This window comes from Marinomonas phaeophyticola (genome assembly GCF_026966905.1).
Lineage (GTDB): Bacteria > Pseudomonadota > Gammaproteobacteria > Pseudomonadales > Marinomonadaceae > Marinomonas > Marinomonas phaeophyticola.
Window position 1 is genome coordinate 1 of record NZ_JAPUBN010000013.1, and the last position, 115343, is coordinate 115343.

The window sequence follows — 115343 nt, forward strand, 5'->3', positions numbered from 1 at the left end:
CCGGAAGACCAAGGTTTCCTGTCCCATGCTAATCAGGGCAGGGTGAGTCGGCCCCTAAGGCGAGGCAGAAATGCGTAGTCGATGGGAAACAGGTTAATATTCCTGTACTTATGTATATTGCGATGGAGAGACGGAGAAGGCTAGGCTAGCACGGCGATGGTTGTCCGTGTTTAAGGTGGTAGGTTGAGAGCTTAGGTAAATCCGGGCCCTCTTAAGACCGAGAACTGATGACGAGTCCTCTTTTGGACGAAGTAGTTGATGCCATGCTTCCAGGAAAAACTTCTAAGCTTCAGATATACATGAACCGTACCCCAAACCGACACAGGTGGTCAGGTAGAGAATACCAAGGCGCTTGAGAGAACTCGGGTGAAGGAACTAGGCAAAATGGCACCGTAACTTCGGGAGAAGGTGCGCCGGTTAGTGTGAAGGATTTACTCCGTAAGCATTGATCGGTCGAAGATACCAGGTGGCTGCGACTGTTTATTAAAAACACAGCACTCTGCAAACACGAAAGTGGACGTATAGGGTGTGACGCCTGCCCGGTGCTGGAAGGTTAATTGATGGGGTTAGCGTAAGCGAAGCTCTTGATCGAAGCCCCAGTAAACGGCGGCCGTAACTATAACGGTCCTAAGGTAGCGAAATTCCTTGTCGGGTAAGTTCCGACCTGCACGAATGGCGTAACGATGGCCACACTGTCTCCACCCGAGACTCAGTGAAATTGAAATCGCAGTGAAGATGCTGTGTATCCGCGGCTAGACGGAAAGACCCCGTGAACCTTTACTATAGCTTCACAGTGAACTTTGAACCTACTTGTGTAGGATAGGTGGGAGGCTTTGAAACTAGGACGCCAGTTCTAGTGGAGCCAAACTTGAAATACCACCCTGGTATGTTTGAGGTTCTAACTCAGGTCCCTTATCGGGATCGAGGACACTGTGTGGTGGGTAGTTTGACTGGGGCGGTCTCCTCCCAAAGAGTAACGGAGGAGCACGAAGGTGTGCTCAGCATGGTCGGAAATCATGCGTAGAGTGTAAAGGCAAAAGCGCGCTTAACTGCGAGACAGACACGTCGAGCAGGTACGAAAGTAGGTCTTAGTGATCCGGTGGTTCTGTATGGAAGGGCCATCGCTCAACGGATAAAAGGTACTCCGGGGATAACAGGCTGATACCGCCCAAGAGTTCACATCGACGGCGGTGTTTGGCACCTCGATGTCGGCTCATCACATCCTGGGGCTGAAGCCGGTCCCAAGGGTATGGCTGTTCGCCATTTAAAGTGGTACGCGAGCTGGGTTTAGAACGTCGTGAGACAGTTCGGTCCCTATCTGCCGTGGACGTTTGAGATTTGAGAGGAGCTGCTCCTAGTACGAGAGGACCGGAGTGGACGAACCTCTGGTGTTCCGGTTGTCACGCCAGTGGCATTGCCGGGTAGCTATGTTCGGACGGGATAACCGCTGAAAGCATCTAAGCGGGAAGCCTCCCTCAAGATGAGATCTCACTGGGACATAAGTCCCCTAAAGAGCCGTTGAAGACTACGACGTTGATAGGTTGGGTGTGTAAGTGCTGTGAGGCATTGAGCTAACCAATACTAATTGCTCGTGAGGCTTGACCATATAACACCAAAGTGGTTTTGAGTGATAAAGAGAGACTGAGAAAACTCGTAAAGAGAAGGGTCAAACGGCATCATGAAAAGATCATAGAGACACAGATTACGACAGCATCAGCAATGATGTGCTGGTTTGATACTTGGTTATCGCTATTTCAAAAAAAGCATTGTTAAAGATTCAAGCACGTATTGGCGTGTTGTGAGTGAACAGACTGGATTAGGCTTAACGGCTTAACACAGACACTCAGAACGAACGCAACCCGTTTGCTTGACGATCATAGAGACGTTGAACCACCTGATCCCATCCCGAACTCAGAAGTGAAAAGCGTCATCGCCGATGGTAGTGTGGCATTCGCCATGTGAGAGTAGGTCGTCGTCAAGTTTTATTTAGAAAGCCCTGATTGCTCACGCAGTCAGGGTTTTTTTTCGTCTGTAGCCTGTCGGTTGTGGGCTTCAGACCAACAAAGCGCCTAAGACTCAATCGAAAAGCCTGTGCCTTTTCGGCTTGCGTCACTGTCGTCGTCAGCGCGGCAAAAACGCAGTCTTCTTGTGTTGTGAGTTGTTTGTTGGTCTTCAGGAGTACAAGGTTGCTCTTCTTGCTAATATCTTACCTGATCAGTAACGAACTTTAATTGATTGCCTTTGTGCTACCTCTGAAAAACAAAGTGTTTAAGTACCTTTTTGTAATTGAAAGTAGGCTGATAAGGCTTTGTCATAAAACTCTTTGTCTAAATAACGCTCTTCTTTACGGTATTGCTTACAATAGCTTAAAGGATCTCCTTGGCTATGCAGGAAGTCGTTGTGTGGTAGTTCATTCAATATAGTACGCCATTTATTTACAACGTCTTCAGGGAGTTGAGGTAACGTAGATAAAACGCTTTCAGAGGCAAAAAAATGGCTGTTCATGGCCAGTGCTAAACAATCGTGACTAGCGTAGCCTATCCGACCTCTGCCTTGCCTATTTACATAAAAAAGAGGCATAAATGGAGAAAGTGCAGGAAAAATATTATTTTGATAAATTTTAACGTTCCAATACGAACGGGCTACTTTAACGAATTGCTCAAAGCTTGAAATGATTGAAAAATTAGCGTCTATTAATGGGAGAATTTCGACTCTAGGTTTGTTGGGATTTACTGTGTCGTTTGATACATCTATGTACCAATTCTCAAATACTATTGCATTTTGAAAGTACTCGTCTCTTAATGACCCCCATTGTGTTCTTAATGTAGCCCCTTTTTGAATTTGCTCTCGAATTAATGATAGCCCTGGTTTTTGTGTTTTTGAGAGGCATTCCTGCAATAAAGTAAATACTTTATCTCTAATTTCTTTACAACGTCCTAAGGGGTAATGCTTACCATCAAAATGAGGATATTTAGGAAGCAGTTCAACATCTGCGATTAAGCGTAAGTAAGCAAGATCTTGGATAATTAAGTCGATTTGTTCAGGTGAGAAGTCTATGTTTATTGTTTTTGTCATCTGTAGAGTCACCTAAGCCAATTTAAGTCGGTATAAAAAGTGGCAAGTAATGTTTGCCACTGTTTTCATTTTGTTTCTAATAACTCAAACACTTATCTACTTCGTTCGCTGCCCCTAAAATAACGGCAACGCGTTGATGTATGCCTGTAGGTTGTATATCTAAGATACGATGGGTATGAGTGTATGCTTTACCACCAGATTGCTCTATTAGCATAGCCATTGGATTTGCTTCGTACATCAATCTTAGTTTACCTGGTTTTGTTGGGTCTTTTTTGTCCCATGGATAGATGAAGATACCACCTCGACATAATATTCTATGAACATCCCCAACCATAGCGGCTACCCAACGCATATTAAAATTCTTTTGTCTTGGGCCTTCTTTGCCTGCGATAAGGTCGCGAGCATAATTTTGCATATTGTCGGACCAAAAACGTTGGTTTGACATATTCAGAGCGAATTCTTGAGCCTCTTTTGCTAGGGTTACGCTTGCTTGAGTTAAGATAAATTCAGACTTATCTACATCTAATGTATACATAGCCACACCATTGCCAGTACTGAAAACAAGCATGGTTGAGGGGCCGTATAGTACATATCCTGCCGCTACTTGTTGGTTACCTGAAATTAAGAAATCGGCTTCTGTGGCTGGCTTATCACCTTTCTTAGAATAGATTGAAAAAATCGTTCCTACCATGGAGTTGATGTCAATGTTTGAAGACCCATCAAGTGGGTCAAACGCAATCAAATATTCGCCGTCCGTATGAGCGGGTACAATGTCGTCTTCTTCTTCTGAGGCAATTGCACGGACTTCAGGCAGAGCTAAAAGGGCATCCTTCAGCATATCATTCGAAATAACGTCCAGTTTTTTCTGCTCTTCCCCTTGAACATTTTCATTTCCTGCCATGCCTAGGATGCCTGCAAGTGAGCCCTTCTTTAGCGTCGAAGAAATATCGATACACGTTTGTGTAGTGGTAGTGAGAACGTTTTGTAATGAGGTCGGAAGAGAGCTTGAGGCCAGTACATTAGATAAGCTTTGCATAGAAAGAAAATTCCTTTAGGGCTCTGATTGTGAAATATAAGGAAATTATGCCAGCAACTAAGGCATGTGTCAGTAAAGAGTCGCATGAATATGCAGAGAAATAAAGTTATCGTTTTAGTATATGGATAAGGTATGCTCGCTAGCATTTAGTTAAGCGTTAAAAGTTGAGGTAATGGTGCATTTTTTACATATAGCTGAACTTGATGGCATGGGTGGAATGAGAGAGTTATCTCAACATGAGGTGCCTGACAATGTTTCTCATACAGGAAACTTATGGGTGCATTTAGATTGTAATATAAAATCTGGAGAGCATTGGTTGTCCTCCTTAGAGGGTGTACCTTCTGCGGTTGTAGAAGCCCTATTTGCCGAAGAGACTCGTCCTCGAGTAGAACGTATTGGTCAAGGATTACTGTTAACCCTTAGAGGGGTAAATTTAAATCCTAATTCCTCCCCCACCGATATGGTGTCATTACGGATTTGGTTCACACCAAATTTAATCGTAACGACCAGAAGGCGTCGATTATTATCGGTGCAAGACATATTCTCGGAATTTAAAAAAGGAACGGGTCCTATATCAACATCCGACCTCCTTACTCAATTAACAAAGGCATTGACTATACGGATGGCTGGGACCATTGATACTTTAGAAGATTTATTATCGGATCTTGAGGAGGATATGGGGCAAGGAATCCAGCTAAGTCAAAGGGCTCTTCTAGTTGAGAAACGCTTAGAAACAGTGCGCTTAAGGCGTTTTTTAGCCCCTCAAAAAGAAGCGATCAATAAACTCTCACTGGATCATTCAGAATTACTTAGCGAAACACAAGTCATAGAAATTCGAGAATCTGTGAATGATTTAACTCGTTATCTTGAATCATTAGAGTCACTTAGGGAGCGTTCTTTGTTTATGCAGGAAGAGTTCGTAAACTTACAGGCAGAGAGAATGAATGCCAGAATGTATGTATTATCTCTCTTATCGGGAATATTTTTACCTTTATCTTTTTTAACTGGTCTATTTGGTATTAATATCGGAGGCATGCCTGGTGTCGATAATGGTATGTCATTTTGGTATTTTTGTATTTCATTGTCGGTATTGGGAGGCATTCAATATTGGTTAATGAAAAAGAGCCGTTGGTTCTAAACGCTCTTTTTCATTTTACTGGCTATTTTGCGGTGAGTGTTTTTATACCATCTTGAGTTGCTAGTAACAGGACATCTGCAGGGCGAGCCGCAAATAACCCGTTTGTGACAACACCGACAATGGCATTAATTGCGGCTTCTAACGCAACAGGGTTTACAATTTTCAAGTTATAGACATCGAGTATGTGGTTACCGTTGTCTGTTACCACACCCTCTCTATAAACTGGATCTCCTCCAAGTTTAACAAGCTCTCTGGCAACATAGCTGCGAGCCATAGGAATGACCTCAATAGGAAGAGGGAAATCCCCAAGAACATCGACTAGTTTAGACTGGTCAGCAATACAGATGAATTCATCGCTGCATGCGGTAACGATTTTTTCACGGGTTAATGCGGCACCTCCGCCTTTGATTAGGTGTAGAAACTCATTACTTTCATCCGCTCCATCAATGTATATGGCAATTTTATTAACGGAATTTAAATCATAAACGGTAACCCCATGTTTGCGTAAGCGTTCAGCTGATGCCTCTGAACTGGCTACAGTACCGTCAAATAGTTGTTTGTGCTTAGCCAGTTCATCGATAAAAAGATTTGCCGTTGAGCCTGAACCAACACCAACAATAGTGTCTTTCTCAAGTTTTGGTAATATGTATTCAACAGCGGCTTTCGCAACGGCGAGTTTTAATTCATCTTGTGTCATAGGAGGTGAAACCTTTTTGTGGCGGTATGGGAAGGTAATATTATAAACCTTGCGGTCTTCTTCAGAAAGTAGCTTTGCCTAAAGAGTACTAAATCGGTATATTTCTATCCTGCTTGGATTTTAGCGTTACCGCTTGTGTTACGTGAAATCTTTTTCCAAATGAATACAGCTATCGCAATGGAAAGATATATGCCTCATACCATGATCAAAAAAATTCTACAGGCGCGTGTATATGACGTCGCCGTGGAAACGCCTTTATCTCGAGCCAATCAATTATGTAATCGTTTTGGTAATGAGATTTTATTAAAAAGAGAAGATTTACAGCCGGTTTTTTCTTTCAAGATTCGTGGTGCATACAATAAAATTTCTCAGTTAACCGAGGCAGAACGTAGCCGTGGAGTAATTGCGGCATCCGCAGGTAACCATGCTCAGGGATTAGCGTTAGCCGCTAAAAAACTGGGGATAAAAGCCACCATTGTTATGCCAGAAACAACGCCTGAAGTTAAGGTAACAGCGGTAAGGAATCACGGTGCGGAAGTCGTCTTGTTTGGTGATGCCTATGATGCCGCTTTTGCTAAATCGCAAGAGATTATGCAAGTATCAGGACAGGTGTTTGTTCACCCATTTGATGATTTAGATACCATTGCTGGGCAAGGGACTGTTGGTATGGAAATATTGCGTCAGCATGAAGGTAGCATTGATGCTATTTTTGTTCCGGTTGGCGGTGGAGGCCTGATTGCGGGTATTGCGGCTTATGTAAAATATTTACGCCCAGAGATCAAGATTATCGGTGTTGAACCTGAAGACGCGGCGTGTTTAAAGTACGCTTTAGAGCAAGGCAAACCAGCACGTTTGAGTCAGGTAGGTATTTTTGCCGAAGGGGTTGCTGTTGCGCAAATTGGAGCTAATACCTTTGATATTGCTAAAGACACGGTTGATGAAGTCATTACTGTGACAACCGATGAAATGTGCGCTGCGATTAAAGATATTTATGATGATACTCGATCTATCACTGAACCTGCAGGAGCTTGTGCTGTTGCAGGCTTAAAAAAATACGTTGAGAGAGAGAGCATTAAAGGCCAGACTCTGATTGCCATTAATAGTGGTGCGAATGTTAACTTTGACCGTTTGCGCCATGTATCAGAACGTGCTGAACTGGGTGAAAAAAGAGAAGCCATAATTGCCGTAAAAATACCAGAGCATCCTGGTAGTTTTAAAGATTTCTGTGATGCCATGACTGGTCGCAGTATTACTGAATTTAATTATCGCTTTTCTGATGAGAATGAAGCCATTATTTTTGTCGGAATCCAAATTGGGGGTAACCCCGATAGCCTTAAGCATTTGCTACAGGATTTGAATGGTTATGATGTCATTGATTTAACCGATAATGAAATTGCTAAGGTCCATGTTAGGCATATGATCGGAGGCCATTTACGTAGTAATAAAGGCGAACTGTTATACAGCTTTGAGTTTCCGGAGCGTCCAGGGGCTTTGTTAAAATTTTTAACGACTTTAGGCGGACAATGGAATATATCCATGTTTCATTATCGCAATCATGGTGATGCTTATGGTCGTGTTCTAGTGGGCCTGCAGGCGGTTGGCGAAGAAACGGACGTAACACGTTATTTAGATGACCTAGGTTACCCTTATCAAGACGAAAACGATAATTTAGCTTGTAAGTTATTTTTCAAATAATGCACTTTTAGGTTTCTTGGATCTTATCAATTATTCGACAAAACCCATTCTTCTAGGAGTATGGGTTTTGTCTTTTTAGCTTTCGCTTCAATATTTAAAATCGGTTATCATAACGCCCATATTTTAATAGACAAGCTAGGTTTAAGATGAATTTAAACCTAGCTTTATTGGCTGCCTGTCATAGGCTGCATCGCTAATCGTTATTAATTTCTATCGCCATACGCGTCTAAATCATTGTTAGCGAAGCCACTCATTTTTCAAAAGGTTATCATACGTGAATATTCAAACTCTTCTTAATGCTCGAATTCAACAGGCTATGGTAGTGGCTGGTGCTCCAGAAAATTCTCCTGCCATTGTCAGACAATCAGCGAAAGTTCAATTTGGTGATTATCAAGCAAATGGTATTATGGGGGTGGCGAAAAAACTTAAAATGAACCCTCGCGAATTCGCACAAGTTGTATTAGATAATTTAGATATAACGGATGTTGCAGATAAAGTAGAAATTGCCGGTCCTGGTTTTATTAATATCTTTTTGAAAAGTGAATGGATTGCTGTAGAAGTGGCGAGAGTATTACAAAATGCTCGTTTAGATGTACAAGAAGTCTCCCAGCCGCAAACCATTGTTGTCGATTATTCTTCTCCAAACCTTGCTAAAGAAATGCATGTAGGTCACCTAAGATCCACTGTAATAGGTGATTCAGTGGTACGGACTTTAGAATTTTTAGGGCATCACGTCATTCGCCAAAACCATGTGGGAGATTGGGGCACTCAGTTTGGTATGTTGCTTGCTTATATGGAGCGATTACGTCAAACCAACGACGAAATCAGTATGGTGTTGTCTGATCTTGAAGTGTTTTATCGAGATGCTAAAAAATGCTTTGATGAAGATGCGGACTTTGCCACCAGAGCAAGAGAGCTAGTCGTGGCATTACAGTCAGGTGATGAACAATGCTTAGCCTTATGGGATGAGTTTATTGACATCTCTCTTACTCACTGTGAAGAAACCTATAAAATGTTAGGTGTTTCTTTGAAGCGTGAACATGTCATGCCAGAGAGTGCCTATAATGATGACCTTGCTTCTGTCGTGGCCGAGTTGGATGAACAAGGGTTATTAAAAGAGTCTGAAGGTGCGAAATGTGTATTCATGGAAGAATTTGCCAATAAAGACGGTGAAATTACGCCTGTGATTGTTCAAAAAACAGGCGGTGGTTTTTTATATTCGACAACGGATTTAGCGGCGCTACGATTCCGCCAACATACGCTTGGCTTTGACCGTGGTTTGTATTTTGTGGATGCACGTCAATCTTTCCATTTTCAGCAAATTTTCACATTGGGGCGCAAAGCAGGCTTTGTTAAACCAGAAACCAGCTTAGAGCATATGCCTTTTGGTACCGTAATGGGGAGTGATGGAAAGCCTTTCAAAACTCGTTCAGGTGGAGTGGCCAAGCTATCGGCTCTATTAGAGGAGGCGCAAGAACGAGCGTACTCACTTGTCGCATCTAAAAATCCAGACATGACTGAAGATGAGTTGCGTAATATTGGCCGAGTAGTGGGTATTGCATCGGTTAAGTATGCTGATTTATCCAAAAATCGTACGAGTGATTATGTGTTTAACTGGGATCAAATGTTGAGCTTTGAAGGCAATACAGCACCTTACTTGCTATATGCTTACTCACGAGTGGCCAGCATTATAAAACGCTCAGAGATGGATGTGACAAGCCTAGCTGGTGATATAGCTTTAGTCGCTGATCAGGAAAGGGCCTTGGCGATTAAGTTATTACAATTCTCTGAAGCCGTGGATCAAGTTGCGACTGATGGTATGCCGCATTTTATGTGTGCATATTTGTATGATTTAGCCGGTGTATTTATGACTTTTTATGAAGCCTGCCCTATTTTGACCGCTGAACTGGAAGTAAAATCAAGTCGTTTGTTATTAGCCATAAATACAGCGACAACCTTGAGAAAAGGTCTCGATCTCTTAGGCATTGAAACTCTTGAACGTATGTGATTTTTGATACGTTGATAATGACTAGAATAGTAATCAAGCGTTAGGAGAAAAGTGGTATGAAAATCTATGTTGCTTACACTGGGGGAACGATAGGAATGGTTCCTTCCGATCAAGGTTTTGTGCCTGGAAATGCGTTTGCTGCGGATATTTTACAGCACCTAGCGACTTATCAACCTGAACACGAATTTGAGGTTCATTGTTATCAACGGCTGATTGATAGTTCAAACGCGACTCCTGAAGATTGGCAAGCGATTGCATTCGACTTGCAAGCTAAGTGGCAAGATTATGATGGTTTTGTGGTTCTGCATGGTACGGATACCATGTCTTACTCCGCCGCGGCACTGGCGTTTATGTTTCAGCATATTCGTAAACCCATTGTCGTTACTGGTTCCCAAATACCAATGATTAAAAAGCGTAATGATGCTCTTAGTAATGTATTTGGGGCGGTAGAAGCAGTATTGAACGGTCCTAACGGCGTCTTTTTATTCTTTGCTGGTCAGCTTTTAGAAGCCGCCCGTGCTAGAAAAATTGATACCAGTAATCTACAGGCCTTTCAGTCGCCTAACTTTCTTCCTAGGGGGGTATTAGGTATAGGGTGGGAATGGCGTAAAATGCACTTGCCAAAAGCGCCTGAATTAATTCAAATACCGCCCATGAAATCCGGCAATATCACTCTTTTACCTGTTTTTCCAGGGGTGCAAGCAAGTCACTGGTTAGGTCTGCTTGAGAGCAATGTAAAGGGAGCTATTTTACTCTCTTATGGTGCTGGTAATGCGCCAGATCAAAACCCTGAATTACTGTCATTACTTAAGGCGTCAAATGATAGAGGTGTTGTCATTGTTAATGTGAGTCAGTGCGGTAACGGGGCTGTATCATCAGGAACTTATGCCGCTGGTTCAGCGTTGGTACAAGCTGGTGTTATTTCTGGTCGTGATATGACTTTTGAAGCGGCGTTTACTAAGTTACATTTTTTAGTTGGGTTAGAACTTTCCGCTGACGAGATTAAGTCATCTTTTGGAAAAACATTAGCGTTTGACGTTTTATAATAATCTCTCACTAGAAAAATTAAATCATTGAATCACAATAGGTAAAGATGATGCTGTTTAAATTACGTTTTATTCAATCTGGAATGATGTCTTTCTTTCTTGCATTTTTTATGACGGCTTGGATTACTTTTTTAAACCTAGGAATCACAGCCGATTATTTGTTAAATTGGGGATCCTCTTTCGTATTTGCTTGGCCGGCGGCTTTTACTATAGCATTTACCATTAGCCCCACCGTTGCTAAATGGTCTGCTTCTTTACACAGAAAAATGGCTGGGTTAGAAAAAGAATAGATAACTTGACTGTTTGTTTATTGAAGTCGACTCTTTTTCTTTAGCAATTGAACTCTAGCATTTAATCGTTCGAGTTGTAGATCAAAATGCTCTAAATCTTCTACAAAGTTATTAAACTCTATCTTACTAGGTAGCAGTTCACTGTCATTTTGCAGATAGTCGATTAAAGCCGTTTTTAAATGGTGGCTGGTTGTTCTCGTCCAGACCCACTGCTTACGTAGGAGGTCCGCTACAATAGAAGCTGGTAAATCGCCTATTTTATCCGCTAAAACCCCTTCCCAGTCGAGCTCAAAGTTTTCAGATACCTTATGTAATGTCATCAGTGTTTGAGCATTACCCTGAATTAATAAGTTGCCATCAAAAAAACCATTACCATCCAGCAGTTTTCGATAAGCCGAACTGTCTCCCGATACATGAGTGTCTTTTCGATTATCTAAATTAATTTCTTCTAAGGACGGTGGCATACTGAAAGCGATACCGTCTTCTAAAATTTGAATCAGGATCAGCAAAGAAAAATCTTCAATTTCTAGCAAAACATTTTGTCCTGCAAGTTTACTTAGGCGCTTTTGAGAAGGCAGATCTTGTTCTAAGGCAGAATTGACGGCTTTTTCGATTAGGCTAACGGCGCTTAAACTAAGTAGACTCATGATGATCTCTTTTTATACATCTCTTAGTGAGATTATATTTGGTGGAGTTGAATAATGTTATTTTCTCGGCTTTTTCCTGCTTCGTCTAGACGCTGAAGGTAAATCTGCCAAAGTTCTGTTTGGTTTTTACCAATGTTGAATAAATAATCCCAGGAATAGAGACCTGTGTCATGACCATCATCAAAGGAAATTTTTAATGCGTAATTACCGGCACCTTCAACGTTTAAAACACTCACGTCTTTTTTCCCATATTGTAAAATAGGTACTTGTTGTCCGTGCCCCCGAACTTCTGCTGACGGAGAGTGTACTCTTAAATATTCAGCGCTGAGTCGGTAGGCTTCACCATTATTAAAGGCAATCTCAAGTTCTTTAGAGTGTTTGTGGTAATGAATCTTTGTTGGTAACAATGTAGCCATAAAGCGTTTCTCACACATAACGTCCCTGTTATGTCTATAAAGTGTTATAAAAATGAAGCCTTACAAAATAAAGCGACTTAGATCTTCGTCTTTAGCCACTTCGCCTAGATGTTCGTCTACATAGCTTGCGGTCACTTCAACGACTTGGCCATCAGGCATATCACTAGCGGAGTAAGATACTTCTTCTAGCAGGCGTTCAAGCACGGTATGCAGTCGGCGGGCCCCAATATTTTCTGTATTTTCGTTCACTTGGAAAGCAATTTCAGCAATGCGTTGTATGCCTTCTTCTGTAAAGCTTAAGGATACGCCTTCCGTAGCGGCTAACGCGACATATTGTTTGGTTAATGAGGCATTTGGTTCAACGAGAATTCTTTTAAAATCTTCTGTTGTTAATGCATCTAACTCCACTCGAATAGGTAGACGGCCTTGTAATTCGGGTATCAGATCGGATGGTTTGGAAAGGTGGAATGCGCCAGAAGCAATAAAGAGAATGTGGTCCGTTTTGATCATTCCGTATTTGGTTGAGACAGTACAGCCTTCGACTAAAGGTAGTAGGTCTCTTTGTACACCTTCGCGTGATACTTCACCACCACTGCGCTCTGAGCTTTTTGCCACTTTATCTATTTCGTCTAAAAATACAATGCCATTTTGTTCCACGGCGTCAACGGCGCGTGCTTTTAACTCTTCTTCATTAATGAGTTTTGCCGCTTCTTCGTCGCGAACTTGCCGATAGGCTTGTTTTACTTTCATCTTACGTTTGCGTGTTTTTTCATTGCCCAAGCTAGAAAACATGCTTTGTAATTGATTGGTCATTTCTTCCATACCTGGAGGCGCCATGATTTCAACGCCGACTGGTGTCGCAGACAAATCAATATCGATTTCTTTATCGTCTAATTGACCTTCACGGAGTTTTTTACGGAAAATTTGGCGTGTGCTACTGTCTTCTGTTGGCTCTGAACCTCGTGCTGGTGGCAATAACGCATCTAAAATTCGATCCTCAGCGGCATCTTCCGCTTTATGACGTAGTTTGTCTGTTTCTTGCTCTCGAAACATTTTGATCGCCATTTCAACCAAATCACGGATGATAGACTCAACGTCACGTCCAACATAACCAACTTCGGTAAATTTAGTGGCTTCGATTTTAATAAAGGGCGCATTTGATAGTTTGGCTAGTCGGCGAGCTATTTCTGTTTTACCTACCCCTGTAGGGCCTATCATCAAAATATTCTTAGGTGTTACTTCTGCTCGCATGTCTTCTGGCAGCTGCATTCGGCGCCAGCGATTACGTAAGGCAATCGCCACGGCTCTTTTTGCACCTTGTTGCCCAATGATGTGTTTGTCTAGTGCATTGACGGTTTCACGAGGAGTCATTATGCTTGTCATTAGAAAGGGTTCTCCTGCTGAATTAGTTTGAAGAATGATCTTCAATAGTTGGGTCGACAATAATGGTTTCTATTGTAAGACTGTGATTGGTAAAGACACAAATATCAGCGGCAATAGATAAGCTTTTTTCAACAATTTCACGAGCTGAAAGGTCTGTGTTATCTATCAGTGCACGTGCGGATGCTTCAGCGTAATTGCCTCCAGAACCAATCGCTAAGGCACCGTGTTCAGGCTCGACTACGTCACCGTTACCGGTAATGATGAGTGTGCTGTCTTTATTGGCAACGATTAACATGGCTTCTAATTTTCTAAGTGCTTTGTCTGAACGCCAATCTTTTGCTAAATCAACGGCCGCTCGTACCAATTGACCTTGATGTTTTTCAAGTTGTCCTTCAAAACGTTCAAACAAAGTAAATGCGTCAGCAGTGCCGCCTGCGAAACCTGCAATCACTTCACCTTTATACAAACGACGCACTTTGCGAGCATTGCCTTTCATCACGGTATTGCCAAGAGAAACTTGACCATCGCCACCCACGACGACTTGATTACCTTTACGTACTGTCAGAATAGTTGTCATGATGTTCTCCATTTTCGATAATTGAAAAATGGGGGCTTTTATTACTTTTTCAAGGTGAGTTACAAATATTGGCAGGGCTTAGATTGCGCTTAACCGGGGAGAGAGAACAGCGAACTTCAGGAAAAAGTAAGCTGTTTCCACCATTCTTTTTACTGGAGTGACTTTTTATTCGTCCTTTTTAACTTTGTAAGTATACGACTGAATATCTAACGAGACTAACTTGTCTTGTGCCCGACTCATTTTTGAACGAGATTCATAAGGGCCAAGAACTACGCGAAACCAAGGTCTTCCGTCTTTGCCTGTTGTTTGACGAACACTTGCTTCCAATCCAGATAAAATAAGTTTTGCTCTCATACGGTCCGCATCATTATTACTTCTAAAAGAGGCGGCTTGAATCATATAAAGGAAGTCTTGTTTACCACGAGGTGTTGATTGATAGGCGTCAACATGGCTGGTGTCTACTTCACTGTCTTGAAGGATTTGATAAAACTCAAAGTTATCTTTTTTAGGCGCTGTTTGTTTGCTTATTTTGGGTTCTGCTTGTTTAGGTTCAGCCTTTTTGGGCTCTACCTTCTTTGGTTTGACGGTATCAGCCGGTTTTTGGATCGTCAACTTTTGAGAAGTAGGTGCTTGAACTTGACTCAATTGAGCTAAGCCAAAAATAAACGCGCCTGCCAAGCATAAAACGAATAACCAGAGCCACCATTTTACTTTTTTCTTAGTGGGGTGTTTTGCTGGTGCGGCTTTTCGAGTCGCACCTTTTTTTGATTGTGAGCCTTTAGCCGCCATGATGATTAACACTGTCCTAGTGGTATCGTAGAAATTCGCCTTATTATGGGGCTTGCTTCAATAAGTTTCCAGTGGATCAACGTCAATTGCATAGCGAACTTTGCGTGTTAGAGGGTTTTGTTCGAGAGATTGGGCTAATTGAGAGATAAGTTGGTGTAATGGCGCTCTATTTGCTGATTTGAATGTGAGAATATATCTATGCTGTCCTGCCTTACGGACAATGATGGCAGAATAAGGGCCCATGGCTTGGATTGGATAATTAAAGTGCTGAATAAGATGTTCGGCTTCAAGACGTAAGCTATCCAGTAATAAATAGGACTGTTCTTCATCTACAGATTCACTGCGTATAAGTACTTGGTGTAGATAGGGAGGCAAGCCTAATGTCTTTCGTTCTTGTAGATCTTGAGTTGCAAAATATTCATAACCAAGGGTACACAAACTTTCAATGGATGGGTGATCGGGATGATAGGTTTGTAATAAAACATGCCCTGGTTTCGATGCTCGACCTGCACGGCCTGATACCTGAGTAATCAGTTGAGCGGTTCGTTCCATGCCTCTAAAGTCAGAGGAAAAGAGTCCTACATCAGCATCCATTACCACAACTAATGTCACATTAGGGAAATGATGACCTTTAGCGAGCATTTGAGTGCCTACAAGAATGGCTTTGTTATGTTCATGGATTTTTTGTGTGATGTTATTGAGGGCATCTTTACGAGAAGTACTGTCCCTATCAATTCTTAATACGGGTGTGTCTTTAAATAGGTGAGAGAGCTGGGTTTCAACTTGCTCCGTTCCTTCACCAATCGTAAAAATCTCATGGCTTTGGCATTCCGCACATTGATCGAGAAGCGTTTCTTGATGGCCACAATGATGGCAATGTAATTTATTGGCCCCTTTATGGACGGTTAAATTCACATCGCAATTCTGACAAGCCGCGATCCACCCACAGTCGTGACACATCAGGGTTGGGGCATAGCCTCTGCGGTTTAAGAAAATAAGCACTTGTTCCTTACGATTAAGGTGGACATTAATGCGCTCTAAAGTTGAATCGCAAAAGCCTTTAATAAGTGTTTTTCCTCTAAGGTCGATTCTTTCCATAGAAGGAATAGAGGCATTTCCTGCTCTTTTTCTAAGCTTTATCCAATTAAACTTTTTCAACCTAGCATTAAATAAACTTTCATAGGAGGGTGTGGCGGATCCTAGAATGACACTGGCATTGACTTCTTTAGCTCGGATTAAAGCAAGATCCCGAGCGTGGAAACGAAATCCATCTTGCTGCTTATAAGAGGCATCATGTTCTTCATCTAAAATAATTAAACTTAAATTGGGCGCGGGAACAAAAATAGAGGAACGCGTTCCTATAATGACTTTCGCTTTACCTGATCGAGCCATTAACCAACCATCTAATCGTTCTCTGTCTGTCATATTAGAATGGAGGAGGACGATGTCAGTATTAAATCTGTCTTCAAATCGTTTCAAGGTTTGCGGAGTTAAACCAATTTCTGGAACTAGGACTAACACTTGCTGGTCTTTATTGATTACTTTCTCAATTAAACGTAAGTAGACTTCCGTTTTACCACTTCCTGTAATGCCATCTAATAAAGACACGTTGAAGGTATCTAGTTTACTGGCCAGTTGCTGGACCGCTACTGATTGCTCTTCGTTTAAGGTGGGTGGAACTTGCTTTTGATGTCCATGGTGTTCGGCATTTTTACTAAAGTGACGTAGCTCTCTCTGAATAATGCCTTTGTCTTCTAGTGCTTTTGCGGCTGTGCTCTGTAAATCATGTAAACGCATAATGTGAGGGCTAAGGCCATTGGGATGGGTTCTCACTATGTCTAAAAAAGCCTGTTGTTTTGGTGCTCTTTTTAATTCATTTGGATCTATAGTGTGTCCTAACTCTGTCAGTATCCACCATGTTTCACTTCGAAAGTTATCTGTTTCACCTTTTCGTAACATGGCCGGTAATGCATGAAAGAAAACCTCTCCGATTGGATGATGATAATAACGACTCGCCCATTTGCAAAGATTAATGATCGCTTGAGGGATGATAGGAGACTCATCATGTAAAGACGTTAAAGGTTTGACTTGTTGAGGGTCCCACTCTGTTTCATAGCAAAGCTCAACAATGATTCCTAAGCGAGATTGTTTTCCAAAAGGAACTTTTAGACGCATTCCGGGGAGTAGCTGGTGACGTAATGCAATGGCTTTAGGCACCCTGTATTCAAATAAAGTACGCATAGGAACAGGCAAAGCTACTTTAATATAAGGTTCTAGAGTGAGTAGCTGTTCTTGCATGATATCCTCTGAATAAAGTAAGTTGCATTTAAAAGTGAATAACATAATAGTGTACGCTAACTCATTCTCTTGGTGTGAGTTAGTTTTATGGAATCTATTTACTGAAGCGATGCTTGTTGCGTCTTTTTAGTTCCTTTGGAAACGACTTTAAGGAAGGAATTTGATTTATCGCTAAAAAAGGTTGCCTGTATATCATTTCATGCCTAAAATAGGCGCCTCTTGGTACCACTGTACAATGTCTGTACAACGAATCGTGCGGTGCTTGACCTCTTAAATACGAATGTCTTAGTTAACTAAGTCTCAATATTTAAGACTAGATCAGGTGGCGGCACACCAAACTATAAGGTGATAAAAATGAAAAAAGATATCCATCCTAACTACTCAGCAATTACTGCAACTTGTACTTGTGGTAACACTCTAAACCTAAACACAACATTAGGTAAAGATCTTCACATCGACGTATGTAGCCAATGTCACCCATTCTACACTGGTCAACAGAAAATGATGGACACTGGTGGTCGAGTTGATCGTTTCAACAAGCGTTTTGGAGCTCGTCGTTCTACGAAATAATTCGAAGAATGTTGATGATCTCAATAAAAAGGCGCCAGCTATGCTTGGCGCTTTTTTTATTTCTGGCATCTCAATATGCTCTGTCCGCTTGCCTTGCTGAAGGAGACCTTGGTGAGGCTCAAGTAAAACGGGTGGTTGATGGTGATACCGTCCACTTTAAAGATGGCCGTAAAGTTCGTCTTATTGGTATTAACACCCCAGAACTTGACCATAAAGACGGCAATCATGAGCGCTATGCCTTAGAAGCCAAAGATTCTCTTACTGAATTGACCGGTAAAACTGTTTATTATCAAGAAGGATTAGATAAACAGGATCGTTATGGACGATATTTATACTACTTGTTTGATAAACATCGAATTTCTATATCAAGTCAGTTATTATCTAAGGGACTGGGTTACCGCATCGCTGTACCTCCAAATACAAGATATCAAGATTGCTTACAAGCATCTGAAAAAAGCGCGAGACAAGCGTATTGGTATTTGGAAACAAGCATTACAATGGCAGCCAAAAGCTGGTTTTGAAATAGCGCAAGTAACGCTTACTTCTATCTATCGAAATAGGGGAGGATGGTGGTTAAATACAAACCGTAATTTAACTATTAATATCCCTGCTTATGCCGCGGAGCAATGGTCACCTCAAGATATTTATCCTCTTGAAGGTCGATTGGTCGAAGCGCGAGGTTGGCAACATTATCGTAAAAACTCAGCACCCTCTAAAGCAAAATGGATATGGCAAATTAAGCATCCAAATGATTTGATTCCCGCTCAATAACAATAAACTTCGCAAGTAGGGATCCATTTGATTGAATCCATCTCTTTAAAGAGTCTGGCTTTTCAATTACTCTGGTACAAGTGAAGAAGAGAATAGTAATATTTTGTACGTTACAAAGGTTTTGTGCGTCCAATTTTTCACTAAACAAATAAACAAATAATAAACGGAAACATCAAAATGGCAGAAGATATGAAGCAAGCTGCTCTGGATTACCATGAGCATCCAGTTCCAGGCAAACTAAGTTCAACTATTACTAAGCCAACAGCGACGGCAGGTGACTTATCTCTGGCCTATAGCCCGGGTGTAGCTGAGCCATGCCGTGAAATTGCAAAGAATCCAGAAGACGTTTATCGATACACAGGAAAAGGTAACTTAGTTGCTGTTATCACTGATGGTACTGCGGTTCTGGGTCTAGGAAACATTGGACCATTGGCAAGTAAGCCGGTAATGGAAGGTAAAGGCGTATTGTTTAAGCGCTTTGCTGGTGTTAACTCCGTTGATGTGGAAGTAGAATCTGAAAGCCCACAAGCATTTATTGATACGGTTGCACGTATTGCCAATACCTATGGTGGTATTAACTTAGAAGACATCAAAGCACCAGAGTGTTTTGAAATTGAGCGTCAACTGATCGAACGTTGCAGTATTCCTGTATTCCATGATGATCAACATGGTACAGCGATTGTAACGGCGGCAGGTCTCTTAAATGCGCTAGAACTACAAGATAAAAAAATAGAAGATGTGAAAATTGTTTGTCTTGGCGCTGGTGCGGCTGCGACAGCATGCATGAAGCTAATTATTGCTTGTGGTGCTCAACGTGAAAACATTTATGTGTTGGATCGTAAAGGGGTTATTCATTCAGGCCGTGATGATTTGAATCAATTTAAAGCCATGTTTGCCATTGAGACAGATGCTCGTACATTAGATGATGCAATGGAAGGCGCCGACGTCTTTATCGGTGTATCTGGACCTGATTTATTGTCAGGTGATCAATTGAAAAAAATGGCAGCTAATCCTGTTGTTTTTGCTTGTTCAAATCCAGATCCAGAAATCAACCCAGAATTAGCTCACTCTGTACGTGATGATCTTATCATGGCAACAGGCCGTTCTGATTATCCAAACCAAGTGAATAATGTTCTTGGTTTTCCATTTATCTTCCGTGGTGCACTGGATGTACGCGCAACTAAGATCAATGAAGAAATGAAAATAGCGGCAGTGCATGCACTGAAAGACCTTGCTAAAGAAGAAGCGCCTGCTGATGTTGTTGCCGCGTATGGTGGTAGCCCATTATCTTTTGGTAAAGAATACATTCTTCCAAAACCAATGGATACGCGTTTGCTAACCATCGTTTCTGCTGCTGTTGCACAAGCCGCTGTGGACTCCGGTGTAGCGACCTTGCCATACCCTGACTTTTACCCATTAGAAAATCTAGATCGTTTCTAATAGGCATATACGAAAGTCTATGTGTAAAAAAAGGAGAGCCTCGGCTCTCCTTTTTGCTTTCTATGAATGCGTTTGTGATGTTTACGGAGTCCGTTGGACTTCTGGACGACGATATATTGTGTGAATATACGTATTTTCGAGCTAAAGAAAGTGAAAAGTAGTTGTGCTTTTGCGCAACAATAATCAATTATATCAACGTATTGCCAGGCTAAAGCAAGCGAAAAGTAGGTTGTGATTTAGCGTAATAATTATCAATTATTTCAATGGATTGTAGGGGTAAGAAATGTCTTGTCGGGCTAAAGCCGCGACCCACAGGCCGGGATTTTTTTGTGGGTTAGATTAGATCATCAGACCTTTACCAATAACTTCCTCTTGATAGCTTGGCATCCCCGTCAAGAGTACAAAGCTATCCTCTCTCGATAGATTCGTATCCAGCCTTGACGTCCAGGAATCCACTTCCAGCTACATCAAAAGAGGCTTTTTATAGCGTAAACCGACTTTTCCTTAATCGCTCTTCAAAATAATATAGCCGAGAAATTAAGGAAAAGACACTGTTTGTTGTAGAATACTAGAACAAATCCTCTAGCACGGTATCTTGATGTTTATTTGAGGGGGTTTCCGTGTTGCTGTCATTCGATGTGGATGACGGTGCGGAACGAATAGCCGGTATATTTTCCTTCCTAAATATCTCAAAAATGGCATTTTTTTGCCCTGGTAACGCTCTTTCCCCAGTATCTGGGTCAATACGAACCGTAATTAAGCTTGATGGCTTTTTAATGTATGAGGACTTGGTGTTAGCTAGGGCTTCTCTCATGTAATCGATCCATGTTGGTAAAGATACGGACCCTCCCCATTCTCCGCGACCTAGCTCACTGGAGTTGTCAAAACCACTCCAGACCGTTGTCACTATGTCTCCATTAAAGCCAGAGAACCAAGCGTCTCTTCCGTCATTAGTCGTTCCGGTTTTACCCGCAATATCATCTCGCTTTAAAACACGAGCACGACGGCCTGTACCATATTTGATCACGTCTCGCATCATATCGTAGATAATGAAATTTACTTCTGGGTCAATTACACGGATTGCAATGGGTAGGGTTTTGAGGCCAGCGGGCGTTTTAAATATTCCCATTTGACGATTATCTTCATAAACTACAGAGTCGTCTAATAGGTCATCAATGCTTGCCTCTACTAAGGTGCAGTCAGTGCAAACGGTGGTGGGAGTGGCTTGATACAGTTCCTCGCCTTCTCGGCCTTCTACTCTATCAATTAAGTAGGGCTCTACTTGATGCCCTCCATTTGATAAGACGGCATAGCCTTTGGCAATCTGCATTGGCGAAACGTTGGCACTGCCAAGAGATAAGGAAAGATTATTAGGCAATTCATCAGGATCAAAACCAAAGCGTTTGAGAAACTCTAATGTCGGCCTTACCCCCATTTCATCCAATAGACGAACAGAGACAATATTCTGCGAGCGATAAAGCGCTTGTCGTAAACGTGTTGGGCCATAAAATTTACCACCATCGTTTGTTGGTCTCCATGCGGTAGCAAGGTTGGGGTCATTAAAAACAACTGGTGCATCGTTAATAATGCTAGCTGCGCTATAACCTCTTGAGAGCGCGCTGGTGTAAATAAAGGGTTTAAAGCTTGAACCCGGTTGACGTTTTGATTGAGTTACGCGATTAAACTTGTTTTGAAAGAAGTTTAATCCGCCTACCAAGGCTTGAATAGCACCGTTGGAACTGTTTAAAGAGATTAAGGCACTTTGTACACTGGGGATTTGAGATAATTTCCACGTTAGTTCTTGGTCCGGTTTAAGGTAAACAATATCTCCTTCTGTAAGGATGTCCCCAGCCGTTTCAGGTTTCTTACCTCTATAACTATGATCTAGATAAGGCCTTGCCCAGTTTAATGCTTCCCAAGGAAGCGTATGCTTTTCTCCTGAAGAAAAGCGGACAGTAGCCGTTTGATTTTCTACTTTAAGAACCAGTGTCGGAACCCATTGCCCAATCGAAGGGATAGATACAAGCGCATTTATTTGTTCTTCTTGTGTGGCGTCAATAAGCTCTGTTTTAGTGGCAACTGGGCCTCTATAGCCATGACGTTCATCATATTCAGCTAAACCGTTTTCAATGGCTTTATTTGCTGCACTTTGCTTACGTGAGTCTATGGTTGTATAAACAGAAAGCCCAGCTTCATAAAGTTCATCCCCAAAAGTTTCATATAGCTCTGAACGTACCATCTCAGCAACATAATTTGCTTCTACGTCAGAACTTACCCCGTAATTCAGTGCCGTAATAGGGGCTTCAACGGCTTCTTGATAGCTGTCTTTATCAATCATGCCTAACGTTAACATTCGTTGCAATATCCAGTTTCTACGTATCAGCGCTCTGGAAGGGTTCGCTATGGGGTTATATCTAGAAGGCGCTTTTGGCAAGCCAGCTATCATAGCTAATTGTGCTAAGTTTAATTGGTCTAAAGATTTTCCATAATAGACTTGAGCCGCCGCTTGGAAGCCATAAGCGCGCTTGCCTAAATAAATTTTATTGATGTAGAGTTCAAGAATCTCTTGCTTACTTAACTCCCTCTCCATTTTTAAAGAAATAAATATTTCAGTGAATTTACGGGTAAAAGTTTGCTCGAAAGAAAGGAAGTAGTTACGAGCTACCTGCATAGTAATGGTACTACCGCCCCCTTGTTTTTCTCCGGTCGTAATTAGTTGGACGACCGCTCTCCCTAAACCAAAAATATCCACACCAGGATGATGGTAAAAATTAGTGTCTTCGGCAGATAGGATGGCGCTTTCTAGTAAGGGAGGGATTTCATCATATGATATTGGAGTACGGCGCTTTTCGCCGAATTCACCGATCAGCTGTTTATCTGATGTATAAATTCTGAGTGGAACCTGTAGCTCTATCTCTCTTAATTCTTCTACTGTGGGGATTTTGTCTTTAACGCTTTGATAAATACCGTATGTAATGGCTACTGCTGATAGTGCGCCTAACAATCCTAGAATAAACAGTATTTTAATGGTTTTTAGCATATCAATTCGACTACAGGTGAAAATTAAAGCGCTATTATAGCGAATTCTTTGTTGTTAATGTGCTTAACTTTTCGTCAATTCATGTTATCTTTTTGTAATCTTAAATTAACAATAGTTTGAATGAATACAAATAGTGTTTTTCAAGCATATTAAGAAAACTTTTAATAGCTCAAGGATGAACTATGAAACTTTCGCCTTCTTATGGACTGATTGTCCTAACAGAGACTGATTTCCGTTTACTTACGTATAAAAAAATTAATCAAACCGATTCACTTTTATTCAATCTTGATGCAAGTGGTTCTTTGACTAATCTGGACTTGGAAAGCGATGAAGAGAGGCAGGCGTGCTTTATTAATTGCCTTATCAATTTACAGACACATTGGTCGGATCGTTACTTACGTGAAGGCCATAAAATTAAAAAGTGGTATGTTCTGGTACCGACTTATTGGCTTTTGCATATAAGAAAAAATCTGCCTCATATAGGAAGTAATTACTTACTTTCACTAGCAAGCCTATCCGCTATTTCAGAAAGTATTCGTTTGTCTCCAGAAACACTTTGCTACGGCTATCAGGAAGTAAAAGGAGAGGAGCCCGATTTATTTGATATCTATGGGTGCCCTTTGGAATGGTTAACAAGAATTAGAGATGTTTGCTGTCAAGTCGACATTCTGAATTTACATGCTTACGATCCTAATAACGTCTATTCGATTCAAACATTACAGCAGTTAATCACAATAGAGGTTTATCAACCGTTAAAATGGCAGCAGCAGAAACAAATGCAATTGCTCAAGATTTTGCTAGCATCGAGTGCTTTTTTCGGCATTGTCGGTGGTGTCAGTTTGGCTTGGCTTGATCATCAACACACTGCGTTGAGTGAGGCAATTCAAGAGGTAACGTCTCGCTACCAGCCATTACAATCAACACCATTGCCTTTGTTAAACTTTGTTTCTTTACAGAAGTCATTAATGTCTTTATCTCCCCAAATAAAAATAGTGTCTTTTGACTTTAATTTAGATGGCATCAGGCTAGAAGTTTATGGTCCGCGGCAGAGACTCTATGCATTAGTTAATGGATGGAAGAAACATTGGCCTGAGGTTAGGTGGATTATGATGGACCTATCTTCCCTAGAAAAGCCAGCGATAGATTTAAGTGTAAAATACAATAACAAGCAAGCACAGGAGGTGCTGTATGCAATTATCATGGGTGAAAAATCGTCTTTATAGTCAGTTTAAAAAACATCCGTTCGGGAAGTTACTACCTGATGTTTTTTTTAAAAATGCGCCTTTGAATTATATCAATGTTGCGTTATTAATTTTGTTGCAGATTAGCGTTTGGGGGACCGGTATTTTTTCTCTGTGGCAGGAAAGTCAAAAAAATCGTTTGAATGTGCAGAAAGCACAAAGCAAGTTGTTACTGCAAGAAAAGCTGCTTGAAGGTGATTATTTTCCGGAATATTTAAAAAAGCATAATTGGCTGTCATGGAAGTGGACTCATGGTGCGTGCCATGAAAATATCGATACCACTGAGGGTAAGCAGGAGGCAGATGATCATACGTTAAAGATGTGCTTACAGTTAGAAGGAGAGACCAGCGATGATGAGTGGCGAACGGCATTAATACAATTAGATGAATTTGCCCCTTTTTTTCCAGTCAGTATGTCATGGAAACGCTTGATTCCCCAGAAGACTTGGGGGAGGTTGTATTTACAGTTAATAAAAAGAACGGCTAATAGAGCCGCATATCCGTTATTTCCTTTTGCTCCTTATCCTAGCGCAAGTGTTTTGGATAATGTTCAGTTGGTTGGTACCGTGTTTGCTAACGATCAATGGCGTAGTTTATTAGTAATCGATGGTCATTCACTTTCTGTCAGCCAAGGTGATTGGTTGCCTATTATTATGGCAAGTGTTGAATCTATCGAGCAAAATGAGGTTAAACTCAGTAATTTAAATGGTGACATTACTTCTGTTTATTTGCAGCCTCCAGTACTTGAGGAGGAGTTATAATGTATTGCCATGCTCATCGTTGCATAATGACTATATTTTTTCTTTTATTCAGTCATATCTTGCTTGCATTAGAGGTGCAAATTAAAGATAGAGACATTAATGAAATCTTACCTTGGATGGCGAATCAAGCGGGACAAAGTCTTGTCATGAGTCCCGATATATCAGGGAAACTAAGTTTGATTTTGCATGATACTAATTGGCATGATTTCCTAGAAATAGTGGCTGAAAAACAAAATCTTGAGTTACGTTGGCAAGAGGGTACTGCGTTGCTTTCGAAACGGGTTGCTGGAGAGGAAAAAGCGATCTCTGGTAATAAGCCATGTCAGACTCAGTTCTGGGCGCTAGAGCATGCGAAAGCAGAAAAAGTGGGGGTTCATTTACAAAAGCTTTTTCCTAAAATGAATGTAAGTGTGGATGGGAGAACGAATTCACTGATTGCTCTTAATTGTCAACAACAAGACAGATTAACTGAAGTCATTCATTGGTTAGACAGTCCTTTAAGGCAAATTGAAATTAGTGCTCGTATTGCACAGGTTAGAGGAAATGCCCAATCACAATTTGGCGTAAATTGGGAAACGCAAACAGCCAATACTATGGTTGAGTCTGGGGTTGGTGGAGCCATAGACCTTGGTGCTTTGGAGGCATCTAGTGCATTTACTTTTGCTTTAACAAAAGGGGAGAAAATATTAGAGTTAACATTGGACCTGTTAGAAAGTGAAGGTAGTGCAAATATTATTTCAGAACCAAAGATTGTAACAGCCGAGGGGCAGGCGGCACGTATTGAGTCTGGAACTGAAGTGCCATACCAGACTCGGGAGGATGATGCGGTTAAAGTGGAGTTTAAACAAGCAGGACTCATGCTAGAAGTTACCCCATTTGTTAAAGACGATGATAAAATACAGCTTAATTTAATTATTCATCAAGATGCTGTTGGTGATTTAGTCAATGGTATACCCAGTTTGGAAACAAACCGCATTAAAACTCAGGTTGTAGTAGTCGATCAGGAAACATTAGTGTTGGGCGGTATTTTTAGAGATGAAAACTTACTTAGTGAAAGCAAAGTTCCGTTATTAGGAGACTTGCCTTTTATAGGTGGACTCTTTAGAAGACACATAGAGCGACAAGAAAAAGTGGAATTACTTGTATTTATTACGCCAAAGCTGCTACAAATGACAAATAACTAGGTGTAAACCTAAATCCGCTAAATATCAATATAAAAAAAGACCATGATTATTGCCCCCAATATAATTCTAGTGGGCCCGATGGGTGCTGGAAAAACGACAATAGGTCGTTTACTGTCACAATCACTTGGAAATGAGTTTCATGACTCAGACCGGGTGATTGAAGAAAACGCTGGGGCTGACATCCCATGGATTTTTGAAAAAGAAGGTGAAGACGGGTTCCGTCATCGCGAAACGCAAGCCCTCTATGAGCTGACTCACAATATGGATAAACCTATTGTGCTGGCTACGGGGGGAGGTGCTGTTATGCGTGAAGAAAATCGAACCATTTTACGTAATGGGGGGTTAGTCGTGTATTTGTATGCAACGGTTAACCAACAATTAGTAAGAACGTCAAAAAGTAACCACAGACCTTTGTTGCAAACGGGTAACCCAAAAGCAACATTAAGTAAGCTGTTTGCAGTACGTGATCCACTTTATAAAGAGGTCGCTCACATTATCGTTGAAACAGATACACGTCATCCAAAATCAGTAGCTAAAAAAGTTTGGGATGCTATCGAACAGCATTTGAAATTGGAGAACGCTTAATATGCGCACATTAGAGGTCGATCTTGGAGATCGAAGTTACCCGATTTATATCGGTTCTGGGATCCGTAATACGAAATCGCTTTTTGATAAGGCAATACATGGCAAGCAGGTCATGGTGGTAACAAATGAAACCGTTGCCCCCATTTATCTTGATGCCTTAGTCACCATGCTTGGAGACGATTATCAAGTAGACACTTGTATTTTGCCTGATGGTGAGTTGTTTAAAACGCTTGAAACCTACCAAAAGATTATGACTCGCCTACTCGAAGCTCGTCATAACAGAACAACGACTATCATTGCACTTGGTGGTGGTGTCGTGGGTGATATGGCTGGTTTTGCTGCGGCAACTTATCAAAGAGGTGTTCCCTTTATTCAAGTCCCTACGACCTTATTGTCTCAAGTGGACTCTTCTGTAGGGGGGAAAACAGGTGTAAACCACCCTCTTGGAAAGAATATGGTAGGCGCTTTCTATCAGCCTCAAGCGGTTATCATTGATATTGATACCTTAGTTTCGTTACCATCGAGGGAACTTTCAGCGGGTATGGCTGAAGTGATTAAATATGGTCTTATTTGTGATAGTTCAATGTTTGCATGGCTAGAGTCAAATATGTCTGAACTAATGAAGCTAGATTCTGAGTTGATTACTCAGGCTATCTACTTGTCTTGCGCCGCTAAAAGTGATGTTGTGTCTCAAGATGAGCGTGAAGGTGGAATTCGCGCTATTTTAAACTTAGGGCACACTTTTGGACATGCTATTGAAACTGAAATGGGCTATGGTGTTTGGTTACATGGTGAAGCCGTGGCGGCAGGTTCAATGTTAGCTTTGGATCTTTCTTGGAGAATGGGTAATTTACAAAACAGTGATCTAGAGCGCAGCGCAGCTCTATTTAAAGCGGCGAATTTACCTGTTTTACCTCCGAAAGAAATGACACTGGACTCTTTTGTTGCCCGGATGTCGGTTGACAAAAAAGTATTAGATGGCAGTCTTCGTTTGGTTTTATTAGAAAAACTTGGACATGCTATTGTTACGTCGGATTTTCCATTAGAGATATTTAATGAAACCGTCTTAGATGCGTTGGAAGCGGTTCAATAAGATACTGAACACCCAGTCATCGAATTATAATTAATTCTATTATTTAGTTGGAGAAGAAATACTGGCTATGGCCGAACCGAGCTTTCAGTTTGATTTGGAAAGTGCGTTAGATCAGCAACCGAAAAGTGTGCTGAGAGATCCGTTTGGCTCGAATAAAGCGCCATATTTCACAACGGAAGTTCGTAACCAACAATTGGCGATGCTAGAACACTTAAGTCGTTATAGCTCTATGCTGCTGGTTGTCGAAGGTGAGCAGGGAAGTGGTAAAACGGCCTTTATGAAGGAGTTTGTCACTCATCAAACGGAATCGGCTGTAGTAAGTCAGGTGCATGGGTCTATGTTGATGACAGCAGGGCAGCTTTTAAGTGCTATTTATGCTGGCTTTGGCAGTGACATTGAACACCTTAGTCCAGACTCCACTTTTGGCCCTTTATTAGCGTTTGCTACAGAGCAAGAGCAAATGGGGCAGGTTGGTTTGGTTGTTATTGATAATGCACAAGAATTAAATACTGATGCCATTATAATGCTTTTAGATATGGTATCGATGGCCAGCGAACATCAAGCGGTTCCTCATGTCTTGCTTTTCAGTGAGTTTCCTCTTCAAAGAAATTTAGACTCTTTCCAAAAAAACCGTTTTGAACAGCTGAGTCACCACCAAGTGTTGCAGCCTTATACGTTAGAAGAGACTCGATCCTATTTATTACATAGAGTCAGAAGTGTTAGTGGTGAAATAAACCTACCTTTTACCGACAAACAAGTAAAAGGTATTTATAAAGAGTCAAATGGTTTTCCAGGTCGAATAAATCAAATGGCTCAAGTTCAACTTGGAATTGGTTCGAGCAATGTATCAAGTGGTTCTAAGTTTAAGTGGAATTTTGCTTTAGGCTTTCCGCTTGTCCATATGGCGCTTTTGTCCATTGTTATGTTGGGTATTCTGATTGCTGTCGTGTTTTATGATAGTGATGATGGAAATGCGCCTATCGCTGGCCGCACGATAACATTAGAAGGCAAGGCGATTTCTCAGGCTCCTTCCGCTACCATTGCAAGAATAGAAGAAATGCAAAAACGCTTAGGTAGTGGTGAGAATAAACTTTCCTTACCTCCTATACCTAGTGATGTATTAGTACAAAATAACGCGTCAAATACGGGTCAAGAAGGAGGTAACAGTTCAAAGGTGATCGCGGCTCCGATTAAGTCTAATGCTCCAATTCCTTTAACCCCGAGTATTACGACAAATAGTCCGATTAGACAGACGTCTCCTGTAATACAAACAAGTGCACCAATACTGGCTAATAGTGATGTGAAACTGGCTAATAGTGATGCGAAAGAAGTGGTTGAGGAAGCGCCTACAGATCGCTTTGAAAAAACTTCTTGGTGGCTCACTCAAAGCCCAAATCGTTATACCTTACAATTGTTAGGTACTTATAATTTGCGAACCGTAAAAGAGTTTATTCGCGACCAAGGTAGCTTAGATGGGTTTAGCTATTTTCAAGCGGTTCATAATAATAGAGATTGGTTTGTTGTTGTCTATGGAAACTACCGCAATCGCAGTGAAGCCATTGCCGCAGTTGAAACCCTGCCGAAGGAGTTACAGTCATTAAATCCATGGGCCCGAAGTGTTAAGGGAATACAACAGGACATTAGAAAAGCACAATAATGCGTTTTTTGCACAATATTTGAGCATTTTTTTAAAAAAATCAAAAATAGTAAAAAAAACCGTATTTATTACAAAAACCAGATTCCATAGTGGAATTTCCTGCTAAGAAAAAATCCAACCATAGATAATCCTATTAAGCCTATTGTTAGGCTGTTAAAACACATCTGGATAACCTGAAAATAGAGACTCCAGCTATGGGGCTTATTTGAGCCTTGAAAATTATCAGGGTAAGATTGCCTGCAATTTAGTATCGGAAAAATCGACTGTTATAGATGTTTGTTCTTTATAAGTAATAACGCAGTCGATTGCACTTTCGAATTTTTTCGTTCTTCTTAGATATAGTGTGGGAGTTGGTGTATGAGTACAGGCCTTTATCGTCCTGGTGAATTTAAAGACAACTGTGGGTTTGGTTTAATTGCTCACATGGAAGGCACAGCCAGTCATCACCTTTTAAAAACGGCTATTGAATCGCTCACTTGTATGACACACCGAGGTGGTATTGCCGCTGATGGTAAAACAGGTGACGGTTGTGGACTACTGATACAAAAACCAGATAGCTTCTTAAGAAGCGAAGCCATATCGTTATTTGATCACACCTTTTCGGATTTGTATGGTGTGGGTATGGTGTTCTTGGATCAAGACGAAAAGCTTGCGGCAGATCAAAGAGATACCTTAACGGCCAAGTTGCTTGAACAAGAAGTGAAAGTCGTCGGTTGGCGTGAAGTGCCGGTGGATCCTGCTTGCTTAGGTCGTATTGCAGAAGATTGCTTACCGAGAATTGAACAGGTATTTATCGATAGTAACCGAATGGATGCGAGAACGTTTGCAACGCGTTTGTTTGTCGCTCGTCGTAAAGCTGAAATTGCACTTTCACAATATGAAAACTTTTATGTCTGTTCTTTATCTGACAAAGTCTTGTCTTATAAAGGGTTAATGATGCCAGTAGATTTACCTTCTTTCTATAAAGATCTTGGTAATGAAGCCCTACAAACAGCCATCTGTGTTTTCCATCAGCGCTTCTCCACGAACACTCTACCGAAATGGCCATTGGCTCAACCTTTCAGAATGTTGGCTCATAATGGTGAAATTAACACGATTGAAGGTAACCGTAATTGGGCTTTAGCTAGAGCAAATAAGTTGCTTTCTCCTTTGCTTCCAGAATTACAGGATTTGCAACCGTTGGTTAATTTAACGGGTTCAGATTCATCTTCAATGGATAATATGTTGGAGTTGATGGTTATGGGGGGGATGGATATTTTCCGTGCTTCCCGCCTTATGATTCCACCTGCTTGGCAGAACGTCGAGAACATGGATCCTGAACTGCGTGCGTTCTATGAATACAATTCTATGCACATGGAACCTTGGGATGGTCCTGCTGGCCTCGTTTTATCTGACGGCCGTCACGCTGTATGTATGTTGGATCGTAACGGTTTACGTCCGGCACGTTGGGTGATGACAAAGAACGGCTATTTGACGGTAGCGTCTGAAATTGGCACTTATGCTTATCAGCCTTCTGATGTGATCGCTAAAGGTCGTGTTGGTCCTGGACAAATGTTGGTAGTTGATACACAGAGCGGCAAGATCATGCATACGCAAGATATTGATAACCGCCTGAAAGTGGCTCATCCCTATAAAAAGTGGCTGAAGCAAGAAGTTATTCGTATCGAAACCTTGCTAGTAGAATCGAAGCAAGAGTTTGATCATTTTACGACTGAAGAAATGCTAACGTATCAAAAAATGTTTCAAGTTAGCTTTGAGGAACGGGAACAAATCTTCCGACCTTTAGCGGAAAGTGGTCATGAGGCGGTAGGCTCTATGGGTGATGATACACCTATGGCTGTTATGTCTAGCCAAACACGTCCAGTAACCGATTACTTCCGTCAAAAGTTTGCCCAGGTTACTAACCCACCTATCGATCCGTTACGTGAATCTGTGGTGATGTCTCTAGAAACCTGTATTGGTGTCGAGCGAAACTTATTTGAAGAGACCCCAAAACACGCTAATCGTATTATTTTGTCATCCCCTATTTTATCGCCTCGTAAGTACAGTCGATTATTAGCGTTAGACGATTATCGATTCCGTTTAGTTCGTCTCAATACGAATTATAACCCCGAAGAAATTACGTTAGAACAAGCTATTAAAAACTTGCAAATCAGTGCCGAAGAAGTGGTTCGTAATGGTGCCGTGATTGTTGTATTAACGGATCGAGATATAGAGAAAGGACATTTACCTATTCCTGCGCCTATGGCGACGGGTGCGGTTCATCATCATTTGACTAAAGTTGGTCTACGTTGTGATTCTAACATTGTCTGTGATACAGGTTTTGCAAGAGATCCACACCAATTTGCCGTGTTATTAGGTTTTGGTGCCACGGCTGTTTACCCGTACCTTAGCTATCGACTCATTAATGACATGATAGATAAAGGCGAAGTCTTGGGTGACCCAATTATGTGTCACAGTAAGTATCGTAAAGGTATTAACAAAGGCTTAATGAAAATCCTATCAAAAATGGGAATTTCAACAGTGGCTTCTTACCGTGGCGCTCAATTGTTTGAAGCGGTTGGTTTATCGGACGCTGTGACTGAACTCTGCTTTAAAGGCGTAGCAAGTCGGATTAAAGGTGCATGTTTTAAAGACTTCCAAAAAGAACAAACTAAAATTGCGGACTATGCTTGGAAATTGCGCAAGCCTATTCAACAGGGCGGTTATCTGAAGTATGTGCATGAATCTGAATACCATGCCTTTAACCCAGATGTTGTGCGTAATTTACAAAAATCTGTTGCTAGCGGTAAGTTTGAAGATTTTGCGGTGTATACGGATTTAGTGAATACTCGTCCTGCGTCTATGCTACGAGACTTGTTTGCTATTTCTGATAAAGCCAAACCGATTGCATTGGATAAAGTGGAGCCCATTGAATCCATCTTGCCGCGCTTTGATTCGGCTGGTATGTCACTTGGTGCATTATCTCCGGAAGCGCATGAATCACTAGCGCAAGCGATGAATGAATTGGGCTGTCGATCAAACTCTGGTGAAGGCGGTGAAGATCCTGCTCGCCATGGTACGGAAAGACGCTCTAAGATTAAGCAGATTGCTTCTGGCCGATTTGGGGTGACACCGGAATATTTGGTCAACGCTGAAGTGCTGCAAATTAAAGTAGCTCAAGGGGCGAAACCTGGTGAAGGGGGTCAGCTTCCTGGTGGTAAAGTAAACAGCCTTATTGCTCGCTTACGTTATTCTGTTCCAGGCGTTACTTTGATTTCACCACCGCCACATCACGATATTTATTCAATTGAGGATTTAGCTCAGCTTATCTTTGACTTGAAACAAGTGAACCCTGATGCTCTCGTCTCTGTTAAATTAGTGTCTGAGCCTGGCGTAGGAACGATCGCTGCAGGTGTTGCCAAAGCGTATGCCGATTTGATTACTATTTCTGGATACGATGGTGGTACCGCGGCCTCTCCTATTACCTCTATTCGTCATGCGGGTTCCCCATGGGAATTAGGGTTAGCAGAAGCTCAGCAAGCTTTGCGGTCAAATGATCTAAGAGGCAAGATTCGCTTACAAACAGACGGCGGTTTAAAAACTGGCCTGGATGTTGTTAAAGCGGCTATTTTAGGGGCTGAAAGTTTTGGTTTTGGTACCACGCCAATGATAGCCATGGGGTGTAAGTTCCTCCGCATTTGTCATCTAAATAATTGTGCAACGGGTGTCGCTACACAAGATCAGCATTTGCGTGATGACTTCTTCCTCGGTACGGTTGAGATGATTAAGAACTTCTTCTTATTCATGGCTGAAGATACCCGTCAATGGTTATCTAAATTAGGTGTTGCGAGCCTGGGTGAACTAATTGGACGAGTTGATTTATTGACTTTATTACCTGGTGAAACCGATAAGCAAGCGGGTTTAGATTTGTCGCCCATTTTAAATAATGATGCGATTCCGGCGGATAAGCCTCAGTATTGCCAAGTTCCTTTTAACCCTCCCCATGATAAAGGCTTAATGGCATTGAAAATGTGGGAGGCGGTTCAGCACGCTGTTGAAGAGAAAGAGGGCGGTGAGTTTGAATTTACGGTAACTAACTGTGACCGCTCTATTGGCGCTCGTTTATCGGGTGAAATAGCCAAACGCTATGGCAACCAAGGAATGAATGACGCACCGATCACATTACGCCTGAATGGTACGGCTGGCCAGAGCTTCGGTGTTTGGAATGCGGGTGGCCTGAATATGTATCTTGAAGGGGATGCAAATGATTATGTAGGTAAGGGCATGACAGCGGGTAAGCTGGTTATTTACCCACCTAAAGGTTCAGTTTTTGAATCTCAAAACAGCGCCATCATTGGTAATACCTGTTTATATGGTGCGACTGGCGGTAAGTTGTTGGCGGCAGGTACGGCAGGTGAGCGTTTTGCTGTTCGTAACTCTGGTGCACATGCGGTTGTTGAAGGTGCAGGTGATCACTGTTGTGAATACATGACTGGTGGCTCTGTTACCATTCTTGGACAAACAGGCTATAACTTCGGTGCGGGTATGACTGGTGGTTTTGCTTATGTTCTAGATATGGACCGTACCTTTGTTGATAAATACAATCATGAATTAGTTGAAATTCACCGTATTGGTACAGAAACCACAGAAGAATATCGTTCTCACTTACGTAGTGTTATTGAAGAGTATGTTAGTGAAACGAACAGTGAATGGGGGCGCGAGCTTCTAGAAAACTTCTATGACTATATAGGTAAGTTCTGGTTGGTGAAACCAAAAGCCGCAAGCTTAAGTAACCTGCTGGCGAATACTCGTCAACGACCAGAATAAATTACCGGCATTTATTTGCAGAGGAGAACATGTTCCTCTGCAAAATTTGATTTTTTACTGTTTAGCAAGAATGACATTGAATAGATGTCTTCAGAGGAGTTGGCTGCTTATGTCTGAGCGCTTAAATAATGTATTTCAATTCGTAGAGGTCGATCGTAAAGATCCAAAGAAGAAACCTCTAATCACTCGTAAAGGGCAGTTTGTTGAAATTTACAAGCCTTTCGAAGAAGAAGTAGCAAAAGATCAATCACACCGTTGTCTAGAGTGTGGTAATCCCTATTGTGAGTGGAAATGCCCTGTGCATAACTATATTCCTAACTGGCTAAAATTAGTGAGTGAAGGCAATATTATGGAAGCGGCAGAGTTGAGTCATCAAACAAACTCTTTGCCAGAAGTGTGTGGTCGAGTCTGTCCACAGGATCGACTTTGTGAAGGCGCGTGTACTCTAGGTGAAGGAGGCTTCGGTGCCGTTACTATAGGTTCAGTAGAGAAATACATTACTGATACCGCCTTTGCTCTTGGCTGGCGCCCTGATATGTCTAAGGTAGTACCTGTTAATAAAACCGTTGCTATTGTTGGTGCGGGTCCTGCTGGATTAGCGTGCGCGGATATTCTGGTTCGTAATGGGGTCAAACCTGTTGTTTTTGATCGTAACCCAGAAATCGGAGGCCTATTAACGTTCGGTATTCCTGAGTTCAAGCTTGAAAAGTCAGTCATGACCCTTCGTCGTGAAGTCTTTGAAGAGATGGGCGTGGAGTTTGTGCTTGGTACATCGGTTGGTGATGACGTGCCGTTTGAACATATTTTAGAAGAGTATGACGCCGTTTTCTTAGGTATGGGCACCTATAAAGCGATGAAAGGGGGTTCCCTGGAGAAGATCTTCCTGGTGTTCATGAAGCATTAGACTTTTTGGTCTCGAATGTAAATCATTGCCAAGGTTTCGAAGAAGATGAAAGCGATTTTATCAACTTTAAAGGTAAACAAGTTATTGTTTTAGGTGGTGGTGATACCGCAATGGATTGTAACCGTACATCCATTCGTCAAGGCGCTAAATCCGTCTCTTGTGTATATCGCCGTGATGAAGAAAATATGCCGGGCTCAAGACGGGAAGTGAAAAACGCTCGTGAAGAAGGTGTGCAATTTTTATTCAATCGTCAACCTGTAGAAATTATCGGTAAAGACAAGGTTGAAGGGATTAAGGTGGTTGAAACTGTTATGGGGGCACCAGATGAAAACGGTCGCCGTAAAGCGGAAGTTGTTGAAGGTAGCGAACAAATTATTCCGGCTGATGCCGTATTAGTGGCATTTGGCTTCCAAGCAAGTCCATCACCGTGGTTTGATAAGTTTGGTATTGAAACGGATGCTTATGGACGTGTAATCGCTCCTAAGCAAGGGAAATTCATGTATCAAACAACTAATGAAAAAATCTTTGCCGGTGGTGATATGGTTCGAGGTTCAGATTTAGTTGTAACAGCAATAGATGAAGGTCGTAAAGCGGCAGACGGTATTATGGATTATTTAGATATCTAATAGCATCTCATGTTTTAGTAAAAAACAGTGGTTAAGGCCGCTGTTTTTTTGCGTGTAATAACGTCATTTTTGTCAAAATAAAGGTAACCGATTGAATATCATGTTTTAATAAAAAATCTCGGTAAAGAACATGATTTTAACAATACTGTGTCAGTTTTTATGATAAAAATGCAATTTTAAGGAGAGCTTAATGGATTCAGGTAAAGAGATTACTTTCCCAGAAGGGGTTCAATTGGTATCAACAACGAATCTTGACAGCATTATTACTTATGCCAATCAAGCGTTTTGTGATATTGCCGGATACTCTTCTGAAGAGTTAGTGGGTAAACCGCATAATCAGGTTCGTCATGCCGACATGCCCAAAGAGGCATTTTCAAATATGTGGGCGGATTTAAAGGCGGATCGATCATGGAGAGGCCTAGTCAAAAATAGATGTAAAAATGGGGACTATTATTGGGTCGATGCTTATGTTTCACCCGTATATGAACAGGGTAAAAAGGTAGGATACCAATCAGTAAGGGTGAGCCCTTCGAAAGATCAAGTTAGAAAAGCAGACGCCTTGTATAAGCAAATTAATAGCGGAAAACTCGAGCAATCGACTAAATCTCATTCTTTATGCAATCGTTTCTTCCTGCAATATGGGATTTTTTGGGTTCTAGCTGATGCCTTGCTATTGAGTCTTGGAATGGTTGATCTGACAGTACTTAGTATTTTTATGCTAATGCAATTAGTCGCCCTTTCTTTCACTATTCCAATGATGAAACGTGTCGGATCTTTAAAGAGATTAAGTCGTCTGGTAAACAATAATCCGCTTATTCAAAAGCTATTTTCTACTTCTATGGATGAGCTGGGACAAAGTGAATCGAGTATTGGGATGTTACAGGCACAAAATAGAACCGTGGTTGGCCGTCTTGATGATTATTCGAATCTAATGGCATCTTCAGTGAGTAGTACAAGAAAGGCGATGCTTGACGCTTATGATGGCAGTTTGAAAATACAGCAGCAAGTAGAAATGGTCACTTCTGCGGTCGGTCAATCTGCGAATGCAACAGAAGAGATTGCGAACAGCATAAATGCTACCTCTGAAGCCAGTAAAAAAGCGTCCTCTAGCGTCCAAAAAGGATTAGACAATGTGGAGAAGGTTCAGTCTAGCATTGAGTCGCTGAATCTTAACATGTCGGCAACGTCTGAAAAGACCTTGCAATTGCAAAGTAGTACGAATGAAATTGAGCATATTTTGTTGGTTATCAGCCAAATCGCAGAACAAACAAACCTATTGGCTTTAAATGCTGCTATTGAAGCCGCCCGAGCAGGAGAACATGGTCGAGGGTTCGCTGTAGTGGCCGATGAAGTTAGAACCCTAGCTTCAAAAACTCAGGGATCTACAGAAGAAATTCGTATTGCGATTGAGCAAGTGCAAAAATCTGTTGGTGAAACGGTTGAGAGTATTAAGAGCAATCAGCTGAGTCTAGCGGACCTTTCAGTGGATGTGAAAAATAATAGTGACTTATTTTCCTCTCTTAGTACGCTTATGACAGAAGTCTCTGACAGAACCATTCAGGTAGCGAGTGCGGCAGAGGAGCAGTCTTCAGTGGCAATTGAGATACAAGATAACATGTTACATATTCGAGAAGGCGTTGAAATAAACTTGCAGTCTGCAAAAAACATTCAAAAACAGAGCGGTGAATTGGATAAGTTAGCGAATGATTTAGGATCAATTGTGACTGCATTTAAGTAAGCTGAAGTGAACTATGTAAAAAGCAACCTTGATGTATTCAGTTATGAGATCAAGGCTGCTTTTTAAGATATTACTTAGTCACTTTGTACATTATTGAGGCAAAGGCGTTGCTGTTGAACTGGACAAACCGATAAGTTGGAGACTTTCTTCCGCAAAGCCTGTTCCTGCTTCGGTATAAAAATTAAAGACGTTGTCTATGTCTGCCGCCAATAACTCTTCTCGCTCATCTTGGTAGCGAGCAATGGCGGCGATTTGCTTGTTATATCCTGATTTGCGCAATTGCATGGTAATGTTGCTACTGTCCTTAATCGTTGGTAAGGCGAGTAGGATCAATTCAATACCTTTAGTGTCCAACTTTTCCCATAAGTCAGCATCTTCACCGTCCCCAAAAAACACATTATCGCCATCGCTTTTCATAGAAGAAATACGAACCCTATCTGCATCCATGCCCGCAACCTGCTTACCTAATGTGTGTCGTAGTGATTCAAATGCGCCTCTTCCTACTCGTCCCAGCCCGACAACTAAGATGCGGGTATCTTTCGGTTGAATAAAGCTATCTTCATCTAAACAGACATCAGATTCAAAGCTTTTTATATTCTCTTTATGTCGTAAATAGAGTCTATGGGCATTCTTATAAAGTACGCTAGTAATAACAAAGGATACAGAAACGGATAGCGCTAGAATAACGAGCCATTCTTTGCTTAACCAACCGCTATCAACACTTAATGCGGCTACAATTAAACCGAACTCACTGTAGTTTGACATAGAGAGTGCGGTTAGAAACGCGGTACGCCCTCGGAGTTTTAAACGAGTAAAAATAATAAAGAATAGGGCAAACTTAATTATTAAAAATACGCTAAGAACGAAAGACATGCCTAACATGCCTAGAGTGGGTAATGCGGTAAACCCTATCGATAAGAAAAACCCAATCAGGAATATGTCTTTAAAATTCATTAAGGCTTTGTTTAATTCAGAGGACTTCGAATGTGATGCTAATAAAATTCCCAGAATCAGTGCGCCTAAATCGCCTTTTACACCAACAGAGTAAAATAATTCATAGCCACCAAAGGCTAAGAATAAGCCTGCTAATGGAAGCATTTCTCCATGGCCAACTTTGTCTAATAAGCGGTATAGAAAGGGGCGTAATAAAATTAACCCAAATAATCCAATGGCCCAAATAGTAGGGACTTTTCCTGTCGCTAAGACTAAAAAGACGACGGCTACAATATCTTGCATAACCAAAACACCAAGAGCGATTTGGCCGTGGCGAGTTTTCATCTCCCCTGCATCTTCTAACAGCTTGATAACACATACGGTACTACTAAAGCTGAGAGCGAAACCAATAATGAGAGCGGTTTTAAAGTCTAAATCACTAAAATAGGGCAGATTGATAGCCGCAAAAAACATGACACAGGACGCCGTTACCATACTCCAAAGTGCTTTATGGGAAAGCGTTCCTAACCAAATTTCACTTTTTAGCAGGTCCTTTACGTGCAGTTTTAAACCAATGCAAAATAGCATTAATGTAATGCCGACATGAGCTAAAGTATCGAGAGAGGAAGAAGCTTCTATTCCTAAAAAATTGAGGAAAAAGCCAGCCGCTAAGAAACCTATCAAAGGCGGCATATTGATCATTTTCATCGCTAAACCGCATAGAAATGCACACAGTATCCAAATAAATTCCATTCAAACCCTCTATTAATAAAATCAAAACTCAAAAAAATAATAAAGTATCATAAGCTATTACAAGAATGGCTTTCATTAAAAAGGCCAAGTAATGACAAGTACTTGGCCTTTTTAACCCGACATTATAAAAACAGCGTTATTACACTTTGAATTTGTCCAACGCGTGAGATTGTTGGTCGGTTAGTTCAACCATTGTTTTGCATAAGTCTTTTTGATTTTTTGCGCTTTCAGAGACCGATTGACTAATATCGCGAATATTTGTGGTATTACGATTAATTTCGTTTGATGTCGCGCTTTGTTCTTCTGCGGCTGTGGCGATTTGTACATTCATATTATTAATTTCAATAATACTCTCTCGAATTGCATTTAAAGAACGGCTTGCTTTACTTGCAACCGTTTGAGTGGCATTCGCGTTATCACAGCTTTTCAGGATGACCTCTTCAGCATTACGAACACCAACCTGTAACTGATTGATCATTTTTTGAATTTGCTCAGTCGATTCTTGGGTTTTGGATGCTAAGGTTCTTACTTCATCGGCCACTACCGCAAATCCTCGACCATGCTCCCCGGCACGAGCCGCTTCAATAGCAGCATTAAGTGCAAGTAAGTTCGTTTGGTCTGCAATATCGGTTATGACCGTTAAAATAGACTCAATATTATTACTGTAGCTCACCAGTTCATTAATCGTTGTAACAACGCTCCCCATTTGGTCTGTTAACTCAACGATGGAAGATGTTGTCTGGTTAACAATATTAACTCCTTCTTTTGCAGCAATATCGGCTTTATTCGCTCGATCTGCTGCGGTTTGAGCATTATCCGCCACATCATGAGCCGTGGCCGACATCTCATGCATAGCGGTTGCCAGTTGATCAAGTTCATTAAGTTGCATTTGTAACTGAGTGGCGGAATGGGAAGATGAGGATTCGGTTTCGTTAGTATTGGTACGAACCTCTGCAGATAAAGACTTAATTTCAACAATGAGTTTTTGTAAATAATCTATAAATTGATTAAAGGCATTGGATACTTCGCCAAACTCATCGTTACTAACGATATCTAAACGCTTAGTAAGGTCTCCATCACCACTGTTAATTTCTTGTAATGATTCTCTTATTGCTTGTAGCGGTTGTAATAGACGTACAACGACAAAGTACAAAATACTTGAACAAACAAGCGCTGAAATAATCGTACTAAGCAGAGCGGTCCAACCAAAATCTCTGGCGTCTTTGAGTACTTTTGATTGGTCTAAGACAACCCCAATGTACCAGTCTGTCCCATACAAATCGGGCAGTGGACTATAAGAGGTAAAAACAGGTGTGCCGTCAATTAGATTGCCTTCTATTAACTCAAGTGAAAACGATTGCTGTCCATCTTGGATGAAATCAGTGACGGGCTTGCCATTTAAATCAGCGTTTGGATGGCTAACAATCGTCCCGTATTTATCAACTAAAAATGCATAGCCGGATTCATTGAATGTCAGTGTGTTAACGGCATCAGAAATGGTTTTGAGGCTTAAATCACCACCAAAAACGCCCTTGAATTTACCCTTGTCTGTCAAATTGGCTATCGCTGAAATAATAATATCGCCAGTGACTGAATCCGCATAAGGATCGGAGAAAACGGCGCGATTATGCTTTTGAGCTATCGGGTACCAAGGACGTTTTCGTGCATCCCAATCGGCCGGCGGCTCCCATGTAGGGCTATTGGTGATGGCTTTACCATCGCTTTCTAAACCACCAAAAAGAATCATAAACTCTTTGTTAAAAACAGGTGTGTTGAATGTATTCGTGATGTTTTTTTTATTAAAGTCAGAATCGATTGTTTGAGCAATAGCATTTAATAAACTTAACTTTCCGTTAAGCCAATTATTAATTTGCAGTGCCAGAACTTTGCTGGTTTCTTGAGTGCTGGTTGCCGTTTTTTCAAATAGGGCGGTTTTTAAACTGTTGTATTGCATCCATGAATAGAGGGAAAACATAACAACGATGACGAGTGAGGCGCATAATGCGACTTTATGGGATACTTTCATTTTAGGCACCGTCTTAGTAGGGTTGATAAGCAATGCATATTACCATGCTTGTTCGTAGTTATTACTTGGAGAAAATCCATTAGGTAATCTTTTTTTTGTATATTACCCTATTTTAAAAATAACAATTAGCGTTCTAAAAAAGCAATCATATCTTGGTTGTTTTGCCATTTTATGGATTACTGAATGAGTATAGCCGTAAATTTATGACTTCTGATACTAAAGGTACATTCAATCACGTAAAATAGCTGAATTCTTAATTTAGTGACTTATTTGTATGTTTTTTTCAACATCCTCTTTTTATTCTCCTCAAGCGAAAGAACTCTTCAAAATGACATTGCCGATGGTATTCGGCATTTTTTCATTATTAAGTTTTCAGCTCGTTGATAGTGCATTTATTGGACAGCTCGGTGTTCTTCCTTTAGCTGCGCAAGGGTTTACCTTGCCTATGCAGATGATTTTGATTGGCTTACAAGTTGGTTTAGGCATTGCTACAACCGCTATTATTTCTCGAGCATTAGGAGCTAATAATCTAGAACATGCCCGCCAATTAGGGGGGCTTGTTTTACTGATTGGTGGCATTGGTATTGCTGTTTGCTGCGTGTTAATTTGGTCATTTCGACAACCTATTTTACTTTTTTTAGGGGCGCCAGAAGACGTGTTTATGATGATTGAAGGTTATTGGCCCCATTGGTTATTCAGTGCATGGTTAGGCGCCTTTATTTATTTTCTGAACAGCCTTTGTCGAGCCAATGGAAACACCATGCTACCCGGTATTATGATGGTCATTACTAGTATTGTTAATTTGATATTAGACCCGCTCTTTATTTTTACATTTGGACTGGGGTTGAATGGTGCGGCAATGGCCACTTCTTGTGCGTTTTTTATTGGAGGGATTATCGTTGTTTTACGTATTTCACAAAGTCATTGGACCAGTTTTAAATGGGAGAATCTTGATGTATTAGCAAGCCTAAAATCCATCTCTCATATTATGGGACCGGCTATGGTTAGTCAGTTGCTTCCTCCTGTGTCTTCCGTTTTAGCCACCAAGTTAATTGCTTCTTTTGGAGCGGTTGCTGTTGGAGCGTGGGCATTAGGCTCTCGTTTTGAATTCTTTTTATTAGTGGTAGTGTTAGCGCTAACTATGTCTATACCTCCTATGGTTGGGCGTTTGTTAGGTGCAAAGGAATACGATCGAATAGAAGAGTTAGTCATTATCGCAGGCAAATTTGTAATTTTTTTACAGGTGTTTTTTGCTGTTATTGCTTTTATTGGTGCGACTTTATTGTCGTCTTGGATGACGAGCGATAATGATGTTCAGGCTATTTTGAAATTGTTTATTATGATTGTTCCTATTAGTTTAAGTTCACTTGGTATCTGTATGTTAATGGTGTCTGTATCTAATGCACTAGGTCATTCTTATTCTGCTTTATTCATGTCGGCGTTAAGGCTTTTTGCTTTCTTCTTGCCTTGTATCTGGTTAGGAGCCTGGGTGGGTGGTTTAGAAGGTATTTTTGCTGGTGTCTTTTTCGGTAATGTTTTTGCAGGGATCGCGGCGTGGTTAATATATGCAAGAGTGTTACGTCAGCTTAGAACGGCATAAACACTTTTTTATCTCCTCTCCTAAATAGACTCTAAAAGCCAAATTTGGTAATGATTGCCTAGTTTGGCTGGATCTCCCTAGCGATTCCCCTTTTCCGTATTTTTAAAACTCTCGTATCCTAGATTGAGTGACACACTTGGTTGTCGCTCCGGATAGCATTTCAGTTAATTTAAGTTGATTAGTAAAGCGTTATTAATAGAAGGCCATGTATCGGTTCGTTTTCATGGCATAAAAATCTTTACATAAATGAGAATCATTATTGACAGCTACTAACTTAAAGTAAATAATAACCGTTATCATTTACATGTTTTGGTTCCTGTTATGAAGCTTGCTTTGCCTATCACTCTTATTCTGTTTAATTTCCCTGCCTATGCTGAAGAAACTCATTCGGCGATGAAATTAGATGAGCTGGTTGTTACCGGAACACGTTCACAAAAAACTTTATCTGACACACCTGTACGTACCGAAGTCATTACAAAAGAGCAGCTACAAACTCATAATGCAAAAACAGTAGCGGAAGCATTAAGAGGCATTCCTAATATTTTATTAAAGCCGATACATGGAAAAAGCGGCTTTGAAGTATGGATGCAAGGTTTATCGAGTGATCGGGTCAAAATATTAATCGATGGTTTGCCTGTGTCGGCAACAACGGGCTCTAGTGTGGATGTAACTCAATTATCTACGGTGGGTGTTGAACGTATTGAAATTGTTAAAGGGGCTACATCGGCATTGTATGGCAGCTCTGCGATGGGTGGTGTTGTGAATGTGATTACAGAAAAAGTGTCTGGCAACCGAACCCGCTACGCATTGTCTTTAGAAGCCGGCAGTTTCGCTGAAGATAATCCTAATGGTGATGAATTGAGCCCAGCATTTCGTCGCGTAAGTGCAACGGGAGTGAGCACCCTAGGTACTCTAACAGGAAGAGTGTCTGCCGACTTAAGTGACTCAGATGGCTTTGATGCTACGCCAAACACCTGGTCGACTCAAGGAGCAAGAGGGATGCGCTCTACACTTGGGGTTGATCTTGTTTGGAATAAAACAGCAACCACTCAATATTCTTTTGGGGTTGAGCGATATGCAGAAGATTTAAAGAGCAATCTACAAGAAAATGTAGGAGGGAAAGCCATTAATAAAATAAAAATGGAAGATACCGAAAGGATTCGGCTTGATTCGACTGCCCAATGGGACTTAGAGCAAGGTGTATTGAGCGCCTCATTTATCAAAGAAACCCTAGACAATACGACTTATCAAGATGTGGTTGTCACACCTGAAAAAGAGGAAAGAAGGGATGCCAGTTTAGCCTTCCAGCAAGCGAATTTAGATTGGATGATGCCAATATCGGCCTATCATACTCTTAATGTCGGTGGTCAGATATTTGAAGAAACACTTAGTCAAAAAAAGAATCACTTTATGAAGTGGATCCCGACACTCGTCGGAATAGCACGGATATCTATGCTCAAAGTGACTTGTTTTATGGAAACTGGGAGTTTCTCCCTGGAATGAGAGTGCAAGATGATAGTGATTTTGGCATTCACCTAGCGCCAAAAATCAATGCCAGGTATGACTTTGACAGTGGTTCGGAGTGGGAAAGGTATTTACGTGCCGGGATAGGTGCCGGCTATAGAGTGCCGAATTTGAAAGAGCGTCACTATCTGTTTGATCACAGTCATTTAGGTTACATAGTGAACGGTAATGATGACTTAGTTCCAGAAGAATCTATGAGTTATCAGCTTGGAATAGGGATTGAAAATGGTCCGTCTCAACGTTATGAAATTAACCTTTTTCTAAATAATATTAACAACATGATTACTACTGGTTTTGATCAGGAAAGTACGGCTTCGAGGTTTGACGGCGTACAGGTCTTTCGTTATCAAAATACTGAAAAAGCCCGTACCTATGGTGCTGAATTTAGTTTACAACAACCTCTTTCTACTTATTTATCACTGCAAGCTGGGTACACCTGGATGCAAAGTGAAAATCTTAAAACGGGTACGGCATTGACTCGTCGGCCTGATCATCAAATCAATCTTGCTTTAGAGGCGTTTATACCGAATTGGGACGCGCGAGTGTCTCTTTTAGGACGTTATCAATCGGCTGAATTTGTGGATGAACTGTCAACTATGCGTTCCCCTTCATGGAGTGAATTTGATGTCAAATTTAATAAAGCACTTACCGATCAATTTAGTTTTTTCACAGGTGTTAATAATTTTACAGATGTGCAAAAAGATTTTACTAATGGAATGGATTTCCGTCCAGAAATAGGACGTTACCTATATCTTGGCGTGACTTTCTCAGGTTAATACTGGCTGAGAATACATTGAATATTAATAATAAACGAGTAAAAGAGGAGTCTATGTCTATCCAATTTAAACGCGATCTTCCAAAGCGAATTTTATATCCAACAAGTGTTCTTTTGGGATCTATTGTCTTAGTAGCCTGTGGGGGAGGCAGTGATGGGGATAACGGTACAACGACAGACCCTGAAACTCATCCTAGTAGCTTATCGCAAATCATTGATGCCAGTGATTATACGGAGTTTACCTATTTTAACTTGAACACCAATAACGTAGTTGAGTTAACAGAGGAAGAGGCGAAAGCGTCAACTGATTGGCATATAGGATTTCGACGTTCGTCCATTATCCTAAATGGAGGCACTTCAGGAGGAGGTCAGGTTGCTGGTGCACTGGCTGTTTCTCAAGAGGGCTTTTATCAGAATGGCGAAGCGGACCCCAATGTCTTTTTAAATGCCTCGCCTGAGGCGGAACTGGAACATTTGACGGCGGATATTGATTTATCAAGTCTTAGTTATCAAACCGATACCTTCTCATACGCCATAACAGGATCCGGTGAAATATCCGGCACAACACTGGATATGGGGTGGTATAACTATGACTTCACTACCCATGCAATCAGTGCAAATACGAATAACATGTGGCTACTAAAATCCGCTGCTGGTGACAGCTATGCTCGTTTTTCAACACAAACGCTGGAGTATGGAGATGCTTTGAAGGTCACCTTTGTTTTTGACGTTCAAACGGCGGGTACCAACCAATTTGTGGATAACAATGCGGTTTTTACCGCTTCTATCCCCAATACGGGCGGTAAAGCGTGTTTTGACTTTGATAATAGCCGCAATGTTGATTGCGAAACGAATACGGACTGGGATGTACAGTTAGTCCTTCAGGGAAGAGATTTTATTCTTAAAACCAACAGTGGGCCATCAGGAGAAGGAAGTGGTGGCGCATTTGGTCCTTTTTTAACAACAGAAAAAACAACCTATGTTTCTGGAACGACAACGTCGGCAGGAACGGATATCAGTCGCCACTATTTGAGTGATAGTAATGAAGGTATTTTTTCAGAGCAATCTTGGTATGCCTACAACCTCAGTAATGGGCATAAATTATGGCCAAACTACCGTGTGTACGTTATTGATACGGATCAAACCGATGCGCTATCTCCACAATACAAGTTGCAGATTACCAATTATTACTCTGATACCGGAGTGAGTGGTTACCCTAATATTCGTTTTCAAGACGCTAACTAATTTATTCTCAGTTAAGGAGAGCAATGTATGTCTATTCAAGACATGGCAGGATCAAATATTGACCCCAGTGCTTTACAACAAGGGTGGAATAACCTGAAAGAAACGACGCCAGGGATCCGTATACGTAATGCGGCAGAGGCGTTAAATGTGAGTGAGTTGGAACTGTTATTAGTACAACCTTTAGCTCAGAGAGTTCGTTTGAAAAAGGAAGTAACAGACATTCTACGCGCGGTTGAATGTTTTGGTGAAGTGATGGCGCTTAGCCGAAATGAACAAGCCGTACATGAAAGAACGGCGAAATACAAAGGCTTAAAAGTATATGGCCGTGCTATGGGCATGTATTTAGGTGATATGGATTTACGGCTTTTTCTGAATCATTGGCAACATATTGTGGCGGTATCTGAATCCATGTCAAAGGGCCTTCGTCGTAGTTTACAGTTTTTTGATGCGGCAGGTGGTGCTATACATAAAATTTATGCCACTGATAACACCGATGTTTCAAAGTGGGATGAACTGGTTGCGGCAATGACGGCCGATGATCAAACAGAGCGTGTGGCATTAGAAAAAATAGAAACTAGTCGTTTTCCTAATATTGGATCGGTGACCTCGGAAGACGTTAGGACACCTTGGTCGAAATTAACGGATGTGCATGAGTTTAATGCGCTTCTGAAAACGCTTCAAATCGATCGTCTAGAGGCATTTGAGAAGGTGGGAGTCGATTATGCACAACCCATTAAGCTGGACAGTGTCGAGGTCGCTTTGGAGGCGGCGGCAGAAACGCAATTAGATATTATGATCTTTGTTGGAAATCGAGGCATTGTGCAAATTTATACAGGCACAGTGAATAAATTGTTGAGGATGAATCAATGGTTCAATGTTTTAGATCCTAAGTTTAATTTGCATTTGAATACCTCACAAATCACCTCTTGCTGGAAGGTAAGGCGTCCATCAAGTGATGGTGTGATTACCTCTATTGATTGTTTTAATGCGAAGCGAGAGTTAGTGATTAGCTTATTTGGTGCTCGTAAGCCAGGCCAAAAAGAACTTGTAGAATGGCAAGCGCTAACGGCAAAACTGGAGACATTATGAAATGGCAAACACCTGTTTGTATTACTTTTATTAGTGCTTTATGTTTTGCGTCTATATTTGCTTTTGCATTGCAGGCGACACAGGCTATTTCTGCAGAGCCAGTAACCGCAGTACATTTTGATAATGTGCCAACAAGAGTGGTCAGTATTGGTGGTGCTACGACAGAAATACTATTTGCTCTTGGAGTGGGTGATCGTGTTATCGGTTCAGATACCACCAGTTATTACCCTGAGCAGGCGCAAGAAACGGCTAAAGTCGGTTATATGCGGGCACTTTCTGCTGAAGGAGTTTTATCGTTGGAGCCTGAGGTGGTTTTTGCGGCTGAAGGCGCAGGGCCAGCAAAAGTGCTTTCTCAATTACAAGCATTATCCACTCCCTGGGTGTCTCTACCAGAAGTCACTTCTTTGGATCTTCTCTATGAAAACATCATGACTATTGGACAAGTTATGTCGAGAGAAGAGTCGTCTCTAGCGTTGGTAGCTCGTCTAAAAAAGGAGCAGTTTCAATTAGAACAGGCAATAAAAGCAGACAATAAAAAACCGAGAATACTATTTGTTATGCAACATACCGGCAGCCCTATGGTAGCCGGAAGGAATACGGCTGCAGATCGAATGATTCGTTTAGCGGGCGGTGACAATGTGGCGTCAGCGGTGCAGGGCTATAAACCGCTTACAGCTGAAGCCATGGTGAATTTAAATCCCCAATGGATTCTATCTACCACGCTTGGTGCTGATAAAGTAGGTGGCACGGAAGGTATGCATGGGTTACCAGGATTTAAATTTACGGCGGCGGCAAAAGCAAATCATATCATTGTGATGGATGGGTTATTTTTACTCGGATTTGGTCCAAGAACCTTGCAAGCGGCACAAGAGTTGAGATCGTTTCTGCATGATAAATAAATCTAATGAAATGAGTGAGCATGACCGCGTGATTCCTGTAATGCACATCCCGCTCGTGAAAATGTTATCGAACACGTCTCTTTCTATTTGGATTGGTGGGGGCGTTGTCTTATTTTTGGTTATGTTTTTTTCTTTGTCTATGGGGGCCTATCGTTTAGATTGGAGCAGTGTGCTTAGTACTGGATGGCATGGTCGGGATGGCATGATTCTATTGGATATTCGTTTACCACGAGTATTGTTGTCTGCGTCTGTTGGCGCCGCACTTGCGGTCAGTGGTGCGGCGTTACAAGGATTGTTTAGAAATCCATTAGCCGATCCCGGCCTAATTGGAATATCCAGCGGCGCGGTGTTATCTGTTGCATTAGTTATTGTGATTTTCCCTGCCTGGACCGCCTGGAGTGGCTTATATGGACTAAGCTTAGCGGCTTTTATTGGTGGCGCCTTGACCTGTGTCCTGATATTTAAAATTGGCCGTTTAAAAGGCGGTCATAATGTAATGCAGCTCATATTGGCGGGCGTCGCGATTAATGCTTTGGCAGGTGCAGCGGTTGGCTTTTTAACATACCTCAGTACCGATGAGCAACTAAGGACGTTAACTTTTTGGAGTATGGGCAGTTTCGGCGGTGCCATGTGGCCAGCGGTTTGGATGACCACGGGTGTTACCCTAATCAGCGTGGCCTTTTTAATTCATCAATCAGGGCATTTAAATCGACTGCTTCTAGGAGAAGCCGAAGCGCGTTATTTAGGGACAGACACAGATCAACTAAAACGCAGAATCATTTTATTAACGGCGTTGTCTGTGGGCTGTGCGGTTGCCGTTTCTGGCATTATTGGCTTTGTAGGTCTAGTGATACCGCATTTAATTCGATTAATGTGGAAAGCCGATCATCGTGTTTTAATTCCCTCTTCGGCGATACTTGGCGCCATCTTAATGATTCTTGCCGATACATTTGCTCGTACTGTGGTGAGTCCGGCTGAATTGCCTGTGGGTATTGTGACTAGTTTACTTGGAGGGCCATTTTTTCTTTGGTTACTTTTTCGACCGAATTCATCTGGGGCCTCTTAAGTCTACTGACTTTTTAAGGGTTTTTTTACATTTAATATAAAGAGGTAATCGGTGTTAAATCTTAGTTTAGTATCTGTAAATAAAGGCAGTAAGTGCCTACTTCATAATATAGATTTATCGATTTCTCCTGGAGAGCTAAGCATTATCTTAGGCCCTAATGGAGCCGGTAAATCCACCCTATTAAATTGTATGATTGGTGCCGAGTTAAAGTATCAAGGGCAAATTCAATTTGAAAATATAGAATTAAAGCAGTGGCCTATTAAAGATCTAAGTAAGAAGAGGGCGGTATTATCTCAATTAGCTGGGATCACTTTTCCTTTTACAGCCTTGGAAGTGGTGCAAATGGGAATACAAGAAGATGCTATAGTAAAAGACAGTCGTATCCTGTGTCTGGATGCATTGGATAAAATGGGTGTGGCGTCGTTAGCCCACATAGCCTATCCATTATTGTCTGGTGGGGAGCGACAAAGAGTGCAAATCGCACGAGCTTTTGTTCAATTAGCGAGCAGTGAACAGGGGAAACCTCAATATCTGTTTTTAGATGAACCTACTTCCGCGTTAGATTTACACCATCAATTACAGCTTATGCAACAACTACAGACGTTAGCTAAAAAAGGACTGGCGATAGTGTGTGTGTTACATGACCTGCAATTAGCCGCTCAATATGCAGATAAAATCATATTATTAAAAGAGGGCAATCTCATGGGGGTAGGTAAGGCGTCGGAATTATTGACGGAAGCAAACATCGAATCTTTGTATCGCGTCCCTAACCATATTGTTGCTCATCCTTCGAGTGGTCGACCTATGGTATTACTGAAGTAGTACCATAGGTGTGGGGTTGCTAATAACCATACTTACAACGATTGAAGCACTGTATTTTGGCTCGGTAGTAATAACCAGACGCTACCAAAATGCTTAAGTTGACCTGCGAGCACTTTGGCTTCTGCTCCTATTCCTTGATACCAGTCTATATGTCCAGGACCTTTAATCGCACCACCTTTGTCTTGTGCGAGTAATAAATGAAATGCATGTCCTATTAAATTTCCTTGATCATCTAGCTTGGGTAATTTACCTAATAAAATAGAACCTAAAGGGATGACATTAGGGTCAACGGCAATGGAGTATCTAGGTGTCAAAGGTAGGTTTGCAGCGCCTACTGGAGAGGTAGGACCTTCAGAAAAAAATAAATAACTGGGATTTGTCGACATAATTTCTCTTTGTCGTTCAGGGTGGTCCGCCAACCATTGGCGAATTGCCTGAGCTGACATTTTACTCTTCTCTATCTCGTCGCGTTCAATAAGCTCTTTTCCAAGGCTCCTATAAGAGTGGCCATTGACGCCTCCCCAAGAAAGTAATCTTTTTTGTCCATCTTCGTATTCAACGACACCAGACCCTTGAACGTGCAGAAAGAAGTTATCAATTAAACTATTCGTATAGGCGAGTTCAAGCCCCATACCGTCTAGAGCGCCCTCAAAGTCAATCTCTTCTCGGCTCGGCAATGGCTTATCCTGTGGCCAAATCGGAGATCTTGGCTTCTTATATAAAGGGAACCGATACTCATCATCTGGAGTATGTCGAACCGATAAAATGGGGACGTAGTAGCCGGTTATTTGAACATTACCTCTTTGATCTTGTCCTGCAATTTGGTGTGCAGTGAGTTGCGGTGTGTATCTAGGATCTTGCAACCACTGGCTAATTTCATTTGTAACAGCAACGAGAGACGCTTTAGAAAAGTGTAGATTCTCTAATTGGTAATCTTGTTCTTTGATTTTATTTAGATAATGGATTTGTTGTTGTAAGCCTTGTTGAAACTCTGGTGCTGGGTAAGGTAGACCTGGAGGCAGCTGTTCTTCTAAATACAGCTGTTCTCTTTTTTGAGCGGTTAAGTCTCTGCCATTGTTATCAAAATGGTTGCTGTCATCAATCTCTAGCTTAGTACAGGCACTTAATACTATTAGAGTAAGCATAAGGGTACAGCACTTGGCCGGCAGGTGGGCCATATTTGATGGCGAAAAATGATGCTGAAAAGGAATTATTGAAAATGGCATAGCGTCTCGTGCTTTCTGTTGGTAAGAAAGCGTAATGTAACATTAACTAATGTGGATCATTAAGGTAAATTCAATAGATTATTACGGAATGGCTAAACAGTCTTCGTCATTCAATAGTTTTAAATAGTGTTCTGGAAGCATGGGCCTATGGAAGAAATAGCCTTGTCCAACTTGGCAGTTTAGGTCAATAAGCGTCTGCATTTCTTCAATCGTTTCAATACCCTCAGCCGTGCTTTGAGCATGGGTTTTTATACATAAATCGATGATGCAATCACTGAGAACATGGTTTATTTTTGATTTATCGATGTCTTGAACAAACATTCTATCAAGTTTAATCTCTATGGGTTCTAATGCAATGACGTTATGCATAGAGCTGTAACCTGTTCCAAAGTCATCAATAGAAAACTTGAATCCATGGGCTCTAAGTAATGATAAGTTTACTCTAAATACTTCATTATCTTCAAAAATAGAGGTTTCAGTCACTTCTAAAATAATATTATGGGCTGGGATTTCGTAGTGTTTTTTGATAGCGATAATTTTTTGAGAAAAGTCTACTTGCAGTAGATCTTTCGCCGAGATATTAATGGAAATATGACGGTCCTTAATTAGATTCGGATTTTGACTAATCCACAAAAACACTTCTTGGATAATGTACTGGGTGATTTTTAGAATCAATCCCGCTTTCTCAGCAAGAGGAATAAAAAGGGCTGGTGATACGTAGCCCAATTCATGGTTATTCCAACGTAAGAGTATTTCTGCTCCTACAATAGATCGGCTCATTAAATGCACCTGGGGTTGTACATGAAAGCTAAGTTTTTTGTTTTTTAAGTCACGGTTTAATAATGACAGAATGTTTAGTTGATGCTTGTGATCAGATTTAAGTTTTCTATCATATCGAGTCCAATCATCATGGCTTTGTTGATTTGCTTCGGCGGCTAATTGCGCGTTTTGAAATAACTTTTCTACGTTATCTGCATCCAATGGGTATTGAGCGACACCAATATTAACACTGTGTTTAAATTCTAAATCATCAAACCATACGCTTTTTTCTAACGTTGGCATTAATTTTTTCAGCAATGAGTCAGTGTCATCGGAGGAGGTTAGAAAGATACAATTGCTTGAGCTTACACGAATTAACTTTATTTTTGAGCGTTCTATCCAGTCAAATGTTTCTACATCGTTAAGTGCCATTAAGGATTTATTTATACTTAAAAAAGCTTGACCTGCGGCATGGTCCGCATTGCCTGGTCCAACAGCTTGACTGAGTGAATGATGATCGGCAAGACGTATTAATATCAAACTAATAGTCCGGTTATCCTGTTGTGCCTTTGTAAAAATAGGATCAAGTTGAGATAGAAAAAATTGGCGGTTAGGCAAACCTGTCATTGAATCAATTAATGAATGTAAGTGCCTATCATTGTCGGATTGTCTCACACGAGCACTGAATGCAAATGAGAAGCCGAGTAGCTGTACAATCGAGGACAAGAGGAATAGGTATTCAGTGTAGCCATTATAAGGGATAAGGTTCCAATAGATAGCGGAACCGACTAAAGCACCAACCAGTAAAACTCCCCAAGAAAAAATGTACAATTGAGTTGCGAGAGTGTTGGTTGATTTGGTGTAAAACGCCCAATAAGCACACAGAGCAGAGACAATGATCTGTAGAAAAAGAAAAATAGGCGCCATGGAACTTTCGGTAAGGAAATAGCTTAGTAGAACAAAACTAAATAAGGTGCCATCGATTTTAAACCTATGCTCCCAAAAGATGGGGTGATGTATTTTTAAATTTAAGAATAATAAACTAAAACGATACACTCCCCATATTAGAATGGTGTGTAAGGTTAATAGATGTAAGGCAAACCACTGAAATAGGGTTTCATTAGGTAAGAACCACCTGCCAAAACCTAATATCAACCCGAGAGAGACAATTAGACCCGCATTGAAGGAGACATAATAGATAAAAGCAGAGACGCGGGTGAGTGAGTAAATAACGATATTATAGATAAGTAAGATGGTTAGCGATGTGAAGGCAATCACCCAAAAAGCGAGCTGTTGTTTTTTGCCTTGCTCAACATTCGATTCATCATAGAAAGAAATTGGAAATAAAATTGGACCGTCACTTTGACGTCGGATTAACAGGTGCGTTGGTTTCTCCGTACTAAGACGAATAGGTATCCAGATACCATCATAAAGGTTTGGTGTATTCCAGTTTTGTGCGTCGCCTCTAATCCACTCTTGAATCAGCTCAGTATCATAAAAAAGATAGAAATTTAAATTGTCTATCATGTAATTGCTGATTTTTAGATACAGGACCTTAGAAGAATCACTTTTAATCTCTGGAAAAGACAACTTATGCCAAAATGCGCTATTAGAAAAACTAATAGATGAAGGGTATGCTTGCGTTTTATAGTCCTGTAAAAGGGCTTCTTCTGGTGTTTTGAGGGCAGTTTCTACCCATGTTGGTAATGGTTGATGATTAAAAGATCCATCTGTGTCTGGTATGTCAAACCCATTTACAGAAAATGAGAGTAGTACACATAAAAGACTTAATAAAAACCTGAGCATCCTAAACGGCCTTTAATTAAATAGCGCTATAATGTAAACGCGTGAATGAAATATAAAGTGACTCAACATACTGCTCAAGCCGCAATGGTATTAATAATCTAGAAAAACAATGCTTCTATTGGGATCTTTTTAATTACTTACGACTTGACAACAATTCATAGGCTTCTTTTAACTCGATAAAATCACTTGCTGAGCCCCCTTTATCAGGGTGAGACCGACTGATTAATTTTCGATATTGATTTCTAATCTCGTGACTTGACGCAGTCTTAGGAAGTTGAAGTGTTCTAAAGGCCTCTTCAATTGCCGAAGGGTTGTGTAACCCCTTAAAAAAACTCTCCAACAAAGCTTCTACTTCCGCTTCATCTGTTTTTATGTATTCATCCCAATCTAAATAATAGTTGATGATCTTCTTTTCTGCTGAAAATTTTAATTCTGTTTGGTTTTTTTTTGTATCAGTGCTCGTCTCTTGTGTAACGGTAAAATCAATTTGAATCTTAAGTGGCGAAATGGAAAGAATTAACCCTTCGTCTTGTAAAAGTTGACTTTGTAATTGGTAAAGTGCATTCATAACTAAAAAGTGCTGCCTAAACAAACAAAGGTTTGAGTCATCTGCTAACTTGCAGAAATCTGGAAACTGTGACTTTAACGATCGTAAAATTTCATATTCAGATAGGCCTTTATTATGCGCTTTCAAAATACTTAAAATTGGAATGATAAATGGGTTTTTCATATTTTTGAGAAGTCTGTTGATAAATTCGAAAAAGTAGGTAATTCCAATCGTGATCAGTAAAAAAATACCCAAAGACTATGATTGACTTGACTCAGCCTAACGTTTTTACTGTGTTAATTGAATCGTTGCTCAACATCTAAGGGTATATTGTGTGGATTTTACTGCTTTTAGTTTTTATTGTACTCGTCTTTGGCCCAAGTTTATGGGTTAGATACACTTTAAAACGATATTCATTTCAACGTGATGATTTTCCTGGAACAGGTGGTGAATTTGCTCGGCATCTTTTGAGTCGATTTGAACTAGCGGCAACGGTAGAGCAATCTCAAGAAGGTAAGGATCATTATGATACTAGAGATCAATGTGTGCGTTTAAGCCCAAGTTATTATAATGGTAAATCCTTAACGGCGATTACCGTTGCCGCTCATGAAGTAGGTCATGCCATTCAATACGGGAAACAAGAAAAAATAACCCGATTACGTTTACGTTATTTGCCTGTTGCACATTTTTTAAAGAAAGCCGGATCCTTTATTCTATTTGGGTGGCCTGTTATTAGTGCAATTTTACATCTGCCTTATGCGATTCCTTTGCACGTCCTTGCTGTTGGGGTAACCGGAATGGCTAGTGTACTTATTTATGTTGTCATTTTACCTGAAGAAATGGACGCCAGTTTTCGTAAAGCATTGCCTATTTTAATTGAAGGTAATTATGTTCAGGATACTGACATTCCAGCGGTAAGGCGTATTTTAAAGGCTTGCGCTTATACCTATATAGCCAGTGCTTTGATCAACATCATTTTTGTATGGCGCTGGCTTAAACGTTAATATAAGTTATTTGTGTGATTTATGGTTGTCATGAAAACGTCATCTTTTTCGTTCACATTATTTGGCTTTGTTGCTAACCTGTCTTCTTGGTCAAGAATAAAAAATACATGACTATTTATTATAAAAGCGAATTGCGGAGAGAATATATGAAACCAACGGTTTTTTTAAAAACAGCGATTGCCTCATTCACAGCATTAACTATTGCTGGATTGGCTCAGGCTCAAACAATTGATCTTAGGGTTATGGAAACAACTGATATTCATATGAACCTAGTTGATTATGATTATTATGGCGATAAACAAAGTAACTCAGTCGGTCTGTCACGAGTCGCGAGTTTGATTACTCAAGCTCGTTCCGAAGTAAAAAACTCAGTATTAGTTGATAATGGTGATTTACTTCAGGGAACGCCGTTGGGAGACTATATGGCCAAGGGTCGAGTTTTGCGTTTTGGCGAAATTCATCCAGCCTATAAAGCCATGAACTTACTTAATTATGATGTTGGTAATATTGGTAATCATGAATTTAACTTTGGTTTAGACTTTCTGGCGAAATCCCTTTATGGCGCAAACTTTCCTTACGTGTCCTCTAATGTTTATGTAGATGATGGTGATGATAATGCGGATAACGACCAACCTTACTTCCAACCTTACCTTATTAAAGAAAAGAAAGTGGTTGATAGTGAAGGTACTGAACAAACTGTAAAAGTGGGTTACATTGGGTTTACACCACCTCAGATCATGAACTGGGATAAAGACAACCTAACAGGCAAAATCATTGCCAAAGACATTGTGGCCAGTGCAAAAAAATATGTGCCGGAAATGAAGGCTAAAGGCGCGGATGTTATTATTGCTATTCCCCATAGTGGTATGTACAACGACCCTCATAAAACAGGAGAAGAGCACGCAAGTTATCATCTAGCAAAAGTGGAAGGTATCGATGCGATCTTGTTTGGTCATTCTCATCGAGTATTCCCTGGTGACAAAACAATTGGTGCATACGAGGGAGTGGACAGTGAAAAAGGCACCGTATTTGGCATTCCTGCGACTATGCCTGGTTTCTGGGGCAGCCACCTTGGGGTGATTGATTTAACACTTGAACCAAATGGTGATGGCTGGAAAGTACAAGACGGTACAGCGTCGGTGAGAGCAATATATCGCCGTGAAGGTCGAGATAAGTTACCTTTAGTTGAAGCCGATGAACGTATTAATGAAGCCGTTCGTCACGAGCATGAAGGGACGCTTGAATACATGCGCCGTAAAGTGGGTGTGACTACATCGGATATCAACAGCTTCTTTGCTCTAGTACAAGATGATCCTTCGATTCAAATCGTGAATAACGCTCAAATTTGGTATACCAAAAATATTGTTCGTGGTACCTCTTATGACAATATGCCGATTCTATCCGCGGCGGCGCCATTCAAAGCCGGTGGTCGTGGTGGTGCAGATTACTTCACCGATGTTCCTAAAGGGGATATTGCGCTGAAAAACGTAAGTGATTTGTACATTTATCCAAATGATCTAAAAGTCGTTCAATTAACGGGTTCTCAAGTGGTGGAATGGTTAGAGCGCGCAGCGGGCCAATTTAATCAAATTGATCCAAACTCGTCTGCTAAGCAAGAACTGATTAACTCGACCTTCCCTACTTATAATTACGATGTGCTAGACGGTGTTGAGTATAAAATTGATGTGACACAGCCGAACCGTTATGATGAGAAAGGAGTATTAATGGCGGCTAATCATCGTATTAAAAACGTTACTTATATGGGAAAACCGATTGATTTAAAACAAGACTTCCTAGTGGTAACAAATAACTATCGCGCTGGTGGCGGTGGTAAATTCCCTGGTTTAGATGGTTCAACAGTGGTCATTCATGCACCAGATAAAAACCGTGATGTCGTCGCAAATTACCTGTTAACTCAGAATACGATTGATCCTAAAGCCGATCAAAACTGGTCTTTTGCGGATACATTTGGTAAAGCCTCGGTGAGCTTTAAAACGTCACCTAAAGCAAAAGCCGTTGCTCCGGATTCAATGACTTTTATTGAAGTGGGTGAAGATGGTTTTGCTGAATTTACGTTGAATTAAAACGAAAATGAATCAAGAGGCGGTTTAATACTTTATTAAATAGCCTCTGCTTGATTGAGTGTCAAAAAACCTTTAACTCGAATCGTACTTGCAATAAGTGATTTGAATTAAAGGTTTTTTTATTTATGTCTCTATAGACTTAGTAGTGAGCTTTGATTATCTCTGTTGGGTTTCCCAGTGAGGGTGAATCCAAACATCGACATTATTACTGGCTAAGGAAGGTTTACCTAAAATCATATCGGCTGCTTTTTCGGCCACCATGATAGTCGGAGCATTCAGGTTACCATTGGTGATGGTAGGGAAAATGGAAGAATCCACAACACGAAGGCCATCAACGCCTCTTACCTTACACTCTGCATCCAAAACGGCCATAGAGTCATTCTCAGAGCCCATTTTGCAAGTACAAGAAGGATGGTAAGCACTCTCAACATTTTCTTTTACCCATTGATCAATTTCAGCATCGGTATTAATCGCTTTACCAGGCTGAATCTCATCGCCACGAAATGCGTCAAAAGGTTGCTGAGCGATAATCTCTCGGGTTAAGCGTATGCAATCACGCCAATCTTGTTTATCTTGCTCTGTGGTTAAGTAGTTAAACAAAATGCGAGGCTTAGCTTTTGGATCATTTGATTCAATCCAAACGCGTCCACGACTTTCAGGCTTGTTCGGTCCAACATGAACTTGAAAACCATGCCCTTTAACCGCGGCTTGGCCATCATAGCGCATGGCGGCTGGTAAGAAATGGTATTGGATATTCGGTGCTTTTAGCCCCGCTCGGGAACGGATAAAGGCACAGGATTCAAAATGGTTGGTCGCCCCCAATCCATCTTTAAACAGTATCCAACGAGTCCCGATCATTCCCTTGCTAATAAGGTCGAGTTTGCTATTCAAGCTCACTGGCTGTTTGCAGTAATATTGAAAATACACTTCTAAATGATCTTGTAGGTTTTCCCCAACACCCGGTAAGTCATGCACTAATGGCACTTTGGCTTGCTTGAGTACGTCTGCCGGACCGACACCAGAAAGTTGTAATAATTGAGGCGAGCCAATAGAACCCGCGGACAAAATAACTTCCTTAGCCGCCAGTACTTTGGTAATTGAACCGTCTTTAGAGTACTCAATCCCCGTTGCTTTTTTACCTTCAAAAAGGACTTTATGCGTTAATACCTTGGTGCGAACCGTTAGATTAGAGCGCTTCATGGCTCGGCGTAAATAGGCATTTGAGGTGGATGCACGGACACCGTTTTTCACGGTCATGTGCATAGCGCCAAAGCCCTCTTGACGAAATCCATTATAGTCTTCCGTCTTCCCGTAGCCTGCAGCCTCACCGGCTTTTATGAAGGTTTCATACAGCGGGTTAAGCTTCATATCATTACCATTGTTCGTGCTTAATGGGCCTGAATCCCCACGATAGGTATCGCCACCTTTAATCCAGGTTTCTGCCTTTTTAAAATAAGGGAGGCAGGTTTGATAATTCCAACCTTGAGCGCCTTGAGTTTCCCATTCATTGAAGTCTTCGGCATGGCCACGAACATACACCATGCCATTAATAGAAGAGGAGCCACCTAATACTTTGCCGCGTGGACAATGCATCTCACGGCCATCAACCCCTGGCTCTTTATCCGTATGGAATTGCCAAGCGTATTTCTCCGTATTCATCGGATAGGAAAGGGCGGTTGGCATTTGAATAAATATACTTTTATCGCTGCCACCCATTTCGAGCAGCAGCACCTTGTGTTGTCCACTTTCGGTTAACCGATCGGCCAGCACGCAACCAGCAGATCCCGCTCCTACAATAATAAAATCAAAGGTTTCTTTAGACATTGAATGCTCCTATTAGTAAGGGTTAGGAATGTCATCTAAAGAGACATACACACTTTTGTTTTGAGTGTAGTGGTATAAGGTTTCAATACCATTTTCACGGCCAATACCTGATTCTTTATAACCACCAACAGGCATCTCGGCGGGTGAGGCACCCCAGTTGTTGATCCAGCAAATACCGGCTTGCATCTGTCCTATTACTCGATGGGCACGGCTAATATCTTTGGTAAACACGCCAGCAGCAAGACCAAATTCAGTGCCATTGGCTCTTTGAATCACTTCTGCTTCATCGGTAAAACTTAATACAGACATGACAGGGCCAAAAATTTCCTCACGTACTTGAGGCATATCATCGGTACAATCCGTGAACACGGTAGGAACAACAAAGGCCCCTTTATCTAGGCCGTTTTCAGTCGCTTGGTAGCCACCGCATAATAGCGTCGCTCCCGCTTCTTTGGCGGCTTCAATGTAGCCAAGAACTTTTTCCATATGCGCTTTTGAAATAAGAGAGCCGACTTGAGTCTCCATATTTAAAGGGTCGCCCACTACCATGGCTTCTGTGCGAGTTTTTAGCTCCGCATTAAATGCATCTAGAATGTCGGCATGAACGAATACGCGTGTTCCATTGGTACAAACTTCTCCTTGAGTGTAGAAATTTGCTAGCATGGCGCCAGAAACGGCTTGATCGATTGGCATGTCAGGGAAGATTATCAGCGGTGACTTGCCACCTAATTCCATTGTTACTTGCTTCAATGACTGTGCTGAAGCCGTCATTACTTTTTTACCGGTACCGCATTCACCGGTAAACGAGACTTTAGCAATGTCTGGGTGGTTGGTTATCAGTTGACCGGTTCGAGCGTCCCCTTGGACAACGTTAAAGACGCCGTCAGGTAAGCCTGCTTGAGTATAGATCTCCGCCAATTTCAATGCGCTTAATGGCGTTTCCTCAGAAGGTTTAAAAATCATAGCATTACCCGCGGCTAATGCCGGTCCTGATTTCCAGCACGCGATCTGGATAGGATAGTTCCAAGCGCCAATACCAGCACAAACCCCTAATGGTTCTTTACGAGTATAATAAAAATTGCCATCGCCTAGGTCTTGATATTCACCTTGGATTTTATTCGCAAGGCCTGCGTAATACTCGATAACATCGGCTCCGGTTTCGATATCGACACAGATGGCTTCTTGTAATGGTTTTCCTGTGTCTAATACTTCTAGACGGGCAAGTTCTTCATTATGTTCTCTTAGCAACTGAGCCGCTTTATACAAGATTCTACTGCGTTCAACCGCACTCATTGACGCCCATACTTTTTGGCCTTGTTGAGCGGCAGCTACCGCGGCATTGACTTCAGTAACGCCGGCAAGCTCAATGGTGTCAATGACTTCGCCTGTTGCTGGATTCGTTGTCTTGAAGTGTTCGTTACTGGTTGAAGCGTGGTAACGGCCATTAATATATTGTTGTTGCATCTTGAGAACCTCATATGAAGATGTTTTATTAAACGCGCATTTAATAAAAACAATTGTACCGTTTTTTTTAATATAGGTCAGCAAATGTACAGTAAATTAATAAGAAGTTTATTAGTGATAATAATTCACATAAAAAAGCACGTTAAATCAATGATTAACGTGCTTACTAAAGGCTTCATGGCGTAAAAATATTAAATGGATAATAAGCCATTTTGCTCTGAACCGATATTTGCAGGCACAAAACGGTCCGCCTCCTCATCATTGATCCATTCTTTTCCATCGAGAACGTAGCGAAATTGATACTCTTTATGGATGTCTAAATCGATTGTAGCTGCAAAGTTGCCAGTTTTTTGTTTCTTTAAAGGAGTGGCGGATATATCCCAATTATTGAAGTCACCGACAACGGTGACGGTTTTGGCCGCTTGAACTTGGCTTTTTGGAAGTGAGAACTTAACTTTGCAGATGGGCTTACTTTTCAGGAATTTTTTTTCAATCATGGTTCGCTCCAATGTCGTTAGCTTATGAAACTGATATTTTGCAAGTCTTAGGCCATATATCAGACCTTTCTTATGACAGCCCTTAAATTACAAATTTAATGTGACAAACAGGCTAAAACAGAAAAACTGAGCTATCTTTAATTATGTTATTTGTTCAAAAAAAGAACAGTTAACGAGTGCGTCGCTCACAGACAGTGCAAGCTTAATTGTGTCGCTCATTACTTTATTTAGGTTAGAGGGACTTAACCTTGCTTTATGTCAGAGAGGCGCCCAACATCGGGTGTTATAGTGAACGGTAATATGAACACGTTTCAATAGGAGAAATAGGATGAATCCAACAACAGTTGCTCTTTGGTCATTAGGCGTATTAGCTGTATTGAAATTGATTGCTTACTTTGTTTATAAACATTTGAGTAAGAAAAGCGCGGAAAAAAATAAAGACGCATTAGAACCTCATAAAACCAATAACGAAAAGTAGACTGGACCCATGACATCAATCCCTTTCTTGGTCAGTATCACCATATTTTAGTTACCTATGATGATACTGACTTGTCTTAGTGAAGCTCTGTGTCCATATGGTTACTAATGCCACGATAGCGGTTGTTTTTCAGCTCTTTTACCTTTTGTAAATCCACAAGTACGAGTCCATCGATACAAAAGCCAAAATCGGCGTCGACGCCAAAATCTAAGAAACGCACACCATTGTGCTCACATAACTCACTGTATTGCTTATATAGTGTAGGCACTGAAACATTTAAATGACTCAGTTGTTCTTTCAGTATTCTAAAGTCTTCTTCATAACGAGCACCTGTAAACAAAGCACTAACATAGTCTTTATTTTCCAAGGCAATTTGATAAGGCGTGAAGGAAACCGCTAAGGCATCGGGGTCTGGAAAATACAGTGAATAGAAGTGAACAATTAGGTCTTTGGCCAGTTGTGGATAATTGTTGCTTAAACTCACAGGGCCAAACAAATACCGAACTTCAGGATGCCTATTTAAGTAGGCGCCAATGCCATACCAAAGATAATCTAGACTTCTCTTTCCCCAGTACTTCGGTTGTACAAAGCTGCGCCCTAATTCAACACCTTGTTCTAAGTACGGCATCATATCTGGAGATAATTGGAACAGTTCTTCCGTATAGATAGCATGAGAACTGCCATCTTTAATGTATTTGTTGATTTCTCCGATGCGATACGCCCCAACAATCTCCAATTGATCTTCATCCCACAAGACTAGGTGTCTATAGTATTGATCGAATTTATCGAGATCTGAGCTTTGTCCAGTGCCTTCTCCTACCGTTCTAAAGGCCATTTCTCGTAGCCGCCCAATTTCTTTGATCGTGGCCGATTGGTCTAGATAATCGAATAAATAAATGTGTTTGCCATCTTTGGTGCAACCTAGGTACTCTGAATTAGTCAGTTCTGTTTTTATTAACTTGCGATCCTGGGGGTGCGATATAGTGGTCTCGGTTTGTAATAGGGGCTTTTTACCTTTAGCGATACGATATAGGTGACGTTTGACCAGTTTGTTTTTTTCTTTATCACTCAAGGGTAATTTAGCCAGTTCTTGAATGGGAATGGGTTGTCCCACTTGAATAGGAACATGACGATTTTGTTGTTTAAACATTTCATGGGCAAGCTGAATGGTGGAGAGAGGGCGGTAAATAATGGAGCTTGTGTAAAAAAGTAAAGAATTACGACCATTAATATAAACGGGCAATATAGGGCTGTTGGTTTTCTGTGCCAATTTTAAATAGCTGGCGCTCCACTTTTGATCCTTAATACCGCTTGGAGAAAGACGAGAGACTTCTCCTGCAGGGAAAATAATAACGGCTTCTTCTTTACGTAAACAATCGATAATATTTTTAAGTTGTTTACTACTGCTTTTTCCCGACAGATTGTCTACCGGAAGAATGAGGTTCTTGAGTGCATCAAAATGCATCAGCATATCATTAGCGATAATCTTTACATCGCTTCTGACTTCACCAACGAGTCGTAGTAGAGCCAATCCATCCAAAGCGCCTAATGGATGATTGGCTATAATGATAACCCGTCCAATAGCGGGAATATTTCGGCGGTCTATCTGACTTACTTGATAATTGAAATTAAAATGGTTTAACACTCGATCAATAAATTCAAACCCTAAACAATCTTTATTCTCGTCGAGAAAGCGATTTACCTCTTGCTCATGAAATAAGTGTTTTAAAATTTCTAATGTTGGACGAGTAAATAGTGGGTGTTTTTGCAGGAAGTTGGGGGACTTTTCCGCAATAATTTGCTCTATGTGCATCAAAGTGATTTCTCCATTGTCCTAAGTTTAGCTATTCCATCTAGGGTAGATTGAGGAAGTGACATTTAGGTGACAATTAGGTGGCAGAAATAAGACAAACTAAGTGGTAAAAGAATGCTGATAGATGGGTGCCGTCTTGAAGACGGAGTATTACTTTAAGGAGTATTATTTTAATAAGAGAGAAGAATCGATTTCACGAAATAGGCTACAAGCACGGACAAGTGATTGCGCAGTAAGTTGATCTACACCGTAGACACGAGTAAAAACCTGCTGTTTCTGCATTACATGGGTAAGTAGGCGGTCGAAGTCACCGTCTCCTGAAAGTAGGATGATTTCATCGACATTGGCCGCACTTTCCATAATATCAATGGTGATGCCTACATCCCAGTCACCTTTTGCAGAGCCATCATTCCTTTGGATAAAAGGTTTAAGTTTGACGTCAAAACCGATATTTTTGAGGATGTTCTGAAACTGGTGCTGTTTACTGTCACCACGGTCAATAGCATAGGCATAGGCACAATGAATTTCTCCTATTTGACGAATTTCACGCCAAAATGCGGAATAGTCAAAGTGCTTACCAAATGTGTGTTTTGTTGTGTAGTAAATATTCTGGACATCAACAAAAACAGCAATTTTTTTCAATGCTAATCGCTACTAAGATTTTTTGTTTAAGGTAATGTGCTTAGGACCTGCGACACTGATTTGTCCGCTTACGCCTGATTCGATTACATCTATTTTGCCACCTGATGCTAAGAATGCTTCCATTTGCGATTCAATGGACGCAGAGGTTTCTGATGCCGCAGGTTGCTTTTTCTTAGATGTCGAAGATTTAGGTTTGGCTGCCATGATTTGGGCCTTCCATGTTATAAATTGAAGGTAGAGTATATACGATTTTTGTACCTAGGTCGCCTATAGAAAAAACCTGAGCGAATCTATATCGACACAGGTTTTAAAAATAGGCACCTAGATTGCAGAAGGCTAGCCTCTGTAAGGATGTACTTTTCGCAAAATAGGGTTTAATAAGCGCGTCAATAAACCAGTAAATTGAATCGGTGCATCCACAATGGTTAAACAAATGCATTCAGCATCTCGGGTTACTACGGGCTTATGGGTGTGTTGTTGGTTAAGTTGAACAAAATCCCCTCTTTTATAAACACCGCTCTGGTCAGAAAAACTGCCTTCTAATACCAGCGTGAATTCATCTCCAGTATGAGTGTGAGTGGGTATGTTACTGCCTGCTTTTACCCTGGTCAGAGCAATTTGGGTTCCATTCTCCTCGTTAGCTAAAATAGCCGTTTGAAACGACGGAGAGATGCGAACCCAATTTAATGCGTCGTAGCCCTCTGGTACAAATTGTTGCAGACTTCTAGGCACTCGGTAGCCATCATGGCTATTTACCGTGTTGAGTGCTGTCATGGTGTCAGACATCTTGTTTTGTTCTTCAAGACGATTGAAAAAGGCTTGTTTGAGATCATCCATATTATTGGATGATGCCTCTAAAGGATCAATTTCATCAAAAAGTACGCTGCCGACGTGCTCTAGCTTCTTAACTTGAGCTCGGCATTCCTTGCATTGTTCTAAGTGTGTTGCAATGCAAAGAGAGTAAGACAGGGCCAGAGAACCAGCCGTGTAATCAGTTAATAATTCTATCGTTGGATGGTAGTTAAGCATAGTGACTACCTCTTAATGTAAATAGTGAGTTTATGTAAAGCCAAACGTACACGAGACTTAATGGTACCTAATGGTAAACCAAGTTCTTCTGCGGCTTCTACGTGTGTCTTACCTTCAAGGTAGACCTTGGCTAGGACCTGCTTTTGATCAGTCGGTAGTTGCGCTAAGCCATTGTGAATCCGTTTTTTATCTCTTGCTTGCTGGACATCCCTAAATAGGTCGACATTTTCATCTTCAATGTCACTCCATAGAAGTTCTGGGTCAATATTAGAGATATGGCGTCCATTTTTACGTAGGTAGTCAATTCTAGCATTACGGGCAATGGTGAATATCCATGTATTCAGCGATGCCGCTGAAGGATTGAATGTGCCCGCTTTATTCCAAACCCGTATCATTACTTCTTGAGCAATATCGTCTGCCATCAGCATTGCTCCTGGTTGAGCGGCTAAGCAAAAGCCTCTGATTTTAGGAACATAATGATCAAATAAGCGTCCCAAGGCCGCTTGATCGCGCTTTTCCGCGACAGCCATTATATCGTCAGTGAGTGTTGTATCTTGCTGGCCAATGGCTCTGTTCATTCTAAATTGACTCCAGAGTGTAGAAGTAAGTTTGGTTGGTAAACAGTGTTGTCCGATGAACCTATTACTAACATTAGCATCTTCAACTTATGATTAGTTCGATCATTATTTAAATTTCATATCTATTAATACGCACCGATAGAAAAAGTGGATCACTCTTATTTATATAGTCTTTCCATCTCTTTTTTTGATGGCTCTGATAATAATGCTTTGATGAGTGATCCAATAAAGAGTGCCACATCGTATAACCTTATAATGGCACATATTCACAATGGCAGATGTATTGATCCGTGCTGCTGGCACGTTATAGGTAGAAGATATGGAAACGGTAAGTCTAGATACAGCATCTATAAACAAGGCAGATAAGCACATGCTAATTGAGCGTTTTAAACACTTTTATAAAGATGTGAAAAATCCTCCTTTGAATGAAATAGGTAAGGTCTATTCCGATAACGTTCACTTTAAAGATCCTGTGCATGAAGTGCGTGGTATGGATGCGCTTTATGCTTACATGGAAGACGTTTGTCATAGTGTTGAAAGTGGTCGTTTTGAATATCTAGATGAGCTAATCGGTGATAACAGAGCTTATATCAAATGGAATATGTATTTTAAGCACCCTAAGCTTGGAAATGAAATCATAGTGGTCAGAGGTATGTCTCAAATTCAATTTAATGAACGTATTTATTATCACGAGGATATCTATGATCTAGGTGAGATGCTTTATGAACATGTCCCTCTAGTCGGTTTCTTAGTGAAAAAATTGAAGCACCGATTGTCTAATCAATAACAGCGAGCTAATCCGTTCTAAATGAACGAATCCGAATAGGTATAGAGAACATGCGATCAAAAACACATCAAATTCAGAATGAAACAATTTGGATTACGGGCGGTAGTTCTGGGATTGGTTATGCCCTAGTTGAACGATTGGCTAAGCACAATAAGGTAATTGTCAGTGCTAGGAATCAATCCATGTTGCAGGAAATGGCCAACACCATTGAAAATGTTTCTTTCGTGGTTTTTGATGTGGCTGATAAAACACAAATTCATCGTGTTACCGAAGAGCTTAAGCAAACAACCCGTCACATTGACAGAGCCATCCTAAATGCAGGCCACTGTGAATATTTGGATATAGATAATCCAGATTGGGACATTATGGAAAGAATGATAGCGGTTAATTATTTAGGCATGGTTCACTCTTTACAAGCCTGTTTACCTTTATTAAAAAATGCCAGCAAACCTCACCTTATCGGAATCAGCTCGCAGGTCATTTCAGCACCGTTTACTCAAGCGGAAGGGTATGGGGCTTCGAAAGCCGCCATACGCTATTGGTTAGACGCTTTAAGGGTGGATTTAGCTCGCTTCAATATAGATGTAACCAGCATAATGCCGGGTTTTGTTGACACGCCATTAACCCAAAAAAATACCTTTAATATGCCCTTTCTGATGGATTCAGCGCAAGCCGCAGATAGGATAATCACGGCTATGGCCGATAGATGCTTTAGTTGCTCATTCCCCAAAAGACTTTCAAGCATGCTTTGGATCGCCAGAAAAATGCCTAGATTATGGTTACAACTTCAACAGTCTAAATAACGATTTCACCTACAACAAAGATCAAGTACAAAAAGGAAAGTTTGATGAAAATAGCCATTATCGGAACCGGGATTTCAGGCTTGTCGGCGGCTTACAAGCTTCATTCAACTCATGAAATAACGGTGTTTGAATCAGCGGATCGAATCGGTGGTCATACCGCGACTATGGATATAAACCTTCATGGTGAAAAGTACGCTATAGATACGGGTTTTATTGTTTACAACGATTGGACCTACCCAAATTTCATTAAGTTAATGCGTGACCTAAAAGTCGAGTCTGTCGCCACTGAAATGAGTTTTAGTGTCAGTTGCGAAAAAACAGGACTGGAATATGGTGGTAACAATCTTGATACCCTTTTTGCGCAAAGAAAAAACCTAGTTAACCTCCCTTATTTAGCCATGTTGAAAGACATTGTTAACTTTAATAAAAATGCTATTCGTGATTTGGAGAGTGGCCATCTAGATGAAGCCACAACATTGGGAGAATATTTACAGCAACAAGGCTATGGATCGCTTTTTGCTAGCCATTATTTGATTCCAATGGGCAGTGCAATATGGTCTTCCACATTGGCTGAAATGTTGGATTTCCCACTGGTTTTCTTCGTCCGTTTTTTCAAGAATCATGGGTTACTGAGTGTGAATAACCGCCCTCAGTGGCGTGTTATTAAAGGCGGGTCTAAGGCATATTTGGCACCATTAACGGCCGCTTTTGCAGACCGCATTCATTTAAACGCACGAATTCACCATGTAGTACGAAGTAAGGAATCGGTTGAAATCCATTTTGAAGATCAAACCAGTGAGTCGTTTGATCAAGTGATCTTTGCTTGTCACAGTGATCAAGCGCTCACTCTTTTAAGTGACCCGAGCTTAGCGGAACAACATATATTGGAAGCCATGCCTTATCGTATGAATGAAGTGGTTCTGCATACGGATGACCGCATTTTGCCAACCGCAAAAAAAGCGTGGTCAAGTTGGAACTATCATCTCGGTGAGGACAGTAACCGCCCCGCAACGCTTAGTTACAATATGAATATATTGCAAGGCATTGAAAGTGATACCACCTTTGTTGTGACCTTGAATGCCGCTAATAAAATTGCCGAAGAAAAAGTGTTAGGTCGCTACCACTATGCTCACCCTGTCTTTACCCTGGCAGGAATACAAGCTCAAGGACGTTGGTCAGAGATTAATGGTGTTAATAATACTTGGTTTTGTGGTGCTTACTGGCGGAATGGTTTCCATGAAGATGGCTGTATGAGTGGCATTAGAGTGGCCGATAAAATCAAGGGGATGCTCTAGTGAGACCGCAATCTACCCTCCTTAAAAGTGGTATCTATCATGGATGGGTTCGTCATCGCCGCTATTCCCCTAAACGGCATGACTTTAAATATCGGGTTTTTATGATGTATTTGGATTTAGATGAGCTAGATAAGGTGTTTGCTTTATCTTCTTGGTGGTCGAAGAAATCATGGCACTTTGCCCGTTTTAAGCGATCTGATTATCTCGGTGATCCTAAGCAAAGTTTGTCTGAATCTGTGCGCCATAAAGTGAAAACGCAACTGGGGGTTGACGTGGATGGCCCCATAAGGTTGCTCACAAATTTACGCTATTTTGGGTTTATTATAAATCCCATTTCTGTGTACTACTGCTTTGATAAAGCCGACCTTTTGCAAGCGATGGTATTGGAAGTGACCAATACGCCTTGGGGCGAAAAAGTACAATACGTCCTTCGTTGTGATCCAAATACCCACAAGCAGCGTATAACCTTTAATAAAGAGATGCATGTGTCACCGTTCCATCCGATGAGTCACTTTTATGATTGGCGCAGCAATGTCCCAAAAACAAAAATTGCCATCCATATGGAAAATAAAAACGCTCTTTCAACGAATGAGTTAGCTAAAAACAGTGTGGTATTTGATGCAACGTTAAGCTTACAACGAGAAGAAATTTCTTCTACCAGCTTGAGACGTATTTTACTGCAGTATCCTTTTATGACACTGAAAGTGGTGTTAAGCATTTATTGGCAAGCGTTGAAAATTTGGAAGAAGGGCATACCAGTACAAGATCATCCAAACAGTACGGTATCAGCAAAAAAGAAAGAGAGGAGTTAACCGTCTATGGGTTCTGTAAATATAGCAAATCAAAAAGTCAGTGAAAGGCGTTCTGTTAATTTTTTAGATAAATTTGCCAAAAAATGTGTGATGAAGGCATTGAGTAAACTTAAGGTAGGCCACCTAATCATAGAAGAACATTTTCATGAGCAAGGTGAAGCTGATGAAAGGGTTTTCCATTTTGGTGAATCGAAAGACAGCGCTCAATGTGTGGCGCATATTCATATCCATGATAGATCGGTGTATTGGGATCTGTTTATAAACTCCAGTATTGGTGCTGGCGAAGCCTTTATGCTGAATCGCTGGACAACGCCTGATTTGGTCGCGGTTATTCAGTTGATGGTTAAAAATCTGTCCTTGATCAACCAGATGGACGGTGATCGTCCTTTATGGAGCCGTATCGGAACTAAATTGGCGCATTTAGTGAATGCAAACACTCAAAAAGGCGCTAAGCAAAATATTTCTGCTCATTATGATTTAGGGAATGACTTTTTCTCGCTCTTTCTTGATCCAACCATGATGTATTCCGCGGCCATTTATCCACATGCAAACGCCTCATTAGAAGAAGCTTCCACTTATAAATTAGATCGAATCTGTCAAAAATTAGAACTTAAAGCGGATGACCATTTACTTGAAATTGGCACTGGATGGGGTGGTCTTGCGGTACATGCGGCGAAATATTATGGCTGTAAAGTAACGACGACGACCATCTCTCAAGAACAATACGACTTTGCTAAACAGAGAGTGGAAGAGGAAGGGCTATCGAAACAGGTAACCCTGCTTTTAGATGATTACCGAGACCTCCAAGGAAAGTATGACAAATTAGTTTCCATTGAAATGATTGAAGCGGTGGGTCATGAGTATTACGACAGTTATTTTTCTATGTGCAGCCAGCTCTTAAAAGACAATGGGTTGATGCTCATACAAGCCATTACGATCGCAGACCAGCGTTATCATTATGCGAAAAAGTCCGTTGATTTTATACAAAGGTACATTTTTCCTGGCGGGTGTTTACCATCGAATGAAGTGATCGCCAGTAAAGTTTCTAAGCATACTAACTTACAGATTGTGGCGGTGGAGGACATTACGGAGCACTATGCTGATACCTTAAAAGATTGGCGGAATGCTTTTATGCAGAAAAAGCATCAAGTGAGAGACATGGGGTTTGATGATATTTTCTGTCGCATGTGGGAGTTTTATCTTTGTTATTGTGAAGGCGGCTTTCGTGAGCGGGCCATTAGTACAGGCCAGTTTGTTTTTGCTAAACCGGAATGGCGCTTCCAAGCCAATAGATAACTCCAACGTGGATACTAGGACGTTAACGTATGACAACTTCATCAGACGAAGAAAAAGAGTCAGAAGCGAATCATGATAATTTAAATATTAACTCAATGCCTTCAGATGTAGGTAACGCAATATTCTTTCAAATTGCTTGGTTTATCTGTGTCGCTTCGCCCGAAATCATTGCCATTATCGCGGTATCCATGCTGCTAATTATCCACTCTCGTTTTATGATTCGCGACAATCGAGAATGGTTATTGATCATGGGTTTTACGACCAGCGGCATGATGATTGACAGTGTTTTACAAACGTTAGGTGTGATTCAGTTTTCGGGAGCCATCGCCATAACGGAAAACGTGTCGATCCTGCCTATTTGGATGATGTGTTTATGGTTGGCGTTTTCAACGACGTTAATTCATGGCCTTTTTTGGCTTCATGGCCGTTTTAAATTTGCCATGCTTATCGGTGGTTTCGCGGTCCCTGTCAGTTACTATGGAGGGCTTATTATGTCTCGTTCTTCATCGATAGAACCAGTATGGATCATGCTTATTACAGTTGGCGCTATCTGGGCACTACTTTTGCCGAGTGTTCTCTTCATCGCTCAAAAATATGGATTGACTCGCTTACGACAAATTCCCTCTTAATCGGTTACTGGTTTCGTCAGCATCATTAGATCTGAACTCAATGTCACGCTTAATAAACAGGAAAAAAGTATGTTAACAACGAAAGTCTATTCAAGAGTATTAGGCATTGGCTTGTTGAGCCTAATTAATCCAGCGAATGCAATAGATGCAGTAGGGACAACGGATAGTATTGTTATTGGAAGTGCATACGATGTGAATACGGGGGATCTCTTATACACAGAAACCCATAAGAGGCCATCCTCCTCCGAACATACCGTGACTTATCGTGAAGTGAACGGGGAGACTTTTGCTACTAAGAAACTCACTTATGCTTACTCTTCTTTAGTACCAAGTTTTTATCAAGTAAATGAACGTAATGGAGAGGTAATAGAAGTCACGACATCGACTAATAATACACTAACAGTCAACTTCAAAGCCTCTGAATCAAGTAAGTTGAAATCAAAACAAGTTGGTATTACTAATCGATTAATAGTAGATGCCGGTTTTGATCATTTTATTCATAAATATTGGGATAACTTGAATCGCGGCGATGTTTTAAAAATTGATTTCTTAGCCCCCACTCGTCAAATCACCGCGCCTTTTCGTATAGAAACCACAAACTGTAAAACAGAAGATAGCCACTCTGTTTGCTTCATGATGTCGCCCGATGCCTGGTGGATTAGCCTAGTAATGGAGCCCATTTATTTAGTGTATAACAATCAGACCAAACGACTGTCTCGTTATTTAGGCAGAGGAAACATTTCTGAAAAAAATGGCAACTATTTAACGGTAGACCTTCGGTATCGCTATCAAGTAACTGAGTAACAGTCCCTTTCATTAGACATAAAGATAATAGGATAGGTGGGAGGAATGATGTATTTTTTTAAAAAAATAGCCTTGCTCAGTGTTATTGGCTTGTTTGCGGTATTGTTAACCTCTTGTTCATCTGTTGCCGTTGAAACCTACAAAGACAACACGCCTAAGCTGGTGGTTGAAGACTTCTTTGACGGTGACTTGGTTGCACATGGTATGGTGAAAAACCGCCGTGGAGAAGTGATTCGCTATTTTACTGCGGATTTATTGGCTTCCTGGGAAGAAGGTATTGGCACGCTCGATGAATCTTTTATTTTTGATGATGGAGAGCACCAGCAGCGAATTTGGACGTTAACACCAAACGAACATAAGGGGTATATCGCAACCGCACCGGATGTTGTTGGATCTGGTGAGCTAATGACATCAGGCAATGCGCTCTTTATGAAGTACATCTTACAAGTTCCTTATGGGGACGACCTGATCGAGGTTAATGTAGATGATCGTATGTACCTTATTGAAGAGAAGGTTTTGCTGAATGAATCTATGCTAACTAAGTTTGGGTTCAATGTGGGCTCGGTTACCTTGGTTATCTTGAAAAAGTCTTGAATAGATAGCACTTGTATAGGCACGTTTACGAATGTTCGATTTACCATTGTTTGATTGAAAAAACTATCAGTTCGATTGTTTTAATAAATTATTAAAATGTCCCTGCTTTGCTTATAGTGTTTGTAGATTTTTCAACAGATACACAACGCTTTAGTCAAATAAGCAAGGGGAATGAATATTATGAGTAAAACACGCTTAACATCTTCAAATGGGGCACCGGTTGCCGATGATAATAACAGTATCAGTGCTGGTGCTCGTGGACCATTAACCTTCGATAATCATTATTTATTTGAGAAGTTAGCCCACTTCAATAGAGAGCGTATTCCTGAGCGTGTTGTTCATGCACGCGGTACGGGAGCCTATGGCTCTTTTACATTAAGTAAAAACCTTGATCATCTTACGATCGCGAAATTTTTACAGGAATCCGGCCAGAAAACCGAGGTGTTTGTGCGTTTCTCTACTGTTGGTGGTGGTCAAGACTCTAGTGATTATGCTCGTGATCCTCGTGGCTTTGCGATTAAATTTTATACAGAAGAAGGAAACTTTGATCTAGTCGGTAACAATACGCCGGTTTTCTTTTTAAACGATCCTATTAAATTTCCTGATTTCATACATTCTCAGAAAAAAGACCCTAGAACAAATTTGCCGAATCCAAGCAATATGTTTGAGTTCTGGGCCAATCATCCGCAATCATTGCATCAGATGACGATACTTATGTCAGATCGCGGGATCCCTGCAAGTTATCGTCAGATGCACGGTTTTGGTTCTCATACATTAAGTTTTTGGAATCAAGCCGGTGAGCGCGTCTGGGTAAAATGGCACCTTAAGTCCAACCAGGGTATTGCGACGCTCACTAACGAAGAAGCGGAAAAAATGCCATCCCATGGTGCCCAAGCAGATTTAATCGAGGCGATAGATAAAGGAGACTTTCCATCTTGGACGGTGAAGTTGCAGGTCATGACAGAAAAAGAAGCATTAAATTACGCGATTAATCCGTTTGATTTAACTAAAATTTGGCCGCATAAGGACTTTCCGTTAATAGAAGTAGGCCAGTTGGAATTAAATCGAAACGTGGATAATTATTTCGCCGAAACTGAGCAGGCTGCTTTCGCACCAAGTAACCTTATTCCCGGTATTGGGGCTTCACCGGATAAAATGTTACAAGGCCGCTTAATTGCATACCAAGACGCCCATCGTCACCGTGTAGGTACAAACTTTAATAGTATTCCGGTTAATGCGCCTCGGTGTCCGATGAATACCTACCAAAGAGACGGAGCCTTTGCCGGTATGTGCCCTTACAGTGGCAAGCCTAGCTTTCAGGGGAGCGAAGCGAATTTCTATCCAAACGATCGAGGAGAACAAGGTGCCGCCGTTCCCGATAGCTCTGTGTCCGCGCCGGCGATGCCTTTATTAGAAGACGCATGGGTAGGTTATCATAGCCAAGAGCAGGAAGATTATTACACTCAGGCTGGCGATTTATTTAATTTGATGGATGAAGTTCAAAAACAACAACTTGTAGCAAACATTGTTGGCGGGCTTTCTCAAGCAAACTCGTCCATTCAAGCGCGTATGATTGAGCAATTCAGCTTAGCGGATCGTGATTACGGAAAGCGAGTTAAACGTGCTTTAGAAGACGGTTAACTATTTCATAAGTGGGCTATTCTACAAGGCTATCTAATCGGTTTAATGACAATTGGATAGCCTTTGTTTTTAGAGAAAAATATAAAACCACCGAGAAATGTGCTATACCTAAATATATTCAAAAATAAATTATTTTATTCTATTTGGGGTTAGATTGAGTCATTCTCCTTTATTTACAACATCATCAAGTCTAGGTCGTTTTTATCAAACAACCACGTCATCTTTATTTTACTTCTTTTTTATTATTGTGACTTGTTGGGGAATGTTCTCTTTATGGGAAACGCATAGGGAGTTGGAACAGAAAACTCAGCAGGCAATATTTACCATTGATCGCTTTTTGTCTAGTAACAAAACCGAGTTACATTCTCTAGTAGAACGGGAAGCACCTCTTTGTGATGAGTCTCAGATTAATGCATTGAGATCCAAAACCTTCATGTCTCCCTATGCAAAAGAACTAAGTTTAATGCAATATGGGGAAGACGGTCGTTTATCTGTATATTGTACTAATTTGGGGGAAATGACGATCCCTGTTTGGAGAACCATCCAAAAACGCTTAGAAATCAATAAAGATCGATTTACTCTTGCTTATACAAAAGCAAAATTAACAGGTCAAAAGTCTCTCTTTAGTTTTTATGTTAACGAGCGAGGTTTAGGTGCTAATAGCGTGATTCCAGCCGACCTCTTGATTAAAGAATTACAGAATGAACTCAATAATGGCATAGTATTTCGCTTATTTATTGTTAATCGTGCGCTGCATCGTTCCCCATCGTTGGATTCCGTAGAAGAAAATCTATTAGAAAACTTCCCAGGTATTTGGGATGTATCTAGGCACAGCTTTCTAAGCAATGAGTTAAGGTTAGAGCTTGGGATAACAACGGATTATTTCATTGATCGATTATGGGCAAACACCATTCTATTTTTAATAGTTTGGATCGCCTGTGCATCCGTTACACATTTATTATTGCTCTGGTATCGAGATTATTTACATTCATTCAGACGTTATTTAAAAGCCGCGATTGAACAAGATGACATGGAGTTACATTATCAGCCAATAGTCGATGTGTATCACCAAACAACACCGAAAGTGGAGGCGTTGCTACGGTGGAGTTCAGATCGTTTTGGAAGTGTTTCTCCTATTATTATTGTTGAAAAAGCCGTTGAGTTCGGATTAATGCAAAGATTGACACAAATGGTATTCTCCAAAGTAGTGGATTTTTTAATTCGTAATGAAAAGAGATTACCCTCCATTATGGTAAACATTAATATCGACCGGGGCAGTTTTTTAAATTCTGAATTTATTGATATGGTGTCGAAAGTAATGAAAGCTAACCCTTTTCTAATTGGCCGCATTGGTTTTGAAGTGACAGAAAATAATAACTTTAATAACGAAGAAATGCAGTTAGCATTACGCCAGTTTCAGCGCTTAAAAGCATGTGGTATAGGCCTTTCTGTGGATGATTTTGGTACAGGGTATTCTGGGTTGGATTTCTTACGTCAATTTCCCTATGAAACATTAAAAATTGACAAGATCTTTGTCAAGCATATAGGGCAAGATCGTGTAACCAATCAAATACTCGACTATGTGATAAAACTCGCCCAAGAACTGGATATGTCTTTAGTTGCAGAGGGGGTGGAGACAAAAGAGCAGCTAGATACCATCACCTCTATGGGGATTCATTCTATTCAGGGGTATTATTTTAGTAGGCCCTTATCAGAAACGGCCATTATCGAATGGCTGGCAAATCAAGATAAGATTTTCCAGCCAGTTGCATTGTCCTAATAGGCCGTCATAATAGCGCACATAGTATATTTGTGTAGGTTGTTATATGGCGAAGTTAGTATTTGCTTTAAAATACGTTCCTGATGAAGAGGCCGCAGCGGTAAGAAAAATGCTCAGCGAGCATCACATTGAGTTTTATGAGACAACGGCTGGCCGCTGGCAAATATCGCTTGCGGCTCTCTGGGTTCGTCATGATGCAGATTTTCAGAAAGCAAGAGCGTTAATATATGAAGATCAGCTTAAGAGGCAAGCGTCGTATCGAGAACAAAAAATAGCATTTTGGCCTGCTATTATGTCGCATTTAAAAGAAAATCCGATTGAGTTTGCTTTTACTCTCTTTGCTATTGTTTTTGTGGCGGGGTTATCTGTATTGCCTTTTTATCTTACTTTATAAAAGGGAATAGAGACGCTTCTCGCTCTTATGCAATCTGTTCCTGTTAAACTATCTTTTATAACACTTAAATTAATGCCACTGTAGTTGTCATTTGACTCTTATTGATTGGATCATTAATTTACTCATGAACAAATACAATTGACTGTTAAAAAATGACAAAAAAGCCAAACACTGCCGCTACAAAATCGTTTGAAAAAGCGTTGATAACAAAGAATAAGCTTGAATTGCACCCTCGAAACCCTCACAAGATGCGTTACGATTTTGCTTTGCTTGCCGATTCTTGTGCAGAATTAACGCAATATGTCGTTAAAAATAAGTATGGTAATGAATCGATTGATTTTGCTAATCCGCTGGCCGTAAAGGCACTTAATAAAGCCTTATTAAGCCATTTTTATGGCGTGCCCTTTTGGGATATTCCTGCAGGGTTCTTGTGTCCACCTATCCCTGGAAGGGCCGATTACATACATTATTTAGCCGATTTATTAGCGGACTCGAATGCTGGCGTCATTCCTCGCGGTTCTATGGTTAAAGCGCTAGATATCGGAGTTGGAGCGAATTGTGTCTATCCCATAATAGGAAACCGAGAATACGGTTGGAAGTTTATTGGCTCAGATATCAATAAAATCGCCGTTGATTCAGCCACTATGGTTATTAAGTCAAATACAAATTTGACCGGTAATATTCAGGTTCGGTTACAGTCAAATAAGACGTCTTTCTTTAATGGTATCTGGCAAGTGGATGAAAGGTTTGACATTACCTTGTGCAACCCGCCGTTTCATTCATCTGAGTCAGCGATGAAAGCGGAATCAGAGCGTAAGTGGCGAGGCTTAAAAGGCAAGTCTCGATCGACTTTGAATTTTGGTGGTCAAGCTGATGAACTATGGTGCGATGGTGGAGAAGAAGGGTTTATTTGTCGCATGGTTGAGGAAAGTAAAACTTATCGCGATCGTTGCTATTGGTTTACTTCTTTAGTGGCTAGACAAAGCAGTTTGCCTGCAATATACCGAGCACTGGAAAACAGTGGGGCAATTCAAGTCAAAACCATCAATATGGCTCAAGGGAAGAAAATGAGTCGCTTTATTGCTTGGAGTTTTCTAGAGGCCGATCAGCAAGATTATTGGCAAGATACCTACTGGGCTATTTAAAATGTAATAGGTAAATTTAATGAATACGAGGCAGTCCGTCATCGACTACCTCGTATCTAGATTGCGCTTATTTAGACATTTCTACCGCAACGGCAGACGCTAGGCGTGCGTTATTGTAAACAAGCTGGATATTACTGGTTAGGCTATTGCCACCAGTCAATTCAGCCACTCGGGCCAATAAGAAAGGGGTTGATTCTTTACCGCCAACGCCTTGTTCTTCTAATTCAGCTAGTGCTTGTTGTATTGCATTATCAATACTGGCTTTATCCATAGCAAACTCTTCTGGGATTGGATTGGTAATGACGACCCCACCATTTAACTCCATAGACCATTTAGCTTGTAAAAAATCTGAAATTTGTTTGGCATCCGTTAGGTTGTAGTCAACCGTATAATCACTTTCTCGAGTATAAAAAGCCGGTAATGAGTCCGTATTATAACCAATTACAGGAACACCTTGAGTTTCTAGATATTCACGTGTTAATGCCAAGTCCAAAATGGATTTTGCACCAGCACAAACAACCGCTACATTGGTTTTTGCTAGTTCTTGCAGATCAGCCGAAATATCAAATGTTTTTTGTGCACCGCGGTGAACACCACCGATGCCACCTGTAGCAAACACTTTGATGCCTGCCATTGCTGCAATAATCATAGTAGCCGCTACCGTTGTTGCACCATGTTGACCTTTTGCAATAACAAAAGGCAAATCACGGCGAGAACATTTAATGACGGAAAGACCCGCTTTACCTAAAGTATCAATTTCTTCATGGCTTAAGCCTGCTTTTAGACGGCCATCAATGATGGCAATCGTTGCAGGTACAGCGCCATTCTCTCTAATGACGTCTTCTACTTTTTTGGCTGTTTCAGCATTTTGTGGCCAAGGCATGCCGTGAGAAATGATAGTACTTTCTAAAGCAACAACAGGTTTGTTGTTAGCTAGGGCTTCAGCAACTTCAGGGCTAATATCAAGAAATTTATTCATATTTATTTTCAACCTTATAGAAAATGTTATCGTTCGCTAACGTGTTACAGTACGAGACCTTAGGATTTTGTTTTAATCCATTTAATCACTGTCTCTTCTGAAAAATTGGGGTCATTTGCTTGTTCGCATTCAAGTGTTACGCCAGCACAAGCAACAGCAAATTCCAGCCTTTCTTTTAAAGGCCAATCTTTGCTTTGCGCGTGAATAAAACCGGCGAAAAGAGCATCACCTGCGCCTGTATCGCTGACAGGGGTGGTAGGGAAAACAGGAATGCTGAGCATGCTTTTCTCGTCTTTATAAAGCACGCCATCACTGCCAAGGCTAAGTAGTACCGCTGTTACACCTTGATTTATAATAGCTTGAGCCAATTCGGCATCGGTTATTGGGTTGTTCAGAGGCATATTTAACAGCGATTTGGCTTCATCTCTGTTCACCTTCAAAAGACTTAATCTAGCGAGGATAGGCTGTAGCCTAGGCGCTTTGCTTGCCGATACAGCATCTGCATAAAAGTCCACATCCAAAGAAAGCCTTGATAACCATTCTATACTGTTGGGTGCTAAGTTCGCTTCTATGAGTATGCGGTTTGTCGATTGCAGTAATGGCATTTTACTTTCTAAGCGTTTTGCATCGAGCGCATCTATGATCTTCATATCGGCAATAGCCGAAACAAGTTGGCCTTTTTCATCATTGATAGATAGATAACTACTGGTATTAAATTCAGGGTGACGAATAATATCTTGTGTACTAATTCCGCATTGACGGTTTTTTTCTAATAGCCAATCACCAGAACTGTCTTGACCAACGATGGAAAGAAAGTGAATTTGATTATTTAAGCGAGCAATGTTTTCAGCAATATTTCGACCAACGCCGCCAGCGCTTTGTTGAATAATTCCAGGGTTAGAATCCGCTAATTTCATCTTATGAAGAGGAGAGCCATTAATGTCTAGGTTACAACCTCCAATGATTAATAGCGTGTCAGGCTGAGGGATGATGTAACCTTTCCCTAAAATATAGCCAGCGCGAGTGAGTCTCATGATATGTCCAGCAATAGACTCTCTAGTCATACTCAAACTGTCGGCTAGCTCCTGTTGAGTAGCCAAAGGGGATTGTTTAACGGCTGTAAGTACTCGTTCTTCTTGTTCTGTCATAATATTAAGTCACGCTATAAACAAAAGTTTCTAATTTAAACTTTAGTTATATTGATAAGGATTCAATTCAAAGTCAAGACCAAATTATCAGAATGATGATATTTCCATTTTTTATTTGAATGAAGAGACGCATAAGAATTTGACTAAAAAAGAGAAGGTAGAACGCTGTATTGTCAAAATTATTAGGGTGTGGGTTATTTTGGTTAGAGGATAAGCTACAATGAAGAGGCAAAGAGTAATTTATTCAATCTCATCGATGAATATTGTGTTATTTAAGGCTAGGGTTATAACGTTTATAGAAAGCATGTTAATGAATGTGAATATTGCTTCGCTTTAACGTCACCCCGTGGATCAAATTTGATGACATTGAACCTATTTAATAAAGGATAATAGACGTGCTGCCCATCCATAAAAAAGTATACCTATCGATGCTAGTGACCCTGTTTGGCATGAGTTCTCTTTTTGCGTCTGATCTCACAGTAAGTGTGGTGGATGCTTACCAACAACCTGTCCAGAATGCGGTGATTGAGTTATATAATGAGAATTACCTCAATAATGACAAGACGAATACATCTGCTGCACAATATGAAGTGGCTCAAAGAATGCGTCAATTCACGCCATTTGTATTAGTTGTGCCTGTGGGTTCAAGTGTGACCTTCCCTAATTACGATAAAACTCGCCACCATGTGTATTCTTTTTCGCCAGTCAAAACCTTTGAATTAAAGTTATTTTCGGGGCAGTCACACGAACCTGTTGTATTTGATGAGCCTGGTGTGGTTGCGCTAGGGTGTAATATCCATGATGCAATGCAGTCACACATCTATGTGACGAATAGCCGTTACTATGGTGTCACCGATGCAAACGGGGAAGTGAATTTTACGGAACTACCCGATGATGCCTTTGATTTGAAAACGTGGCATCCATTGCAGGAGGATGCGCTACAGGCGACAGAAATTACCTTCAATAAAAGCGTCAAAACGATCGACATTGTCTTACCTATTATAGAAACTTTTGACGAGGATGAGTCTGAAAGTGAATATTCTTATTAATAATAGAGGTCTTCAATTAAAGGACATGTATGCTGGTTAGTTTTCGTTCTCGTTTAATTGCATTGTTTATTGGTTTGTTGACGCTGGTTCAATTAGGCTCGGCGATTGCGGTTTTAGACTCCATGAAAAGTGACAACTTGGAGCAGGGCATACAGACGTTAAAAGTCGCCAGTAATGTATTTGAATTAACGTTAGATGATAGAGCAACCCAGTTAATTACTGGGGTTAGAATACTGGCTTCCGATTTTGGTTTTAAGCAGGCCGTGGCCACTCGGGAAAACGATACGATTCGTTCTGTGCTAGACAATCATGGTGGTAGGATAAATGCCGATATTTCTTTGTTACTTTCTCCTCGCGGAGAGTTATTAACATCGACTCAAGATGTGATTGAGCTTAAGCAGTTTCAAAATATCATCTTACAAACTCGTCGAAGTGGGCGTCGTAGCGTAGCGAATATAGTAGAGATAGAGAAGCAAACTTATCAGATGGTATTTGTGCCGGTAAGAGCCCCAAATGTCATTGCTTGGGTAGGAATGGGCTTTCTCCTGAACGAAGCGCTGGCGAATCAAGTTAAAAACGTAACCAGTTTGGACATCAGTTTTTTAAATAAAGATACATTACACAGTAACCTTGGTGTTTCCACTCTGCCTGATCAGGTTAAAGAGACGTTATTTTCTGCTCTTACCGATTTAAACTCACTGTCGCAAACCCCTATGTTTACCAATAATGAGGATTACCTCTCTCTCTGTAAAGTTGAACACAGAAAGCCAATGGGCTGTGCTGCATTTACCCTTCCACCCTTGGTTAGAAAACTATCAAAGTGCTCGTAATCAACTTATTAGCATTTTTGCTATTACCTTAAGCTTAGCCATTTTATCGGCTTGGTTTGCGGCTCGATCCATGGTGAAGCCCATACAAGTGTTAGTTGAATTTTCTAAAAAAATTGGACGAGGTGAAAAATACATTGCACCAAAGATGAATGGTGAATTTGGTGTTTTGTCCGGTACCATGACGGCCATGCAAGCCAATATCATTAAACGAGAGGAGGAGCTGACCTATCGTGCTTCTCATGATTTATTGACAGGATTGTATAATCGATCGGCGGTGGAAAGGTACTTATCAGAATGTTTGCCTAGAATTACCGGCAGTTTGATACTGATTAATATTCGTCATTTTAAAGACATAAACAATATGATGGGCTTTGAAAATGGTGATCGTTTATTGCAGTTGTTTGCACAACGATTGATCGATGTCTCAAACCCAGAAGATCGATTAGCTAGACTAGGGGGGATGAGTTTCTTATTATTCATTCGCAAACCTTATCAGAAGAGAATATGAAAGCACTAGTGTGTTCTTGCAGTGATCAATTTGAATTGGCGGGCTCAAGTATTAATCTTCAGTTAAGTGTTGGGGTATTGCCATTTGCGGATTCCTCCAGCGATGTCAATAAAGTGATGCGTCGCATTGATATTGCAACCAATTTAGCTAAGAACACATCAAACGGCATTGTCGTTTATGAAATGGGTCAAGATGAGAGTCATCAAAGAGAACTTACCATTATCAGAGACCTTCCGGAAGCGCTTGAAACAGGACAGCTGTTCATGGTGTATCAGCCGAAAGTAAACATTGCTCAGCGTCAATGTCTATCATCGGAAGCATTAATTCGATGGATACATCCGTCATTGGGCTTTATTCCTCCAGATGAGTTTATTCGTCTGATAGAGCAATCCGGTAACATTAAAGTACTCACTCAATGGGTGATTCAACAAGTATTAGCGCAACAAGTGATCTGGCAAAAGCAAGGTATGCAAATGCAGGTCGCGATTAATTTGTCCGCTCATGATTTACAAGACACACATCTACCAGATCAAATTCAATCCTCTTTAGATTATTTTGGATTAGATGCCAGCTTATTATCGTTAGAAGTGACGGAAAGTGCGGTTATGGCGGACACTAAAACGGTTATTTGCGTTTTGGGTGAGTTGAAAAAATTAGGTTGTAAGCTTTCTATAGATGATTTTGGAACAGGTCAATCTTCTTTGGCCTATTTACGAGATTTACCCGTAGATGAAGTGAAAATTGACCGGACTTTTGTAAAAAATATTGATACTAATAAAAATGATGCCTTAATTGTGAGTGCAACAGTACAATTATCCCATGGTTTTGGCTTCACTGTGACGGCTGAAGGTATGGAAAATTATATAGGGCTGGATATTTTAGAGTCTTTTGAATGCGATACGATTCAAGGGTATTATTTCTCCAAGCCATTAGCGGCTGCAGAGTTTTACCAATGGGTGAGCGCTTTTAACACGGATAGTGGTAAATGGTGGCAACCTCATTCTTCTAATACTTAAGTCGTTTAAAAAGTGCTATGTGATATTTCACTGTCATCCAACTGATAGGTAATGTATGCCATCTGTGTTTAAATTCTTGTTATTTTTTTCCGCTCTATCCTCTTGATCGGTTTATTGATATCCGTTACTTGCCTTGGGCTGGTTTTCTTCTTATTAATGTTTCGTTCTCTTAATAAGGTATATTACGTATGTCATGCTTTTGCCTATTCAAGTCGTTTTATTGGACTCTCCGTTGAACCCCGTATTACCGCTGAGTCTAAATTACCCAAGCAAGCGGTATACGTAGGTAATCATCAAAACAGCTTTGATTTATTTATTTTCCCTTCGTTATTTCCCAAGCGAACCGTCACCGTGGGCAAGAAGAGTATCGTGTGGATTCCTATTTTTGGTTTGCTCTATTGGGCCAGCGGAAACATTTTAATTAACCGTACCAACCGCAAAAAAGCGATTGCGACTATTGATCAAATAGTCGATCAAATGAAAGCCAGCCATTTATCTATTTGGATGTTTCCAGAGGGGACTCGTAGCCGAGGAAGAGGATTGTTGCCTTTTAAATCGGGGGCTTTTCATGCGGCCGTTCAGGCTGGACTACCTATTATCCCGGTTGTTAGTAGTGACATACATAATAAAATCAAGCTAAGCCGATGGAATAATGGGAAAGTGATAGTAGAAATGCTAGCACCTATCTCGACAGAGAATTTAAGCGTTGAAGATATTCCTTCGTTAATGGAGGAATGTCGTCAGATTATGGAAAATAAATTACAGGAATTAACGAAAGAGAGCGAAGAAGAATAACACTGATAAAAACCTCAGCAATTGAGCTACTGGATAACACACATCAATTGCTGAGGTTGATAGCGAAGAACGGTCGGTAGGGTCGTTAGTTCGCGGATTTTTATTAAATCATTCGATTCTGTTTACACATTATTTAACGCGAGTTAACCAACCGTGTGTATCTTCAGCTTTACCCCATTGAATATCATTAAGAGCTGTACGCAGCTTCAGCATGGTTTGGCCAACTTGTCCGTCACCCACAGTGTATTCTTTACCTTGATAGATAAAGGTTCCAACAGGGGCTAGAACCGCCGCGGTCCCTGATAGAGCGGCTTCACAACCAGGTTTTGCTGCGCGTTCAAGTAATTCAGTAACCGAGATGTCGCGTTCAGATATGGTCATTCCCATGTCTTTAGCCAGAATCAGCAAAGAATCACGGGTTACACCGTGCAAGAAACTTTCATCTAAGGCTTTCGTAATGATTTCATTGCCATCGATTAGAATGAAGTTAGCCGCGCCGGTTTCTTGAACGTCCCCATTAGGGCAGAACAGTACTTGGTCTGCTTGAACGTCATCTCGTGCTCGACTAATCGGCCCTAAAGCACTTGCATAGTTACCACCGCTTTTTATCATGCCCATATGAGGAGCACAGCGCATGCCATTGTCTTCAAGTAATAGACGCAACATTTTATCGCCACCAGCAAAGTAATCACCTACCGGAGAGGTTAAAACGAAAAAGCAAGACTCGCTAGACGCGACAGCGGCTTTACCAATTGCCGCTTCTGTCCCGAAATGGGTTGGACGTACATACAAAGAACCTGGAGGCGACGGTACTTCATCAGCAAAACGAGCAACCGTTTCTTTGATCATGTCGGAAACCATCTCTTCACTTAATTCAGGTAAATACAATAAGCGACTGCTTTGAGCTAAACGTGCAATATTCTTATCCATACGGAAAAGGTGCACAGAACCGTCATCATGACGAAACGCTTTTAAGCCTTCAAAACATGTGCTTGAGTAATGTAAGACATGTGCGCCAGGGTGTAAGCTAATTGAATTACTTTGGACCATCTCTGATGGGCTCCAACGAGAACCATCAAACCAAGAGATTGCCATTTCAGGCATAAAAACGGTACCAAATGCTGCCGCCATGAGATTTATCCTCTATTTTATAATTTGATTGAATTAAGCTTGGGTTGTCTAGAGTAAGCTGAAATCGTTTCCCAATGTGCAAGAGAAAACCGCGGACTCTACACCTCAAGTTGTTTTTCTAGATATGACTATAATCACCCTAGATAAAAAATGGAATTGCTCAGTTAGAATAAACTGCTACTGTTTACCATTAGTGGCCATTTTTTTGGGCTGTATTGTGCTCTATTCCATACAGAATAACAAAAAAGTCGCTTTATTAGGGGGAAAGCGGTAAGGGTGAATCTGTTTTTATGGTCCTAATCGCAAAATTGCTGTGAATATCTTTTACAAAAGGCAGAGTCTGAATTTGTTTAAGTATGACCTCATAGTGAGGTAAGTCTTTAACAACGACTTCTAAATGGTAATCCGCCATACCTGAAATAACAAAACAACTAATGACGTTAGGCATATTCAATATAGCGTCTTCAAACGCTTTACTGGCTTGATCTCTATGGTTATCTAGAGTGACATCAACAAAAATGGTCATGGTGAACCCTACTTCTGTTCTAGCAACACTGGCTTTATAGCGAGTAATGACGCCACTTTCTTCAAGCTTTTTGACCCGTCTTAAACAGGGGGAAGGGGATAAGTTGATTTTTTCAGCCAGCTCAACATTCGTTAAACGACCTTCTTTTTGTAAAATCCCTAAAATATTAAGATCGGTCTTATCTATTTCTATATTTGGCATGAAGTCTCAAAAAATACATTCAAAACGCTATTCTGTGCTAAAAATTCATATATTTCAATCTATCTTAGCAAGGACATGCTCGTCCCTTACCGCCCATAATGATCTCCATTAAATAAGTCATTCAGTGAGGTCATTACCTCATTAGTGAAACCTAATTGAAAACCGCAGGAGAGAGTATATGTCAGATCAAGGGGGCGACGCGTTAGTGGTCGAAGCGCCAGCATATCGTCGTATGGCAACAGGTTCAGATTTGCAATTGGGCATTGCGGCGGCTTTTATTACCATTATGATTTGGGCCAGTTGGCTTATATCAGTAAAAATGGGTGTCGCCTCGAGTTTGACCACGTTTGACTTAGCGTTGATGCGATATGCCGCTCCAGCGTTAATTTTTTTGCCTTTTCTCTATAGGTCATGGGAAAAAGTGCGAACTGTTCCTAAACGAATTTTGGCCGGAATGGTTTTCGGTGCAGGTTTGCCTTTTTTCTTTTTAAGTTCGGCTGGAATGCATCATGCGCCAGTAGCTCATGCGGGTTTATTAATTCCAGGAACGTTTCCGCTATTTGTTACGGCCATAGCGGTATTGGTTTATAAAGAAGCGCTCAGTAAACAAAGGTTTATTGGGTTAGCTCTGATAGCTACTGGTGTCTGCGCGTTAGTTGGCCTGTCATTTTTCAATGGTAATCAAGACATTTGGAAAGGCGATCTCTACTTTCTAGCGGCGAGTTTTTGTTGGGCGGTGTTTACGATTTGCCTGCGTGTAGCTGGTTTACCTCCTTTGGCGGCTACCGCTATTTTAGGCTTGGTATCAACCGTATTGTTATTATTGCTTTACACTTTGGGTGTGCTTGAATCTGGAATGCGTTTGGCCTCTATAGAGACGCTGACAGGGCAATTTATCGTGCAGGCCATCTTAGTCGGACTCTTAACAGGCTTTACTTACGGATTTGCTATTAATCGAATCGGTGCTGAAAGCACGGCCGCGATTGGTTCTTTAACCCCTGTGATGGCGACACTAGCGGCCATTCCATTATTATCCGAATCCATTACCATGGCTTCGGCATTAGGTATTGTATTGATTTGTTTAGGTGTCTTTTGTGCCAGTGGCGTAAAGTTGCCTCGCAAAAAATAAACGTGCTTTGAGTTTGATAAGCAAATGTTAATATAGAGCATATTATTTAAACCCTGTTACTACTGTCGTTAGGATACATTATGATTTTAGAGAATTTAAAAGAAGCGCCAAAAGACCCCATACTGTCTCTTTCTGCAGCCTGTAAATTGGATTCTAATCCAAATAAAGTCGATTTAGGTATTGGTGTGTATCGTGATGAGCAGGGTATCACTCCCGTAATGGAAGCCATTAAATTAGCGGAAGCGAGATTATTAGAAGCGCAAACAACGAAAGCCTATGTCGGCTTGGCGGGTAATGAAGCGTTTAATCAGTCTATGATTGAATTGATGTTGGGAGACAATAGCAGTAAGAGCCGAGCAGTGGGCGTACAAACACCAGGTGCTAGTGGCGCACTCAGAATGTTAGCGGATGTAATTAAAGCTTCTGCACCAGATGCCACGGTTTGGCTAAGCGATCTTAGTTACGCTAATCATGCTCCTATTATGCAAACGGCGGGTTTAACGGTGCGCTATTTCCCGTATTTTGACCGCAACACTAAGTTAGTTCAAACCGACGCCATGATGGCGTCTTTAAAAGAGGCCGGCCCAAATGATGTGGTATTGCTTCATGGCTGTTGTCATAACCCGACTGGCGCGGACCTTTCTTTTGATGGTTGGCAAACCATTACCGAAATGGCGGTTCAACAGGGCTTTCTGCCTTTCATTGATATGGCTTATCAAGGCTTTGGAGATGGCATGGAGGCGGATGCAAAAGGTTTTCGCTATCTGGCTGAACGAGTCGAATCTTATGTATTAACGGGATCTTGCTCGAAAAATTTTGGTTTATATAGAGAACGTACTGGTATTGCTGTTATTGCCGCCAAAACCTTAGCGCAGAGTAATCGTATCAAAACACGTATTCTGGAAGCGGCTCGCAGTAGCTATACCATGCCACCAGATCATGGTGCTGAACTGGTGAATATTATATTGAATGATGAGACCCTGAAGGTAAATTGGTTAAACGAAGTAGAACAAATGCGCCTAAGAGTAGATCATTTAAGAAACCGCTTAGCGACGGTATTGAGAGAGAAAAGCGGCCATTCTCACTATGATTTTATTGCTCAGCATAAAGGCATGTTTTCTGTGTTAGGTATTTCTCCTCTAGAGGCTCAAACCTTGTCAGAAAAGTATTCTATTTATTTGGTCGGGAGTGGTCGAATCAATATTGCAGGAATGCAGGAAAACCATATTGATTACATTGCAGAAAGTTTGTTGAGCTTGTAATGTGAAAGGCTAAAGGTATGAGGATAATCATACCTTTTTCTTTTTTGATCGATTCAACATAGATAGGTGCGTAGAACGTGAAAACAATCTTAGTAACTGGAGGGATGGGATTTATTGGAAGTCATGTCTGTGTTTCCCTTCTAGAACAAAATCAACAAGTGATCATTGTTGATAATCTTGCTAATTCCAACAAGGAAGTCATAAGCCGTATACAGAAAATAACCGGCAAAGCCCCTTTATTCTACCCGGTTGATTTGCTGGATGAAGAGGCGTTAAGTGCGGTATTTAAACGGCATAATATCGAAGCGGTGATTCATTTTGCCGCGTTAAAAGCCGTTGGCGAATCGGCAAGAGTCCCTCTTTCTTACTATCACAATAATGTCACGGGATCTTTGGTGCTCTTCAGAGTAATGGAAAAGTACCAGGTATTTAATTTGGTTTTTAGCTCTTCTGCAACCGTCTATGGAGAGAAGAATCCCATTCCTTATGTTGAGCATTTCCCTTTAAGCGCAACCAACCCTTACGGACGCACGAAAGTGATGATTGAAGAAATTCTTCAAGATACATTTAAAGCCGATGCGAGGTGGAATATTTCCTTATTACGTTATTTTAATCCTATTGGAGCACATCCAAGTGGCTTAATTGGCGAAGACCCTAATGGCATTCCAAATAACCTTATGCCATACATTGCTCAAGTTGCGGTTGGAAAAAGAGACGCGCTAAATGTTTTTGGTGACGATTACCCAACACCTGATGGCACAGGCGTAAGGGATTATATTCATGTTGTTGATCTCGCCTTAGGGCACTTGAAAGCCTTGGACAACTTATTTAAAACCGATTTCACCAGTATTAGTGCTTATAATCTAGGGGCAGGCAAAGGCTACAGTGTATTAGATGTGGTGCATGCTTTTGAGAAAGTCTCCTCTAAAAAAATTAACTATGTGATGTCACCACGTCGTGAAGGCGATATTGCTGAATTTTATGCGGATGCAACCAAAGCGCAGCAAGTACTGGATTGGAAGGTTGAGCGCTCTCTAGAAGATATGTGCCGAGATACATGGAATTGGCAAAGCAAAAATCCTAATGGATACGGTGCTTAACTCTCTAATCAAACAACCGCCTAATGAATTGTTGTATTTTTTGTCAATTTTAATATGACAATTCGCCTTGTTCACATTTCCCTCTTGCGTTTTAATGCGTCCTTGTATTTCAATTACTTAAAAATAAGATGATAGGGCGCTCTATGAATCAAGACATCGTAATTTTAGCTGCGGGCAAAGGAAGTCGGATGAAATCCGCACTGTCTAAAGTATTGCATGCCATTGGTGGGGTCTCTATGGTCCGTCATGTGTTAACCACCGCATCTCAATTGAATGGGGTTAATTTACACCTTATTGTCGGGCATCAGGGTGAGCAGGTGATTGCAAATTGTCAGGATTTTTCAGCCAATATAGTATGGCAAGAGAATCCACAAGGAACAGGCGATGCCCTACGTCGAGTAGCCAATGATTTATCAAAAAATGGCAGCACATTAACGCTATATGGCGATGTCCCTCTTATAAAGCAAGCTACGCTGGAAAAGATGCAATCAGCAGCCGATGACAATACCCTTGTCTTGTTGACGACCTTTTTAGATAACCCAAGCGGTTATGGTCGTATTGTTCGAAACGCTTTCGATCAAGTTGAGGCCATTGTGGAGCATAAGGACGCTTCTTCAGAGCAGCATCAGATAAAAGAAGTCAACACCGGCATTTTATTAGCACCTAATAAACACTTAATTACGTGGTTGGATAAGTTAACCAATAATAATGCCCAAGGAGAATACTATCTCACAGACATTATTGCGATGGCGTCAAAAGAGGGTCTGAAGGTTGTTACTGTTCACCCAGAAAGCGTAGCAGAAGTTACCGGTGTCAATGACCGTATTCAGTTAAGCTGGTTGGAGCGAGAGTATCAACAGGAGCAAGCGCGAGCATTAATGGCTCAAGGGTTGACGTTATTGGACCCTGCTCGTTTTGATCTTAGAGGTTCTTTAGTTGTCGGCATAGACTGTACGGTAGACATTAATTGTATTATTGAAGGCGATGTCACATTAGGTAATGGTGTTCATATTGGTCCTAATTGTCATTTGAAAAACTGCACCATCGGTGATGGCTGTGAAATAAAAGACAACACCCTAATCGAAGACAGTGTACTTGAAAAGGGTTGCGTGGTTGGCCCATTTGCTCGTTTAAGACCAGGAACTCAGCTTGGCGCACAGGCCAAAATAGGCAACTTTGTTGAAACCAAGAAAGCGCAGATTGGTGCGGGTAGTAAAGTCAGTCATCTTAGCTACATTGGTGATACTGTGATGGGTGATGAGGTAAATGTTGGCGCGGGAACGATTACCTGTAACTACGATGGTGTGAATAAATTTCAAACCCATATTGGCGATCGCGTTTTCGTTGGCTCTAACAGCAGTTTAGTGGCCCCAGTTGCTATTGACGACGGCGCTACGATTGCCGCCGGCTCTACGATTACTAAAGCGGTCGCAAAAGATCAATTGGCCTTTGCTAGAGCGCGTCAAACAAATAAAAATAACTGGTCTCGACCGGTTAAAAGCTCGTAACAGATCAATCTTAAATACGAATAAAATCAAATAAATGTGAGAGAGCAATCAGTGAGTTGTCTCTCTCCCTGCTGTTTCTTGAATCGCTAATGGTCATTTGAGAAACGCACTATAGGAAATGAATATGTGTGGAATTGTAGGTGCGATAGCTCGCCGTAATGTGGCAAAAATTTTATTAGAAGGCTTGAGCCGTCTTGAATACCGAGGATACGATTCCTCAGGAATGGCCATTAATAGCGATAATGGGGTCCATGCCCATCGAGCGGTAGGAAAGGTGCAGGCATTAAAAAATAAATGTGAAGATGCGCCTTTAGAGGGGCATATCGGTATAGCGCATACTCGCTGGGCGACCCATGGAAAACCTACAGAAGTAAATGCTCACCCACATTTTTCAGGTGATGATTTGGCCATCGTCCACAATGGTATTATTGAAAATCATGCTTTTCTGCGTCGTGAGTTAATTGAAAAGGGCTATGAATTCAAATCTCAAACAGATACGGAAGTAATTGTTCATTTGATATTTGATGAAGTTAAAGCGGGTAAGAACCTGCTAGAAGCAGTACAGGCAACACTCGTAAGGTTAGAAGGCGCATTTGCTTTAGCGGTGACCTACAATGATGACAACGAACGTTTTATTGCGGCCCGTAAAGGCAGCCCTTTAGTCGTGGGTGTCGGCATAGAAGAGAACTTTGTTGCGTCTGACCAATTGGCATTATTGCATGTGACGGATCAATTTATCTTTCTTGAAGAAGGTGATGTCGCTGACGTGAGTCGTGATCAAGTGTTGATTTACGATGATAAAGGGGAACTACAAGATCGACCTATTAGTGTGTTTAATCATCACTTAGATTCAACGGATAAAGGTGATTTTCGCCATTACATGCTGAAAGAAATTTATGAGCAACCTAAGGTAATCGCCGCGTGTTTAGACGGGCGGGTCAGTGAAACCTCCATACTTACAAATTGTTTTGGGGCGGATTCCGATTTCCTAAAAGAGGTGGAAAACATTCATATTGTTGCTTGCGGCACCAGTTATCATGCTGGCATGGTGGCTAAGTACTGGATTGAAGATTTAGCAGGATTGCCCTGTGCTGTCGAGGTGGCCAGTGAGTACCGCTATCGTAAAGTAGCGGTACCAAAAAATACCTTGTTCTTAACCTTGTCTCAATCAGGCGAAACTGCCGATACTCTAGCGGCATTAAAAATGGCAAAAGGTCTAGGTTATTTAACGACTCTCGCGATTTGCAATGTACCTTCAAGCTCCTTGGTGCGTGAGTCAGCGCTGACATTATTGACCAATGCGGGTGTGGAAATTGGAGTGGCTTCCACCAAAGCTTTCACAACACAACTGACCGCGTTATTAGTGACCAGTGTCGCCATTGCAGTACAACATGGTTTAAGCGCGGCTAGAGAAACGGAATTAGTTCGTAGCTTGCGCAGTTTACCTGCCTATATTGATATGGCACTGAAGCAAGACAGTGCGATCAAAATGTTAGCCGACCGCTTTGCAAACAAGCAGAATGCCATCTTCTTAGGGCGTGGCTCCATGTTTCCTATAGCGCTTGAAGGTGCATTAAAACTTAAAGAAATTTCCTATATCCACGCCGAAGCTTATCCAGCAGGAGAACTAAAACACGGCCCACTGGCACTGGTTGATGAAGACATGCCAATCATTACCGTCGTGCCTAATAACAGTCTACTGGATAAATTAAAATCCAACCTTCAAGAAGTCAGTGCCCGTGGTGGGGAATTGTACGTTTTTGCAGATTTAGACACTGAGTTTCATGAAGAAGTGGGGGTTACCTTTACAGAAGTGCCGAAAGTTCCTGATATTCTTGCTCCTATCGTGCATACAATACCGTTGCAATTATTAGCGTATTATGTGGCGGTTGTGAAAGGAACTGATGTAGATCAACCAAGGAATTTAGCCAAATCAGTGACGGTGGAATAGGCGGTAACTAGGTAAAATTGAGAAATGCATACACAGAGCTTAATACATTAAAGTCCCTGCCAAAAGGAGCGGGGACCGTATCAAGCTCTGTTCATTTCACTCTAAAAAAAGGTAAAGCATCGCTTTATGCCATGCTTTACTGGTTGGAAGGCAAAAAATGATTATTTTGATAGGGCTAAATCTTAAAGGATTAACACCCCATCGCCTTTAAAAATCTCTTCTTGATAGCTTTGGACTCCAACAGCACTCACAAAAGTATCACCTCTTGATATATTTCCACTATCTAACCCGTCCGTCCAATAAGCCAAATCCTCACCTTGAAATGCGGTCCCGAAAATGTCAGTGCTTAACTCACGAACAAAGGTGGCGTTGTCCATCTGCCCCCACTTTTGTTGGTAACGAACGTCTAACATCAATGCTTCAGCTTGTGCAGCTAGATTAATCGGCTCAGCCTCAGCATTATTTAGATAAATAAGTGTTGGGGCATCACGAGTCATCAATTGATAAAGAGCGGTGATGGAGTGTAAGTTCTCGATAGCAAGATTAGAACTACTAATATTAACGGTTTGATCTGACAACACTAATTGCTCAACATCAATTAAGGTATCACGCTCTTGTGTACCTAAGCGGCTTAGAATCAATCCTTCTATACCAATTAAAAATTGGTAATTTGTATCTGCTCCATACTGTACGATAATATCAGTACCATCACCCCCATTAAGGATATCGCTGCCTGAACCGCCAACAAGAATGTCGTTTCCTTCACCACCAAATAAGACATCATTGCCAGTATCTGATGACCAACCTGTTTCATCCGTATTAAAATCATCAACCAGTTTTAGCTCATTTTTGCTCGTGATTAAACTTTTTATATGGTTGTCATGTTGAGATAATATCAAGAACCCATCGATCCAAGTTCCCTTGTTTGATAGATAATCAACGCCACTTTGAACGTCCTCTTTAGTCACTCGACTTTCTCCCCATATTGATGACATCAAACGGGTCATTTTCTCTTCCAATGTTAGGTTAGAGAGCCCTCTATTTTGCTCTAAATAGGCTCGGTAAGCTAAGTTGGCAAGCTGGCTATCGGTATAATTAAAGGCTAACAGAGCATTTACTTCCTCAACAGTCGGTAGTTTGTCGAGTGCGGCTTGATAAAGTAGAGAAATTGTTTTTAAAGATGAGATGTCGCGAGTAAATGCCATACGCATATCGCTTGTCCACTCAGTATTTTGTTCCAATATAAAATCAATATTATCTTGCTCAGCGGTGGCGAGATTATTGGCTTTAAATGCCACAAATAATGTATCTTGCTGCGTTAAGTGGAAAGAAAAAGTGCCAGCATCACTCTGTCCTCCTTGAAGAACATCATCCCCAATACCTCCTTCAAGATAATCATTTCCTTCACCACCAATGACTCGGTCGTTCCCATCGTCTCCGAACAAACGATCATCCCCACCACGAGAACCAATGAAGTCATCGCCTCCGCCTCCATGCAGCTCATCGTCTTCCGCACCTAAAACAATAGTGTGGCTACTGCTGTCAGCAAAGACAATGTTTTTTCCATCACCGCCTCCGAGTGTAATAGGGCCGATAATGATAGCAAATTCAACATCTTGCAAATTAATCATTGTACCCGGTGGTAACGCGCTGGCATCAATTATCAGCGCTTCTTGCACCGCATCAGGGACTTCTGATTGACTCTGACTACTGCCGCTAATGAGAATGGCTTCTTCTGGCGCCAACGCAAGAGCGTCACCGACCGTCATCACTAAGGAGTGCACAACAAGCGTCTTTCCAGGTTCAGCGTTTAACTGCTTAAGAAATGCGTTAGCATTGGCGAGCATTGCATCCTTTGAAGAGTCATTGTTGCTGACTTTAGTGTTGATTAGAGAAATAAGCTCTTCGATGGCTTTATTGGGCGTCAGAGGAGTGGCTATCCCAGTGGCCGTGATGCCAATATTAATGGGTAGACCTACTGCAAGTTTTGCTATTGTACGAGTGTTATCAGTAAATAATAACGGAATATCGGCCAGTTCTAGGTGGCCTGTATTATTATCAATACGTGAAGCTACGACAGGAGATATCGTTGTCGTACTAACGGTTTCCCCTTGAGCATTGGTTGTTTCCTGAATAAGGACTTGGGTTCCATCAATCGTGGTAAAAGGGGATTGAGGCTGTGAGGCTCTAGTGACAGTAATGGTAAAGGTACCTGTCGCCACTCCGGCCCCATTTTCACCGCCATCGGAGAGAGTGAATTCAAAATTGTCTGTAGAGGCATTGTTACCTTGATGTTTATAGATTACACGGTCGTTATCAATGTCATCTTGAGTAAACGTAGATATTGATACTCCTGGGGCGTTAGACAGTTCTAATTGACCATAGGAGGGAGCCGATGTCACGGTATAATTAAGCTCTGTTCCGCTGTCATCTGGGTCGTATCCATTCAATTTAATCGCTACGCTTCTTCCCTCCACAAGAGTTGACGTATTCGTACCATTATTCATCCATACCCAGTTTTGTTGTAGGTTATTGGCGATGACAACATCTAAATCGCCATCATTATCAATATCGCCGATCGCATTACCATTACCACTCGATAACCCAATTGACAGACCACTGTCAGTAAACATCCCTTTTCCATTATTCAACCAAAGTGTATCGGGTTGCTCTAATGAGTTAGAAATAAATAAATCAAGATCACCATCGCCGTCTATGTCTCCAGCAGAAATAGCACTCTCTTCACCGTTGGTCAGAGTTTGCCCGCTGTCAGTGAAAATTCCTTGACCATTGTTAAAATAAATTTGCTCCCCTGTGGCGTTCCTATTGACAAAAACGAGGTCTAAGTCATTGTCGCCATCAAAATCGGCCATGACGAGCCTCCTGCTGTCATTACTTCCCAATAATTGTCCGCTGTCACTAAAGACACCATGGCCATCATTGAGCCACAAGCGGTTCTCATTACCTTGTGAGTTCGCGATGACAATGTCTTGGTCTCCATCTCCGTCTACATCTCCTATTGCAGCATCACTAGAAACACCAGATCCACCGAGAACTTGAGTAGAATCAGTAAACAGTCCTGCCCCATTATTAATGAAAACTCGATTTGGGCCGCTAGTAAGGTCGATCATATCTAGGTCACCGTCCCCATCTAGGTCGCCCAGAAAGACATTTTGGCTATCAGAGGAGGCTAACATTTGGCTGCTCTCAGTGAAGTTTCCATGGCCATCATTAATGTAAATGTGGTTTGCACCGCCATCACTAGAAGCAACGATATCTTGGTCACCATCACCATCTAAATCGCCCACAGCGAGACCATAAGAAACATCATTACCTAGTGTTTGGCCACTGTCGGTGAAATTTCCAATACCGTCATTGAGCCAGATACGGTTAGGTTGGCTAAAGGAATTGGCCTCTATCATGTCTAAATCACCATCACCGTCTACATCAGCCAAGGTGACATCACGACTTGAAGAAGAGCCTAACCTCTGACCGCTATCCATTAGAACAGACAATATCGGTGCATCATTAATTGAATTAATGGTCACACTAACGGTATCACTCTCTTTGGAAAATAGACTGCTGGATGTAATGTCGACGAATTGCGAAGAGTAGGAGCTAGCACTCATTGCTTGAAAGGTAAAAGCATCGCTCAGGGTACCATGAAAATCTTTATCGGGCTTAAAGTAAATTCGAGTGTCAGCTTGAAGCGCAAAGGCATTGGTTTCACTGATATTCGCTCGAGTCAGTTTGTACCAATAAGAGTTTCCCCCTATAACATCGTCGTAATAGAGAGAGCCAAATGCCGAAATACCGGTGATAGCAATCCCACCTAAGACATCACCATCTTGATCACTGTAATTATCTAATGAGCCTCCTTGATTGATTAGATCTGATATCAAAGTGCTATTTAAGGTAGAGAGGTGATTAGGTGGACCCAAATCTTCTTCTATAGTTGCTAGCGAAGGCGATTTATCGGCTAATTGAGGTGGACGATCTGATACCAAGACCGCCATTGTTGAATCTGATATGTCGGTTGAATTATCGGCACCTGTTAACCATCCATCGGAAAAAGCCAGATTGTAGACTGTACTATCAAGCGATGTGCTGCCTTTTTTATTGAGTAATATGTCGATATCAGTTTTGTCTGTTCCTGTTAATATCACGCTAAAGCGGCTGCTTGAACTAATATCGACATCAGCGGTGGTGGTTAAAGTATAGCTGTTCCCCATTTCACCCGTAAACGTAAGCCTAGAGACATCAATATCATTATCAGCCCCAAATTTCTTAAAAAAATGCGTACCGGTAACCTCGAGCAATCCTGTAATTGGGTTATAGTTGACGGAAGATAAAGTAGGGCCAGTCACATTAGACACGGTAATGACGTTGACGGAGTCAGCCACGTTATTCGGTGAGGCGGCCCCCGTCATCCAGTTCTCTGCGGCAATGAGGTTATAGGTCGTCGCGTCCTCTGCAGCGGTGCCATTCTTATTTAATAACCCTAGAATGTGCATCTTATCTGTGTCAGAAAGTATGATAGAAGCGGATGTTGATGAACTGATCTCAACACCTGAATTATTCGTTAATTGATAAGAATTACCCTGATTACCGGTGAAAGACAGGCGAGTGATGTCGACATCATTCGAGGCGCCTGATTTTTTTAGAAACCCCGTTCCAGTGATAACCAGAGTACCCGTTGCCGCATCGAATGTAGATGAGGTTATAGTGGGTGCAGGAACATGGCTTACCGTCACGCTATTGTTATCCGTGTCGGCACTACCAGGGCTGTTGGCAATAAACCCAGCCGCGCCATCAATATCATAAATTGTTGAGCTCGTTGAACTAGAGCCATCTTTATTGAAAATCTGGTTCAGCCTGTCTTTATCCGTCACGCTGAGTATAAGCGTAGCGGCCGTCGCCGAACTAATTTCGACATTGGCCGTGTCTGTTAACGTATAGGTTTCCCCACCTTCACCCGTTAAAGTGATTTTACTGGCAATAACATCATCACCCCCTGAACTGGTGAAATCTGTCCCTGTAATGATCAGAGTTCCGCTTGCGGCATCATAAGTGGCTGAGGTTAATGTAGGCTCTATTGGGATGGGTGTTAATGTAAATGGATATTGCTGTCTCGCGGCGACCGAAAAGATTAAATCTGTTGTCTTCTCTTTATTTGTTGATTCAAATGACCAACCCCCTCCCAATTCCGCTGACCCTGTTAAATTATTGGAGGCGGTAACACTGGCTCCTGTTAACGCCGCTAGCTGCTGAATAAAGTGTTGCCCAATAGCCCCTTTTGCCACATTACAACCGTACAGCACGATACCTGCCGTATCACTGAGTGCATTACTCCAATTTTTTAATAAAGACTGGTAGGCATCTAGGTTGCTTTGATTTAGTGAACCGTTACCAATAACAAGCTCTGCTTCGCTCCCGTGAGAAAGAATGTGTATTTCTTCAAGTTCAGCGTGCTGATTCAATGTTTGGGATATTTGCTCAATTCCGTCTTGATCTGGATGAAGAATAACAATTTTTGTTGCATGCTCTACGCCGTTAATAAGAGTCATGTAATCATCAACGTGAGTATCAACAAAGAGTATAGAATGTTCTATTGCATGGGGCATCGTCATTCTCCTTAAGCAGGGTGGATTATATTTTTTTCTAAAGTAAAAGTGAGACTTAACACTAACACCTTACCGCGAGCTTTACTTTAAATATAGCCACTCTATTTGATGAGGGCTCTCTGCCCTAGAGTATGTTTAATTTCTTTTTTAAAGAAAATAATCCACGTCTATCGAGTCAATTTAAAAAAACAGTTTTCGAAAAACGATAAGCAATCCCAAAGAATGGCTATTAGCCTTTCTAAAATTTCAACCAAGTCTGTACAGACTTATGTATATCTAGAAAGTCTATTGTTATTGATTCTGATAATTTAGGTATGAAATGTTTGTATATGAGGATAAAAGTCAAAAGACTCGGTTGTGAGTATGTGCCCCTTAATGGTTGCTTTTCTTTTTATCCCAAGTAATAAAGAGTATAAAACCTTGTGAATAAGTGATAATCACCTCTCTTTGGAAAGAAAATTCATTTATAATTCTGTGAAATCAATATATTAGATTAAGAATAACGCTCACTACCGTTGGCTATACCCTCTGAGTAGTCAGTGCGTCCTATTGAGAATATGAGGAGAATAAATAGTCGTTTTTTCTCAAGCATTCTTAAATATGGCTCATATTATAAAAAGGATGATCTGTGATCTTTAGCTCTACAACATTTATCTTTGTTTACCTCCCAATTGTATTTTTCACGTATTTTTTACTTAATAAACAACGATGGATAGTAGCCGGAAAATACTGGTTAGTGATTGCTAGCCTGTTTTTTTATGGTTACTGGAGCGTTGAATATTTACCTTTACTCGTTGCCTCAATTGTATTTAATTTCTGTATGGGGGCGTCTCTTTCACCTCATTTCGAACGTATAAAAAAACGTTTTTTTTGGGGCGGGCTTATTCGTCCGACCATTTCCCGCAAAGCGTTGCTGATTTTTAGTATAGCCGTTAACCTCTCTTTACTTGGCTATTTCAAATACGCCAATTTTTTTCTTGATAACCTTAATTTAGCGATAGGCTCTGGGTTTCATATAGAAGAAATACTGCTGCCTTTAGGGATTAGTTTTTACACCTTTACTCAAATTGCTTTTCTAGTTGATAGTTATAAGGGCGAGGCAACAGAGTATAATTTTGTTAATTACGCACTCTTTGTGACCTTTTTTCCTCATTTAATCGCCGGTCCCATTCTTCATCATAAGGAAATGATGTCTCAATTTCAGACTCGTTGGACGTTTGCCATTCGATATCGCTATATATTGATGGGTCTGTTTATCTTTAGCATTGGCTTGTTTAAAAAGGTCATCATTGCCGATACTTTTGCTGTGTGGGCGGATGTAGGCTTTGCTGAAGGAGCGGCACACGACTTTTTTAGTTCATGGGTGACCAGTCTTTCTTATACATTTCAGTTGTACTTTGATTTCAGTGGCTATTGCGATATGGCAATCGGCGCGGCGTTATTATTTAACATTTGGTTGCCAATTAATTTTAACTCACCCTATAAGGCATTGAGCATTCAAGATTTTTGGCGTCGCTGGCACATGACGTTAAGCCGTTATTTGAGAGATTATTTGTATATTCCGTTAGGAGGGAACCGTTGTTCTTCAACAAGGGTTTATTTTAATCTGATGGCGACGTTTGTATTGGGTGGGTTGTGGCACGGTGCTAGTTGGATGTTTGTTATTTGGGGAGGATTACATGGCGGCGCATTAATTTGTCATCGTGTATGGAATCAACTTGGGCTAAAAATGCCTAACGTTTTAGCTTGGTTAGTCACTTTCTTATTTATCAATATTACCTGGGTATTCTTCCGAGCGACCTCCATAGATAGCGCAATGACAATATTGTTGGGTATGGTAGATATTTCCTCTATTACCTCTCAAACCATGAACTCTGATGTCATCGTAAAGTTGTCATTTTTTGGCGTATGGGGCGACGCTTTATTGTCTATGTTGCCAGTGGGTGTTGTTATGCATTTATTTAGTTTGATGATGATTGCAGTAGGCTTTTTCGTTATTTCGCAAAAGAATTCATTTGAAATGACCACTCAAGGAAGTCTGACCTGGAGTAAAGTCTGGTGGATGTCTTTTCTCTTTGCTGTCGCTATATATGCAACCATACAGTCAACAAGCACTGTATTTCTTTACTTTAATTTCTAATAGATGACGATATGAAAAAGAAAATATACGGCTTTTTGATTTTAATCTTTCTGATTTTAACGGTAGCGCCTTTAGCCAACTGGAAATTAGGTCGGTTGGATAAGCTTCCTGAGGCGATGCATTGGTGGCACCCTTCTGCTCTTTACAATATGGATTTTTCCTTATTCTTACTTGGGAAAATATATTATGAGCTTGGTTTGTCATCGAGCCCAGGGCAAGTTTTAGTCGGTAAAGAAGGGTGGCTATATTTAGGTAATGAGTATTCGGACACAATTTCTAGAAAAATTAATACAGCAACCGATTTAGAAATAGAAAAAACATCCAACATTGCGCACTCATTAACTCGGTGGAATACGAGATTTGAGAGTTTGGGTGTCGACGCCTTTCGAGTGATATTAGGCCCTGATAAAGAGACCATTTATCAGGAATACCTGCCCGACTGGAGTCAAAAAAAATCAGGGTCTATTTCAAGTAAATTGTCTAGCCTATTTGATGAGAAGGTTTTCATTAATCCGACCACAGCGCTGTTGGATGCAAAAAATCATTATGACGTTCCTTTATATTTCAAGTCAGATTCTCATTGGAACAAGTTAGGTGGTGGGATTGCCTTTGGAGAACTATCCCGCAATCTACAGAGCACAGAGCGTGGCCTGAAGTGGCCAGAGGGGATATTAGATTCATTCACAAATTCAGCGATAAAAGTAGGCGATTTAGCGGACATTCAAAGACTTATTCCGAGGAGTGTGAATGATCATTCCATTAGTATTCATGGATTAGAAGAGGCTGAGTTAATGCTTACTCTAACGGATTATAATACTGGAGACGAGATATACTCAGGGAGGAATACAAAAGTGATCGCGCCGAAAACACCAATACGCGTTCTTTCAAATTCCTTTTTAAATGATAAAAAGGTTCTGTGGCTACGAGATTCATTTGGTGAAGCCTTGTCCCCTTATATGGCCATGACGTTTAAAGATACCTTGCAAGTTCATCATGGTGAAGTAACCTCTCAAATGGTTGAAACTATGGTGGCCACATATAAGCCTGATTACGTTTTTATGACAGTAGTTGAAAGAGATATTCAAGCGGGTTTTTTAACGCATCTACCCACTATCATGACGGGTGTTGAAATGACGCCTATGATTAGCAGCACTCTCGTCGCCACCCATGATGTCAAGAAAGAGGATAATGATGTTTTTGAAGTGATAGGAGAGGATGTGTATTTTATATACAAGCTTGAAAGTGCCGCGAACGCAAAGCATATAAACAGTTTATCCTTTGATATTAACTGTAACCCATCTATTGAGAGGGTGCCTATGCAGCTTTTTTGGCAAACAAATGAGGTGGGTTTTAGTGAGTTCAGAAGCCTTCAATTTTCTGCGGAAGAGGGGCACAACCAGATTGAAATTAACACCCCAGAGTGGAGCCAATATGAAGCCATTACAGGTGTTAGGCTTGATATAAATTCAACGGACTCATGTTCGCAAATAAGCATTAACTCTATTCAGTTAGGTAAATCTTTATAACGATAAGAAAGCCAGGTTTTTCTCTATTAAGTATCTTATTTAATAGGAATTACGTGAGTATTTTCTGAACTCCTATAGAGATAGCTCAAAAGACGATAAAACGACTAAAGGTTAGGAAACCATGTATACATCAAGATTAAATATCTTATCAATAATTTTGTTCTCGGCTTTTATTTCAGCTTGTGACCAGTCAAAAGAGGATGAATTTGAGCTGGCGAAAGTGCCTGTGAGTAAGATTACGACGGACGCGACAACGGCAATGCTAAATCGTGAGGAACAACCTTTTTTGATCGCACCAATGGTTGAAGGTCTTAATTATTGCGAGAAAGCGATGCATGCAGATCAAACCTCTTCGGATTACCAATATTGTCAAGAACGAAACTTCTCAATGACGGCAGAGTTAAGTGATTTACTTTCAAAGCTTGAACCGAGCGGCGCAAAAGGCCATGTTCAAGTGGGTTATACCTATGGTATCCCCGTATCCAGCCTGTACGAAAAAAGGCATGGGGAATGGGTTTTAGATACGAAAAAAATCGAAACTATTTTTAATAATATAAAGTCTGTCGATCGGCCCGTTGTGATTTACCCATTTATGGACCACTTTGATTCTAGTAGTGAGCTTGCTAAGGAACTGGCACAAGATGACACGAACTTAATGTTACTGAGTAACGGCAAGCCACCCATGGACCGTTATTTTGATTCCTCTATTATTCCTTATACTCTGTCTACTGACGAAAGTATTCCGGTTAATAAATATCGATTTGAAGGCTTCCGAGCCATAATTCGTTATTACAACGCCCTTCCTGATGAGCAAAAGCAACGAATAAAAGCCATCAGCTTAGCGGGTGAAACGCACCATATGTTTGAAAATTTTCAAGCGGGCATGGGAAAGTTTGCTGATATAAAGTTGACAGATTACAGTGACCGCAGTAAAGCAGGGTTCAGAGAGTGGTTAAAAACAAAGTACCGTACAATTGGGGATTTAAATACGTTTTTATCGACGCACTATACGGAATGGGCAGACATAGAGCCGCCTAGTAAAGATATTCACACAGACAAACTGACCGACTTTTCAGAGCATATAGACAGCTATGCCCATGGTGTCTTGCCTATTTTTGGTTGGCTTTGGAATGATTCAAATAAGCCTCTCAATAACATTCATGTTTATGTGGATGGTGAGTTTATTGGTCAAGCGGATGATCATTTAAACCGTATGGATGTGTATCAAGCGCTCGATACATTAGAAGAGCCTAGTGTTGGTTTTCGATACGATTTGGATTTTTCAAAATTGACCCCTGGAATTCATGAAATTCAGGTTGTGGCTTCAATGGGGAATAAAATGTACGAGCTTACTAAGCAGACGTTTGCTTACGTGGATCGAAATCAATCGACACCAGAGAAAGCCGCCATCACGTCAAACAATCTTGATATTGAGCCTGCAAGCAAATTAGAAGGGTTACGTTTTTATATAGATCACCCTAAGTCGCTACAAGATGTTTATTACAATCCGCTTGCCGATTTATGGAATCAGTATCGAGGGCATCAAGTTGAAAATTTCATTAATTATGTGTGGTTACAAGCCATCAATAGTGGTGCAGAAAAAAGTAAGTTGTTTTCCCATCAAATACCGACCTATTTAAACGCCTCTTGGAATACCATTTTATTTGCTACAGACAAATCTGTCTCTGAGCAATCAAGTTATCTTCCTGGAGTGACTTTGTATGGAGGGAGTGCGGATGGCGTGGCCGCAATGAAGTTGTTCCCTACTTTAAATAGTGGGCCTTACAGCATGCCTGAATTCCACCCGCAACAATATAAATCCAAGGTTCGTACTTATAATGCGCTGATGACGCACTATAATACCTCGGCGGTATTTGTCACCCCTTACTATATGTCCATTATCCCTGAGTTTATTCGCTATTCTAGTCCAGAACACGCTAAATTTTTAATTGAAGATAAAAATGAACAATATGGCTCTCACTATCTTTTCCAATCTATTGTAGAGGCGGCCAGAATGTAGATCTCATTCTATTTAGGGTGATTTTTTTTATTTTAGGTTTTGAAAAAAACTCAAATCTGTTTATTAACTTATTAATTGTTTGAGGTGATGGTCAGCACTGTGCTGTTTATTGATTGCATAGGGCTGGCCAATAACGCTTTATTTTATTTGAGAGGAAATATGGAAATTATTCCTACGGTTTTGGTTTACCTGCAAAGTTTGCTATCGGTTGTGTTGCTTTATTCGTTTTTTTACATGTCAGGGTGTGTTTTAAAGCAACAGGTTTACGGGGGCATGTACGCTCAAGATAGATCAGAAAAAATAACGATTATTGTTGGGTTACAGCGTTTGCTCTCCTTTTTACATTATGACATTGGTAATGTACCGAAAGAAACGTTACACACTAAGTTAAAAGACTTATGAGCCGCCAGTTCTTATTGTTTCTGATTATTGGAGGGGGTCAATATGCATTGGACGCGTCCACGTTTGCTTTATTCATTGTGTTTGTTTCTGCTGAGGCCGCCAATATCATTGCTCGCTTTATTGGCGCTATGTCAGGGTATTTTCTTAATGGTTTTTTTACTTTTAAAAAATTAGACAGTAAGCAAAAATTCGCACCTAAAATTTTGCTGAAATTTGTCCTGCTTTGGTGTCTGATGACACTGCTTAGCACCTCCATGATTCAGTACTCTATTGGCTTTTTTGACATTACAAGTTGGCATTGGGTTGTTGGGGTTAAACTTGTGGTTGAAGCGGTATTGGTTGTGTTGAGCTTCTCTTTGCAAAAATTTGTTGTGTATCGATAGTTTCTTATTGTATTCAATGAGGCGTTAATACAAAGTAGGCAATTTATCAGTCAACAACACTCACTTAGGTTAGAGTGTACCAAGGACTTTTTATCATGAAAGTGTGGCCGAGCCCCATATTTTATTCACTCGCATTATCGTCGTTTCTTATTTTCTTTAGTCAATTTAGTGCTTTATCTTGGGGGACTTTTTCTGATGACGACACGCATATGTCTCAATTGTCATTGTCTTACGGTTGGCTTGCGCCTTATTTTATACCGGAAGTGTATCAACAACTTTCTATTGTTCATTTTACTCCGGCGGTCTTGACACTATATAAAGCGGTATTGACCAGTTTTGGCTTTAACAATGTCGCTTTTATTATTGTTCAGCTAACTTTAATCTCCCTTATCGGCTTTATTTCCGCGTATTTATGTGCGAAAAAAACACAAAGCAGTACCGCTGGTTTTGCGTGTTTATTGCTTATTTATAGCAACATGAGTATGTTCCCTATGATTAGCCGATTTTATACCGTCCATTATTTACTGGGCGCTCTGATATCGGTACTCATTTTGTTACTAATATATCGAGCTTGGTACACCAACAAACTTAACAATTATGCTTTTCTAATCAGCCTTTTTATCCTGTCACTCTTTGCTTTATTAAGTAAAGAAATTTATATCATGTTAATACCTTTGTTGTGGTGTGTATTTTGGAAGGTAAAAGCAGGCAAGGCTTTCGTTCTCGTCACTTTGTCATTAATCGTGTATTTCTGTTTACGTTTTTATATTCTTGGCGTCTCAACCGATGGGCGGGATGGAGAAGGTTTTGTCAGCAGTCTGATGTCTTTATCTCTTGACTCTTGGATAGGTTTTTTAACATGGTATGTAACGAATAAATGGCTAATTTGTCTTGCCGTTTTTATTGCTCTACTTTATACGCCTAAAAAAATGCTTATGTATAGCATGATGGCAGGCCTGTTTGCGGCGCCATCTTTAGCCGCACCGCATGCTTTTCAAAACCCTGAACTTCACGGGGACAGAGTATTTTTCATGTTCGATTTGGCTCTTTCAATTGCCAGTATCCTCGCTATTTTTTCCAGCGATAAGAAACGCATTCACCTGCCTTTAACATTTCAATATGCGGCTTTTTGCCTACCTTTGATTGCGTTGCTATTTATTCAACGTCAAGAACTTGTTTCATTTGCAAAAAGCCACACGAGCACGCCATCATATTTGATTAATGAGCAATTGATTCATCAGCTTGAAAAAAAGCCAACCCTTGTTTTGACTCCGCTAAGCTATCTTCAGGGGGAAATCATGAATATATACAGGCTTTTGGGAAAGGATTGGCTTGAAATAACACAAAATTGCCAACAATTCATCTCTAGGACTAAGTTAAGTACCGCAACGTCATTTTTGGCATTTGATCAAACGGGTCAACGTGTTTCCTTAGAGCAAGTCCAGAAGAATTGCCAGCCAAGTCAGAATCACGTTAATATAAAAAAACCACCTACTTTTAAAGACGGTGTCTTGTCTTGGTCCCTTGATCCTAGCAATGCAGAATCGATAGGCATTTTATTTCCAGACAGAGGCATTGCCGTTGAGGCGGCGGTATTTAAGCAACGCCTAGTAAGGCCCAAGCCAAATGAAACCTATCAAGTGTATAAAAGAGAGCATGGGAATTCATGGTGGTTTTCAGAAATCATGACAATACAAGTTATTCCGTAGTTAAGCTTAACGTACCAGTAAAATAACCCGGTGTATGTCACTCGCTAAAAGATTATGTATTCGCAATGACGTATTAGTAAAAATTTTAATTCTGTTTTAAGAGACACTATTTTCTGTATATGAAAAAAATAACGATTCTTTGTCCCGCATTTAATGAAGAAGCTGGTATTCAGGCTTTTCTTTCAATACTAGATAGTACACTAGCGCCATTAGCTGAGAATTACTTGTTTCATATTGCTATTTTGAACGATGGTTCTACGGATAAAACCGCTTCTGCTGTCAGCAACTATGAGGCAAGTAACTTTACTATTACCTTATGCAACTTTACTCGAAATTTTGGCAAAGAAGCGGCAATCTATGCTGGGCTGGAGCGTTATCAGTCGGATGCTTACATTGTGATGGATACAGACCTACAGCACCCGCCAAGCTTAATTCCTCAAATGCTTGACTATTGGGCACAAGGTTTCAAAGTTGTTGAATCGGTTAAAAGTGCTCGCGGTAAAGAGTCTTGGATCTACAAACTTTTTAGTACCGCGTTTTATAGAGGGTTGAGTCTACTCAGTTCTTTAGAGTTAGAAAATCACAGTGATTATAAGCTACTCGATAATGAGGTAGCTGAACACATTAAAAAGCTACCTGAAAAGCAACGTTTTTTTCGCGGCTTGGTTGAATGGCTGGGCTTTCCGAGTGTTAAAATTCCTTTTGTTGTTCCTGAAAGGGAAGGGGACAGTTCCTCTTGGAGTACATTAGGGCTATTCAAATACTCTATTCACAACATTGTTTCTTTTACCTCTGCTCCTTTACACCTAGTGACGCTAATTGGGTTTTTAATGTTGATTATTAGCATCATTATAGGCAGTGTGTCGCTATATCAGTGGGTGATAGGTGTCGCCGTGACAGGATTCACCACGGTCATCTTATTATTGCTCTTTATCGGCAGCATACTGATGATTAGCTTGGGTTTGATTGGACTGTATCTTGCTAAAATTTACGATGAAATTAAATCTCGGCCAACGTATCTTGTTCAAGATGAAATCAATTACCCAATGAAAAAGAAAAACCAAGAAGAGGATCGGTAGACTTGTCGCTTTCCAAGAAAAAGACGTCATTTACCGAGTAGGACAAATAAAATGGCTTTGTTCGGCTTATAAAGCCTAAAACATGTATTTTCATTTTGTATACGGTGAGCGATAAGGGCCTGACAATAACCTTAAGAAGGGATAGTAGTATGAGGCATATTATTCTCTGCGACATAATAAATACAGGCGCTCTATTCTAGTTTAAGGTACAATTAAGCCTTTATTTTTTGAAGGATGAATCGTGAAAATACTCATCACTGGCGGTGCGGGCTTTATAGGAAGCGCATTGGTTAGATATATACTTTCAGAAACTCAACACAGCGTTATTAATGTCGACAAATTAACCTACGCAGGTAACCTTAACTCGATCCCTGAGTCCTTACAGAGTACAGACCGATATCGTTTTGAACAGTTGGATATTTGTAATTCGTCAGCAATACTCAGCCTGCTGCAAGAAAGCCAACCGGATGCGATCATGCACTTGGCCGCCGAAAGCCATGTAGATCGCTCTATCGATGGCCCTGGTGACTTTATGCAGACGAATATAATAGGGACTTTTACTTTATTAGAAGCCGCTAGGCATTACTGGTCTACTTTAGACAACGAGGCAAAAGCGAATTTTCGCTTCCATCATATTTCAACCGATGAGGTGTATGGTGATCTGCCTCATCCAGACGATGTTGAAGGGGAACTGCCTCTTTTTACTGAATCGACACCTTATGCGCCAAGCTCCCCTTATTCCGCCAGTAAAGCCAGCTCCGACCACCTAGTAAGAGCATGGCAACGAACTTATGGTTTACCAACAATAATTACCAACTGTTCAAATAATTATGGCCCGTACCATTTTCCTGAAAAACTCGTGCCGCACATCATTTTAAATGCGCTTGCAGGTAAGCCGTTGCCTGTTTACGGTAATGGCTCACAAATTCGTGACTGGCTATACGTAGACGATCACGCAAGAGCGTTATTCACCGTCGTCACTCAAGGTGAAATAGGAGAAACCTACAACATCGGTGGTCATAATGAAAAACGCAATATTGATGTAGTGCGGACCATTTGTGATCTACTAGAAGAGCTTGTGCCAAATAAACCGGCAGGCGTAACGCAATACCAAGATCTGATTAAATTTGTTCAAGATCGTCCAGGGCACGACGCGAGATACGCCATTGATTCAACCAAAATGTCGACAGAGCTCGGTTGGGAACCACAGGAATCTTTTGAATCTGGCATTAAAAAGACCGTTCAATGGTATCTGAATAATGAGAGCTGGTGGCAACAAGTCTTGAGTGGCGAGTATCAATTAGACCGCTTAGGTAAAGAATAACGTAAAGGTGAATATGTGAAAAATCGCAAAGGTATTATTTTAGCGGGAGGCAGTGGTACTAGGCTGCACCCGCTTACCCTCGGTTGTTCAAAACAACTGATGCCAATTTATGATAAGCCAATGATTTATTATCCGCTTTCTGTGTTGATGTTGGCTGGTATTCGAGAAGTGCTTATTATTACGACCCCAGAAGACCAAGAAAATTTCAAAAAAGTGCTGGGTAATGGCGAGCAATTTGGCATGTCTCTTGAGTACGCGGTACAGCCGACACCTGATGGTCTAGCGCAAGCCTTTATCATTGGGGAAGATTTTATTGGAGACGACAATGTTGCGCTTTTGCTAGGCGATAATATTTTCTTTGGTCAACGTTTCTCCGAAATACTGCAAGAAGCAACCAATCAACAACAAGGCGCCACTGTCTTTGGTTACCATGTGACAGACCCAGAACGGTTTGGTGTGGTGGAGTTTGATGACGCTGGTAATGTACTCAGTATTGAAGAAAAGCCTGAAAAACCGCGTTCTCAATATGCCGTAACTGGCATGTATTTTTACGACAATGATGTCATTGAAATCGCCAAAACAATTAAACCATCTCCGCGTGGCGAGTTAGAAATCACCGACATTAACCTTGCCTATCTAAAACGAGGTGATTTAAAAGTATCCTTACTTGGTCGAGGCTTTGCTTGGCTAGACACTGGCACTCACGATGCCTTGCTAGAAGCTGGGCAGTTTGTGCAAACGGTTGAACACAGACAAGGTCTAAAAGTCGCCTGCTTAGAAGAAATTGCGTTCTCCAGAAAATGGATTAACAAAGAGCAATTAATTGAAGCGGGCACACAGCTAAAGAAAACAGGCTATGGACAGTATCTGTTAAAAATTGCGAACGGTTATCGGTAACTATTTAGGTGAAACTATGCAAGTAACAAAAACCGCCGTAGACGGTGTGTTAATTATTGAGCCAAAAGTGTTTGGAGACGAAAGAGGCTTTTTCTTAGAAAGCTTTCAAGAATCTCGTTATCAAGAACTGTGCGGGATTAAAAGTCGTTTTGTACAAGACAATCACTCTCGTTCAGGAAAAAACGTGCTTCGTGGGCTGCATTTCCAAAAATCAAAGCCGCAGGGTAAGCTTGTGAGAGTGGTTCGAGGTGAAGTGTTTGATGTGGCGGTTGATATTCGTAAAGACTCCCCAACATACGGACAATGGGCGGGCGTATTATTATCAGAAGACAATAAAAAGCAATTTTGGGTACCTCCGGGTTTAGCCCATGGTTTTGTCGTGTTGTCTGAGGTAGCGGATTTTGAATACAAGTGTACGGATTATTACGATCCTAGTGATGAAGGGTGTTTAATCTGGAATGATCCAACGGTCGCGATCGAGTGGCCAGAAGGCATTCAACCCCTCTTATCCGAAAAAGACGCCGTAGGATTGCCGTTTACCGATTTATAACGGTTATCCAGCGTCCAAGTAAACACACTAATTGTTAGAGACAGTGATATGAAGATTTTAGTGATAGGTAAAAATGGTCAATTAGGTCGCTCTATCACAGAGCAGTTCTCTTTATCTGCAACAGATAACATGGCGTTGGTTTCATATGACTCGTCTGAATGCAACATTACTGACAAAGAGCAAATTGTTCAACGAATCCAGCAAGATAGACCAGATGTGATCATTAATGCATCGGCTTATACTAAAGTTGATCAAGCCGAATCTGAACCACAAGAAGCAGATCAGGTAAATCATATTGGTGTTATGGAGTTAGGGAAAGTGGCGGCAGCGCATGGGATTCCCGTGATCCATGTCTCTACCGACTATGTTTTTGATGGTGACGCGGTTTTTCCTTACACTCCAGAGGATCAAACCAACCCTCAAAGCGTTTACGGCAAAACAAAGCTGGCGGGCGAACAGGCGTTACAACAGGTAAACCCTCAGCATCTTATTGTGAGGACCGCTTGGGTGTTTAGTGAGTTTGGTAACAACTTTGTAAAAACCATGCTGCGTCTATCAGATAAAGAGCAGTTAAGTGTGGTGGCTGACCAATACGGTTGTCCAACTTACGCGGGAGATTTAGCAAAATGTCTGCTTACCTTATGTCTCGCGATATCGAAACACGAAGTGACGTGGGGGGTGTATCATTTTAGCGGTGACGCTGAAACCAGTTGGCACGGGTTTGCCCAAGCGATTTTCTCGATCGCGAAAAGCCAAAATTTCATTGACGTTATGCCCAAAGTAAAGGCCATCAGCACAGAAGAATACCCAACCCTGGCCACTCGTCCAAAATTCTCTTCATTAGAATGTCAGAAGTTAGCCCTATACGGTATTCAGCCTTCAAATTGGCGTCTAGCATTACGCAATATACTGCCTAAAATACAGTAAATTAGGTATGCGTTTTATTTAATCGGCAAGCGAAGAGAGTAACTATGTCAATTGAAGTAACAGCGGTGCATGAACCTGTCGAGAGCCTTAATAATACCGCGGCATTATCCTTTTCGCTCGTCATTCCTACCTACAATGCCGGCCCTTTATTTGAGCGCTTCATCAGTCGCATTCAGCAATCGGTTATTCAGCCTGAAAAAATTCTAGTCATTGATTCCAGCTCAAATGACGGTACCGCTGAATTGGCCCGTAAAGCAGGATTCACGTTAGTCTCTATTCCTCAGTCTGAGTTTGATCATGGAGGCACTCGGAACGTCGCTTTATCTTATATTAAGACCGACCTTGTTGTCTTTATGACACAAGATGCCATTCTGCAGACACCGTATACCTTAGTGAGTTTATTGCATGCTTTTACCAAGGGTCGGGTGGCCGCTGCGTATGGTAGGCAACTGCCGCACTACGATGCCAAGCCACTGGGTGCGTTTGCGCGTTTTCATAATTACCCTGAACAACCGTACTTGACCGAACTGAAGGCGGATTTTCCTACGGGAATTCGCAAAGCCTTTATGTCAAATTCCTTTGCCGCCTATCGCAGCACAAGGCTAAAAGAAGTAGGTGGGTTTCCTGAAAAACTTATCTTAGGAGAGGACGCCTTTGTGGCCGGTAAATTGCTGTTAGCGGGCGATCAAATACACTATGTAAGCGAATCTTGCGTGCATCATTCTCATAACTACTCGCTAAAAGAAGAGTTGAAACGCTATTTTGATATTGGAGTGTTTCATCAAGATCAACACTGGTTATTAGAGACGTTTGGTGCACCTGAAAAAGCCGGCATCCAATTCGCCCTTAAACAAACGCGTTTCTTAATTGAAAAGAAAAAAGGATATCTAATTCCCTATTCAGGGTTTTCTTTAGTGGCCAAATACATAGGCTATCGTTTAGGGAGGGCGTATCAGGCCATGCCGAAGACATGGCCTAAGCATCTATCAATGCATAAAAAGTATTGGCAAGATAAGTCCGCCGCTAAAGCAAAGTCGTAGGTCCTAAATAGAAAAATGGATGAAAAACAGAAGTGAGCAATACAAAAAGGTTAGAAGCTAAAGGTAAACCCAATATCAGCGCTTTTAGATTGGGTTTCAAACAAAGACAAGTTACTGTCTTGGCCTTGGTAGTAGAGGCCTGATTGAAGCATAAGATGCTTCGACAATGGATAGAAGAAACGCACAGACGCATTGGTTGTATTGACGCTTCTAATTTCATTATTGCTTAAAAGTGGGTTGTAGCCCTTTTCATCGTTAGTCGTAGAGAAAGAGATCTCTGACAACAAAAAACCGTTACCGATGCTCTTTTTCCATTGTAGAGCCAGCTCTTGAATAAAACGGTCACCGCCCGGTCTGTGATCTAAAGACTCATTGTGCGCCACAGAAAAAGAAAGGTCGATTTGGTTATTGGATGGACCGCATAATGCTCCCCATTGAAGCTCTAAAGCCATCTCATTAGATTGAGGTTGGTCAGGAAAATATAAAGAACGGCCTTCGGTGGTAACATAAGTTGAGCAGCGCTCTTGTCTCCAGTACCGGCTTGCACTACTACTGCTGGATAAATAAAGACCTTTTCCCCCAAAGAAGACATATTGGGAATCAAGATCCCAAATAAAAGAACCGTCCACTAAAAGCGTTTCTTTTTCATAGGATAAACCCACTGAATCCGTATCCACTCGGCTTAATTCACTAGTACGACTAGAGACATTTACAGAGAAACGGCTAAAACCATCGTCAAAAAGCTTTGACCGTTGTGAGGATGCGTTGATCGTTTGATAATCCCCTGCTATAGGTCGAGAGTTCTCGTCCAATCTCACAATGATGTCTCTATCATCAAATGTGAGGATCAGGTCCTTAAGGTTGGCAACCCCATTTAAATTATCGTGATAGCCACTCGCTAAAGACACTTTGTTTTGCCACTCGATCCTTTGATTTCCCCATTCTTTACCTCGTTCAGTGAGAGGGACTCGTAGATATTCAGGAAGATCGTGTCGAGACAGTATTTGATCGTTGACTTGGATTGCGGCCAATAATTGGTCGGATTTATACAATGCCTCAGAGTAATCAATTAGAGCGCTACCATTATTTGGGTTAAGTAATAAGGCTCTTTCTAAGTATTCAATAGATTGAGCAGTCAACCCGGAGTGCAGTAAAGAAGCGCCATAAAGAGCAAAAAAAGCCGAGTCATTTAAGCAATAATTGAGCTGAGCCCCCAACTGCTGTCTAATTTCAATCCATTGACTTGTGCTTGGCTGATGCTTGATTTCCGGCAGACTTGGACAGCTAGGCGATGTTATAGAGTGAGGAGCAGCGAGCAAATATGACGAATTGAGCGACAGACCGAGGATAAAAGTCATCGCGCTAAAAAAAGGTAAGCAACTGAAATAACGGAAAATGTTATATATTGATGGCGGGTTCGGCTTCTGCATAATGACGGATTATCTCGTAATTATGTCCATAAGGTAAACAAAAAATATCGTAAGATGCCGGAAAATCTAAAGATTTTTTCAAGTTAGTGAAAAATAATCTAAAAAGGTATGAAACAGACGTCGAAAAGGATGAGTGGTAAGCGTAAATCAACACAGGTTGTTTTGCTGTCTGATGCCCTATTGTTTTATAGAAAGTTGTTTTATAGAAAGTTATTTAATAGGGGGGAGCGAGATGCACTGCTATTCAGTGTATTTCAAAAACGTGAGCGAAGATTGAAGAGCTAAGACATCGACTAAGGATGCACTAAAGTATCAGCGCTAAAGTGTCAGTGCTTACCGCCAGAGATAACACGAAAAGGCGTAATCTCCAGAGAGTCATGCAGATCGGCTTCATAAAGTTCCGCTGCTTGAATGACTTTTGGCGCAAACAAAATGTGAGGTGTACGCAGGCCATCAAGCAAGTAGGAACCTTGTGATTCCAGCTCCTTACTACTTAATGATCTTGCCGCGCATTCACCAATAAGGATGGGCTGAGCAAGCTCCTGAGTCATTTCTTGAATGCGTAAGGTAATGGTAACCGTATCACCTAAAATGGTATGGCTTCGTCTATGAGAAGGGCCAATAGAACCCACTAAAGTAGGGCCTTTTTCAATCGCAATACCTAGCGCCATTGGCTCTAGACCGGCAGGTGGACGGCTAGGAATAACAGTGGAAATCATATCTTGTAATTCATTCGCGGCTTTTAATGCCATAGTCGCGGCATTGTCTTTATCACATGACCAGCTTGATAATACAGAATCGCCTTTAAACTCTTCCACTTGTCCGCCGTTTTTCTCAATAATTTCAGACGCTTGCACAAAGAAACAATGCAAAAGCGCAGCGGCTTCTTCTGGAGGTCTGGATTCCTCGTAAGAAGAAAAATTACGTAGGTCGGCACACATTAACACCAACTCAGAACGATGCGCTTCAACGGCGCCACTTGGCAAATTAAAGGCAATGTTATGTGCGGCTTGGCCAGGAAGATAGCTGCTTAAATTATTGAACACACGCTGCTTCTCCACTCGGACTCGACCATGCTCAAGCAAAGCCAAAAAGCTAGCAGCGATTAGAGCATACGTAAATGGAATAAACCAACCTAGCCAAACATTGGATTGCAATAATTGCATATGCATGGCTAACGCTA

91 protein-coding genes, 2 rRNA genes and 1 pseudogene (1 of these 94 running past the window's edge) are annotated in these 115343 nt (G+C 41.1%); 64 read left to right on the forward strand and 30 right to left on the reverse strand.

All coding sequences use genetic code 11. The annotated features are described in order from the left end of the window. A 23S ribosomal RNA gene (locus tag O1D97_RS06235) occupies window positions 1–1606 on the forward strand; the annotation flags it as partial. Window positions 1607–1866: 260 nt separating this feature from the next. Continuing rightward, a 5S ribosomal RNA gene (gene rrf, locus O1D97_RS06240) occupies window positions 1867–1981 on the forward strand. Between the two features lie 287 nt (window positions 1982–2268). Here rrf and O1D97_RS06245 read toward each other — a convergent pair. Both O1D97_RS06245 and O1D97_RS06250 read right to left on the reverse strand, forming a co-directional pair. After that, entirely contained in the window at window positions 2269–3075 is an 807-nt protein-coding gene (locus O1D97_RS06245; protein WP_269123879.1) for a hypothetical protein, read from the reverse strand. 76 nt (window positions 3076–3151) lie between these two features. Next, entirely contained in the window at window positions 3152–4111 is a 960-nt protein-coding gene (locus O1D97_RS06250; RefSeq protein WP_269123881.1) for a class 1 fructose-bisphosphatase, read from the reverse strand. A gap of 172 nt (window positions 4112–4283) precedes the next feature. Here O1D97_RS06250 and O1D97_RS06255 point away from each other — a divergent pair, with 172 nt between their 5' ends. Further along, window positions 4284–5249: a zinc transporter ZntB gene (locus O1D97_RS06255; protein WP_269123883.1), complete on the forward strand. Its 966-nt coding sequence runs from the start codon at window positions 4284–4286 to the stop codon at window positions 5247–5249. A gap of 22 nt (window positions 5250–5271) precedes the next feature. Here O1D97_RS06255 and rpiA read toward each other — a convergent pair whose 3' ends face one another. Beyond that, complete coding sequence (rpiA, locus tag O1D97_RS06260; protein WP_269123885.1) at window positions 5272–5946, reverse strand: ribose-5-phosphate isomerase RpiA; 675 nt, start codon at window positions 5944–5946, stop codon at window positions 5272–5274. Between the two features lie 159 nt (window positions 5947–6105). Between rpiA and ilvA the strand changes: the two genes are divergently transcribed. From ilvA to O1D97_RS06280, 4 genes are all read left to right on the forward strand, one after another. Next, complete coding sequence (gene ilvA / locus O1D97_RS06265) at window positions 6106–7641, forward strand: threonine ammonia-lyase, biosynthetic (protein WP_269123887.1); 1536 nt, start codon at window positions 6106–6108, stop codon at window positions 7639–7641. 274 nt (window positions 7642–7915) lie between these two features. After that, window positions 7916–9649, forward strand: coding sequence for an arginine--tRNA ligase (argS, locus tag O1D97_RS06270; protein WP_269123889.1), 1734 nt, complete (start codon window positions 7916–7918; stop codon window positions 9647–9649). 56 nt (window positions 9650–9705) lie between these two features. After that, a complete protein-coding gene (locus O1D97_RS06275) occupies window positions 9706–10695 on the forward strand; it encodes an asparaginase domain-containing protein (protein WP_269123890.1) in 990 nt (329 codons plus the stop codon). 50 nt (window positions 10696–10745) lie between these two features. Continuing rightward, entirely contained in the window at window positions 10746–10985 is a 240-nt protein-coding gene (locus tag O1D97_RS06280) for a DUF2798 domain-containing protein (protein WP_269123892.1), read from the forward strand. A gap of 17 nt (window positions 10986–11002) precedes the next feature. On the opposite strand, the gene O1D97_RS06285 is transcribed toward O1D97_RS06280, so the two are convergent. The 6 genes from O1D97_RS06285 to O1D97_RS06310 form a co-directional block, all read right to left on the reverse strand. Then, a complete protein-coding gene (locus tag O1D97_RS06285; protein WP_269123894.1) occupies window positions 11003–11632 on the reverse strand; it encodes a ubiquinone biosynthesis accessory factor UbiJ in 630 nt (209 codons plus the stop codon). A 32-nt stretch (window positions 11633–11664) separates the two neighbouring features. Continuing rightward, entirely contained in the window at window positions 11665–12048 is a 384-nt protein-coding gene (locus O1D97_RS06290; protein WP_269123896.1) for a gamma-butyrobetaine hydroxylase family protein, read from the reverse strand. Window positions 12049–12108: 60 nt separating this feature from the next. After that, window positions 12109–13431 carry an ATP-dependent protease ATPase subunit HslU gene (gene hslU, locus O1D97_RS06295; protein ID WP_269123898.1) on the reverse strand — a complete coding sequence of 441 codons (1323 nt, stop codon included), beginning with the start codon at window positions 13429–13431 and terminating at the stop codon, window positions 12109–12111. 22 nt (window positions 13432–13453) lie between these two features. Then, window positions 13454–14008 (reverse strand): ATP-dependent protease subunit HslV, encoded by a 555-nt coding sequence (gene hslV, locus O1D97_RS06300; RefSeq protein WP_330221445.1) that lies wholly within the window; start codon window positions 14006–14008, stop codon window positions 13454–13456. Window positions 14009–14173: 165 nt separating this feature from the next. After that, window positions 14174–14797 carry an SPOR domain-containing protein gene (locus tag O1D97_RS06305; RefSeq protein ID WP_269123902.1) on the reverse strand — a complete coding sequence of 208 codons (624 nt, stop codon included), beginning with the start codon at window positions 14795–14797 and terminating at the stop codon, window positions 14174–14176. Between the two features lie 57 nt (window positions 14798–14854). Beyond that, window positions 14855–17095 (reverse strand): primosomal protein N', encoded by a 2241-nt coding sequence (locus O1D97_RS06310; RefSeq protein WP_269123904.1) that lies wholly within the window; start codon window positions 17093–17095, stop codon window positions 14855–14857. Between the two features lie 354 nt (window positions 17096–17449). Here O1D97_RS06310 and rpmE point away from each other — a divergent pair, with 354 nt between their 5' ends. The 3 genes from rpmE (at window position 17450) to O1D97_RS06325 (ending at window position 19876) form a co-directional block, all read left to right on the forward strand. Next, window positions 17450–17665 carry a 50S ribosomal protein L31 gene (gene rpmE, locus O1D97_RS06315; RefSeq protein WP_269123906.1) on the forward strand — a complete coding sequence of 72 codons (216 nt, stop codon included), beginning with the start codon at window positions 17450–17452 and terminating at the stop codon, window positions 17663–17665. A gap of 14 nt (window positions 17666–17679) precedes the next feature. Beyond that, the gene (locus tag O1D97_RS06320; protein WP_269123907.1) at window positions 17680–18186 is read left to right on the forward strand and encodes a thermonuclease family protein; all 507 of its coding nucleotides are present in this window, start codon (window positions 17680–17682) and stop codon (window positions 18184–18186) included. A 427-nt stretch (window positions 18187–18613) separates the two neighbouring features. Then, entirely contained in the window at window positions 18614–19876 is a 1263-nt protein-coding gene (locus tag O1D97_RS06325) for a malic enzyme-like NAD(P)-binding protein (protein WP_269123909.1), read from the forward strand. Window positions 19877–20444: 568 nt separating this feature from the next. Here O1D97_RS06325 and O1D97_RS06330 read toward each other — a convergent pair. Then, entirely contained in the window at window positions 20445–22916 is a 2472-nt protein-coding gene (locus tag O1D97_RS06330; RefSeq protein WP_269123911.1) for a penicillin-binding protein 1A, read from the reverse strand. A gap of 182 nt (window positions 22917–23098) precedes the next feature. Between O1D97_RS06330 and O1D97_RS06335 the strand changes: the two genes are divergently transcribed. From O1D97_RS06335 to O1D97_RS06375, 9 genes and pseudogenes are all read left to right on the forward strand, one after another. Further along, window positions 23099–24139, forward strand: a complete 1041-nt coding sequence (locus tag O1D97_RS06335; protein ID WP_269123913.1) for a hypothetical protein — start codon at window positions 23099–23101, stop codon at window positions 24137–24139. After that, entirely contained in the window at window positions 24105–24917 is an 813-nt protein-coding gene (locus O1D97_RS06340; protein WP_269123915.1) for a hypothetical protein, read from the forward strand. The genes O1D97_RS06335 and O1D97_RS06340 overlap by 35 nt, the downstream gene beginning before the upstream one ends. Next, the gene (locus O1D97_RS06345) at window positions 24917–26101 is read left to right on the forward strand and encodes a type IV pilus secretin PilQ (RefSeq protein ID WP_269123916.1); all 1185 of its coding nucleotides are present in this window, start codon (window positions 24917–24919) and stop codon (window positions 26099–26101) included. Before O1D97_RS06340 ends, O1D97_RS06345 begins: the two co-directional genes overlap by 1 nt. A 42-nt stretch (window positions 26102–26143) precedes the next feature. Further along, entirely contained in the window at window positions 26144–26686 is a 543-nt protein-coding gene (aroK, locus tag O1D97_RS06350) for a shikimate kinase AroK (RefSeq protein ID WP_269123917.1), read from the forward strand. A gap of 1 nt (window position 26687) precedes the next feature. Continuing rightward, entirely contained in the window at window positions 26688–27779 is a 1092-nt protein-coding gene (gene aroB, locus O1D97_RS06355) for a 3-dehydroquinate synthase (RefSeq protein ID WP_269123918.1), read from the forward strand. Window positions 27780–27846: 67 nt separating this feature from the next. Next, complete coding sequence (locus O1D97_RS06360; protein ID WP_269123919.1) at window positions 27847–29436, forward strand: SPOR domain-containing protein; 1590 nt, start codon at window positions 27847–27849, stop codon at window positions 29434–29436. A gap of 357 nt (window positions 29437–29793) precedes the next feature. Further along, entirely contained in the window at window positions 29794–34245 is a 4452-nt protein-coding gene (gene gltB / locus O1D97_RS06365; RefSeq protein ID WP_269123920.1) for a glutamate synthase large subunit, read from the forward strand. Between the two features lie 109 nt (window positions 34246–34354). Beyond that, window positions 34355–35775, forward strand: a pseudogene (locus O1D97_RS06370) (FAD-dependent oxidoreductase). A 190-nt stretch (window positions 35776–35965) separates the two neighbouring features. Beyond that, entirely contained in the window at window positions 35966–37513 is a 1548-nt protein-coding gene (locus O1D97_RS06375; RefSeq protein WP_269123921.1) for a methyl-accepting chemotaxis protein, read from the forward strand. Between the two features lie 90 nt (window positions 37514–37603). Here O1D97_RS06375 and O1D97_RS06380 read toward each other — a convergent pair whose 3' ends face one another. Together O1D97_RS06380 and O1D97_RS06385 are read right to left on the reverse strand one after the other, a co-directional pair. Beyond that, window positions 37604–39199, reverse strand: coding sequence for a cation:proton antiporter family protein (locus O1D97_RS06380; RefSeq protein ID WP_269123923.1), 1596 nt, complete (start codon window positions 39197–39199; stop codon window positions 37604–37606). Window positions 39200–39338: 139 nt separating this feature from the next. Then, window positions 39339–41225, reverse strand: coding sequence for a methyl-accepting chemotaxis protein (locus tag O1D97_RS06385; protein WP_269123925.1), 1887 nt, complete (start codon window positions 41223–41225; stop codon window positions 39339–39341). Between the two features lie 328 nt (window positions 41226–41553). Between O1D97_RS06385 and O1D97_RS06390 the strand changes: the two genes are divergently transcribed. The 8 genes from O1D97_RS06390 (at window position 41554) to O1D97_RS06425 (ending at window position 50245) form a co-directional block, all read left to right on the forward strand. Then, window positions 41554–42825, forward strand: coding sequence for an MATE family efflux transporter (locus O1D97_RS06390; RefSeq protein ID WP_269123927.1), 1272 nt, complete (start codon window positions 41554–41556; stop codon window positions 42823–42825). A gap of 321 nt (window positions 42826–43146) precedes the next feature. After that, a complete protein-coding gene (locus tag O1D97_RS06395) occupies window positions 43147–44328 on the forward strand; it encodes a TonB-dependent receptor plug domain-containing protein (protein ID WP_269123930.1) in 1182 nt (393 codons plus the stop codon). Next, on the forward strand, window positions 44241–45125 hold the full coding sequence (locus O1D97_RS06400) for a TonB-dependent receptor plug domain-containing protein (protein WP_269123932.1): 885 nt from the start codon (window positions 44241–44243) through the stop codon (window positions 45123–45125). The genes O1D97_RS06395 and O1D97_RS06400 overlap by 88 nt, the downstream gene beginning before the upstream one ends. A 53-nt stretch (window positions 45126–45178) precedes the next feature. After that, window positions 45179–46369, forward strand: a complete 1191-nt coding sequence (locus O1D97_RS06405) for an HmuY family protein (RefSeq protein WP_269123934.1) — start codon at window positions 45179–45181, stop codon at window positions 46367–46369. 27 nt (window positions 46370–46396) lie between these two features. Beyond that, window positions 46397–47458: a hemin-degrading factor gene (locus O1D97_RS06410; RefSeq protein WP_269123935.1), complete on the forward strand. Its 1062-nt coding sequence runs from the start codon at window positions 46397–46399 to the stop codon at window positions 47456–47458. Next, complete coding sequence (locus tag O1D97_RS06415) at window positions 47455–48357, forward strand: heme/hemin ABC transporter substrate-binding protein (RefSeq protein WP_269123937.1); 903 nt, start codon at window positions 47455–47457, stop codon at window positions 48355–48357. The genes O1D97_RS06410 and O1D97_RS06415 overlap by 4 nt, the downstream gene beginning before the upstream one ends. Beyond that, window positions 48347–49423, forward strand: a complete 1077-nt coding sequence (locus tag O1D97_RS06420; protein ID WP_269123939.1) for a FecCD family ABC transporter permease — start codon at window positions 48347–48349, stop codon at window positions 49421–49423. Before O1D97_RS06415 ends, O1D97_RS06420 begins: the two co-directional genes overlap by 11 nt. A 51-nt stretch (window positions 49424–49474) precedes the next feature. Beyond that, window positions 49475–50245 (forward strand): heme ABC transporter ATP-binding protein, encoded by a 771-nt coding sequence (locus O1D97_RS06425; protein WP_269123941.1) that lies wholly within the window; start codon window positions 49475–49477, stop codon window positions 50243–50245. 32 nt (window positions 50246–50277) lie between these two features. On the opposite strand, the gene mltA is transcribed toward O1D97_RS06425, so the two are convergent. The 3 genes from mltA to O1D97_RS06440 form a co-directional block, all read right to left on the reverse strand. Next, window positions 50278–51390 carry a murein transglycosylase A gene (gene mltA / locus O1D97_RS06430; RefSeq protein ID WP_269123943.1) on the reverse strand — a complete coding sequence of 371 codons (1113 nt, stop codon included), beginning with the start codon at window positions 51388–51390 and terminating at the stop codon, window positions 50278–50280. 162 nt (window positions 51391–51552) lie between these two features. Continuing rightward, entirely contained in the window at window positions 51553–54036 is a 2484-nt protein-coding gene (locus tag O1D97_RS06435; protein ID WP_269123945.1) for an EAL domain-containing protein, read from the reverse strand. A 133-nt stretch (window positions 54037–54169) separates the two neighbouring features. Beyond that, window positions 54170–54766, reverse strand: a complete 597-nt coding sequence (locus O1D97_RS06440) for a DNA-J related domain-containing protein (protein ID WP_269123947.1) — start codon at window positions 54764–54766, stop codon at window positions 54170–54172. Window positions 54767–54915: 149 nt separating this feature from the next. On the opposite strand from O1D97_RS06440, the gene O1D97_RS06445 reads away from it, so the two are divergent. Further along, a complete protein-coding gene (locus tag O1D97_RS06445) occupies window positions 54916–55587 on the forward strand; it encodes a zinc metallopeptidase (RefSeq protein ID WP_269123949.1) in 672 nt (223 codons plus the stop codon). A gap of 146 nt (window positions 55588–55733) precedes the next feature. Beyond that, window positions 55734–57671: a bifunctional 2',3'-cyclic-nucleotide 2'-phosphodiesterase/3'-nucleotidase gene (locus O1D97_RS06450; protein ID WP_269123951.1), complete on the forward strand. Its 1938-nt coding sequence runs from the start codon at window positions 55734–55736 to the stop codon at window positions 57669–57671. Between the two features lie 156 nt (window positions 57672–57827). Here O1D97_RS06450 and betA read toward each other — a convergent pair whose 3' ends face one another. The 3 genes from betA to O1D97_RS06465 all read right to left on the reverse strand — a co-directional run bounded on the left by betA (window position 57828) and on the right by O1D97_RS06465 (window position 61456). Continuing rightward, entirely contained in the window at window positions 57828–59495 is a 1668-nt protein-coding gene (gene betA / locus O1D97_RS06455) for a choline dehydrogenase (protein ID WP_269123952.1), read from the reverse strand. Window positions 59496–59507: 12 nt separating this feature from the next. Further along, window positions 59508–60959, reverse strand: coding sequence for a betaine-aldehyde dehydrogenase (betB, locus tag O1D97_RS06460; RefSeq protein ID WP_269123954.1), 1452 nt, complete (start codon window positions 60957–60959; stop codon window positions 59508–59510). A 191-nt stretch (window positions 60960–61150) separates the two neighbouring features. Continuing rightward, the gene (locus O1D97_RS06465) at window positions 61151–61456 is read right to left on the reverse strand and encodes an isoamylase early set domain-containing protein (protein WP_269123956.1); all 306 of its coding nucleotides are present in this window, start codon (window positions 61454–61456) and stop codon (window positions 61151–61153) included. 328 nt (window positions 61457–61784) lie between these two features. On the opposite strand from O1D97_RS06465, the gene O1D97_RS06470 reads away from it, so the two are divergent. Next, window positions 61785–61934 (forward strand): hypothetical protein, encoded by a 150-nt coding sequence (locus tag O1D97_RS06470; RefSeq protein WP_269123958.1) that lies wholly within the window; start codon window positions 61785–61787, stop codon window positions 61932–61934. 76 nt (window positions 61935–62010) lie between these two features. Here the strand turns inward: O1D97_RS06470 and olsF are convergent, their stop codons facing one another. The 5 genes from olsF to O1D97_RS06495 all read right to left on the reverse strand — a co-directional run bounded on the left by olsF (window position 62011) and on the right by O1D97_RS06495 (window position 65996). Further along, entirely contained in the window at window positions 62011–63747 is a 1737-nt protein-coding gene (gene olsF, locus O1D97_RS06475) for a bifunctional ornithine lipid synthase OlsF (protein WP_269123960.1), read from the reverse strand. A 165-nt stretch (window positions 63748–63912) separates the two neighbouring features. Next, the gene (locus tag O1D97_RS06480; RefSeq protein WP_269123962.1) at window positions 63913–64389 is read right to left on the reverse strand and encodes an NYN domain-containing protein; all 477 of its coding nucleotides are present in this window, start codon (window positions 64387–64389) and stop codon (window positions 63913–63915) included. A gap of 12 nt (window positions 64390–64401) precedes the next feature. Then, window positions 64402–64593 carry a hypothetical protein gene (locus O1D97_RS06485; RefSeq protein WP_269123964.1) on the reverse strand — a complete coding sequence of 64 codons (192 nt, stop codon included), beginning with the start codon at window positions 64591–64593 and terminating at the stop codon, window positions 64402–64404. Window positions 64594–64725: 132 nt separating this feature from the next. Continuing rightward, a complete protein-coding gene (locus tag O1D97_RS06490; RefSeq protein WP_269123966.1) occupies window positions 64726–65418 on the reverse strand; it encodes a ChrR family anti-sigma-E factor in 693 nt (230 codons plus the stop codon). A 5-nt stretch (window positions 65419–65423) separates the two neighbouring features. Further along, window positions 65424–65996: a sigma-70 family RNA polymerase sigma factor gene (locus O1D97_RS06495; RefSeq protein WP_269123968.1), complete on the reverse strand. Its 573-nt coding sequence runs from the start codon at window positions 65994–65996 to the stop codon at window positions 65424–65426. A 319-nt stretch (window positions 65997–66315) separates the two neighbouring features. On the opposite strand from O1D97_RS06495, the gene O1D97_RS06500 reads away from it, so the two are divergent. The 12 genes from O1D97_RS06500 (at window position 66316) to rlmF (ending at window position 77976) form a co-directional block, all read left to right on the forward strand. Then, on the forward strand, window positions 66316–66783 hold the full coding sequence (locus tag O1D97_RS06500; RefSeq protein ID WP_269123970.1) for a nuclear transport factor 2 family protein: 468 nt from the start codon (window positions 66316–66318) through the stop codon (window positions 66781–66783). 50 nt (window positions 66784–66833) lie between these two features. Beyond that, a complete protein-coding gene (locus O1D97_RS06505; protein ID WP_269123972.1) occupies window positions 66834–67586 on the forward strand; it encodes an SDR family NAD(P)-dependent oxidoreductase in 753 nt (250 codons plus the stop codon). Between the two features lie 44 nt (window positions 67587–67630). Beyond that, complete coding sequence (locus O1D97_RS06510; RefSeq protein ID WP_269123973.1) at window positions 67631–68881, forward strand: NAD(P)/FAD-dependent oxidoreductase; 1251 nt, start codon at window positions 67631–67633, stop codon at window positions 68879–68881. Continuing rightward, on the forward strand, window positions 68881–69693 hold the full coding sequence (locus O1D97_RS06515; RefSeq protein WP_269123975.1) for a DUF1365 domain-containing protein: 813 nt from the start codon (window positions 68881–68883) through the stop codon (window positions 69691–69693). Before O1D97_RS06510 ends, O1D97_RS06515 begins: the two co-directional genes overlap by 1 nt. Window positions 69694–69699: 6 nt before the next feature. Then, a complete protein-coding gene (locus tag O1D97_RS06520) occupies window positions 69700–70989 on the forward strand; it encodes an SAM-dependent methyltransferase (protein ID WP_269123977.1) in 1290 nt (429 codons plus the stop codon). Between the two features lie 29 nt (window positions 70990–71018). Beyond that, on the forward strand, window positions 71019–71618 hold the full coding sequence (locus tag O1D97_RS06525; protein WP_269123979.1) for a DUF2878 domain-containing protein: 600 nt from the start codon (window positions 71019–71021) through the stop codon (window positions 71616–71618). Between the two features lie 69 nt (window positions 71619–71687). Further along, a complete protein-coding gene (locus tag O1D97_RS06530) occupies window positions 71688–72422 on the forward strand; it encodes a hypothetical protein (RefSeq protein WP_269123981.1) in 735 nt (244 codons plus the stop codon). 45 nt (window positions 72423–72467) lie between these two features. Continuing rightward, entirely contained in the window at window positions 72468–73016 is a 549-nt protein-coding gene (locus tag O1D97_RS06535) for a DUF3833 domain-containing protein (RefSeq protein ID WP_269123982.1), read from the forward strand. Between the two features lie 180 nt (window positions 73017–73196). After that, on the forward strand, window positions 73197–74657 hold the full coding sequence (locus O1D97_RS06540; protein ID WP_269123984.1) for a catalase: 1461 nt from the start codon (window positions 73197–73199) through the stop codon (window positions 74655–74657). Between the two features lie 154 nt (window positions 74658–74811). Continuing rightward, window positions 74812–76437 (forward strand): EAL domain-containing protein, encoded by a 1626-nt coding sequence (locus O1D97_RS06545; RefSeq protein WP_269123986.1) that lies wholly within the window; start codon window positions 74812–74814, stop codon window positions 76435–76437. A gap of 46 nt (window positions 76438–76483) precedes the next feature. Next, complete coding sequence (locus O1D97_RS06550) at window positions 76484–76831, forward strand: DUF6164 family protein (protein WP_269123988.1); 348 nt, start codon at window positions 76484–76486, stop codon at window positions 76829–76831. A gap of 152 nt (window positions 76832–76983) precedes the next feature. After that, window positions 76984–77976, forward strand: a complete 993-nt coding sequence (gene rlmF, locus O1D97_RS06555) for a 23S rRNA (adenine(1618)-N(6))-methyltransferase RlmF (RefSeq protein ID WP_269123990.1) — start codon at window positions 76984–76986, stop codon at window positions 77974–77976. 67 nt (window positions 77977–78043) lie between these two features. Here rlmF and O1D97_RS06560 read toward each other — a convergent pair whose 3' ends face one another. After that, the gene (locus O1D97_RS06560; protein WP_269123991.1) at window positions 78044–78955 is read right to left on the reverse strand and encodes a pseudouridine-5'-phosphate glycosidase; all 912 of its coding nucleotides are present in this window, start codon (window positions 78953–78955) and stop codon (window positions 78044–78046) included. A gap of 59 nt (window positions 78956–79014) precedes the next feature. After that, window positions 79015–80103 carry a PfkB family carbohydrate kinase gene (locus O1D97_RS06565; RefSeq protein WP_269123993.1) on the reverse strand — a complete coding sequence of 363 codons (1089 nt, stop codon included), beginning with the start codon at window positions 80101–80103 and terminating at the stop codon, window positions 79015–79017. Between the two features lie 395 nt (window positions 80104–80498). Between O1D97_RS06565 and O1D97_RS06570 the strand changes: the two genes are divergently transcribed. The 5 genes from O1D97_RS06570 (at window position 80499) to O1D97_RS06590 (ending at window position 84301) form a co-directional block, all read left to right on the forward strand. Further along, complete coding sequence (locus O1D97_RS06570; RefSeq protein WP_269123995.1) at window positions 80499–81152, forward strand: methylamine utilization protein; 654 nt, start codon at window positions 80499–80501, stop codon at window positions 81150–81152. Window positions 81153–81181: 29 nt separating this feature from the next. Then, window positions 81182–81982, forward strand: a complete 801-nt coding sequence (locus tag O1D97_RS06575; protein WP_269123996.1) for a cache domain-containing protein — start codon at window positions 81182–81184, stop codon at window positions 81980–81982. Next, the gene (locus O1D97_RS06580) at window positions 81930–82490 is read left to right on the forward strand and encodes a GGDEF domain-containing protein (protein ID WP_269123998.1); all 561 of its coding nucleotides are present in this window, start codon (window positions 81930–81932) and stop codon (window positions 82488–82490) included. Before O1D97_RS06575 ends, O1D97_RS06580 begins: the two co-directional genes overlap by 53 nt. Further along, window positions 82487–83506, forward strand: coding sequence for a putative bifunctional diguanylate cyclase/phosphodiesterase (locus tag O1D97_RS06585; RefSeq protein ID WP_269124000.1), 1020 nt, complete (start codon window positions 82487–82489; stop codon window positions 83504–83506). Before O1D97_RS06580 ends, O1D97_RS06585 begins: the two co-directional genes overlap by 4 nt. A 156-nt stretch (window positions 83507–83662) precedes the next feature. Continuing rightward, complete coding sequence (locus O1D97_RS06590) at window positions 83663–84301, forward strand: 1-acylglycerol-3-phosphate O-acyltransferase (RefSeq protein ID WP_269124002.1); 639 nt, start codon at window positions 83663–83665, stop codon at window positions 84299–84301. 129 nt (window positions 84302–84430) lie between these two features. On the opposite strand, the gene O1D97_RS06595 is transcribed toward O1D97_RS06590, so the two are convergent. Both O1D97_RS06595 and O1D97_RS06600 read right to left on the reverse strand, forming a co-directional pair. Next, window positions 84431–85432: a branched-chain amino acid aminotransferase gene (locus O1D97_RS06595; RefSeq protein ID WP_269124004.1), complete on the reverse strand. Its 1002-nt coding sequence runs from the start codon at window positions 85430–85432 to the stop codon at window positions 84431–84433. A 256-nt stretch (window positions 85433–85688) separates the two neighbouring features. After that, window positions 85689–86159, reverse strand: a complete 471-nt coding sequence (locus O1D97_RS06600) for an Lrp/AsnC family transcriptional regulator (RefSeq protein WP_269124005.1) — start codon at window positions 86157–86159, stop codon at window positions 85689–85691. Between the two features lie 178 nt (window positions 86160–86337). Between O1D97_RS06600 and O1D97_RS06605 the strand changes: the two genes are divergently transcribed. From O1D97_RS06605 to glmS, 5 genes are all read left to right on the forward strand, one after another. Then, entirely contained in the window at window positions 86338–87288 is a 951-nt protein-coding gene (locus tag O1D97_RS06605; RefSeq protein WP_269124006.1) for a DMT family transporter, read from the forward strand. Between the two features lie 80 nt (window positions 87289–87368). Next, complete coding sequence (locus O1D97_RS06610; RefSeq protein WP_269124008.1) at window positions 87369–88550, forward strand: amino acid aminotransferase; 1182 nt, start codon at window positions 87369–87371, stop codon at window positions 88548–88550. Window positions 88551–88627: 77 nt separating this feature from the next. After that, complete coding sequence (gene galE, locus O1D97_RS06615; protein ID WP_269124010.1) at window positions 88628–89650, forward strand: UDP-glucose 4-epimerase GalE; 1023 nt, start codon at window positions 88628–88630, stop codon at window positions 89648–89650. Between the two features lie 143 nt (window positions 89651–89793). After that, window positions 89794–91158: a bifunctional UDP-N-acetylglucosamine diphosphorylase/glucosamine-1-phosphate N-acetyltransferase GlmU gene (gene glmU, locus O1D97_RS06620; protein WP_269124011.1), complete on the forward strand. Its 1365-nt coding sequence runs from the start codon at window positions 89794–89796 to the stop codon at window positions 91156–91158. A 124-nt stretch (window positions 91159–91282) separates the two neighbouring features. Next, on the forward strand, window positions 91283–93109 hold the full coding sequence (gene glmS / locus O1D97_RS06625) for a glutamine--fructose-6-phosphate transaminase (isomerizing) (protein ID WP_269124013.1): 1827 nt from the start codon (window positions 91283–91285) through the stop codon (window positions 93107–93109). Window positions 93110–93291: 182 nt separating this feature from the next. On the opposite strand, the gene O1D97_RS06630 is transcribed toward glmS, so the two are convergent. Continuing rightward, window positions 93292–98733, reverse strand: coding sequence for a DUF4347 domain-containing protein (locus O1D97_RS06630; protein ID WP_269124015.1), 5442 nt, complete (start codon window positions 98731–98733; stop codon window positions 93292–93294). Window positions 98734–99361: 628 nt separating this feature from the next. On the opposite strand from O1D97_RS06630, the gene O1D97_RS06635 reads away from it, so the two are divergent. The 12 genes from O1D97_RS06635 (at window position 99362) to O1D97_RS06690 (ending at window position 112730) form a co-directional block, all read left to right on the forward strand. Beyond that, window positions 99362–100873: an MBOAT family O-acyltransferase gene (locus tag O1D97_RS06635; protein ID WP_269124017.1), complete on the forward strand. Its 1512-nt coding sequence runs from the start codon at window positions 99362–99364 to the stop codon at window positions 100871–100873. An 11-nt stretch (window positions 100874–100884) separates the two neighbouring features. Further along, a complete protein-coding gene (locus tag O1D97_RS06640) occupies window positions 100885–102399 on the forward strand; it encodes an alginate O-acetyltransferase AlgX-related protein (protein ID WP_269124018.1) in 1515 nt (504 codons plus the stop codon). Window positions 102400–102520: 121 nt separating this feature from the next. Then, the gene (locus O1D97_RS06645; protein WP_269124020.1) at window positions 102521–104419 is read left to right on the forward strand and encodes a beta-galactosidase; all 1899 of its coding nucleotides are present in this window, start codon (window positions 102521–102523) and stop codon (window positions 104417–104419) included. 159 nt (window positions 104420–104578) lie between these two features. Continuing rightward, window positions 104579–104821 carry a hypothetical protein gene (locus O1D97_RS06650; RefSeq protein ID WP_269124022.1) on the forward strand — a complete coding sequence of 81 codons (243 nt, stop codon included), beginning with the start codon at window positions 104579–104581 and terminating at the stop codon, window positions 104819–104821. Then, window positions 104818–105204 carry a GtrA family protein gene (locus tag O1D97_RS06655; protein WP_269124024.1) on the forward strand — a complete coding sequence of 129 codons (387 nt, stop codon included), beginning with the start codon at window positions 104818–104820 and terminating at the stop codon, window positions 105202–105204. The genes O1D97_RS06650 and O1D97_RS06655 overlap by 4 nt, the downstream gene beginning before the upstream one ends. 95 nt (window positions 105205–105299) lie before the next feature. Continuing rightward, a complete protein-coding gene (locus tag O1D97_RS06660; protein ID WP_269124026.1) occupies window positions 105300–106913 on the forward strand; it encodes a hypothetical protein in 1614 nt (537 codons plus the stop codon). Between the two features lie 119 nt (window positions 106914–107032). Further along, complete coding sequence (locus O1D97_RS06665) at window positions 107033–107992, forward strand: glycosyltransferase family 2 protein (RefSeq protein WP_269124027.1); 960 nt, start codon at window positions 107033–107035, stop codon at window positions 107990–107992. A 241-nt stretch (window positions 107993–108233) separates the two neighbouring features. Further along, window positions 108234–109316, forward strand: coding sequence for a dTDP-glucose 4,6-dehydratase (rfbB, locus tag O1D97_RS06670; RefSeq protein WP_269124029.1), 1083 nt, complete (start codon window positions 108234–108236; stop codon window positions 109314–109316). Between the two features lie 15 nt (window positions 109317–109331). Further along, window positions 109332–110213 carry a glucose-1-phosphate thymidylyltransferase RfbA gene (gene rfbA, locus O1D97_RS06675; protein WP_269124031.1) on the forward strand — a complete coding sequence of 294 codons (882 nt, stop codon included), beginning with the start codon at window positions 109332–109334 and terminating at the stop codon, window positions 110211–110213. Window positions 110214–110229: 16 nt separating this feature from the next. Then, a complete protein-coding gene (rfbC, locus tag O1D97_RS06680) occupies window positions 110230–110763 on the forward strand; it encodes a dTDP-4-dehydrorhamnose 3,5-epimerase (protein WP_269124033.1) in 534 nt (177 codons plus the stop codon). Window positions 110764–110811: 48 nt separating this feature from the next. Next, entirely contained in the window at window positions 110812–111690 is an 879-nt protein-coding gene (gene rfbD / locus O1D97_RS06685) for a dTDP-4-dehydrorhamnose reductase (protein ID WP_487353046.1), read from the forward strand. Between the two features lie 44 nt (window positions 111691–111734). Then, window positions 111735–112730, forward strand: a complete 996-nt coding sequence (locus O1D97_RS06690; protein WP_269124035.1) for a glycosyltransferase family 2 protein — start codon at window positions 111735–111737, stop codon at window positions 112728–112730. A gap of 50 nt (window positions 112731–112780) precedes the next feature. On the opposite strand, the gene O1D97_RS06695 is transcribed toward O1D97_RS06690, so the two are convergent. Next, on the reverse strand, window positions 112781–114088 hold the full coding sequence (locus tag O1D97_RS06695; RefSeq protein WP_269124037.1) for a tetratricopeptide repeat protein: 1308 nt from the start codon (window positions 114086–114088) through the stop codon (window positions 112781–112783). A 398-nt stretch (window positions 114089–114486) separates the two neighbouring features. After that, window positions 114487–115343 carry the 3' end of a CHASE2 domain-containing protein gene (locus O1D97_RS06700; protein ID WP_269124038.1) on the reverse strand. Its footprint extends 1090 nt past the window's final position, so the window shows 857 of its 1947 coding nt (coding positions 1091–1947); its start codon lies beyond the right edge, outside the window; its stop codon occupies window positions 114487–114489.

Excerpts from the sequence above, each read along its gene's own strand:
- aroB (WP_269123918.1), top strand. The coding sequence starts at position 26,688 with ATGCGCACATTAGAGGTCGATCTTGGAGATCGAAGTTACCCGATTTAT.
- O1D97_RS06330 (WP_269123911.1), bottom strand. The coding sequence starts at position 22,916 with ATGCTAAAAACCATTAAAATACTGTTTATTCTAGGATTGTTAGGCGCA.
- O1D97_RS06420 (WP_269123939.1), top strand. The coding sequence starts at position 48,347 with ATGATAAATAAATCTAATGAAATGAGTGAGCATGACCGCGTGATTCCT.
- O1D97_RS06535 (WP_269123982.1), top strand. The coding sequence starts at position 72,468 with ATGATGTATTTTTTTAAAAAAATAGCCTTGCTCAGTGTTATTGGCTTG.
- glmU (WP_269124011.1), top strand. The coding sequence starts at position 89,794 with ATGAATCAAGACATCGTAATTTTAGCTGCGGGCAAAGGAAGTCGGATG.
- rlmF (WP_269123990.1), top strand. The coding sequence starts at position 76,984 with ATGACAAAAAAGCCAAACACTGCCGCTACAAAATCGTTTGAAAAAGCG.
- O1D97_RS06345 (WP_269123916.1), top strand. The coding sequence starts at position 24,917 with ATGTATTGCCATGCTCATCGTTGCATAATGACTATATTTTTTCTTTTA.
- hslV (WP_330221445.1), bottom strand. The coding sequence starts at position 14,008 with ATGACAACTATTCTGACAGTACGTAAAGGTAATCAAGTCGTCGTGGGT.
- O1D97_RS06690 (WP_269124035.1), top strand. The coding sequence starts at position 111,735 with ATGTCAATTGAAGTAACAGCGGTGCATGAACCTGTCGAGAGCCTTAAT.
- O1D97_RS06310 (WP_269123904.1), bottom strand. The coding sequence starts at position 17,095 with ATGCAAGAACAGCTACTCACTCTAGAACCTTATATTAAAGTAGCTTTG.
- olsF (WP_269123960.1), bottom strand. The coding sequence starts at position 63,747 with ATGCACATAGAGCAAATTATTGCGGAAAAGTCCCCCAACTTCCTGCAA.
- O1D97_RS06360 (WP_269123919.1), top strand. The coding sequence starts at position 27,847 with ATGGCCGAACCGAGCTTTCAGTTTGATTTGGAAAGTGCGTTAGATCAG.
- O1D97_RS06525 (WP_269123979.1), top strand. The coding sequence starts at position 71,019 with ATGACAACTTCATCAGACGAAGAAAAAGAGTCAGAAGCGAATCATGAT.
- rpiA (WP_269123885.1), bottom strand. The coding sequence starts at position 5,946 with ATGACACAAGATGAATTAAAACTCGCCGTTGCGAAAGCCGCTGTTGAA.
- O1D97_RS06595 (WP_269124004.1), bottom strand. The coding sequence starts at position 85,432 with ATGGCGGCAGCATTTGGTACCGTTTTTATGCCTGAAATGGCAATCTCT.
- O1D97_RS06565 (WP_269123993.1), bottom strand. The coding sequence starts at position 80,103 with ATGACAGAACAAGAAGAACGAGTACTTACAGCCGTTAAACAATCCCCT.
- O1D97_RS06495 (WP_269123968.1), bottom strand. The coding sequence starts at position 65,996 with ATGAACAGAGCCATTGGCCAGCAAGATACAACACTCACTGACGATATA.
- O1D97_RS06385 (WP_269123925.1), bottom strand. The coding sequence starts at position 41,225 with ATGAAAGTATCCCATAAAGTCGCATTATGCGCCTCACTCGTCATCGTT.
- O1D97_RS06250 (WP_269123881.1), bottom strand. The coding sequence starts at position 4,111 with ATGCAAAGCTTATCTAATGTACTGGCCTCAAGCTCTCTTCCGACCTCA.
- O1D97_RS06485 (WP_269123964.1), bottom strand. The coding sequence starts at position 64,593 with ATGGCAGCCAAACCTAAATCTTCGACATCTAAGAAAAAGCAACCTGCG.
- O1D97_RS06305 (WP_269123902.1), bottom strand. The coding sequence starts at position 14,797 with ATGGCGGCTAAAGGCTCACAATCAAAAAAAGGTGCGACTCGAAAAGCC.
- O1D97_RS06600 (WP_269124005.1), bottom strand. The coding sequence starts at position 86,159 with ATGCCAAATATAGAAATAGATAAGACCGATCTTAATATTTTAGGGATT.
- betA (WP_269123952.1), bottom strand. The coding sequence starts at position 59,495 with ATGTCTAAAGAAACCTTTGATTTTATTATTGTAGGAGCGGGATCTGCT.
- O1D97_RS06285 (WP_269123894.1), bottom strand. The coding sequence starts at position 11,632 with ATGAGTCTACTTAGTTTAAGCGCCGTTAGCCTAATCGAAAAAGCCGTC.
- O1D97_RS06695 (WP_269124037.1), bottom strand. The coding sequence starts at position 114,088 with ATGACTTTTATCCTCGGTCTGTCGCTCAATTCGTCATATTTGCTCGCT.
- gltB (WP_269123920.1), top strand. The coding sequence starts at position 29,794 with ATGAGTACAGGCCTTTATCGTCCTGGTGAATTTAAAGACAACTGTGGG.
- O1D97_RS06575 (WP_269123996.1), top strand. The coding sequence starts at position 81,182 with ATGCTGGTTAGTTTTCGTTCTCGTTTAATTGCATTGTTTATTGGTTTG.
- O1D97_RS06640 (WP_269124018.1), top strand. The coding sequence starts at position 100,885 with ATGAAAAAGAAAATATACGGCTTTTTGATTTTAATCTTTCTGATTTTA.
- O1D97_RS06500 (WP_269123970.1), top strand. The coding sequence starts at position 66,316 with ATGGAAACGGTAAGTCTAGATACAGCATCTATAAACAAGGCAGATAAG.
- glmS (WP_269124013.1), top strand. The coding sequence starts at position 91,283 with ATGTGTGGAATTGTAGGTGCGATAGCTCGCCGTAATGTGGCAAAAATT.
- mltA (WP_269123943.1), bottom strand. The coding sequence starts at position 51,390 with ATGCTTACTCTAATAGTATTAAGTGCCTGTACTAAGCTAGAGATTGAT.
- O1D97_RS06395 (WP_269123930.1), top strand. The coding sequence starts at position 43,147 with ATGAAGCTTGCTTTGCCTATCACTCTTATTCTGTTTAATTTCCCTGCC.
- O1D97_RS06530 (WP_269123981.1), top strand. The coding sequence starts at position 71,688 with ATGTTAACAACGAAAGTCTATTCAAGAGTATTAGGCATTGGCTTGTTG.
- O1D97_RS06605 (WP_269124006.1), top strand. The coding sequence starts at position 86,338 with ATGTCAGATCAAGGGGGCGACGCGTTAGTGGTCGAAGCGCCAGCATAT.
- O1D97_RS06340 (WP_269123915.1), top strand. The coding sequence starts at position 24,105 with ATGCAATTATCATGGGTGAAAAATCGTCTTTATAGTCAGTTTAAAAAA.
- O1D97_RS06435 (WP_269123945.1), bottom strand. The coding sequence starts at position 54,036 with ATGCTCAGGTTTTTATTAAGTCTTTTATGTGTACTACTCTCATTTTCT.
- aroK (WP_269123917.1), top strand. The coding sequence starts at position 26,144 with ATGATTATTGCCCCCAATATAATTCTAGTGGGCCCGATGGGTGCTGGA.
- O1D97_RS06470 (WP_269123958.1), top strand. The coding sequence starts at position 61,785 with ATGAATCCAACAACAGTTGCTCTTTGGTCATTAGGCGTATTAGCTGTA.
- O1D97_RS06505 (WP_269123972.1), top strand. The coding sequence starts at position 66,834 with ATGCGATCAAAAACACATCAAATTCAGAATGAAACAATTTGGATTACG.
- O1D97_RS06255 (WP_269123883.1), top strand. The coding sequence starts at position 4,284 with ATGGTGCATTTTTTACATATAGCTGAACTTGATGGCATGGGTGGAATG.
- O1D97_RS06550 (WP_269123988.1), top strand. The coding sequence starts at position 76,484 with ATGGCGAAGTTAGTATTTGCTTTAAAATACGTTCCTGATGAAGAGGCC.
- O1D97_RS06320 (WP_269123907.1), top strand. The coding sequence starts at position 17,680 with ATGATCTCAATAAAAAGGCGCCAGCTATGCTTGGCGCTTTTTTTATTT.
- ilvA (WP_269123887.1), top strand. The coding sequence starts at position 6,106 with ATGAATACAGCTATCGCAATGGAAAGATATATGCCTCATACCATGATC.
- O1D97_RS06540 (WP_269123984.1), top strand. The coding sequence starts at position 73,197 with ATGAGTAAAACACGCTTAACATCTTCAAATGGGGCACCGGTTGCCGAT.
- O1D97_RS06275 (WP_269123890.1), top strand. The coding sequence starts at position 9,706 with ATGAAAATCTATGTTGCTTACACTGGGGGAACGATAGGAATGGTTCCT.
- O1D97_RS06410 (WP_269123935.1), top strand. The coding sequence starts at position 46,397 with ATGTCTATTCAAGACATGGCAGGATCAAATATTGACCCCAGTGCTTTA.
- O1D97_RS06245 (WP_269123879.1), bottom strand. The coding sequence starts at position 3,075 with ATGACAAAAACAATAAACATAGACTTCTCACCTGAACAAATCGACTTA.
- betB (WP_269123954.1), bottom strand. The coding sequence starts at position 60,959 with ATGCAACAACAATATATTAATGGCCGTTACCACGCTTCAACCAGTAAC.
- O1D97_RS06450 (WP_269123951.1), top strand. The coding sequence starts at position 55,734 with ATGAAACCAACGGTTTTTTTAAAAACAGCGATTGCCTCATTCACAGCA.
- rfbC (WP_269124033.1), top strand. The coding sequence starts at position 110,230 with ATGCAAGTAACAAAAACCGCCGTAGACGGTGTGTTAATTATTGAGCCA.
- rpmE (WP_269123906.1), top strand. The coding sequence starts at position 17,450 with ATGAAAAAAGATATCCATCCTAACTACTCAGCAATTACTGCAACTTGT.
- O1D97_RS06405 (WP_269123934.1), top strand. The coding sequence starts at position 45,179 with ATGTCTATCCAATTTAAACGCGATCTTCCAAAGCGAATTTTATATCCA.
- O1D97_RS06660 (WP_269124026.1), top strand. The coding sequence starts at position 105,300 with ATGAAAGTGTGGCCGAGCCCCATATTTTATTCACTCGCATTATCGTCG.
- O1D97_RS06510 (WP_269123973.1), top strand. The coding sequence starts at position 67,631 with ATGAAAATAGCCATTATCGGAACCGGGATTTCAGGCTTGTCGGCGGCT.
- O1D97_RS06440 (WP_269123947.1), bottom strand. The coding sequence starts at position 54,766 with ATGAAAAACCCATTTATCATTCCAATTTTAAGTATTTTGAAAGCGCAT.
- O1D97_RS06630 (WP_269124015.1), bottom strand. The coding sequence starts at position 98,733 with ATGCCCCATGCAATAGAACATTCTATACTCTTTGTTGATACTCACGTT.
- O1D97_RS06610 (WP_269124008.1), top strand. The coding sequence starts at position 87,369 with ATGATTTTAGAGAATTTAAAAGAAGCGCCAAAAGACCCCATACTGTCT.
- O1D97_RS06465 (WP_269123956.1), bottom strand. The coding sequence starts at position 61,456 with ATGATTGAAAAAAAATTCCTGAAAAGTAAGCCCATCTGCAAAGTTAAG.
- O1D97_RS06560 (WP_269123991.1), bottom strand. The coding sequence starts at position 78,955 with ATGAATAAATTTCTTGATATTAGCCCTGAAGTTGCTGAAGCCCTAGCT.
- O1D97_RS06665 (WP_269124027.1), top strand. The coding sequence starts at position 107,033 with ATGAAAAAAATAACGATTCTTTGTCCCGCATTTAATGAAGAAGCTGGT.
- O1D97_RS06390 (WP_269123927.1), top strand. The coding sequence starts at position 41,554 with ATGACATTGCCGATGGTATTCGGCATTTTTTCATTATTAAGTTTTCAG.
- O1D97_RS06380 (WP_269123923.1), bottom strand. The coding sequence starts at position 39,199 with ATGGAATTTATTTGGATACTGTGTGCATTTCTATGCGGTTTAGCGATG.
- O1D97_RS06585 (WP_269124000.1), top strand. The coding sequence starts at position 82,487 with ATGAAAGCACTAGTGTGTTCTTGCAGTGATCAATTTGAATTGGCGGGC.
- O1D97_RS06325 (WP_269123909.1), top strand. The coding sequence starts at position 18,614 with ATGGCAGAAGATATGAAGCAAGCTGCTCTGGATTACCATGAGCATCCA.
- hslU (WP_269123898.1), bottom strand. The coding sequence starts at position 13,431 with ATGACAAGCATAATGACTCCTCGTGAAACCGTCAATGCACTAGACAAA.
- O1D97_RS06655 (WP_269124024.1), top strand. The coding sequence starts at position 104,818 with ATGAGCCGCCAGTTCTTATTGTTTCTGATTATTGGAGGGGGTCAATAT.
- O1D97_RS06520 (WP_269123977.1), top strand. The coding sequence starts at position 69,700 with ATGGGTTCTGTAAATATAGCAAATCAAAAAGTCAGTGAAAGGCGTTCT.
- O1D97_RS06650 (WP_269124022.1), top strand. The coding sequence starts at position 104,579 with ATGGAAATTATTCCTACGGTTTTGGTTTACCTGCAAAGTTTGCTATCG.
- O1D97_RS06490 (WP_269123966.1), bottom strand. The coding sequence starts at position 65,418 with ATGCTTAACTACCATCCAACGATAGAATTATTAACTGATTACACGGCT.
- O1D97_RS06415 (WP_269123937.1), top strand. The coding sequence starts at position 47,455 with ATGAAATGGCAAACACCTGTTTGTATTACTTTTATTAGTGCTTTATGT.
- rfbD (WP_487353046.1), top strand. The coding sequence starts at position 110,812 with ATGAAGATTTTAGTGATAGGTAAAAATGGTCAATTAGGTCGCTCTATC.
- O1D97_RS06335 (WP_269123913.1), top strand. The coding sequence starts at position 23,099 with ATGAAACTTTCGCCTTCTTATGGACTGATTGTCCTAACAGAGACTGAT.
- O1D97_RS06290 (WP_269123896.1), bottom strand. The coding sequence starts at position 12,048 with ATGGCTACATTGTTACCAACAAAGATTCATTACCACAAACACTCTAAA.
- O1D97_RS06375 (WP_269123921.1), top strand. The coding sequence starts at position 35,966 with ATGGATTCAGGTAAAGAGATTACTTTCCCAGAAGGGGTTCAATTGGTA.
- O1D97_RS06280 (WP_269123892.1), top strand. The coding sequence starts at position 10,746 with ATGCTGTTTAAATTACGTTTTATTCAATCTGGAATGATGTCTTTCTTT.
- O1D97_RS06645 (WP_269124020.1), top strand. The coding sequence starts at position 102,521 with ATGTATACATCAAGATTAAATATCTTATCAATAATTTTGTTCTCGGCT.
- O1D97_RS06590 (WP_269124002.1), top strand. The coding sequence starts at position 83,663 with ATGTTTCGTTCTCTTAATAAGGTATATTACGTATGTCATGCTTTTGCC.